We start from the raw sequence: 115,343 nt of genomic DNA on the forward strand, positions 1-115,343 counted from the left end.
GTGTAGTATCATCATACGATTTAGTAAAACTAGGATGGTCTTTATCAATTAAATCACCAATTTTAATTCCAAGGTGTTCGGCAATATCTTTCCATTGGCTTCCAGGGACGTTAGTTTTAGTAATATCAATTGCTAATATTTCTTTTACTGAAGCATTTAAATATGAATACGTTTGTTCTCCTATAGAAGACTTTGAACTGTAATACAGTTTTATCATGTTTTTATCTGTTGAAATCATTGCCATAAATTATTTTATTTAAATATAACGGTTGTAATACAAAAGCGTTAACTTAAATACTTTAAATATTAATTCAATAGATAGAAATTATCTATGTTTAGATAATAACTGTTGATAACTTCTATGTTAGATTTCTGCCAAAATTTCTACTTTTGTTTAAGTATATTGAAGCATAAGAGCAAGAGGTTTCATTGCATACACTAAGATTATTTCTAATCATTTTTTATAATTATTACTTAAAAAACATAAAACACAAATAAAACATGTCAGATACTATTGAACACGTAAAATGCCTAATCATAGGTTCAGGGCCAGCAGGATATACTGCTGCTATATATGCTGCACGAGCAAACATGCATCCGGTTTTGTATCAGGGAACTCAACCAGGAGGACAACTCACAACAACTAACGAAGTTGAAAATTTTCCAGGTTATCCTGAAGGGATTACTGGTCCGGAAATGATGATTGAGCTTAGAAAACAAGCTGAACGTTTCGATACTGATGTTAGAGACGGTTGGATTACCAAAGTTGATTTTTCAGGAGATATTCATAAAGTCTGGGTAAACGAAACAAAAGAAATTCATTGTGATACTGTTATCATTTCTACTGGAGCTTCAGCAAAATATTTAGGTTTAGATTCAGAACAAAAATATTTAAAACTTGGAGGTGGTGTGTCTGCTTGTGCTGTTTGTGATGGTTTTTTCTATCGCAACCAAGAAGTTGTAATTGTTGGAGCAGGAGATTCTGCTTGTGAAGAAGCACACTACTTATCAAAGTTATGTAAGAAAGTAACCATGTTGGTTCGACGTGATGAGTTCAGAGCTTCTAAAATTATGGCTGCTCGTGTGAAAAACACAGAAAATATTGAAATTCTTTACAATACAGAAACAGAAGAAGTTTTAGGTGATGGACAAGTGGTTATTGGAGTTCGTGTCATAAATAATAAAACCAAGGAAACACATGAAATTCCTGCAACTGGATTTTTTGTTGCTATTGGTCATAAACCAAATACAGATATTTTTAAAGGTTTCTTAAATTTAGACGAAACAGGATATATTATTAATGCTGTTCCTGGAACGAGTAAAACAAATATCGAAGGTGTATTTGTGTCTGGTGATGCTGCAGATCATGTTTACAGACAAGCTGTAACAGCAGCTGGAACTGGATGTATGGCTGCTTTAGATGCAGAGCGTTACTTAGCTGCTAAAGATTCTAATTTTGAAGTAAGCACATTTACTTATAATTAAGTTGTAAAAGTGTTATACATAAAAAAAGTGCCTAAGGTAAAACTTACTTTAGGCACTTTTTAGTTTGTGATAAAATAGAGTTACAAGGTTTCTGGAAGCGTATGATTTCTTCCTTTGTTTTGTGCTTTAAGATAACCCATTAGCGGTTCAAAATATTCTAACATTGGTTTGGCACTCATTTCGCTACCAACACTTTGTTTTAATAATACTCTCCAGTCATTATTTGCACCAGTTTCTAAAACACCTTTTAAAAATGTTCCAACGTCTTTGCTTCCAAAATAATTAGTGGCATGAGGATCTTGTTTCAGGATATTTTTTGAGATATGATCATGAAATTGAAATAATAAAATATAAGATATGGCATAATCATAATATTGAGCAGCATCGTTATTGATGTGCGTTTTTGATGCAGCATCATTAAATTCTTCACCACGATCTGTAGGCGGAACCATTCCTTGATACTTTTTAGCTAATTCCCACCACTTTTTATTAAATTGTTCTCTACTCAGGTTTTCAGCGTATAATGCATTTTCAAACTCGGTCATTACACCTGCAGAAAACGGTAAAAATACGATGTTACTTAAGGCTTCTTTTAGTAAGTTTTGAGTTTCATCAATTTTGGCATCAGCATCGACCAAACCTTTACCAGCTAAAAATGGTTTTTGCATGGCTGCGAATCCTAACAAGCTTCCTATAGCTTCATGATAACCACGATTTGCGCCTTCGCGAAGTAATGGTGGTACATTAGGGTTTGTGTAAGCTTGGTAATAGTAAATATGACCTAATTCATGATGAATGGTTTCGTAGTAATCTGCATTTGGCTCAACACTCATTAAACAACGTAAGTCATTTTCTAGATCCATATGCCAGGCAGAAGCATGGTTGTTTTTTTTGTAAGGCGCATCAGCAGGTAATGGATACATACTAGATTTTTTATAAAAACTTTCTGGAAGAGGATCAAAGCCAATACTCTTATAAAAATCCTCACCTTCTTTAACAATCCATTCAGGAGCTTTATCAGCTAAAGCAGCATCAATATCTAAGCCTTCAACAGTTACAAGAGGACTCCAGTCTTGTCCCCAACGATTAGGTAGCCAATGTGCTGGAAGGTATTCTGGTACTGTTGTATTAAATTTCTTTGCAAGTTCATATCTTGCCCATGTGTGAAGTTCTCTGTATAATGGCCAAACTTCTTTCACCATTTTATTCATTTCGTCAAGCATCTCTTGGCGAGACATTCCGTAGCTAGAAACTTGATATGAAAAGTAATCGTCGTAACCTAAAGCGCGCACAGTTTCGTTACGCAGTTTTCGTAAGTTTTCTAGACCAACTTTGAGACCTATACCGACTTCTTTAGAAGCTTCCCAGTTTTTTAAACGTTCAGTTTCATCATTAGATTCACGTAATACTTTGTCTATGTCTCCAGTGGTTACAGATTTTCCATCGACCTGAAAATCATATCCAAATAGCATTTCATTTTGTGCGTTTTCTGCAGCAATACGCTCTTTAACTAAATCTGAAACTGTTTCAGGATTGTTGGCAGCAGTGTATAATATGGTATTTAACTGACGTACCTGAACGATATCTAAATTGTCTTTATTTTCTAAAAATTCACGAGTTTTTTCAATAACTTCTGTGCTTCCTGTAAACTTAGCCAAAGCTTCGTTGGCTTTTTGAACTTTATATGCGTTCGTTGTATCACCAGCTACAATTCTGGTATTTGCATCCCATTCTGCCAAAGCAGAATCATAGTATAATTCGGTAAATGATGCTGTGTAATCATCTAAAAATGCTTGGACATCTTCTTTTGAAGCTGAAGTTGTTTCGGTAGTTTTTGCATCTTTTTTACATGAAAACACTGTAATTAAAACAGCGATTAGCAAGATTGTTTTCTTCATCTTAAATAAGGTTTGAGTTAAAGTTAGTTGATATTGATATGATTAGATTATTTTTCTTTTTTCTGAAGTTTTGCAGTGTCTAAAAATCTGTTGATTGTAATTTTAGGATTCGCAAACAAGTAAATTTCACTTGATCCTGAAGCTTCAATAGTAATAGAATCGGTTGCTTCTATATATGCATCACTGGCAAATTCGCAAACAGCATTACAAATTTTTGAAGTAAAGTTTTTACCATTAAACTGAGCATTATTATCTGCAAACAAACGTAAATTATCTGTAGTGCCTTCAATATCAATATTAGCTCGTTGGTATAAATCTATTTTTGTTTCTTTAGAATTCACAAGTGCATCTAATTTACAATTGTCACTTAATTCAATTATGGCTTTTGTAGCACTTACATTGAGCTTCACTTTAGCTTTGTCTAAGCTGTTGAATTTGAAATTTTTAGCTTTTATATTTAAATAGGCTCTTGATGACCCTGTTACTCTTAAGCTAGCGTCATTAAGTTCTAAAGAGGTTAGCGATCTTATTTCTGCATTGTCATGAGTTTCTATGTGAGAAAATCCAGTACTGTAATTAACTTTGATTTTCATTTCTTTTTTGGATCTGATGTCTTTAGTCGTCCTGAAAGTGAGTACGCTATCCACAACTTCTATAGTAATGTATTCATGTAAATTATCATCTGTTTCAATTTCAACAGAAGGTTTACTGTTATAATATAGTTCTACTTCAAAATCTTCACCTACAACAATGGTATTAAAATTATCTACGTAGGTTTGTTTAATAGTTACATTTCTATCACCTTTTACTTTATCGTCTTCTTGAGCAAAACCAATTGCGCTATAGCCTAAAGTAATTAATAAAAATAAGGTAATCTTCTTCATTAGTTTAAATTAAGTATTGAACAAATATAAAACAAAAACCATCCCAAACTCGAAATTGAGCTTGAAATGGTTTAAAAAAACAAGTTGGTTAGTTGGTTGTTAATATGTTATTGTTTCCTGATACTACCAGAAGGACCGTCGTTTTTTTTTAACTTTTTCAGGATTACCATAATATTTAATATCGCCTCCGCTGTTAGCGTGAGCGGTTAATTCTTTTGAAGTATTAACTGTAATATCTGCTCCACTGTTTGCTTCGGCTTTGGTTGTAACGGCTTTAAGTTTGGCTGCTTTTATATCACTTCCACTAGAGGCTTCAGCTCGAAATGTATGTGTAGTTCCTGATAATTTAATATCACTTCCACTAGAAGATTCGCAAATAAGGTTTTCAACATCCACTTCAAGTTCTACGTCACTTCCGCTAGAGGTGTGTATTTCAAGATCATTGGCTTTAATAATAGTAGTTGAAATGACATCGCTTCCGCTGGATGTGGAAATTCTGTCAATATTTTTAAAATTGACCATTATTTTTTTGGAAGCAGCAGAACTTATGTTTTCTTCAGCAGAGATACTTAAAACGCCATTCTCTACTTCTACAGTAATGATCTCTTGCAGATTTTCATCAGCTTGAACCCTAATGCTTTCTGAATCACTTTGTGTGAGATAAACATCGAGTCCTCTGCTGACTTCTATAGCATTAAAATCTTCATTTAGTGCTCTGTCTGTAGTGGTTACATTTCCGTTGCCTTTAACTCCAAGATTAAAATCGAAGTTGCATGAAACTAGTAATATACCTAATACTGTAGCTACGATAATTTTTGTTAGTGTTGTCATGATTGGTTGTTTTTTAACTGAATTAATTTCAGCATGTGTTAATGATTGATTGTTCGTTTTTTGATTGATAATATTTAAGGCATTTGATGGTCATAACTAATGACTCTTTTTAAATACCATTTTCCGTCTTCGATAATCCATAAGTGAGAAAACTTGGCAGTACTACCAGGTACTTCTTTGTCATTTGTGGTTTCAAAAAACCTATGGATTCCGTTTTGAAGCGCAGCATATATGACACCATCGTTTTGAAGTGGGAAAACTTCTAAACTTCCATCGATAAGCTCTCTTCTGGATGTTGTTGCAATATCTGGGTTGCAAATGCCATTTTTTATCGATTCGATAAATCTGGTTTTTGAGGTTTCTAATCCGGAAATATCATGATAGAATTCAAAATCTTTGGCAATTAACTGGCTCAGGTATTGTGTTTCACAGTGGTTAAAAGAGCGTTCAAAAATAAGGCTGTCATTAGCTTTTAATGTTTTAAATATTTCAGAATCTGTTGCCATTTGAGCATTCATGTTAGCTAAAACACCTAAGAGACTTAATACGATATATATTGGTTTTTGCATGTGTTTTATTTGATGATTCAAATATTTCAGTTTTAATACGATTTTCAAAACTGAAATGTCTGAACTGTTAATTTAGATTGCTGAATTGTTAATTGTCATCAGATGTAATCTCAATACCATCATCGTCAATGTTAACTTTTATATTATCTGATTTAGCTTTAATTCCATTATCGTCAATTTTTAAACTGCTGCCTTCCGTTTTCATTTGAACACCATTTTCATCTATTTTGAGTCCTTTTTTGTCATCTTCAACATCTACTTTTATCTGGAAATCTTCTTCCATAGGACAATCTAGACATCTAACATTGTTGTTAGTGATTTCTAAGTAATGATTTTCCATCCCATTATCTAAAATATCATTGTAATAACTTGAGTTTCTATGGTATGAATAGGTGTTTTCTTCAGCATAAAGAATTGTTCCTTCGGGTAAATAAAGTGTGACCTCAATTTCTTGATCTCTGAATTTATTTTCAAAAGCAGTAGTTAAAAAGCCATCTAATTCAAGTCTTTTATTTATAAGGTCATAATTGTAATTTACTTCTTGAGCTCTTAGTTTGGCTTCTTTATAATTTCTGCCTTCAGCAGTCCTTTCAATATGTATTGAAGCTACCGAATCTTTAGTTGAACGTACAATGAGTCTAACATCTCTGCTGTAAATGAGTTTTTCATCATTTTCATTGTAAACCGCTTTTAAAGAATTACCATGTCTGCCAAATTGTTTACTGTAAAGCGTATTACCGACCATAGCCAGTGTTAATGTGTCATTAGCCTTAATGTTGAGTTGTTCTTTTTTGCTCACAGTAGCATCATAAGCATGTTCGCTGGCTTGTCTTACGCCTACGACGACACTTCCGATAAGTGCCATTAGCCATAATCCTAAGAGTGTGAATTTTGCAACATTTCCAATGGACTTTAAATTGTTAATTAGAATTTTTAATCCTAAATAAAACACAAAGAAGAAAGGTACTCCAATAGCAAATAAAGTAATTAATGAAATTAACCACACTGGTGTATTGGCGGCATTGGCTGCTTCAAAAATATCTAAACCTGGAAAGTGTATGACATCAATTGCTCCTAAACTCAAGCAGAACGTTAGCAATGAAATTAAGGTGGCTGCTCCAACTATAATTAAGATTATTCCGATGAATTTGGCAAATACCTTAAAGAAAAACATTATGATGTCACCAATAGTGTCAAAAAATGTTTTTGACGAGGATTTAATTTTTTGTCCTTGCTTTGGTAAATCTACGTTTTTTACGGTGTCTGAAACGGTTTGTGAAACGCTATCAAAACCGTCTTTGATTTTTTTTTCGATGTTGCTAATATTAACAGGTTCTCCAGTCATGGTTAGCTTCTCTGAAGTTGTTTTAGCTTCAGGAACTAAAATCCATAAGAGGATGTATAATAAAACACCTGTTCCAGCACCAAAGATTAATATAATCCAAATTAACCGAACCCATAATGCGTCGATTCCAAAATAATGTCCTAATCCAGCGGAAACACCTCCTACATAAGAGTTGTCAGTATCACGATAGAATTTTTTTGAAGGTTTAGAATTTGAGCTTCTATGATAAGTAGACGTTGGTTCATCTTCAAAAATCTCATCATCAACCAAATAGTCTTCAGGTTGTCCCATAATTGAGATTACATCATCAACTTCTTTGATTCTAATGACTTGTTTTTCGTTTTGAACACGTTCGTTAAATAATTCTGCGATTCGCGCTTCTATATCTGATATGATTTCTGATCGACCTTGAGAGTCTGTAAATGAACGTTTTATAGCCTCAAGATAGCGCTGTAATTTTAAGTATGCATCTTCATCAATGTGGAAGAATATACCTGCTAAATTTATGTTGACTGTCTTATTCATTATTTTTTATTTTTTTGTCTGGTTACTAGGTTAACTGCATTTTGTAATTCGGTCCAGGTGCCATTAAGTTCTTTTAAAAACAATTGTCCTGTTTCGGTAAGGCCATAATATTTTCTTGGTGGTCCTGAAGTGGATTCTTCCCAACGATAATTGAGTAATCCTGCATTTTTAAGTCGTGTTAGTAGCGGATAAATTGTGCCTTCCACTACAAGCAACTTAGCGTCTTTGAGAGTGCTTAAGATTTCTGCAACATAAGCATCGTCATCTTTTAAGACCGATAATATGCAGTACTCAAGGACACCTTTTCGCATTTGTGCTTTTGTGTTTTCTATCTTCATATTTTAAAGCGATTAAATTTTAGTAAACTGTTCATTTTTTGATTGATGATTGATGATAATTTGATGAAATATTGTGATTATTTTAAAAAGGCTATCGTTAACGGATAATGATATGGTTCTCCATCTCTTGCCTTTAGGCTTGCAATAACTATAAAAACAAGTTCAAGTATAAAACCTAAAACGGCAAGAACTCCTAATCCACCACCAATATATAATAGAGGAGAAGGTTCTGAAATATTAAAGTGAATTCCGTCAAAAAGATCGATATCTATAAAATCGAAAGAACTAATGAGGTTAAAAATGAAAAACGGCACTGTTAATATGCCCATAATAAGAGCATAAAGTAATATGCTCATTTGAAAATTTATGGCTTGCTTTCCATGGTTGTCTACAAATTCAGATTTTTCCTTGTTTGCCATCCATAATACGATTGGACCAATAAAATTTCCAAACGGAATTATAAACCTTGTGAAAGTTGATAAATGAATAAAAGTTGCGATATTTTTTTGGTGATTGTCTAGCATAATTTTAAAGCATATAGTAATTTCTTATACAAATATATGTCTAAAAGAAGGTATTATGTTACGCATAGTACTTAAATTTAACATAATATTAACAAATTGAGGTATGGATTTTTTTCAATATTTTAGCTGAAACTTCCAGCAAACATGAACATTTCGCCAAGAAAACTTAACGCCTTTTTATTATTCAAATTACCATCTGCTTATTTTTGTGGCGTACGCACAAAGTCTTTATCAGACACAACTTGTATTGTTTCAGTAAAACACCGATGGATTAATCAAAACCCATTTAATTCAATGTTTTGGGCTGTTCAAGGTATGGCAGCAGAACTTACTACAGGAGCTTTAGTCATGTCTAAAATTAAATCTAGCGGACAAAAAATGTCAATGCTGGTAACCAATAATGACGCTACTTTTACCAAAAAGGCAACTGGACGAATTCAATTTACCTGTAATCAAGGTGAAACAATTGATAAAGCAATTACGAAAGCAATTGATACAGGAGAAGGTCAAACCGTACGTTTAAATTCTAAAGGTCTTAATAAGGAAGGCATTCAGGTTTCAGATTTTAATTTTGAATGGTCTATAAAAGTGAAAAACAAAAAGTAGAAGTTTACAGCTGATTTTTTTAACTTGTAACAAAACGTCAAAAAAATCAACATATTAAACAAATCAACAACTAAACCCATAACATTATGACATCACACGAAATAGATTACAGAATTTACGGCGAAGAAATGCAGTTCGTAGAAATAGAACTTGACCCTCAGGAAGGTGTTATTGCTGAAGCAGGAAGTTTTATGATGATGGATGATGGCATTAAAATGGAAACCATTTTTGGAGATGGTTCTCAGAAGGATTCAGGTTTCTTAGGAAAAATTTTAGGTGCAGGAAAGCGTATCTTAACAGGAGAGAGTTTGTTTATGACTGCTTTCTATAATAATCTAACGGGTAAACGTAATGTATCATTTGCTTCTCCTTATCCAGGGAAAATTATTCCTATTGATTTAACAGAATTTCGAGGGAAGTTCATTTGCCAGAAAGATGCCTTTCTTTGCGCAGCTAAAGGGGTAAGCGTTGGAATTGAGTTTTCTAAAAAATTAGGACGAGGCTTATTTGGAGGAGAAGGTTTTATCATGCAAAAATTGGAAGGTGATGGTATGGCATTTGTACATGCAGGAGGAACTATGGCTAAAAAGGTATTGCAAGCTGGTGAAACCATGAAAGTCGATACAGGTTGTCTGGTTGGTTTTACTCAAGGTGTCGATTATGATATCGAATTTGTTGGAGGAATCAAGAATACAGTTTTTGGAGGTGAGGGCTTATTCTTTGCAAAACTGCAAGGGCCAGGAACAGTTTATATTCAATCGTTACCTTTTAGCAGATTGGCTGGACGTGTTTTAGCATCTGCTCCAAGAGGAGGAGGAAAGGATAAAGGAGAAGGGAGTATTCTTGGCGGTTTGGGTGATTTGTTAGATGGTGATAATAGGTTCTAGCTTGTCAATTTATAGATAAAAAAAGTTGTTTATATTTACAATCCTTTTTTTATCTTAATCGTCTACTTTCACTCAAAATTTTAACTACGTGAAATCATTTCTATTCTCAGTTTTATTTACTATGATCTTTCTGTTTGGAAATGCTCAAATTGTTGATATTCCTGATGGATGGTTCGAATATGCATTACTAAACACTTCTTGCGCTGATATAGATGGTGATGGTGTTCCAGATTCTAATGTCGATACTAATAATGATGGATTCATCCAAATTTCAGAAGCAGAAAGTGTCATTGGTTTATTTTTAGATGAAAATGAGGCTATAACTCTTGACGGACTTCAATATTTTATTAACCTTAGGTATTTTGAAGGATATTTTCCTGAATTAGAAACTCTGAACCTCACACCACATATTAATCTCGAAGAACTTCAAATTTATAATTGTTTTGTCTTAAATGATTTAAATATTGATGGTCTGACAAATTTAAAAACGCTAACAATTTATGGAGCTTATGAGCTCAATGATTTGGATTTAACAGGGTTTGTTAATTTAGAAAATTTAACCTGCTATAATTTACGTGAAGTCACTAGTTTAAATTTTTCTAATCTTGTTAGTTTATTAAATTTAACAGTTTTTGATGTTCCAGCAATTACAAGTTTAAATTTTTACGGACTTACTAATTTGGAAAGTATAGAAATATACGGATATAATGATGTGTTAGTTAATATAGATTTAAATGGTTTAATTAGTTTAGATGATTTGACTATTAATTTTATTGGAGGTTTGTCTAATTTGAATTTAAGTGGACTTATTAATTTAGAATACATGAATCTTGATGATTGTACTGGATTATCAAGTCTAGATTTAACAGATCTTATTAATTTGAAATACGTACACCTCAGAAATTGCAGCGCACTCTCTAGTATTGATATGGCTGGACTTGCTAATTTATTATACCTAGACACTTCTTATGGTAGTAGTTTGTCTAATCTAGATGTATCAGAATTAGAAAGCCTTTCAACGTTTTATGCTTTTAATTCTAATTTTTCTAGTCTGGATCTAAGTCAAAATTCTAATTTAGAAACATTAGGTGTTGGCAATTCTATTAATTTACAATATTTGAATATCAAAAATGGAATTACTGGAAGTGCTAATATTAATAACTGTATTAATCTAGAGTTTATTTGTGTTGATGATATTGAATTAGAAACTATTCAGTATTTGGTAGATTTTTATGATATTGCTAATTGTGAGGTTAATACATATTGTTCTTTTATTCCAGGTGGTGAAGTTTATTATGTTGAAGGTCAAAATAAAATTGATGTGAATTTGGATGGTTGTGATAGTAATGACGCTGTATACCCAAATATGAATTTTAGTATTTCTAATGGTATTGATAGTGGTACGTTTATAGCAGACGTAACAGGTAATTATAGTTTACCTGTTTCTGAAGGAAGCTTTATTTTAACTCCTAATGTGGAAAACCTAGATTATTTCACAATTTCTCCAAATACGCTTTCAGTCAATTTCCCTTCAGACATAAGTCCATATAATCAAGATTTTTGTTTAACATCTAATGGAGCACATAATGATTTGGAAGTTGTAATAATTCCAATCACTAATGCAATACCTGGTTTTGAATCGTATTATCGAATTATCTATAGGAACAAAGGAAATACTATTTTGTCTGGTAATATTGAATTTGATTATCATCTCAATAGTGATTATATAGAAAACGTATTGTCAAGCCCAACTTATGACACTGACACAAATAATACCATGTCATGGGATTTTACAGATTTAGCACCTTTTGAAACCAGAGAAATTGAAGTGGTTTTTAATTTAAATACACCAGTAGATCCTGACTTCCCATTGAATAGTGGAGATGATTTGGGTTATGTTGCTCAAATATTTCCTTTAATTGATGATGAAACAACAAATGATAACAGGTTTGAACTAAAGCAGGATGTTGTCAATTCTTTGGATCCAAACGACATTACATGTTTAGAAGGCGAATCAATTTTACCTGAAGACGTTGGTAAATACGTACATTATATGATTCGATTTGAAAATTTAGGAACAGCTAATGCAACAAACATCGTAGTAAAGAATGCTATTGATGCTACAAAATTTGATGTTAATACTTTAGTTCCTTTAGATGGAAGCCATGATTACGTTACAAGAATCAACTCAGACAATGATGTTGAATTCATTTTTGAAAACATTCAATTACCTTTTGACGATGCTAATAATGATGGTTACATAGTGTATAAAATTAAAACTCTTGAAAGTTTGGTTTTGGGTGATGTCTTTTCAAATCAGGCAGAAATATATTTCGATTTCAACGCACCAATTATTACAAACAATTATACAACTGAAGTGGAAGAAGATACGTTTAGTGTTGATGATTTTAATTTTTCAACAATCAAAATATATCCGAATCCAGTTATTGATATTTTAAATATAGAATCCAATTTGACTATTCAAACCATACGTGTTTTTGATATTCAAGGACGTAAGGTATTAGAAGTTGCTCAAGACAATATCAATCTAGTTGACATGAGTACTCTTAATAGTGGAATTTACTTTGTTAAAGTGTTTTCTAACTCTAAAACTGAAACGATAAAAGTTGTCAAACATTAGTAAACAGTCGTTATTAGTGAAGATAAACGCTTTTATTTACCTTTAAACGAAAGCTTATTTTGTTAATTTTTTGTTTAGAATGATGAAACAATCATTTTTTTTACTACATTTAGGAAGTAATAAAAAAACAAAAGCCTATACACACATCTACCTAACTAAAACCAAAATTAACTTAAATTATGGCTAGAGCAATGTTCGAGTACACCAAAACTGTGCTTGCAAAAGTAAGTTTTGATAGTACGTTGTTCTGTAAAGAATTGAAAAAAGCACTTAGTCGTTTGTTACCTTACGAAATTGAAGAGCTTAAGATTTATATCAAATCTTTAATTCTACAGAACCCTGAATTAGATCAATGTTTAATCTTATTAAAACAATAGGAAAAAGCGACTCACGAGTCGCTTTTTTTAGTTCGATTTTTTAGGTTTTATTTAGACAACGGACTAATAATATTGACGTTTTGAAATGCTATTGCACCGCGAATAATGCCAGAAATGACACTGTGAAGCGAGTCAATAATTTGCATTTTTAATTCATTTTTATGGTAAATGATACTTACTTCTCTGGCAGGAGACGGATCAGTAAAATGACGTAATTTGTCTTTCTGTTTGTCATTTAATTCAATGGTATGTAAATAAGGAAGTAAAGTCATACCTAAACCTTCATTTGATAGTTTGATTAAAGTTTCAAAACTGCCACTTTCTAACTGAAATTGATCATCAGTATGTTTTTTAAAAGTTTTACATAAATTAATCACACCATCTCTAAAACAATGTCCATCTTCCAATAATAAAATATCCTCAATATCTAAGTCTGAAGTGTCTAATTTTTTCTTACTAAACAACCTGTGATCGTTAGGAATATAGCCAACAAAAGGTTCATAATACAGCACGCGTTCTTTTACAGTATCTAAGTGTAAAGGTGTTGCAGCTATTGCAGCATCTAGATGTCCTTCGTTAATTCTAGCTATAATTTCTTCAGTTGTAAGTTCCTCAATTTTGAGTTTTACTTTAGGATATTTTTTGATGAATGCCTTCAGGAACATTGGTAGCAACGTTGGCATTATGGTTGGTATGATGCCAAGCTTAAATTCGCCACCAATAAATCCTTTTTGTTGATCTACGATATCTTGAATGCGCTCAGACTCGTCAACAATATTTTTAGCTTGATGCACAATTTTTCGACCAACATCTGTAAGTTCAATAGGTTTTTTACTTCTATCAAAAATTAAAATGTCTAATTCGTCTTCTAATTTTTGTATTTGAGTGCTCAGTGTTGGCTGTGTTACAAAACATTTTTCAGCGGCTTTAGTAAAATTTTTATGCTCTGCAATAGCAAGAACGTAGTTTAGTTGTGTAATAGTCATTGCTTATTCATTTAGACTATAAAAATATAAAAACTATTTATAAAAACTATTATCAATTAAGTTAATTATATTTTAAATTTACATAAATAAAAACAATAGAGATATGACAGTGAATAGTATTGGTTTAGATACCAAAAAGACAAAATCAATAGCAGTAGATTTAAATCATTTATTAGCTAATTTTCAAATTTATTATCAAAACTTAAGAGGTATTCATTGGAATATCAAAGGCAAGCGTTTTTTTGATTTGCACGTCAAATTCGAAGAACTCTACACAGATGCCAATATAAAGGTAGATGAAATAGCGGAACGTATTTTAACATTAGGAGAAACACCATTACATACTTTTGAAGATTATTCTAATGCTGCAAAAGTACCTGTTGGTAAAAATATTTCTGAAGACGAAAAAGCAGTTAAACTTATTGTTGATTCGTTAGCTGTGCTTCTGAAAATTGAACGCCAAATTCTTGATACTTCAGATGAAGCAAATGATGAAGGAACCAATTCTATGATGAGTGATTTTATTACTGAACAGGAAAAAACGGTTTGGATGATGAAGGCCTGGTTGGGAGAAAGTGTATAAATTTTAGAAACAGACAACTAAAAAACCCTTTAAGAAACATCTTAAAGGGTTTTTTAATGTATGAAATCAATTTTAATTTTAGTCGCAATCGCGTTCTAGTTGTATGAATTCACTTCCAGATTGTAAGACTATAAAATATTCGCTACACTCTGTAACTACCCAATCCAACGAAGAAAACATGCTATAAGGCTCACTTGTAATATTGAAAAACATAAATACTTCCGTAGAGCTGGGATTAGAAGCTAACCACCAATCACCACCTATTGTTTGATTTGATCCCTCACTTGTAATCTCTACAACTCCATTTTGGAAAAAATGTGCATATTCAGCATTAACATTATTATATAGGCTGGTATTTATGTACCAGTTACACTCCATTAAATAAGCAAAGACATCTTGTTCACTACATTCTGTGGGATTATTAACATCACAATCTATAAAATCTGCGGAACTGAATCCTTCACACTCAGCAAAACAAGCATTAGAGAATGTCGCGATAAAAGTATTTCCGTTTTCATTTATTTCAACACAAACAGGATCGTATTCGTCAGTTGGGCAATCGCATGGTTCAGTTGTATTACAATCCACAAAATCTTCAGTAGTAAAACCTTCACATTCAGCTTCACAAGCATTTAAAAATTCTATGATTTCAGTTCCTCCATTAGGAGATTGAATAGCAACACAAACAGGATCTACATTAGCAGGACACGGACAATTAGCATTGTTAAAGCAAAACTCTAATAGCTCTAAAAAGGCTTCTTCATTTCCAATACTTAGCGGTTCATCATTTATAATGACATCAAATGAATACACAAAATTAAAGTAGTATGCATTGTAAAGCGCATTGTCTAATTCTTCTTGAGAGTTTACAGTAACCGTTTGGTTTTCATCAGTGATAATGCTTAAAGGAAAAACAAACTCAAAACACGTATTGCCACCAGGATTATTGTAATCATTTGCACAATTATCTACAAAATCATTTGGTGTAAATCCATCACACATCGCATAGCATTCGTTAGGATATGTTACAATAAAAGACTCTCCATCTGGAGCTTGAACTTCAACACAAACCGGGTCATATACTTCAAAACAGGCACAATCATCTGCACCTTCAAAATCACAGTTCTCTAATAAATCGAAGAATTCATCTTCATTGTTTATGGTAAGAACTTCAATAGCACCAGCAGCATCATTATAGGTTTCTACATTAAACGGAAATTCGACACCATTTATGTATAAATTATCGGTAGAATTGATTAAAATCGTAATCAAATCATCTAAACCATTAATGGTAACGGTTGTTCCATTGTTATAAGCTAAGTTTAATGGATAAACAAAATCAAAACAAAAATCAAAGACAATGTTTCCTGAAGGATTTTCAGATTGAATAACATTTCCTTGATCATTGAATTGTTGCGCAAGTCGGTTTAAAGATTGAGTAATAGCTTCAGTTTGGTCTATGTTTTGTTCTTCAACAACAGAATCATTATTAGAACAAGAGGTTAAAAACCCTGCGGTTATAATAAAGCTTAAAAGAAATAATTTAAAATGTTTCATCATAGAATGTTTTTGGTTATTTTTTGGTGATCACTCATAGCTAAGACAAGCTAAAAAAAAAATACCCTACTTTTTTCTCTAATTTTTTTTTAGTTAGTTTTGATGCATCCACTTTCAAACCCATAATGTCTAAAGATCAACAAAATATTTGCCATTCAAAAACTTTTGAAGCTGTATACCAAACATATGCTAAGGATTTAAGGCGTTTTATTTTTTTTAAAACTCAAGATATTGATAAGGCTGAAGATATTGTTCAGGACACTTTTATAACACTATGGGACAATTGTAAAAAAGTCAATTATGAAAAAGTAAAAAGTTACTTATACACAGTGGCCTCTAACACTTTTTTAAATATAGTAAAGCACGAGAAAGTTGTTCATAAATATCAGCAAAGTATTTCTCATCAACATACAAATGAGTCTCCAGAATTTATCATGTTAGAGAAGGAATTCATGGATAAATTACAGCAAACCATCGATTCACTTCCTGATAAGCAAAAAGAAGTTTTTTTACTTAACAGAATTGAGAAAAAGAAATACAGAGAGATTGCTGAACAGTTAGGGATTTCAGTTAAAGCTGTTGAAAAACGAATGCATTCTGCGTTATTAGTTCTCAGAGAACAGATAGGAAATGTTTAATAAATAAAAAGTAGGGTTTTATTAAATAGAGTTGTCATATTAGTAGATAAATAATGAAGCACAAAGAATCACATAACGATAATGATACATTTTTAGCGCAATGGCTCGAAGGTGAACTGTCTGATAATGAACTGAAAAAGTTGATTTCTGAAGCCGATTATAAGTCGTTTCTTAAAATTAGAAAAGGCCTTGATACCTATGATAAATTAGAGTCACCAACTGATGCTTCATTTGCAAAAATTAAAGATCGAATTTATAACAAAAAAGGAAAAGTTCGTAACTTAAATACTAAAACGTGGTTGATAGGTATTGCCGCTTCTTTAGTTTTATTTTTTGGACTGTTCTCTATCTTAGACGATGATGTTATAACTGTTGAGACCAATTATGGAGAGCAAAAAACCATTGCCTTATTAGATGGCTCTGAAGTGATTATGAACTCTAAGTCGATTTTAACCTATGATGAAGATAACTGGAGCGAGGAGAGAACCTTACATCTTGAAGGTGAGGCCTACTTTAAAGTTAAAAAGGGAAGTGCTTTTAGTGTCGTAACAGATAATGGAAAGGTACAGGTTTTAGGAACACAATTCAATGTCAACTCAGAAAGCGACTTGTTTGAAGTGGTTTGTTTTGAAGGCAAAGTTAGTGTGAAAACGAAAGACGAAGATGTAATCTTATTACCTTCAAATTCAGTAAGACGTATTAATGGAAATGCTATTGAAAAACGGATTTCTCCTGAAGGTAGTCCTAGCTGGATTAATGGTGAAAGCAGTTTTAAAAGTGTACCACTAAAATACGTGATTGCTGCTTTAGAATCGCAATACAATATTGACATACATTCAGGTGGTATTGATGATAATATCATATATACAGGTAGTTTTACCCATAAAAATTTGAATACTGCATTACAAACAGTTTTTAAATCTTTACAGATACAATATTTTGAAAAAGAAAAAGGAAACATTTATTTGAGCATAAAGTGAAAAAATTGATTATTTGCTTTTTAGCGGTACTGCCTTATTTAGCCTTTTCGCAAGAAGAGGCTAAATTTTATATTAGTTTCAATTCAGAAACGTTACAAAATGCATTTAAAACTATTGAAGATATTTATGATGTAAGATTTTCTTATTACGATGCTGTATTACCAGATCAAACCATTACTTTAAAAAATGAAATACGTTCCTTAAATCAAGTGCTTTCAGAAATTGAACTTCAAACAAATCTCAGATTTGAAATTTTAGATAACAGGTATATTATAGTCAGTAGCCACAAAACTGAAGCAGCTATTCAAGAATTAGAAAAAATTATAATAAACAGTTATTTGACCAAAGGGATTTCAAAACAAAAGGATGGTTCTTATCAAATCCGACCAAGAACTCTGGATATTTTACCTGGACTTACAGAATCAGACGTTTTAGAGAGTATTCAATTATTACCAGGCGTTGTGAGTCCAAACGAAACCGCCTCTGGTTTTTTGGTAAGAGGCGGAAAAATGGATCAAAACCGCCTCATTTGGGATGGAATTAATATGTACCATAAAGGTCATCTCTTCGGAATGATTTCACCTTTTAATCCCAATGCAACTAAGACGATTAACTTTATCAATAAAGGATCTCATCCAAGATATGGCGAACGAGCATCAAGTGTGATTTCGATGACAACCAATACCAAAATTGAAGACCAACTAAAAGCGCAAGCTGGTTTTAATGGTATCGATGGTGATGCTTATGTCGATGCTCCAATTGTAAAAGGTAAATTAGGAATGCAAGCCTCAGTAAGGTCTAGTTATACCAATTTATATCAGTCGGTTACGTTCGATAGACTGGCTGATAAAGTCTTTGAAAACACTAAAATTCAAAATGGAGATAATCCAAATAATGAGTTTAACTTTTTAGATTTTAATATCAAATTAAATTATAAGCCTAATGCCAATAATAGTGTGTTTGTGAGTATGATTTCAATAGATAATCAACTTGACTATACTGTCAACAATTCTCAAACAAATGAAGCCTTTAATGATCGTATGTCTATAAAAAACACAGGTTATAGTTTTGGTTGGAACACACAGTGGAATGCTAATTTAAAACAAAATACATCAGTCTTTTTTTCAGATTATGAACTAGATTATAATTATATCACTTCCGAAGAGAATGAGCAAACTTCAGATTTTGAAAAGCGAAACTTAATTTTCGATTCAGGTATTTCAACTGAACTTCAGCAAAAAATCAATACACACCATGCTGTGACTTTAGGATATCAATATGTTCTTAAAGATGTCAGTTATCTATTTAAAAACACAACCAACCTTGAGTTTATCCTAGATCAGGATAAATCTGCAGTACAAACCCATAGTGTATATGCGAATTATGAATTTAAAAATTCAAAGTTATTTGACGTGTCAATAGGAGCAAGAGCAACTTATTTTGATGAATTGGAAACCTATAGATTTGAACCAAGATTATTATTTTATAAACAACTTTTTAAGCATGTGAAACTTCAGGTTTCAGGAGAAATTAAAAATCAAATCATTAGTGAAATTGATGAAACTGTAATTAGTGATTTGTCTTTAGAAAACAGACTTTGGCGATTGGCAAATGGGAATGAGTTTCCAATTATTAATAGTAAACAAGTGTCTTTAGGCTTTATCTATACTAATGATGGTTGGACTTTAGACGTTGATAATTATTACAAAACACTGGATCATATAACAGCTTTATCGTTTGGGTTTTTAAATCCGCAGAATAGTCAGTTTAATTTAGGAGCGCAAGAAGTTTATGGTGTAGATGTATATCTAAGAAAGCATTTTAATGGTTTTAATACTTGGGTGAGCTATTCATTTAATAAATCTGAAAGCACATATCGCAATTTGAATAATGACAATGCATTTACGTCTAGATCTAATGTTATACATTCGATTACAACCTCATTGAGTTATAAAATTTCAAATTTTCAAGTGGCTTTGGGTTGGCGATGGCAAACAGGAAAACCATTTACAGGTTCTACTTTGGGTGATGATGGTTTAGAGTTTAATGAAGGGATCAACACAAAGCGCTTGCCAAATTACCATCGTTTAGACGTCTCTTCAACCTATGCCTTTAATTTTTCAGAAGCTGGTAAACTTAAGGGTGAAGTAGGTTTTTCAATTCGGAATGTTTACAATAGAAATAATTTAATAAGTAGAGAATATTTAGGGAATAATGATTTTAATAATGAGATTGAAGTGATTGATAAATTCTCTTTAGGATTTACTCCTAATATTATGTTTAGGTTGTATTGGTGATTGTTTAATATGTTGTAAACCTAAATCGAAGGTCTGTGCTAAAGTAAAGGACAAGATTCTTCCATTTCGGTCGGAATGACATTGGGCTGTTATTTCGAGCTTGTCGAGAAATCTTAATTGAATAAGTTAAACCCTTAATTATCTTGAGATTCTTTGTAATATTTTAGTAATGAGGGAATGTCATAACAGACCTCTCGCCTTAATTTCTAAATACTTATTAATCGTATTAATGGTTAATTCTTCAGGAGCTGTTAAAATGCTTTGAATTCCATGCTTTTGTAGTTCTTTTACCATTAATCGTTTTTCATAAGCAAATTTTTCAGCTATCGTTTTGTGATAAATCCTTTGAATGTCTTCAGCATTTGCAGTTATAAGTGTTTCTAATTCAGTATTCTCAAATAGAATGACCACTAACATGTGCTTTTTTGATATGGCTTGTAAGTATGGTAATTGACGTTTTAAAGCACTAATATGTTCAAAATTTGTATAAAGTAATAACAAACTTCTATGTGTGACTTTTCGTTTTAATTGCGCATATAGTAAGCCATAATCACTATCATAAAACTGAGTATTAATGCTATATAAGGCTTCTAATATCGTATTGAGATACGTCATTTTATGAATGGCTGGAAGAAACTGCTCAATATTTTTTGAAAACGTGAGTAGACCAACTTTATCATGTTTTTTTAAGGCGACATTGCTAAACGCTAAGGCCGAATTTATGGAGTAATCTAAGAGTTTTAAACCATTGAAAGGCATTCTCATCACACGACCAGTATCAATAATAGAGTAGATGGGTTGTGATTTTTCATCTTGAAATTGATTGACCATCAATTGAGCCTGTTTAGCAGTAGCTTTCCAGTTAATGGTTCTGTAATCGTCACCAACAACATAATTCTTAATCTGTTCAAACTCTGAAGTATGACCAATACGTCTTATTTTTTTGAGTCCGATTTGTGTTAAATGATTTCCTATGGCTAAAAAATCATACTTCTGCATTTGAATGAACGACGGGTAAACAGGAATCATTTGTTCATTCTGAAACTGGTATTTTCGCTTTACAATACGCAATCTGGAAGAGGTGTAAACATTAAGATTTCCAAAGACGTACTCACCACGTTCTACAGGTGTAACGTCATATGTAAAATCATGATGTTCATTAGATTGCAAACTGATTTTATATGAAAAATCTCTTTTTTGAAATTGAATAGGCAACTCATCAATGACATCAATATACACCTGAAAAGGGTACAGGTTGCTTAGCGTTATCGGAATGGGATTGTCATCACTATTAGATAATTTTTCAGGTAAAATTCGTCGAGCAGAAATAGCATTTTTAAAACGATAGAGGAGAAGTAAGTCAGTAATAAGAAGTACAATCAAAACCATCACTAAAATCCAGGCTATTGGATAAAATAGTGGGAGCCAATACGACACTAAAAAGCATACCGAAATCACAGCCAAATAGATGTAAAATTGTTTATGTATGTATAGTGATTTTATGGATTTCATTTTTAACTAACGTCTCTAATCTCTTAACGAGGAACTTCTACAGATTGTACAATCATTTCAATTACCTGTTCTGTAGTCATGCCTTCCATTTCGCGTTCTGGTGTGAGTATAATTCTATGATTTAAAACGGGATTAACCGCTTTTTTGACATCTTCAGGAATTACAAAATCACGTCCATTTATAGCAGCAAAAGCTTTAGCTGTATTTAAAATGGAAATGGAAGCTCTAGGTGAACCACCTAAATACAAGTGCGGATGATTTCGGGTTTTAGATACAATTTCAGCAATGTATTTGATGATTTTTTCTTCTACAAGAATGGCTTGTGTTTTTGTTTTGTAATCTTCAAGACTTTTTGTGTCTAAAACAGGCTCTATAAGGGTTTGAGGTAATTTTCCCTGTCGTTTGTGATGTGACTCTATAATTTTAATTTCATCTTCTAAACTTGGGTAATCAACTTTTATTTTAAAAATAAACCGATCTAATTGAGCTTCTGGTAAGGCATATGTTCCTTCTTGTTCTATTGGATTTTGAGTTGCCAACACCATAAAAGGCGCTTCAAACTTGTACGTTTTACCATCAATAGTGGCTTGGCGCTCTTCCATGGTTTCAAAAAGTGCTGCCTGAGTTTTTGCGGGAGCTCTGTTAATTTCATCAATAAGCACAATGTTTGAAAATATAGGTCCAGGTTTAAATTCAAACTCAGATTCTTTCATGTTAAGTATTGAAGTTCCTAAAACATCGCTTGGCATCAAATCTGGAGTGAATTGAATGCGGCTAAAATTGGTTTTAAGTACTTTGGCAAATAATTTTGCTGTAACTGTTTTGGCAATACCTGGAACACCTTCAATGAGAACGTGGCCATCAGCTAAAAGCGCTACAATCAATAATTCAACAAATTGATCTTGACCAACGATTACTTTTCGCAATTCATGTTTTATACTGTCTACGGCATTTTTCAAATCCTCTAAAGGAATTCTATTGTCAAAATCTAGGTCTTTTTCTTCCATGAGTTATTACTTTTAAAAGTTTCTATAAGTGCATTTAAGCGCTCTAATTGTATGTTGTTAAGTTGCTTGTCTTGATTAAGGTCTTTAATAGTTTTAAAAAGTTGTTCAGTGTCTTCAATACTATTATTACTTCTAGCTGCAAGATTTTTCAAAAACGCATCATCAATAGTGGTTGTACTTAAATATAAATGTGTTCTGATGTACTCAAAAAAATGTTGAATTTTATGTTGTGCTATGTCGTAATGTTTTTCTTTTTCATAATACATATTGGCAATTGTACGAGTAAAATCCAGTGTTTGATTGCGAAGCGGTTTTACAACAGGAATTGCTCTTTGTTTACGTTTTGCTTCAAAAATAATATAACATATAACACCAATAAGCATGATATAATAAGCCCATTTTAAAGCTTTGTTATTCAGTAAAATATACATTGGAGATGTGTAATAAGCTTTTCCAGATTTGTAATAATGGTCGATATAAATGGGTTTTGAATCGTCTATATATGACATTAATCCTGCAGTATAATTTTGATTTGGAGACTTTAAAATAAAGTAATTGGTGAATGCTTGGGGAAATGCACTTAAAATGACAGTGCCTTTTCCAAAGGATTGTTTGATAACGTTTACTGGTTCTGTAATCTTAATAGAATCTTCATCTTCATCATCAATTTTGTAATCTTTTATAGTGCTTAGAATTGACGTGTTTAATGTATCAATTACGTTAAAATAAGTCGCGTAAATACTTTTATCAAAAACGACTGTTGTATGATGTAGTTTAGCGTTAGTAAGCTGAAATTGAAAGCTGTCACCTTCGACTTCAAATTTACTCATGATATCAGTATTCAGATGCAACGTATCTAAAAGTTGATCTTCAAAATCTTCTGAAGCAATGAAAAGTGTATTGCCTTTAGAGGTCCATTCTAGTAATTTATCTAATTCTGTATCACCAAATTGAACATAGTCGTTTATAAAGATGTATGTTCCATTGATGCTATCAGATTGCGAAAGGTATGGATATGGTGGGTTTTCAAGATTTATAATGTCAGTTTCAGTGAATAGACGTTCTAACTGCTCATTAAACACATAGGTTCCAAACGGAATTTTATGATGCTTGGCATAGGAAGCAAACCAGTTGATTTTCTTCGGTTTAGAATACTCCATGAGTACAATTCCGAAAATGGCCAATGCCGTTAAAGCGATATAAAATTTAACCTGTTTGCTCACTGTTGTTTTATACTAGTGTTTAGAGATTCAAATGGAATTTTCAAACTTTCAAATCGCAGTTGATCCACATTAAATTCACCATACCATACATAGTCATAGATTCGTGTAATATTTCTAAAGTTACGTTTTAGGGTTTCAGATTCTATTTCTGTAATATAATCTTCGTTTGTCTTTTCCTGTTGCCAGGTAATCACTTGTTTTTCAGCGAGGTATTTAAGAGATAGTAAATAATAATAACGAATGGCTAGTCTGTAATTCTTTTGGGAAATGGCATTGTCAATCAATGCATTAATATCTTCATTTTTGATGATTTGTTCGTCTTCAGTAAACTGAAAACCAGCAGCCTTTTTTTGACCAGTTATAAGAGTTCTCGAATTTACTTTTAAGAAAAATCGGATTAAGAAAAAAATTAAAACCGCTAAAATGAGATAAGGTAAAATATTAAAAAGAAAGTATAGAAGACCTTGAGCTTCACCAACACCAAAAATGGCTTCTACAATTTCACGAATAATATTTCCTAACCAATTGACAAAGGTGTTATAAGCGTTTACAATAAAATTGTCTTTAGGCTCATTTTCAATATAAATAAAGGCATCATCGTTTTTATAGGTTTCAAGATCATTTTCTGAAATTTCTCTGATTTCAACATTAGATTGGTCATATTTTACAACAGAATCTTTCTCTTGCGCAACACTGAGTTGAAAACATAAAAACATATAGAAAAAGAACTTGAATGGTCTCATTTAGTTTTCTGTTTTTCCTAATGAGTCAATACGTTCTAAAGTGCCAGAAAAGTATTTGCGTTCATTCAAATTAAAATATATAAAAGCAGATCCTACAATTGTTATGATATTGAGTAAGTATTGAAAGAAGGTGCTTAGTACATTCAGAACTATGTAAACCGGATCAACAAACGTATCCATACTTCCTGGATCTATTTCACCACTAAAAATGCCCATTTTGGCATAAGTATAAATTACAGTTGGTATGGCAAAAACACTGGATACGACCCAATATATAATTAAAAACACGATGATTGTAGCCAAAGTAATCCAAAACTCATCTTTGATAAGCGAATAACTTTTAGTGTACGCATCTGAAGCTCCATGTTGTTCAAATACTAAAATAGGTAAAGTAACAACCATAGGTACAACAAAATAAAATACGGGTAAACAACAGAGTAATGTAGCCGCAATGATGGTCAATCCTTTAAGAATTGAAAGTCCGAGAAAACCCCAGAAATTTTTATAAACATTATGTTTAATGTCTTCAGTATTAATGATCCCATTGTTGTCGATATAAGATTTTATGTAATGCAGTACAGTAGATGTGGTAAAGGTATAGGCTAAAATAGCGGCTCCAAAATAAGTGATGTATGCTACGATTAATTTTAGAGGACTGCTGTAAAACTGATTGCTTTGTATCAAATCGATATTAAACATATCACCAACAACATAGGTGTAAAACACCATAGAAAACAGGAATAAGGCAACATAAGGACCAGATATTTTGATAATGGCACCAAAGAAACGTTTAAATTCATTTCTGATAAAAGCAAAAGTATCTGCTAGGAGTTGTCCAAATTCACGTTGTTTTTTAAATTCTATGAAGGTTTTCATTGAGTTGTTGGTTTAAAGTTCATTTAGTAGTATGTGTTGGGATTTTTTGTGAAGTTGTCTTGGGTATATCACATAGTAATACACAATTATAAACAGCGAACCACCAATGATGCATACAGCCAGCCAGTCTGGCATTTCGGTATGTCTTGTAACAAATCCTTCAAGTATACCAGCAACTATAAAAAACGGAATGGTACTGATTAAAATTTTAAGACCATGAATTACACCACGTTTAAATGCTTCTAAGCGTGTGTAAGTTCCGGTAAAAAGCATGCCATTTCCTAAGACTAATCCTGAGCAGCCTGCAATAATGATTACTGAAATTTCAAATGTTCCATGAATCCATATAGTTCTAACAGATTCCCAGAGCAAGCCTTTCTCATAAAAAAAGTATTGAAAGCTCCCAAGCATGATTCCATTCTGCATCATGATAAACAACGAGCCAATACCAAACATAATTCCATAGGCAAACGCCATAAGCGCTACTTTTATATTGTTAATGGTAATACCAAGTGCCATATTAAATTCTCCCATTTGCTTATAAACTGCCATAGGATCATTGTTTTCAATGTTTTCAATGGTCATATTCACGTAAACATCTCCAAGAATAGAACGTACAAAATCACCTTCAGTTGCAGCAGAATAAGCTCCAACCAAACAAAATAGTATAAAGACTAAAAAAGAAATTAAAAGTTCACGATGATGTTGGTAAAACAGGGTTGGAAACTCGGTCTTAAAAAATGAAATAAGCCGATTCTTAGATTCCTTTTTAGTTTTGTAAATTTTTTGATGTGCCTGAGACGCAATTTGATTTAAATAGCGTTCGGTATTGCTGTTTTTATAGAACGTTTTAGCATAACTGAGATGATCTGTTATTTCTATATAAAGATCAGAAAGCTCATCTGGATCAATTGTATTATTATTTGAAAGAACGCTTTCAAATCTTAACCATTTGTCTTTATTTTGCTTAACGAAAGCAGCTTCTCGCATTAGAGGATCTAATTTACTTTCAAAGAAAAGAAAATATGGAGGAATTTCAAATAGAAACCGCTCAAAATGTAGGGATTCAACAAAATGTTGCCAATCTAGGTGATAGAATGCTGGCTTACCTTATAGATACTTTGATCATTGGGTTTTATTTTATTACTATGATTATGATCATGGTATCCTTAGAACTTGATAATTCAGATCTTTGGGCATTGTGGCTTTTAGTGTCTTTACCTGCATTTCTTTATTATGTTTTATTAGAAACGTTTTGGAATGGTCAAACCATTGGTAAGTATGTTATGAAAACTAGAGTTGTAAAACTTGATGGTTCTAAACCTGGTTTTGCAAATTATTTTGTACGTTGGATTCTGCGAATTGTTGATGTTTCATTAACCAGTGGTGGATTAGCAGTATTATCCATATTAATTCGTGGCAATGGTCAGCGTGTTGGAGATATAGCTGCTGGCACAACTGTAATCACTGAAAAAGCAAAGCTGAGTATTGAGGATACACTTTTAAAAGACATTCCTAATGACTATATTCCAACTTACAGTCAGGTCACTATTTTTAGGGATGATGAAATGCAACTTATTAAAACCCTTTATGATGAAGCGCGATTTAAAGGTCAGCACAATATAATAGTGTCACTGTATAACAGAATAGTAAAAGTCATGGAAGTTGAAACCAGTCAAAAACCAATTGATTTTGTTGATACAGTGATTAAAGACTATAACTATTATACCCAAAATATGTAAGCAGCGAACTACGTTTTACGTTTTCAAAACGTGTGTGAGTCCCTTATCTCAAACTTGTTTTGAGATCTCAAAAATTTAGAATTATTTCAGCTTAATTATGGATATAACAAATTCGCAACCTACTTTTGCATAACCTAGTTTCGAATAATTATGTTTTTTCAAGTTTTAGATATTTTAGGAACCATAGCATTTGCTATTTCAGGTGTGCTTGTTGCACTCAATAAAAAAATGGATCCTTTTGGCGTGCTTATTATAGCCTTTGTTACAGCAGTAGGAGGTGGTTCTTTACGTGATGTGCTAATTGGAATTCAGCCTGTATCATGGATGGCAAATATGACTTATGTATATGTGATTTTTGGCGCGACAGTATTTGCTGTCGTATTTAAAAGTAAATTGAATTATTTGCGTAAATCACTATTTTTATTTGATACCATTGGAATAGGTTTATATACTGTTGTTGGTATTGAAAAAGGTATAGTTGCAGGCTTGCATCCAATAATATGTATTTCACTGGGAACCATGACAGCTTGTTTTGGAGGTGTTATTAGAGATATTTTGTGTAATGAAATTCCTGTGATTTTTAGAAAGGAAATTTATGCAACAGCTTGTATTTTGGGAGGATTAACTTACTTTTTGCTTCGTGAATTTATGGCAGACACTAATTTTGTATTCGTGATTGCAGGTGTGATTGTTATTGTTGTACGTTTGCTGGCTGTAAAGTTTAAAATAAGTCTTCCAAGTTTGTATAAAGACGAGGCTTAAGAATCTAATCATTTAGTAGACCATACACCATATTTATAAATCATTACTACAGACATACATATAGTGGTCAGGAAATAAGTTAAACCTACAAATAATAGTGTTTTCGCTTCTGAATTAAAACTAGGAAATTCTCTTACCTCAGAAGTTAAAGCCAATATCATGTATAAAGAGGTCATAATTAAAAGGAGCGCTATGGACACTCCAACGACTTTATTTTTAAATATCATTTGTAATACTATAGCGATTATAAGTCCGATAGCAATATAGTTAATAACATGGCCTGCAGACGTCCAATAGAATAGAACTGCAGCAATTAAAAGGTATTCAGGAAGAATTAAAATGATGTGTTTAAGCGATTTCATTGTCTGTACAGGTTGATTGCCTTAAAAACGTAAATATGGCTTCAAAATTGTATGTGCGCTTTTTGATAAAAAAAATCCCATTACCTAAGGTCTACCTAGATAATGGGAAAAATAATAGATGGTGTTCTACTTATTTTGTAGTAGGTACAGGAAAACCACGATCTCTCATTAATGCTTCAATCTTAGCATCACGACCTCTAAACAGACGATAAGCTTCAGCTGGATCCATAGCATTTCTAGGAGCAAACAAATACTTTACTAATTTCTCAGCTACTTCAGCATCGTAAAAGCCACCTGGAGCTTCTCTAAACGCTTCCGAAGCATCACTAGTTAAAACATCTGCCCACATGTATCCGTAATACGCTGTTGCATAACCTTCTCCTGAAAATACGTGTCCAAAATGAGGGGTTCTATGACGCATTGGTATTTCTTCTGGCATATTAAGTTCAGCCAAAGTTTCACGTTCAAACTTGTCAATATCAATATTTGATGGATCTGCCAGATGTAATTTCATATCCATTAATGCAGATGCTAAATATTCAGTCGTTCCAAAACCTTGGTTGAAAGTAGAGGCTTTCTTGATTTTTTCAACTAAAGACGCAGGAATAGGTTCGCCTGTTTTGTTATGAACTAAAAACTGATTGATCACTTCATCAGTAGATAACCAACGTTCTAACAATTGTGATTGGAATTCAGTATAATCTCTAACACCTCCATTGAGTGTTGGATATTTTACGTTTGAAGAAAAGAAATGTAATGCATGTCCAAACTCATGAAAAAACGTCGTTGCATCATCCCAAGACACTAATACAGCTTCACCAGGAGCAGGTTTTACAAAATTTGAGTTGTTAGACGCTAATACATTTTTTTCGCCTTCAAAAGACGTGTAACTTCTGTAGGTCGTTGCCCAAGCTCCAGAACGTTTTCCTTCACGAGCATAAGGATCTAAATACCATAAGCCAATATGTTTTCCAGAATCTTTGTCGGTAACTTCCCAAACCTTAACATCTTCGTGAAATACTGGAACTTTACCTTCTTCAACAGGAGTAAAGGCATAATTAAATAATTCACCTGCTGTGTAAAATAAGGCTTGTGTTAATTTGTCAAGCTGAAGATATTGTTTGACTTCATCGCTATCTAAATCATATTTTTTCTGACGTACTTTTTCAGCATAATATCTGTAATCCCAAGGTTCAATGGTAATGTTATCACCAAGTTCGTTAGCAACCGTTTGCATGTCTGCTACCTCTTCATCAACCCTTGCTATAGCAGCAGGCCAAACAGCCATCATTAAATTCATAGCATTTTCAGGTGTTTTTGCCATACGATCTTGCAAACGCCATTGTGCATAATTATCATAACCTAAAAGCTCTACGCGTTCTCTACGAAGTTTTAATATTTGAGCAATCAGTTCATTATTGTCGTATTCATCTGCGTTATCTCCACGTGAGTAATAGTTGGTCCATACTTTTTTACGTAATTCACGTTCTGTTGAATACGTTAAAAACGGATCCATTGAAGAACGGGTGTTTGTAATTGCGTATTTTCCATCTTGTCCTTTATCAGTTGCTATTTTAGCTGCGGATTTTATAAAGCCTTCAGAAAGACCACCTAATTGATCTTTTGTTAAATACGTCACATAGTTCTCTTCATCATGTAAGACGTTGTTAGAGAAATCATTATATAAGCTTGATAATTCTTTGTTAATGGCAGCATAACGCTCTTTTTTATCAGTATCTAAATTTGCACCATTCATTTCAAAACTCTTATAAGTTAACTCAACGACACGTTGTGCTTCTGGTTCTAAAGGTGTTTTTTGAGAAGCCTCATAAACAGTTTTAATACGTTCGAATAACTTTGAATTCTGAGATATTTTTGAATTAAATTCAGATAACTTAGGAGCTAATTCCCCTTGAATTTCTCTAAATTCGGGAGAAGACATATTGCTGCTCAGAATGCCATAATACGTAAATACATCATTTAATGTTTTTCCTGAAGCTTCCATAGCAACAATGGTGTTTTCAAATGTTGCAGGCTCAGGATTGTTCGCAATAGCCTCAATTTCGGCAAGGTTTAACTCCATACCTGTTTCAACGGCCTCTTTAATATCTGAGACCTTCATTTTGTCAAACGCAGGAACACCTTCATAAGGACCTGTCCATTCTTGTAGCAAAACATTGTCGCTCATAGCTGTTGTTTCTTCTTTATTTTCTGCTTGTTTTTCGTCTTTTTTGCAACTGGCAAAAAGAACAATACTGCATAAGAGTGCAGCTTTAATTGATTTTGAAATCATTGTGTTTAATAAATTAGTTTTAGTGTGGCTCAAGATATTGAAAAATACACTGAGATTGTGTTTCGGTTATGTTAAAAAAAAACGGGGTCGTGCAGCTGTTTGTTGTTGAATTGAAGTTAAATTTTGAAATGTTCTTAACACTTTAACGATAAACTTTATTCAAGAATTTCTACCTTTCTGATATAAACATTTTGTAAAGGCCAGTCGCCATCATCCGTTTCCACTTCTGCAATCTTATCACAAACGTCTAATCCGTTAATGACTTTTCCGAAGATTGTATAATCACCATCTAATTGATAGACATCTCTTAGCGTAATAAAAAATTCGTAAGGCGATGCTAATTTATACGGATTGTCAATATCGCTACTAGGCATAGAAATGACTCCTCTATCATGTTTAAAACCACGTTTGGTATCAGTAGGTAATAAGTATTTTCCAATTTTTTTTCGTTTTCGCATTACATCTCTATCATCTGTACTACCACCTTGTATGATATAATTCTCGATAACACGATAGAATTGTGTGTTGTCAAAATAACCCTGTTTGGTTAGATAAATAAAGTTTGCACGATGAAATTTAGTTTCGTTGAACAATAAGATATCAATATTACCAAAATCGGTAATAAGACGGACTTTTTGCTCTTTATGTTCTTTTTCATACTGAAGAAAAAACTCCATGGCATTTTTATCGGTCAATAAAGGGTATTTACGTTTTGGTGTTTTTTGAATTGTAGTCTGAGGTTTTTGGAGCTCATTATTTTGATTGACTGTTAATGAATCTGAAATTGGTGTATTAGCATTCTTATTCTTGTGAGATTGTTTATCTTCACAATTCATTAAACAGATACTAAACAGTATAAATAAAAGTCGCTTCATTTTTGAGATGAATTTCAACACATTTTTAAAATCAGTATCAAAAATAAAAAATCTAGAACTTCCAGGAGAAGCATCTCAGATTAAAATGTCACCTCCATATCGTCTGGAACTGATGGAACGTAATAAAATGTTAATGAAAACTGCCAAGCAAGCGGCAGTTTTAGCCTTGTTTTATCCAGATGAGCATAACGAAACCCATTTGATTTTAATTCTCAGAAAAACGTATAAAGGTGTGCATTCTGCACAAGTAGGATTTCCCGGAGGGAAAGTTGAGCAAAAAGATTCCGATTTGCAAATGACTGCCTTACGCGAAACCTATGAAGAAGTCGGTGTACCTATGGATGCAGTTAGCGTTTTTAAACGCATGACTCCAATGTATATTCCGCCAAGTAATTTTACAGTGCATCCTTTTTTTGGAATCACGCAACGTACGCCAAAGTTTATAAAACAAGATGAAGAGGTCGAAGGTCTTATTGAAGTGGCACTATCTCATTTTTTAGACGAAACTACTGTTATTACTACATCAGTACCAACATCTTACCAGCGGAATGTAGAAGTGCCTGCTTTTAAACTCAATGACCATATCGTTTGGGGAGCAACTGCTATGATACTAAATGAAGTGAAAGACTTGTTAAAAAAAGTGCTGTAAGTAGGAGTTTTTTGTAAGTTTGCCCTGAACGCTTATATTTTTTTCTTTGAGGCGAAAATTGAAAAAATTGAATTTAGAAGGTTATTTTTTAACCAATTAAATAAGGTAAGTGAGTTCAAAATCGCATAATAACGAACACTTAATGGGATTATTTAAAAGAAACCCTTTTGGGCACATACTCTTTGTAAAAAAATGGTTAATCCGAATCTTGGGAGCACTGACTCACCGAAGATTCAGAGGTTTTAATGAACTTCAAATCGAAGGCTCAGATATCATAAAAAATCTTCCTGATACAAATGTGCTTTTTATTTCTAATCATCAAACTTATTTTGCTGATGTCATTGCCATGTTTCATGTGTTTAACGCGAGTCTTAGCGGACGATTAGACAGCATTAAAAATGTAGGGTATTTATGGAACCCTAAATTGAACTTGTATTATGTTGCAGCAAAGGAAACAATGAAATCAGGATTACTGCCTAAAATTCTGGCTTATGTAGGTTCTATTAGTATAGAACGTACGTGGAGGTCTGAAGGTAAGGATGTGAACCGTCAGGTAAAAATGAGTGATATTTCCAGTATAGGAAAAGCATTAGATGATGGTTGGGTTATTACATTTCCGCAAGGAACAACAACACCATTTAAACCTATTCGTAAAGGAACAGCACATATCATAAAAAAATATCAGCCTATAGTCGTTCCAATTGTTATTGATGGGTTTAGACGTTCATTTGATAAAAAAGGGTTGCGTGTTAAAAAGAAAAATGTGTATCAGTCTTTTGAAATAAAAGAACCTTTACAAATTGACTATGAAAATGAAAGCATTGCTGATATCGTTGAAAAAATTGAGTATGCAATAGAACAGCATCCTTCATTTCTAAAAGTGATTCCACAAGAAGAATTAGAAGAAAAAGAACGACTTAATAAAGAACTTCGTGATTGGTAATTTTAAACTTCAAGCTTTTTCAACTCGTGATAATTTTTGTTCAGGCGTTTTAAAAGAATACCATAGATTAGCCAATAGAACAGGAGTAATACACTAATTGCAATCACCAAACCAATTAAAGTTACTATAGCTATTCCAGCATAGTATTTCAATACTTCACCATTAGCTTGGGCTGTTTCTAAGAGCAGTCTGGAATTCTCGTCACTTTTTATAGCATAAGGCATCATGTAAGTCACACCTATAATTAATACCACTAAATTAAAAAACACGTATTGCTTAACAGTACGTCTTGTCTTTAAAATGTTTTCCATTAAAACTTTTGCATTATCGGTTGTATTAATGGTTTTATAATTGATATAGAACCTATAAAAGAAATAGGCTAAAACTGTATAAGAGAATACAGAAATGATAATAAACCCAACATTGCTTTCCATCTCTTCAAGTTCCAGATTAAATCCAGAAGCTTTTAAGCCAAAGGAGATAAATAACCAAAATACAAACTCTAAGATGCTTATGATAAAGATCCATTTGACAATAGAAGACGACTTATGAAGGATCATATTATAGATGTCATTATATGATAATTTAGGATAGACTTTGTCTTCCTTTTTCCAGTCTTTTTTTAATAATTCTAATTCATCCATAGTTTTACGGATTTAAAATTGTTCTTAATTTTTTCTTAACCCTATTCATTTTCACACGAGCATTGACTTCTGTTATACCAAGGGTTTCACTTATTTCACTATAATTTTTGTCTTCGAGATACAAAAACACTAAGGCTTTTTCTATATCATTAAGTTGATGAACAGCATTGTATAACAATTTCAATTGCTGTTCTTCTGTGTCGTCATAAGGTTCAGATTTAATTTTAAACTGAACGGTTTCAAACTCTTGTGTTTTTATACTTCGTTTAGACTTTCGGTAGAGTGTAATTGCGGTATTTAAACCAACACGATACATCCAGGTACTAAACTTAGCATCACCTCGAAACTTAGGATAAGCTTTCCATAATTGTATTGTTATCTCTTGAAACAAGTCATTGTGCGCATCTTGATTATTAGTGTATAATCTACAGACTTTATGCACAATGTTTTGATGTTTTTCGAGTAGTTCAACAAAATTATGTTCTAATGCTTTATCCAAATCTTTATCGGTTAGTTACCTATAAGTAGTCATACTATTTAAAATGTTACACTAGGAATGAAGTAATCCCTCAAAAATAAGATTTTGGATGGTCTAAATCGTATCTTTGTAAGGATAATTTTATTAAAATTATGAATATTCCAGAATCAACTTTACCTCGAGTTGTTGTTGTAGGTGGAGGCTTTGCAGGTGTTCAACTTGTAAAATCCTTGGCTAATAAAAATGTTCAAGTTGTGCTTATTGATAAACACAATTATCACACATTTCAACCACTTTTGTATCAGGTGTCTAGCTCAGGATTAGAACCAGATTCAATTGCTTATCCTTTACGAAAAATCATAAAAAAACATAAAACAACAGTCTTTAGATTGGCTGAAGTAGAACTCATTCAACCAGAAAAAAAGGTGATAAAAACCTCTATTGGAGATCTTCAGTTTGATTATTTGGTGCTTGCAACTGGCACCAAAACCAATTTCTTTGGAAACGACAATGTCAAAACCCATAGCATGCCAATGAAAAACGTGCCTCAGGCACTCGATATTAGAAGTCTTATTCTTCAAAATTTTGAAAAAGCTGCTATAGCAAATACCAAGAAAGAACGAGAAGCTTTTTTAAACTTTGTCATTGTTGGAGGAGGACCTACTGGAGTTGAACTTGCAGGAGCAATAGCTGAACTTAAAAACAACATTCTTCCGCGAGATTATCGAGATCTGAATGCTCAAGATATGCACATCCATATACTTGAAGGTACTCAAAGACTATTACCTCCAATGAGTGAAAATGCTTCTAAAAAAGCAGAACAATTTCTAAAAGCATTAGGAGTTAATGTGCATTGCAATACCTTCGTTAAAAATTATGACGGAAAACAAGTAACCACGAATACCGATCTTGCATTTCAATCTGAAACCTTAATCTGGGCAGCTGGTGTTACAGGAGTTCCAGTTCACGGATTAAAAGCAGATGCTCTCGTAGAAAAAAGCAATCGTTATAAAGTAAACAGTTTCAATCAAATTGAGGGTTACGAGCGTGTTTTTGCAGTTGGTGATATTGCATTTATGATGACAGATACTTATCCTAATGGCCATCCTCAAGTGGCTCAACCAGCAATACAACAAGGCAAATTATTAGGAAAAAATCTATTGCGGCTTATCAATAACAAAGCCATGCAACCGTTCTCTTACAAAGATAAAGGCTCAATGGCTACCATTGGTCGTAACAAAGCGGTAGTCGATTTAAAACATTTCAAGTTTGGAGGGTTTTTTGCATGGTTTGTATGGATGTTTATCCACCTTATGTCACTTGTTGGCTTTAGAAACAGAGTTATAGTGTTCTTTAACTGGACCTATAACTACATTAATTTCGACAAAGCTGCACGATTAATTATCAGACCATTTAAAAAATAATTTTGGCGTTACCACAAGGGTCAGGCTGTCCACTATATCTTTTTAATTGATAGCTTTTCTATAGGTTTTGTAAAGTGTTTTTGTATAAAATATATAGACACAGTCAAAATGCTCAAGACGACAATTAAAAAGGATGCCGTTTCCATCCTTAACGCAATGTTTCGTTATGTTTTAAGATTCCAATAACAATACAATATTGCGCCAAAGCATAAGTCAGCATAATGCCAACAGAACTTAGTGTGAATGGCTCATAAAACTTATCTAAAGCTAAAATACTATCAGAAAGCATAAATAAAATAGCACCTGTAAATACCCAGTTATAACTCACGGTATTGTTATGGTTCTGTCTCAGGTATGCAGCCGTTGACATGCTTAATATAACAATCATATAAATCACAACAGGTATTAATAAATCACCTAAACCATCTTTCAGTAAATAAAATAGAAAAGCAGCATAAACAAGCATTAAAATGATAAAGCCTAAAGGATTTTTCTTTTGATGTCGTTGTTTCAAAAACACGATCACATACATTACATGCGCTAATAAAAATGATGCTAAGCCTATTATGAAATAGCTTGAGTTAATGTCGTCAAACAACAATGCAATATCACCAATTAAAGAACTAACAAGTGCCAGTATTGTGAATGTTTTTATAGCCTTATTTACGAGCTGACTTTGAATTAAAAAAAAGATAAGTAATGATAAGACAACGAAAGGCTTTGTGAAATAATGTAGCGTTGCTAATTCGGTAAAAGTACCGCATATCAATTCAATACTAACAATAATGGCAAAGAGGCCAGTAAATTTTTGTTCTGTTTTAGTGAGCATTTAGATGTTGTTTTTGTAAAAATATGCAATTCATCATTCAATATTAACAATTCGGTTCATTAGAATTTAGAAAATTGTATAAAAGGTTGAAGTTTGTTTCATCAATCAAAAACGAACACTTAAAAACAACCAAAACATGAAACTTTCAATATTCATTTTATTTGTCTTTGTGACATCACTATCTATTGCCCAAACTACAATTAGTGGTAAAGTGACCGATACCAAAAATCAAGCAATTTTTGGGGCTAATGTCTTTCTTGATGGCACATACGATGGAGCAACAACTAACGATGACGGATATTTTTCTTTTGAAACTTCAGAAACAGGAGCACAAGTATTAACCATCTCATATTTGTCGTATGAAACAAAAACGATAGCAGGAGATGTTTCAACGCTAAACAACCTTCAAATAAAACTTAGAGACGATGTAAATGCTTTAGATACTGTAGTGATTTCAGCAGGAACATTTGAAGCAAATGACAACAGTAAAGTCTCTGTTTTAAAGCCTTTAGATGTGGTGACTACAGCAAGTGCAGTTGGTGATTTTGTCGGTGCATTGCAGACCTTACCAGGAACGTCAACTGTTGCAGAAGACGGACGACTATTCGTGAGAGGAGGAGATGCTAATGAGACCCAAATTTTTATTGATGGCATTCGAGTATTTACACCCTATTCACCAACAGCTAATAACATTCCAACACGTGGACGTTATTCACCGTTTTTATTCGATGGAATTACATTTTCTACAGGAGGCTATTCTGCAGAATATGGTAATGCACTCTCAAGTGTATTATTGTTAAACACTATTGATGAGCCAGATCAGGAAAAAACAGATATTGGAATCATGAGTGTTGGTGGAAGTTTAGGTCATACTGAAAAATGGAAAAACACCTCTTTAAGCGTGAATGCTTCCTATATTAATCTGGCACCTTATATTGCTTTATATCCAGACAGAAACGAATGGAAAAAACCTTATGAAGGTGCTCAGGGAGAAGCTGTTTTTCGTCAGAAATTTGAAACAGGAATGCTTAAATTTTATGCTGCTTTTGATTCGTCTCACTTTGATTTAACTCAAGAAGACATCAATGATTCTGATGGTGTTCGCTTTAAACTAAACAACAGAAACTTTTATACCAATGCATCATATCAAGGTATTTTAGGAAATCATTGGTCAATACAAACAGGTTTGAGTTATACCATTGCCAAAACAGATATTGCTATTAATGAAACTTTAGGTGTTGATGATAGTGAGAATTCTGCACATGTAAAACTAAAGCTTAAAAAACGTTTTAACAGCAGATTTAAACTTAGTTTTGGTTTAGAACATTTTACAACAGATTTTGATGAAGCCATTCATTCTGAAGAGTTCACAGGAAACTATGGTTTTATTAATAATAATTCTGCTGCCTTTGTTGAATCAGATATTATTTTCAATAAAAACTTAGCAATGAAAGTAGGAATGAGAGCAGATAATTATGAGCTTTCAAATGAATTCAATATATCTCCAAGAGCTTCTTTAGCTTATAAAACATCTAAGAACGGACAGCTTTCTGTGGCTTATGGCGATTTTTACCAAAATGCTAATAATGGGATTTTGAAGTTTAATTCGCAGGTTGAAACTCAAAACACAAAGCATTATATAATGAACTATCAATTTGTAAATGATGGTCGCTTATTTAGAGCGGAATTGTACCGAAAAGATTATGATAATTTGGTAAAGTTTGATACTGCGTCTGAAGGATTTGATTCTAATTTCAATAATTCAGGTTCAGGATTTGCTCAAGGTTTAGATCTCTTCTGGAGAGATAATAAGAGTATTAAAAACACAGATTATTGGATAAGCTACTCCTATTTAGATACCGAACGTGATTACAGGAATTATCCAACTAAAGCGCAACCTGGATTTGCAAACACACATAATTTTTCAGCCGTTGCAAAGTATTGGATTGATGATTGGAAAAGTCAAGTTGGTTTCACTTATGCCTTTGCATCGGGACGCCCTTACACCAATCCAAATACAAATGAATTTTTGGGAGAGCAAACAAGAAGCTTCAACAGTGTGAGTTTAAATTGGGCTTATTTAGTGAGTCCTCAAAAGATTTTATATGTTTCTGTAAACAATGTTTTTGCCTTTAAAAACATAAATGGCTATCAATATGCTAATATGCCAGATGTCAACGGAAACTTTGCAAGACGCTCATTACAACCTGCAGCAGATCAGTTTTTCTTTATAGGATTTTTCTGGACGATTAGTGAAGATGGAACCGATAATCAACTTGATAATTTGTGAAACCCATTTTCGAAAACGACTGATAACATGATAATTATCATGTTTTTTTTAAGATTCTTAGTGTAACTTCATAGTATAAAATTTAGGAGTTATGCAAGTTAAAAAGAACCCAGAAATAGAAGTTGGCCGAAATAGCAGCCTCTATTTCGCAGTTGGCTTAAATTTGATGTTGTTAATTACGTACATGATGTTTGAATATAAAACGTATGAGAAAGAAGTTGTTACCAGAGATATTGTACAAGTTGATAATGTTATTGAAGAAGATATTCCAATTGTAAATTTAGAAGTGCCACCACCTCCACCACCTCCACCACCAGCTTTAGTTCCAGATGATATTAGAGTCGTAGAGGATCAGGTTGAGATTGAAGAGACAGTCATTGAAAGTAGCGAGATAGGTCAAAGTGAAGCTATTGAAGAGTATGTGGCTACGGTAGAAGACGTTGAGGTTGAAGAAGTAGAAGAAGACATTGAAGTGCCTTTTGCAGTCATCGAACACGTGCCAGTTTTTCCTGGATGTGAAGGAGGTACCAGAGAACAGCAAATGGCTTGCTTTCAAAAGAAGATACAAGAGCATGTGAGAAAAAACTTTAATTATCCTGAAAGAGCTCTTGAACTCGAGATGCAAGGTAAGGTGTATGTGCTTTTCTTAATTGATAATACAGGTAGAGTCGCAAAAATTAAAAGTAGAGGTCCAGATAAGATTTTGGAAAAAGAGGCTGAACGAATTATTAGTTTATTACCACAAATGACGCCTGGAAAACAACGTGGTAAAGCTGTAAACATGCCTTATAGCATTCCTATACATTTTAAGCTTGATAAGTATTAACATACATTACCTGTATTTGTTGTAAGATTGACAGGAGTTTGCTGATGCTGTATTATTTCCATTTAATATTACAACCGATACTTGGTTTTTGAACAATGTCAATGCTTTTATTTGAAAGTAATGCATCTAAAACTTCCCTTATATCTTTACCAGTGACAGGAATTTTATTTCCAGGTCTGGAGTTATCTAACTGACCACGATATACTAACTTTAATTCGCTATCAAATACATAAAAGTCAGGTGTGCAAGCAGCATTATAGGCTTTGGCAATGTCTTGTGTCTCGTCATATAAGTATGGAAATATAAAGTCTTGCTGAATAGCATTTTCTTTCATTTTATCTGGAGCGTCTTCAGGATAATTAGTTGCATCATTACTAGAAATGGCAACGCATTTAATTCCTTTTGAAATATAATCTTTAGCTAGTTTTGATAATTCGGAATTGATGTGCTTCACAAACGGACAATGGTTACAGATAAACATAATTACTGTTCCTTTAATGCCTTTCGCATTGTCTAGGGAAACTACCGAATCGTCAATAGTATTTTTAAGGGTAAATTCAGGAGCTTTTGTTCCTAACGGAAGCATATTTGAAGGTGTAAGTGCCATTTTTTTTTTATACTTTTAAATTATGGATAATATAATAACTTTTGAAGACTTCACAAAAGTCGATTTACGGGTTGGAACTATTGTTGAAGTCAATGATTTTCCTGAAGCACGACAGCCAGCCTATCAGTTAACGATTGATTTTGGAGCCTTGGGAATAAAAAAAACTTCAGCTCAGGTTACAGCCCTTTATAAAAAAGAAGACTTGCTTAACCGACAAATTATAGCTGTGGTTAATTTTCCTAAAAAGCAAATTGCCAAATTCATGAGTGAATGCTTAATTCTAGGAGCAGTTCAAGGTAAAGAAGTCACGCTTTTAAATCCTGAACATCACGTTGAAAATGGAAGCATGGTCTCATGATTATTACATGTCTTCTCTGAAAAAGATGGCATTCATCAAAAGTTTATTTGTGCCATACCAAAACCCTCTAAAGTTGGTGTTGTCTGTAAAGACGATGACGTTTCCAGAATTCAACCTTTTCACTTTAAATGGAACAGATAAGGCTAAACTATCTAAATTACGCTTAGATATATAACCACTCAGTAATGGGTTTTTAGTGTATTGCAACGGATTGTTGTAGCTCTGCTTGTCTGGAATTAAAAACATGGTGTTGTTTCTAAATAGAGCAATGTTATCGTTTTTATAACCGAAATTGATGGGATGTGAACGATCTTGTTTTGCTTCAAAAATAGCACCACCAATAACTTGAGCACCTCTAAAATCACCACGTTCTTCATGAGAAATGTTTTTAGCTATCAATTCAGACTTTTTAAAATCCAACTTTATAAACTCATTTCTGTTAAGCCATCTTAAAGCATTTCTATACGCAATTATAGTGCCTCCATTTTCGGTCCATTGTAGTAAATTTTCAGTAGCATTTTTACCAATGGAACCACTTGGAACGATAATAGTGTTGTAGCGACTTAAATCGGTTCTGCTTAAGTTTTTAGTGTCTAATTTTGTGATTCGCATGTCATAACGTTGATCAAATACATGCCAAATTTCACCAGCATCATAACTTCGTATGCCGTCACCAACTATCATGGCAACTTTAGGTTGTGATAGGGTTCTAAACTGATTGCTTCCCAAATCAATCCCCTGAGTTAAACCTGTTGTTACCGCATCGATTTGTAGATGACTTTCACTGGCTACAGTTTGCAAAAACTTATACAAATCATCAGCAGATTTATTTTGATTTTGAACTGGAATCAAAATAGTTCCATAGTCATAAGTTTTACCATTTATACGAAACTGCTGCATGCCCACTTTAGCTCTTAGTCCACTGCTAAGAATAGCGTTTAACGCTTTAGGAGCATAGTATTCATGCCATTCCATTAGATACGCATAGTTACTTTTTTTAGTGACTAAACCTGGTTTCATTTGCAAATCTTCAACCTTAGCTCCTGCTATAGACGATGGTATGTTTTCTTCATAATCTAATCCGAATGCCAAAGGAAATGTCCAGGCAGATACATCATAAAATAAACTGTCCTGAAAAGTTGTTCGTTTTTCAAACATGGGATTGATTAATCGAGTGTTCTTTTGATTTTTAGGTACGACATAACTATATCCTTTTTTAAATTGTTTTCCATTGGTTTTAAAATCATTTTTAAGTTCATGGAATTCAATCTGATGACGTTTTAAGATTTCTGCTAAATGATAAGTTTTGGCGGCATCTTTCTCATCGCCAAAAACAATTGCTTTTCCATTTTCCTTAGTGGCTTCAGCACGAGCATTTTTATAAAAATTGTGCTGGTATTGTAAAATGTCTTTGCGCATGTTTTTTCCGGCTTCTAAAGTTGATAGAGCCGCTGTAAACTGATTGCGGATTGTAAATGGAAAGGTTATGATGCCATTTGAACTTTCTTGAATATGTCCACGAGAACTAGCTTGTTCAAACAAAATACCAATACCACCATTAATGTCTGGAAATGTAGATCCTTTTCCGTAGTAAAAATCATCAAAATTTTCTTCAGTATAATACAATGAACCAATTTTATCTAACGCTTTTGCATGGTAATTTCCAATCGATTTGGTTAGTTCCTGGTTGAGTTTAGGTGTTAGTGGATGCGTTCTCGAAGGAATTCCAGGTTGAAAAAAGAAGGTAGCATTTGTTCCCATTTCATGATGATCGGTTAAGATATTTGGCAACCACTTGTGAAAACTTTCAATACGAACTCTAGATTCTGGCAGTTGTACAGGTAACCAATCTCTATTCATATCAAACCAGTAGTGATTTGTTCGTCCGCCAGGCCAAACTTCATCATATTCACGATCGTTAGGATCAGGATTTAAGTGTTTACTCTTATTGGTGTTTGCCCAATACGCAAAGCGTTGTAAGCCGTCAGGATTGTAGCAAGGATCAAATAAAACGACTGTATGATCTAATAGGTCTTTAACGTCAATGCTTTCAGCTGCAGCTAAATAATAGGCAACAAGCATCGCAGCATTTGAGCCACTCGCTTCGTTGCCATGAATTGAAAAACCTTGATAAACAATGAGAGGCATATTATCAACATTTGCAGTATTAGTTTCTGTTGAAGCTATATGTGTCGTTCTTATACTTTCTAGGTTTGAATGATTTTCTGGCGATGTTATTGTGAGCAGGAGTAGTGGTCTGCCTTCAAATGTTTGACCTCTATCTTCGATTGAAATTCTATCTGAAGCTTTAGCTAGCACTCGCATGTACTGCACTAATTTATCATGTGTGATATGCCATTCTCCAACCTCGTGGCCAATAACAGACTCAGGTGTTGGTATTTCAGAATTGTAAGTTGTGTTTTGAGGAAGGTAATAGGATAAATTTGATGCCTTTTGTGCGTGTAATGAAAAACTGCTTAAAACAAGAACGAATAGAATTAATCTCATAAAAATTGTAGTTGATATTATAAACGTATAAAAATAAAAAAAACCGTTATGGGAAGATAACGGTTTAAGGGTGTTTTAACAAAAGAGTTGACTATATGTCTTCAAAATTGATGTCTGTAAACTTGTCAGGAGAATTAGAGTTTTCAATTGATTCACCTCCTTCGGCAAGATCGTCGCTTGTAGAATTATAATCGTCTTTTTTAAAGTCTTTTTGATGTCTTTCACTAATAACTTCATCACCTTTTTCATCTATGATGTAATCTGTCATTTCTTTTAAGATCTCATTAAATTCGTTAAAATCTTCTTTGTAGAGGTAGATTTTATGTTTTTTGTAATGGAAAGATCCGTCGTCATTTGTGAATTTTTTACTTTCTGTAATGGTTAGATAGTAATCTGCAGCTTTGGTTGATCTTACATCAAAGAAGTAAGTTCGTCTTCCTGCTCTTAATACTTTTGAGAAAATTTCTTCTTTCTCCATCATTCCGTGATCACTCATAGCTAATTTTTAATTTTTTGAGTTGTTAGTGCTTCAAAAATCTAAAAAAAAAGTATAGTAAGCAACAAATTATTATAATTCTTTTGAGCTAAGCTGTTTTAAATAGAGCTCTTTATAGTAACCATCAGTATTAATCAACTGTTCGTGAGTTCCGTTTTGAACGACTTTGCCTTCATCAAGTACTATAATTTTATCTGCATTTTTTGCTGAAGATACACGATGGCTAACAATAATGGTGGTTTTTCCTTGTGATACTTTTTTAAGGCTGTTTAAGATTTTCTCTTCTGTTTCTGTATCAACAGCAGATAGACAATCATCAAACAACATGATTTCAGGCGCTTTAATTAGTGCTCGAGCAATTGAAATACGCTGTTTTTGTCCACCAGAAAGCGTAATTCCACGTTCGCCTAATTTGGTTTTATAACCATTAGTAAACTTTTTAATATTCTTATGAACATAAGCATTTTTAGCAGCTTCAATAACTTCAGCTTCAGTAGCATCTTCTTTTCCAAACATGATATTATTTTCAATAGTGTCTGAAAATAAAAAAGCATCTTGAGGGACGTAACCAATGCTGTCTCTAAGGTTTTTAAGATTTACTTGATTAATGGCTTTTCCATCAATAGAAATACTACCTTTTTGTACATCGTAAAGCCTTCCTATAAGATCTAAAATAGTAGATTTTCCAGAGCCTGTTTTTCCCAATATGGCTAAGGTTTCGCCTTTTTTCAAAGAAAATGAAATATCATCTAAAGCTTTAATGTTGGTGTCAGGATAAATAAAAGTTACGTCTTTAAAAGCGATATTGCCTTCAATTTTAGTGTAATCTGTAGTGTTGTTTTTAATGTCTGGTTCTTGCTTTAAAAACTCATTAATACGTTTTTGAGAAGCTTCAGCTTGTTGTACCAGGTTAGTTACCCAACCAACAGTTGCTACAGGCCATGTAAGCATATTGACGTAAATTAGGAATTCGGCTATAGTACCAATGTTTTCAATTTCGCCATTTATATATTGCATGCCTCCAATGTAAGCCACTAAAATATTACTGATTCCAATTAATAAAATCATAGATGGAAAAAACAGCGCTTGTACCTTAGTTAAGTCGATTTGTTTTTCTTTGCTTTGCTCAGATAGTCTGTTAAATGCTAAATTATTTTCGTCTTCGATTCCATAGGCTTTGATAATTGAAATCCCACTGAATGATTCTTGAGTGTAAGCCGATAAATTAGACAGGTACTCTTGTACAATAGTGCTTCTTTTATTTATGATTTTACTCAATTTATAGATGATAAACGATAAAAAGGGTAAAGGTAACATGGTGTAAAGTGTGAGTTTAGGTGCAACACTAAGCATGTAAATTAATGCCACAATAAATAAGGTAATCATATTTACCGTATACATAATAGCAGGACCTGTGTACATTCTAACTTTCGTGACATCTTCACTAATTCTATTCATTAAATCTCCAGTTCTGTTTGACTTGTAGAAATTAAGAGATAAACGCTGGTATTGCTGATACACTTCGTTTTTTAGGTCGTATTCTATATAACGAGAGACATTAATAATGGTTTGGCGCATTAAAAATGTTAATACACCAGCAACAACAGCAGCTCCTATTAGGTATAAAATATTGGTTGCGAGTTCTTGTTTGAAAGTCTCATTGCTTATCTCATTATTAAGTCCTTTAGAAATGGTAGTTATCGATTTTCCAATCAGTCTAGGGGTAAATAGAGCAAATATCTTTGCACAAATGGTAATGACTACACCCAGTAAAAGACGATATCTGTATTTATAGAAGTATTTATTAATGTGTTTTAATTCCTTCATTTAGAAAAATCTGGCGCTTTAATTTGTTAACAGATGTATAATTTTACAGCTATATTTTTGTTAATACTCTAATATTGGTTTATTTTTGCTCGCTATTTTGCGCAAATTGCAAAATAGACGACAAACATAATCACATGACTTCAGATATCATTAGTTCTAAAGAACTTCATAAAGTAGACCCGGTTTTTGGGCAATTATCCTTTGATAATCACGAGCAAATCGTTTTTTGCAACGACAAAGATACTGGTTTAAAAGCAATAATTGGTATTCATAACACAGTTTTAGGACCTGCCTTAGGAGGTACGAGAATGTGGAATTACAATAACGAATGGGAAGCTCTTAACGACGTGTTGAGACTCTCTCGTGGAATGACTTTTAAATCGGCGATCACTGGATTGAATTTAGGAGGCGGAAAAGCTGTTATCATTGGCGATGCCAAAACTCAAAAAACACCAGAACTTATGAAAAAGTTCGGAGAGTTTGTACATTCTTTAAGCGGAAAATACATCACAGCTGAAGATGTTGGGATGACTACAGCTGATATGGATTTAGTTCGTGAAGTGACACCTTATGTTACAGGTATATCTGAAAGTAAGGGAGGAGCAGGTAATCCTTCACCTATTACTGCATATGGCGTTTTTATGGGAATGAAAGCTGCTGCCAAATTTAAATTTGGAAGTGATATTTTAGAAGACAAGTCGGTTTTTGTACAAGGTATTGGTCATGTTGGTGAAGCTCTTGTTGAACATTTGGTTAATGAAGGTGCTCGTGTTACCATTTCAGATATTAATCAGGAACGCTTAGAAGTTGTTAAATCTAAGTACGACGTTACCATTTATGGTGGACAAGATATTTATTCTGAAGAAATGGACATTTATGCGCCTTGTGCTTTAGGAGCGACCATCAATGATGATACTATTTTCAAACTAAAAGCAAAAGTAATTGCTGGAGCAGCTAATAATCAATTGGCAATTGAAGATAAGCATAGCAGACAATTGCAGGAAAGAGGAATTGTATATGCACCAGATTTTTTAATCAATGCTGGAGGCATTATAAATGTGTATGCTGAATTAGAGAATTATGACAAGCAAGAGATCATTCGCAAAACAGAAAACATCTATAATACGACCGAAGAAATATTAATTAGAGCAAAGGCTAATAATGTAACTACAAATGTTGCAGCTCTAAATATTGCTAACGAACGTATTGAAACACGCAAAAGAGAACAGGAAAAATAATTGTTCTAACTCTTAAATTATAGTATTTTTGCCGTACGTTATTTATAACGTAAGTAGGTTATAATTTCTTAACGATATTATCTATTATCTAAAGTTCTTTACATGCTAAATAGAAGACATATACGTATAAAAGTCATGCAGGCACTCTACGCTTTTAAAGGTAACGAGAGTGAAGATTTGAAAGTAAGTGACAAATTTCTTAATCACAGTTTAAACAGTTTGTATGATCTCTATCTAAGCATCTTGTCTTTAATTATTGAAGTTCATAAAAAAGCAGAAGATCATCAAAACAAAACTCAAAAAAAGTTTTTAGCGACTCAAGCTGAGAAAAATCCAAATTTAAAATTTATCAAGAATGAAGTTTTAACGAAACTTAGCTCAAATCAAGCATTAAAAGCTGAATTAGAACATCGCAAACTTAATCCTTGGTATCTTGATTTTGAATATGTAGATCTTACATTTAAAGCGATTACTGAAAGTGATCTTTACAAAGAATATATGGCTACGCCAGTATCTACATTTAAGGAAGATAAAGACTTTGTGATTTCTGTTTTTGAAGATATTATTGCTCCAAATGATAAACTTTACGATTATTTTGAAGACAAAAAATTGACGTGGTTAGATGATATTCCTGTTGTGAATACAAGTCTTTTAAAGCTTTTTAAGAAATTGAAGCCTTCTACATCAGAGCAACATTTTCTGCCGAAACTTTTTAAAGATACCGATGATAGAGATTTTGGAGAGAACCTGTTGAAAAAAACCATTTTAAATCAAAGTAGTTTTAGTTCCGAAATAGCTTTAAAAACAAAAAACTGGGATTCAGAAAGAATAACACAAATAGATACAGTATTAATGCAAATGGCAATATGCGAATTTCAGAAATTTCCATCAATTCCAGTCAAGGTCACCATTAATGAATATCTGGAAATAGCCAAAGAATATTCCACACCAAAAAGTAGCAATTTCATAAATGGTATTTTAGATAAGATTGTTAAAGAATATGAAGCTGAAAACAAATTTAATAAAGTAGGTAGAGGATTGTTGTAAATTCCTTTAAAAATCGAGGGTTAAGGTTTGTTTTTTTAACCTAAAAAAATGCTAAAAAATTTTGATTCGTTGAAATAATCACTACTTTTAACACCTTAAACAAAAACATTTTAAAAAGTTTAATTTAAAATTATCGCAATGAAAAAAGTAATATTAGGATTAAGTGCACTTTGTATGGTAGCGTTTACATCTTGTAAAGAAGAAAATGCTACAAGTAAAATTAATTCAGATAACGTAGCAGCAGCTGCAGAAAGAGATGCAACATCTAGTGATTTTCCAGTAATTACATTTGAAGAAACTGAGCACGATTTTGGAACTATTGTTAATGGAACTCCAGTTGAAACTAAGTTCAAGTACACCAACACAGGTGATTCGCCTTTAGTTGTAAGTAACATCAAAAGTACTTGCGGATGTACAGTACCTTCAGATTGGAATAAAGATCCTATACCTCCAGGTGATTCTGCAGAATTTACTGTAAAATTTAATGGTAAAGGAAATAATCAGGTAAGCAAAACGATTACGTTAACAACGAACACTGAGAAAGGTTCTGAAACTGTAAAAATAAAAGCGTTTATTGAGCCTGATCCAAATGCACCAGCGAAAGCAGGATCAACAGCAATCAAATCAGTTCAGTAAACAAAAAACGTTATAACCTATGATGGATTTACTACCTTTTGTAGCCATGTTTGCTGTGGTATATTTCTTTATGATTGCACCTCAAATGAAACGTGCCAAGAATGAAAAGAAGTTTGCAGCTGAATTAAAACGAGGCGACAAGGTGATTACAAAAAGTGGATTACACGGAAAAATTATTGACTTAAATGATAAAGACAATAGCTGTGTGATAGAAACTATGGCTGGAAAGATTAAATTTGAGCGTTCTGCAATTTCTATGGAAATGAGTAAGAAGTTAAATGCTCCAGTAACCACGAAATAACGTTTTCTAATTTATAATAAAAAAAGCTCCGAAATTTCTTTTGGAGCTTTTTTTATTAATAGTTTTAACTAATAACTAACAATCCTTATACTTATCATGTAACCCAACGCCTTTTAGGATCATAGGTGTAATTTTCTCCAATCTTGATTGTTTTGTAGTGTCCCTTTTTGCTTCACTGATATAGTCGCAATATTCTCGCTGCTTTCCTGGAGTTAATGTTTTAAAATTTGATTCTAATTTAGAATGTGTTTTAAAATGTGCTTTTAATTCCTGAGGAATCACTACTTTTTTTGTAGCACGTTTGGGATTGATTTCTTTTCCTAGCTTTTGGTTTTCAATAGCTTCATTAATGTAATCCAGAACTAATTTTTTATCTATGTCATCAATAGATTCAAAGCGCATTTGACGTAAGGCTTTGGTTTTATTTTCTTGGGCATTGACTAATAAATCGTGTTTGTCTTTTAAAAATACACCTTGAAAAAACCAAATACCGAAATGATGCTTAAAGGCACCAAGACCGAGTACATTTTTACCATTTAAGTCGTAAACTGGAGCATTCCATTTTATAGACTCGTTTAATGTTGTAGAGTTAATAATATCTCTTAATAACGATAAGGCTTCACTAAAATGGGAATTCGTTTCGATATAGTCTTCTACGGATTGGATTTTTTTCATTTTTTAAAATTTAATGACTTGTCTGCTGTTAACTCCACAATCTTACAAATCACTTCAGTAGCTTTAATCATACTTTCAACAGGTACATATTCATAACGTCCGTGGAAGTTATGTCCACCAGCAAAAATATTTGGACAAGGTAAACCCATATAACTTAATTGTGATCCATCAGTACCACCACGAATAGGCTTAATTAATGGTTCGATACCTAATTGTTTCATGGCTTCCTCTGCAATATCTACAATGTGCATTACAGGTTCTACTTTTTCTTTCATATTAAAATACTGGTCTTTTATCTCTATTGTAATGACTTCACGACCATATTCAGAATTGATATCGTTTGTAAGTTTATGAAGCATTTCTTTACGAGCTTCAAAATGATCTTTGTCATGATCTCTAATAATATATTGTAATGTGGTTTCGTCAACTTTTCCATCGATACTGTACAGATGAAAAAAACCTTGGTAGTCTTCCGTGTGTTCAGGAGTTTCAAGTCTAGGTAGAGAATTGATAAATTCTGTAGCGATGTACATAGAGTTTACCATTTTTCCTTTAGCATAACCTGGATGTACAATTTTTCCTTTGACATGCACCTTAGCACCTGCAGCATTGAAATTTTCGTATTCTAATTCCCCAATCTGACTGCCATCCATGGTATAAGCCCATTCGGCTCCAAATTTTTCAACATCAAAATGATGTGCTCCTCTTCCAATTTCTTCATCAGGAGTAAAACCAACTCTTATGTCTCCATGTTTAATTTCAGGATGTTGGATGAGGTATTCCATAGCTGTGACAATCTCAGTAATTCCGGCTTTGTCATCAGCTCCCAAAAGCGTTGTTCCGTCTGTAACAATTAATGTGTTTCCTTTATAAAGCAATAAATCTTCGAAATAATCTGGTGATAAAATAATGTTTTCAACTTCATTTAAAACAATATCTTTTCCATTATAATCTTCAATAATTCTCGGCTTTACATTTGCTCCTGTGAAATCTGGAGAGGTGTCAAAATGTGATACAAAACCAATAGTTGGGACATCATGATCTACATTGCTTGGCAATGTAGCCATGATATAAGCCTTATCATCAATGGTCACATCACTTAATCCTATAGATTTAAGTTCTTCAGCCAATTTATGAGCCAAATCCCATTGTTTTGCTGTACTTGGTGTAGTTGTACTTTCTGGATCAGATTCAGTATCTATGGTTACGTAGCTTATAAATCTATTGATGAGGTGTTGCTTATTTATCATTATAGGAGTTTTTTCAAAATTAAAAATTCAATTGGCAATTAGAAAGGATTGCATGTAAATTTACGATATAAAAAAGCACCTTAAATGAATTAAGGTGCTTTTTTATAATTGTAATTCAGTCTTATTTTCTAAACGTAAAAACAGGACGTTTGGAATGATTTACCAGGTCTTCAGAAATACTTCCACCAAACAAATGGTTTAAGCCTGTTCGACCTTCCGTAATCATACCTATGGCATCAATATTGTGTTTATCTGCATATTTTAATATGGCCTCTTCAACATTGTAGTCTGAAATTAAAGCAACATTGTCTTTCCAGTTTTCACGATTAGTTACAGTTAAAAAATTAGAAACTTTTTCTTCAATTTCATCTGTACTTAAAAAGCCTTGATTTGGAAGGTTGATATGTAATAGTGTAACTTTTTCACCAAGTACGCTTAGTAATTTCATAGCTGTATTGGCTGCAGGAGCACTTGCAGGAGAAAAATCTGTTGCGATAACAATATGTTGAAAATCTATAGAACTAGGTTTAGATTTAACTACGAGAAGAGGTGTTTTGCTGTGACGTACAACTTTTTCTGTATTGGAGCCTAAAAATACACCGTCATGATCATTGTGACCTTTAGATCCCATGACTATTAAATCGACTTTTAATTCATTAGCGACTTCATCTACTTCTTTTAAAACTTTGTGATGTTTAATCATTGGTGTCACTGTTACATCTTCTAAATAAGGTTTATCTAAAAAACTTTCAAACTTTTTATTAGTGACCATTAACATAAAAGCCGTTTCTTCACTTTTTTCTGAGCTTGAAGACGAAAATATAGATTCAGAAAGTTCTAGCATATGCATAACAATAAGTTCAGAATTATACTTTTTTGCTAGTGCAGCTGCTGTTTCTAAGGCATATTCTGAATTTGTTGAGAAATCTACGGGAATTATGATTTTTTTCATGATTAGTTTGAATTGGTTTAAATTCAAAAATAGAAAAACTATTACACATAATATATGATAATTGACATATTCTAATTTAATTAATAATCAATTATAAGCCTTATAGAATGATTAGATTCTTATTTTTGTAGTGTAAACAGCAGCTCATGTACACATTTTTGATAAGACCACTTTTTTTTCTTTTTGATCCTGAAAAGATTCATCATTTTACGTTTTCATTAATTCGCTTTTCGTGTAAAATTCCAGGAATGAAATCTTTATTTAAAAAGGTCTATTTGGTTGAAGATAAATCTCTGGAACGTCATATTTTCGGATTACATTTTAAAAATCCTGTAGGTCTGGCTGCCGGATTTGATAAAGATGCAAAATTATATAACGAACTGTCAAATTTTGGTTTTGGCTTTATAGAGATAGGAACCTTAACTCCTAAACCGCAATCTGGAAATCCTAAGAAACGATTGTTCAGACTTAAAGAAGATTCAGCAATTATTAACCGAATGGGTTTTAACAATGGAGGTGTTAATGAAGCTGTAGAACGACTTCAGAAAAACAAAAACATACTAATTGGAGGTAATATTGGAAAGAATAAAGTTACACCTAACGAGAATGCTGTAGATGATTACCTAACGTGTTTCAATGCTTTATTTAATCACGTTGATTATTTTGTAGTCAATGTGAGTTCACCTAATACTCCAAATTTGAGAGCATTGCAAGATAAAGAACCTCTGACCAAACTATTAAAAGTCCTAAAATCGGAAAATTCTAAAAAACAAAACCCTAAACCCATTCTTTTAAAAATAGCACCTGATCTTACAGATGAGCAATTAATTGATATCATTGATATTGTTTCAGAAACCAAAATTGATGGTGTTATTGCTACAAATACTACAATTTGTCGTGAAGGATTGCGGTCTGAAAATAAGACAGAAACTGGAGGTTTAAGTGGAAAACCATTAGCACGTCGTTCTACAGAGGTCATTCGTTTTTTAGCTCAAAAAAGTAATAAGGCCTTTCCTATAATTGGTGTAGGTGGTATTCATTCTGCAGAAGACGCTCTTGAAAAAATTGATGCTGGAGCAGACCTGGTTCAAGTATATACTGGTTTTATTTATGAAGGTCCGAAATTGATAAAACAAATCAACAGAGCTCTTATCAAAAAAGCGAGTCTATAGTTTAACAACTATCTATCATCATTAATAAGATAAGTTTTTCATGAGCCATGAGATTTGTTATAACAATATTGAGTCGTAATAAGTATATTTACTAAAAACATAGTACACTGAATTACGACCTTCTTATATCTTTTATAATTGCAACGTCTGTGTTAGCAATGTCTCCAGGACCAGATAATATTTACGTGCTTATGCAAAGTGTTGTAAATGGAAAGACATTTGGATTAGTAACAGTTGCAGGTTTAATATCTGGCTGTCTTGTACACACAACATTAGTCGCTTTTGGAGTATCAGCTATCATCAAGGAAAATGATTCCTTTTTTTTTATCATTAAATTATTTGGAGCATTGTACTTGTTGTATCTTGCTTATAAGGTGTTTCGCTCTAAATCTGAATTAAAGTTAAGCTCAAAATCCAATGATGTACCAAAAAAAAGTCTGATTCAGCTTTTTAAGCAAGGCTTTATGATGAATGTTTTAAATCCTAAAGTATCGATTTTCTTTTTGGCATTTTTTCCAGGTTTTTTATTTAGTAACACGTTAAGTACAGTTACTCAGTTTTATGTGTTAGGGTTATTATTTATGTGTGTTTCTGCTATTATTTTTTCAACTATCGCCATTTTAGCAGGTTCAATTTCAGAATATATAAAGCAGTATAGGCGTATTGGGTTCTATCTAAAATGGTTACAAATAATTGTGTTTGTTGGTATTGCCATACTAATTTTCACTTCTGAAAAATAGGTTTAAAAACAGAATCTTAATCACTATATTTGGGCTGAATGAACAAAGCACTTAAAATAATTGAATGTCCACGTGATGCCATGCAAGGCATTAAAGATTTTATTCCTACTGATAAAAAGGTGCAGTATATTCAATCGCTTTTAAGAGTTGGTTTTGATACTATAGATTTTGGAAGTTTTGTATCTCCTAAAGCCATTCCGCAAATGGTTGATACTGCCGAAGTATTGTCTAAACTTGATTTGAGTGCCACTGCAAGTAAATTGTTAGCCATAATAGCAAATACGCGTGGTGCAGCTGATGCTTGTGAACATTCAGAAATTGATTATTTAGGGTATCCGTTTTCAATATCCGAAAATTTTCAAATGCGCAATACACACAAAACCATTGCACAATCTGTAGTGACGCTTTCAGAAATTTTAGAATTGGCAAATAAGCATAATAAAGAAGTTGTAGTGTACATTTCTATGGGATTTGGAAACCCTTATGGTGACCCTTGGGATGTTGATATTGTTGGAGAATGGACAGAGCGCTTGAGTAAAATGGGAGTGAAGATCCTTTCGCTAAGTGATACCATTGGAAGTTCTAATCCTGAGAATATTGATTATTTATTTTCTAATTTAATTCCGCAATATTCTGATATAGAATTCGGAGCACATTTACATACAACACCAACCACTTGGTTTGAGAAAGTAGATGCTGCTTATAAAGCAGGATGTATGCGTTTTGATGGCGCCATTCAAGGCTTTGGAGGTTGCCCTATGGCAAAAGATGATTTGACAGGTAATATGCCAACTGAAAAATTATTATCTTATTTTACGTCAAACAAACACAACAATCTAAATGCAATGAGCTTTGAAAGTGCTTATAATGAAGCTACTAAGATTTTTAAGGCTTATCATTAAAAAAAGCGCCACTATTTATAATGACGCTTTTTTGTCAGACTTATAATTTTTAAAATCTTAATTCTAAGCCAGCATAAGCTCCAAACGGATGGCCTGGTCTAATTCCAGCTGGTACTCTTGATACTGCATACGTTTCATCTAAAAGATTGATGATATTTCCTGTAACACTCAAATGCTTTCCGAAGTGATACTTTCCTGAAAAGTCTAGGATGAAATTTGAAGTTATACCATTGGTGTCAGTAATATCTTCAGTGCCAGCAGTAGTTCTAAAAGCACCATTATATCGACCAACAAGATTAAGTTCAAATTTTTGATGCTCTAGCGAAATGGTCGCATTAAATTGATGTTTTGCTATGTATGGTAATTCATCTCCTTCAGAGACTTCTCCCCAAATACTTTCGTCACTTCCAAAACTATTTTGAAACTCAGTATTGGTTAGAGTATACCCAAAAGAAATAGGTAAAGCGAATTTTGAATTGTTTTGTAATAAGTCATAGTTAAGTAATACTTCTAGTCCAATCACACTAACTTCACCTGCGTTAAATTGTTCTAAGGAACCAGTTCCACCTGTAGCAGCCAAATCACTACCTAAAAGATTGCTGTAATCATTATAAAATGCAACGACTTCACCTCGAACACCTTTATAATTAAATCGTGTTCCTAATTCATAGTTGATACTCTCTTCCGCTTCTTGTCCTTCTTGATTACTGGGAGGAGAGAATCCTTTATGCACACCACCAAATACGGAAACTGTAGTATTTAATTTATAATTGAAGCCAACTCCAGGTATAAAAACATTTACTTCATTTTCACGAGTTGAAAGGTCTCTTCCAGTTCTGTTGGGATCATTGGTGCCGAAGTTTTCACGACGTAAAACAATATTTTCATAACGAAGACCAGGAGTTACAGTTAATTTATTGTATTTAAATTTATACATCGCAAAAGCAGCAAAAGCATTAGCGCTACTAATTCTATTGGCATCACTTCCAGGAGCGCCTTCTGAAGTCAAAATCATTTCACCATTAGTCATACTGTAACCATCTTTCCATTGAAAGCGATCTTCTTCATCATAATGGTATCTCAGACCAATTTCTAGATCATGAAACGTGTTTTCTCCAGACCAGTGATAATCAAATTTAGTTTGAACGCCTTTAGAGGTATAATCTCTGTTATTGGCTTTAACTAACAATGCATCTGGATCAGAATTAACCGAACCATTAACATTATTTAAGTAATCTGTAAAATCGGAAGGGTTTTCTAGAATCGAAGCAATACCGATTTTTGTTCCATTAGAAACAACATCATTTAATTTATACCAATTTCTGGAAAAACCATTGTAATAACCTGTTGTAGTAATTCTGATTTTTTTAGAAAAATCTATTTGATGTGTCGCCATGATTTGAATATGATCATTAGTCATAACATCTTCCTGAGAAGCATCATATCGATTAAAAGGGTTGGAATTGAAATCGTTTTGAGTCAAGCCTAAATAAGTTTCATTTGAAACTTCATCAGAATATTGAAATTTAATATCTAATGCTTGCTGAAAATTTGCACCAACTTTACTGTTGATTCTAAATTTAGCGACTACATCATTTTTATCAAATCCTGTATTACTGCCATCAGGAAGGTTTTTAAATCCATCAGAATTGAAATTTAAATATTCAACACTGTATCCAAAAATGCCTTTGTTATCACCAATTTTTGCATGAAGTTGATTTGAATTAAAGCTACCAGAACTCGCTCTTATTTTACCAGTCAGGGCATTAGGAATTTTACTGGACACTAAATTTATAGCACCACCAGTTGTAAAAGGGCCATATTGTACTTGACTTGATCCTTTTAGTATTTCTACAGCTTCCATTCTAGCCACAGAAGGAAAATAATAGGCAGCTGGAGCACTATATGGAGCAGGAGCAATTAAAACACCATCTTCCATTATTGAGATCTTGGCACTTCGCTCTGGTGAGGTTCCTCTTAAACTGATATTCGGACGAAGTCCAAATCCGTCTTCCTCATAAATATTTACACCAGGAACCGTTCTTAGAACTCTGTTGATATCTGTATAATTCAATTTGGCAAGTTCTTCAGGAGAAATGTAATACGACGAACCAGTTCTGTTCTTAGCTTGATATTTATTTCCAAAAATCACCTTGGTTTTTAGAAGAACTTCATCTAACTGTTGTATGGAGTCCAATTGGACGTCCTCTGTAGTGTTTTGTGCATTTGTAATTCCAATTATAAGTAGGAAAACTAATAGAATTTTATTGTTCATTTTATTTAGACTGATTAAAAATAATGTTTTTTTTTCGAGCGCAAATTTAAGCATGTATTTTACTTTAGCAAAGTTTATTTAGAATAAATAAAAATAAATTTATTCTATATTTTTAAGATATTGATAACCAATAATTTTAGATTTAAAAAAAGTTTTAGCTTACACACATTTAATCCTAACTTATCATCTATAGTCCGTAAAAAAAACGTAAATTTGCTTGCAATTATAACTGTAATTGCATCATGACAGCACACGAAAACAAAATTGTTGGAGAAGGTCTTACGTATGACGACGTACTTTTAGTCCCTGCATTTTCCGAAGTCTTACCAAGAGAGGTAAACATTCAAACCAAATTTACGCGTAACATAACTATAAATATTCCTGTAGTTTCTGCTGCAATGGATACCGTTACTGAGAGTAAAATGGCTATTGCTATGGCTCAGGAAGGTGGTATAGGTGTACTTCATAAAAACATGACAATCGACCAGCAAGCTGAAAAAGTAAGACGTGTTAAACGTGCTGAAAGTGGTATGATTATCGATCCTGTAACGTTACCTTTAACCGCTAAAGTGTCTGATGCAAAACAAAACATGGCAGAACACAGTATTGGAGGTATACCAATAGTAGATAATAACGGTATTTTAAAAGGAATCGTTACCAATCGTGATTTGCGTTTTGAACATGAAAACGACAGACCAATTGTTGATGTGATGACCAGTGAAAACCTCGTAACTGCTTCTGTGGGCACCTCGCTAAAGGATGCCGAAAAGATACTTCAGCAAAATAAAATAGAAAAACTGCTCATTGTTGATGATCACTATAAACTTAAAGGTCTCATTACTTTTAGAGACATCACTAAAGTAACTCAAAAGCCTAATGCCAATAAAGACCAATACGGAAGACTTCGCGTTGCTGCTGCTATTGGAGTTACAGGAGATGCTGTAGACAGAGCATCTGCTTTAGTCAATGCAGGTGTTGATGCTGTTATTATTGATACTGCTCATGGTCACACCAAAGGAGTGGTTATGGTGTTAAAAGAAATAAAAAATAAATTTCCTAAACTGGAGGTTATTGTAGGCAATATTGCAACGGCTGAAGCTGCAAAGTATCTTGTAGAAGCTGGAGCAGATGCTGTAAAAGTAGGAATTGGTCCTGGTTCAATTTGTACAACAAGAGTTGTTGCAGGTGTTGGTTTTCCTCAGTTTTCTGCGGTGTTAGAAGTGGCTTCTGCCATTAAAGGATCTGGTGTTCCTGTGATTGCAGATGGTGGAATTCGTTATACTGGAGATATTCCTAAAGCGATTGCTGCTGGAGCAGATAGTGTGATGCTTGGTTCGTTATTAGCAGGTACAAAAGAGAGTCCAGGTGAAACGATTATCTATGAAGGACGAAAATTTAAATCGTATCGCGGAATGGGTTCTGTAGAAGCTATGAAACAAGGAAGTAAAGATCGTTATTTCCAGGATGTTGAAGACGATATCAAAAAGTTAGTACCTGAAGGTATTGTAGGTCGTGTGCCTTATAAAGGAGATCTGGTAGAAAGCATCCATCAATTTATTGGAGGTCTTCGTGCAGGAATGGGATATTGTGGTGCGAAAGACATCGAGACGCTTAAAGATACAGGTCGTTTTGTGAAAATTACGAGTTCTGGTATCAATGAAAGTCATCCTCATGATGTTACTATTACTAAGGAAGCTCCTAATTATTCGAGATAGATTATTGCTTAATAATCTTATAAGTTTCCAATTGATTTTCTATTTGAATCTTTAGAAAATAAAGTCCTTTAGTGAGAGACTTTAAATCAATTGATTTTGGTATTGAATTGATAATCGTTGTTTGTTGAAAAACTAGTTTGCCTTGAATATTCATTATTGATATTTGTGCTGAATTTGAGCTGATTTTTGACTTGATTGAAACTGAATTGTTTACAAGTGTTGGAAATACTTCAAAAGTTGAAAGACTAACATTAGAAATACTTAAATTGTTTTCTAAATCATATCTAGCCAAAGCAAAATTTTCATCAGGATATGTTTCCATGGTATATCCAGCGAGTGTGATTTTATTTTGTGTAATTATAAAATCTCGTGCTGAATCATGTGTGCCAAAAAAGTCAGTTGATACAGTTCCATTAGTTCCAAAAGTAGTATCTAAATCACCATTAAATGAATATTTTGCCGCAGCAAAGTTTGTTGCTTCATTGTTAGTATTATTACTAGCATCACCAACAACATAGATATTATTATTGTCATCTAATTTCATTTTATAGATTTGTGATTGATTTGTTGAAAAAGGAGTTGAAACTACACCATTATCTCCAAAAGTGGTATCTATATTGCCATCAATATCCAAACGAATAACAGCAAAACTCATCTGTACATTACTTCCACTAGCATGACCAGCTACTAGAGATTTTCCATCAGGAAGACTTATTATAGATCTTGCAATACAAGAGCCGTCAAAAATATTTAACGTAACAACACCATTAGTTCCAAATGTTGGATCTAAATCACCATTATTTAAATAACGTACAATTGCATAACGTCCTTGATTAGACCCAGAATTAAAAACAGCGCCTCCAGCTGCAATAATCTTACCATCAAAAGTGACATCAACTCCAATAAGATAATCACTTCTATTAGTAATACTTAACGTTAGTAACCCATCATCACTAAATGTAGTATCTAAAGAGCCATCAGAATTTAATCTTGCAATAGCTGTTTTCCATATGATGCCACCTTCTGCATTACCAACAATAATTATTTTATCATCAGGAGTAACAATTATTTTATTTGGTCGTTCATCAGTTGATGAGCCAAATGTAATTACAGAAATACCGTTAGTTCCGAATGACGTATCATAACTTCCATCTTCATTTAATCTCGCAACTATAAAATCATAATCATCATTAGAGTTTTTGGTTTCGGCAGTTATAAGAATTTTGCCATCTGGTTGTTTAACCATATCTTCAATATCTTCTCTTGTACCTCCAAAATCTAATTCTAGAATACCATCAACTCCAAAACTTGTGTCTATGCTTCCATCTTGGTTAAATCTTATTATAGTTGCATTATAATCAGCTGTTCCAGCTGCAAGAAATTTATTGTTGTTAACTTCTAAGATTGTATTAAATTGCTCAGGATCTTCATTATTTGTTGTGTTTACAATCCCATTAGTTCCAAAAGTTGGATCTAATATGCCGTTTTGAGCATGAAATGTCCCGAAGGAAAGGAGAAATATTAAAACAAATATAATTTTAAAATTTTGTAACTTGTTGCTAAACATAGTCTTATTTAATTTTTGGGCAAAAATAAATAAAGAATTTTGCTATTTGAATATTTATTAGTTAAATATTTTGTAAGATAATTTCATGTTTAACTAACCTATGAATTAACTAAAATTTAGTAATTCAAAAAATACAATAGCTGTATATTTACGCTTCAATAGAATTGTATTTATGCCAACCGACAGTATATCGTTTAGAGACACGACTTATTTTTCATCCTTAATATGTGATTATTTAGATGAAAAAGCGGCTCTAAAACCATTTTATAATCGCTTTCCTAAACTAGAACATTTTAAAGCTCAAATTCAAGAAAAACAATTGAGTTTTAAGGAGGAGTCAAGAGCTGTTTTAGTGACATCATTGAATGAGCAATATAAACATATTGAAGTCTCAGAATTGACACAAACACATATCAACTTACTTGAAGATTCTAAGACATTTACAGTGGTGACGGGTCATCAGCTGAATTTATTTACAGGACCTTTATATTTTTTCTATAAAATTATTTCTACCATTAATTTATGTAAAGACTTAAAAGCTAAGTATCCTGAATATAATTTTGTGCCAATCTATTGGATGGCTTCTGAAGACCATGATTTTAAAGAAATCAACTACTTTAATTTGAAAGGGAAAAAAGTGCGATGGAATAGGAAGGCATCAGGTGCTGTTGGTGATTTAAATCTGGAAGGATTAGATCAGGTTTTTGAAGTTTTTAGCTCACAATTGAATACAACCACCAATGCTTCCGAATTAAAAACATACTTTCAAGATGCTTATTTAAATCACTCTAATCTGGCTGAAGCCATGCGTTATTTAGTAAATGTTTTATTTAAGGATTTCGGATTAGTGATTGTTGATGGTAATGACCACGCTTTAAAGCAGCAATTTATTCCTTATGTTGAAGAAGAACTTATAAAGCAAACCTCATTTTCAAAAGTTTCTGAAGCCAATCAAAATTTAAATGCTTTAGACGGTAATTATAAAATTCAGGTCAATCCCAGAAACATCAATTTGTTTTACATCTCTAAAAACCTTCGGGAACGTATTATCGAAAAGGAAGGCGTATATTATGTAAACAACACCAAGCTAACCTTCAGCAAGAGTGAGATTATAAAACATCTCAATGAGGTGCCAGAGCGGTTTTCGCCTAATGTAATTATGCGACCTTTATATCAAGAAGTGGTATTGCCAAACCTCTGTTATATAGGTGGTGGTGGAGAATTAGCATATTGGTTGCAATTAAAATCTAATTTTGACAGTCAGAAGGTGGTCTTTCCAATGTTATTACTTCGTAATTCTGCATTGTTGATTTCAGAAAAACAAAAAGAAAAACTTGGGAAGCTAAATATTGAAGTATCAGATTTGTTCTTAAATCAAGAGGATTTAAAAACGAAAGTCACTAAGCAAATCTCTGAAGTTGAGATTGATTTTTCTAAACAAAAAGAACATTTAAAACAGCAGTTTAAAGCATTATATGATTTAGCTGAACAAACAGACAGTTCTTTTAAAGGTGCTGTTGCTGCTCAAGAACAAAAGCAAATCAACGGATTAAATCATTTAGAGAAACGTTTATTAAAAGCTCAAAAACGCAAACTGTCAGATCATCTTAATCGCATTGTAGAACTTCAAAATGAGCTATTTCCAAATCAGAGTTTACAAGAACGCTATATGAATTTCTCTGAGTTTCATGTAGAGCATGGTTCTGATTTAATTCTGAAGCTCCTGCATAGTTTACAGCCTTTAAAAGGCGAGTTTTCAATCGTTCAAGTGTAATCCATTTCTTTTTGAAAGATCAACTACATCGTACACTTCATCTCAAAGACACACCAAAACGAATTGTGAGTCTGGTACCTTCTCAAACCGAGTTATTGGTCGATTTAGGTTTGGAAAATGAAATCGTAGGTATTACCAAGTTTTGTGTTCATCCTAAACATCTTCGCAAAGAAAAAACAATAGTTGGTGGTACAAAACAGGTTCACTATAACAAGATTAGAGATTTAAATCCAGACCTTATTCTATGTAATAAAGAAGAGAATACCAAAACAATGATTACTGAACTAGAACATATTGCTCCAGTTCATATTAGTGATATTTATACTATTGATGACAGTTTAGAGCTTATAGAAATGTATGGCGATATGTTTAAAGTGCAAAACAAAGCGAAAATCATCATTGATGCTATAACACGTAAATTAAATTTATTTTCTGAAAACTACACAAAACGCTCTCCACTTAAAGTCGCTTATTTTATTTGGAAAAACCCGTATATGGTTGCAGCAAATCAAACCTTTATAAACGACATGCTTTTGGTAAATCACTTTGAAAATGTATTTCAAAATTCAAATCGGTATCCTGACATTAAACTTTTAGAATTAAAGGAGAAGCAACCTGATGTTATTTTGTTATCGAGTGAACCTTATCCTTTTAAAATAAGTGATATAGAGGATTTTAAAATTGTTTGTCCTGATGCAAAAGTAATAATTGTAGATGGAGAAGCCTTTTCATGGTATGGCTCAAGACTGTTGGTCGCTTTTGATTATTTTAGAGACTTACAAAAACAACTTTAGTTCTGTTGAATCGTACCCAAATCTCTCATTAAAAACTTCAGCTTATTCATTTTGTGAAGGAGCTTAATCGCTTTGTATTCTGAGAAATCGCTTAAGGCAGAATCTGTTTGTCTAAAATTATAAGCTTGCTCAACAAGCGTTTTATATCGTCTCAGTAACGAATTTTGATTATCGATAATTTTTTGTGAAGACTTCATTACTAAACCATTGAGCTATTAAATGTAGGTAAAAATTTTAAATTGAACAAAAAATCGATCTTAAAATTAAGACCGATTTTTCAACTAACTATTTCTAATTCAAATGAAAGGTGAAGATGCATTTCATTGCTAACTGATGCAAAGATGGCACAAAAAGTGTTTTCTAATGTTATGTTAATATTAGCGTTATATTAATTATCATTTAATAGCTTTATTGAACAACTAAAATAGCATCAATCATGAAATCACTACTATGTACAGTCGTAATATGTTTTTCTTTAAGTTTTTATGCACAAACCAAACCGTGTAACTGCTGTACAGACAAGCATCAAGAATTTGATTTTTGGGTAGGGGATTGGATGGTTACTAATCCTGATGGCTCTGCGGCAGGAACCAATACTATTGTAAAAATTCAGGATAATTGTATGCTTCAGGAAAACTGGGTGAGTGCTAAAGGTACCTTTACAGGAACCAGTAGCAATTCCTACAATTACAAAACCAAACAATGGGAACAAATCTGGGTTGATAACCAAGGGCAAAGTTTACATCTAAAAGGCAACAGAAAAGGAAATCAAATGATTCTTCAAACAGATGAAGAAACAAATAAATACGGAAAATTATTTTATCATCGCATCACATGGACGCTAAACGATGATGGTTCTGTGCGTCAATATTGGGAAACCGTTACCAATACCACTGAAGTTAATGTTGCCTTTGATGGGTTGTATAAGAAGAAATAGTTCTGGAGGTCAATTACTGGACTTATTTAGAGCAACCCGTAATTAATGTCATTACTATTTAATCCTGAAAAGCGAAAACCTTACGAAGTAAGTCAGTAGTTCTTGAAGATACTTTAGTACGAATCTCTTTTTCTTCAACAGCAATCATTGTATACACGCCTTTTAGCGCTTCGCCAGTAACATAATCTGTAAGATCAGGATTTACATTGTTTGTAAACGGAATGGCATTATACTTATTAATAAGATTTGACCATATTTGATCTGCTCCAACCTTACTAAAACTATTATTAATCACAGGTTTAAATTTATTATAAAGCTCTGTTTGGGTTTTACTTGTTAAGTATTGGGTAGCAGCATTATCACTTCCTAATAAAATAGTCTTGGCATCATTAAACGTAATCCCTTTAACGGCATTTACAAATATAGGAGTCGCTTCTTTTACAGCATCTTCTGCAGCTCTGTTTAATACTTTTAAGCCTTCATCAGCCAGATTTCCTAAACCAATATCACGTAAGCCTTTATCTACTTTTTGCAATTCTTCAGGCAATAAGATTTTAACCAGTTCATTTTTAAAAAAACCATCGGTTTGCGTCAGTTTGCTTACCTGTTTATCAATACCTAAATCTAAGGCTTGTCGCAATCCTGCAGCCATGTCTGCATTAGTTAATACAGATCCTGTTTGTTGTGGCAATTGGTCAACAACACTCTGTAATTCAGCACATGCTGTTAGATTTAAAATAAGAACAAAAGCTAATAATTTACGCATCATGATTTCAGTTTTAAAATAAAGTTGTGCAAATATAGATATTTACTTAACAACGTTTTTCAGAATTTGGTACTATCATTTTAGACACGAATATAACAGGTATAGTCACATTTTTTTATTCTGGATAGAATTAAGCACTAAACTATTCTAATTCTTAGAGTGCTTCTTTTGAAAATTCCGTAAATTTGCATCCATTAAAACACACAATTTTACGAATGAAGCAAGTCGCACCATATAATCCGAAACACAAAGTAAGAATCGTAACTGCAGCATCACTTTTTGATGGTCATGATGCTTCTATAAACATCATGCGAAGAATCATTCAGGCTACAGGTGTTGAAGTGATTCACTTAGGGCATGATCGTAGTGTTGAAGAAGTTGTAAATACAGCAATTCAAGAAGATGTAAATGCCATTTGTTTAACATCTTATCAAGGTGGTCATAACGAGTATTTTAAATACATGCACGACCTTTTAGAGGAAAGAGGAGCTGGGCATATTAAAATCTTCGGTGGAGGAGGAGGCGTTATTTTGCCTTCTGAAATTAAAGCGTTGATGGATTATGGTATCGATCGAATCTATTCACCTGATGATGGACGAGAAATGGGATTGCAAGGCATGATTAACGATTTGGTACAACAATCTGATTTTGCCATTGGTGATGCTTTAAATGGCGAGATAGAACATCTTCCGAAGAAAAACCCTAAAGCAATTGCTCGTGTGATTTCTGCTGCTGAAAACTTCCCGGAAGTCGCCAAAGCAACCTTAGATAAAATTCATACTAAAAATAAAGATTCTAAAACGCCTGTACTCGGAATTACAGGAACTGGTGGTGCAGGAAAATCGAGTCTGGTTGATGAACTGGTGCGCCGTTTTTTAATCGACTTTCCTGAAAAAACCATTGGTATTATTTCCGTAGACCCTTCAAAGCGAAAAACAGGAGGTGCCCTTTTGGGTGATCGTATTCGTATGAATGCTATCAATTCGCCAAGAGTCTATATGCGAAGTCTGGCAACACGTCAGTCTAACTTAGCCTTATCAAAATACGTAAATGAAGCGGTTGAAGTTTTAAAAGCTGCCGAGTTTGATTTGATTATTTTAGAAACTTCTGGTATCGGACAAAGTGATACCGAAATTATAGAACACAGCGATGTGTCGTTGTATGTCATGACACCCGAATTTGGTGCAGCCACGCAACTGGAGAAAATCGATATGCTTGATTTTGCCGATTTAGTAGCTATTAATAAGTTTGATAAAAGAGGTGCAAAAGATGCCTTACGTGATGTGAAAAAACAGTACATGCGTAATAATAACCTTTGGGATATTCCTCAAGACCAATTACCCGTTTTTGGCACCATTGCATCTCAGTTTAACGATCCAGGAATGAATACGCTTTACAAAGCAATTATGGATACGTTAGTTGAGAAAGCAGATACCGATTTAAAATCGACCTTTCACATTTCAGATGAAATGAGCGAGAAGATTTTTGTCATTCCGCCTTCCAGAACACGTTATTTATCTGAGATAGCAGAAAACAATCGTGCTTACGATAAAACCGTAAACGAACAAGTTGAGGTGGCTCAAAAACTTTATGGCATTTACAAGACGATATGTAGTGTTGGTAATGTCACATCAAGAGCAGTCGAGTCATCTTTTATTGGTAAATTGGGTTTAAATGAAGAAGACATTCTGAATCAAGTTCAGGATGACAGTTCAAAACAGTTTACAGGGTTACTCATCAAAGAATTTGACCGCGTAAAACTCAATCTGGACCCTTACAACTGGGAAGTTATTACAGGTTGGGACGAAAAGGTTAACAAATATAAAAATCCAATCTATTCGTTTAAAGTTCGGGATAGAGAAATTAAGATAGAAACTCATACAGAGTCGTTATCTCATATGCAAATTCCTAAAGTGGCTTTACCAAAGTATCAGGCTTGGGGAGATATTTTACGATGGACTTTGCAAGAGAATGTACCTGGAGAGTTTCCATATACAGCTGGATTGTATCCGTTTAAACGAACTGGTGAAGATCCAGCGCGTATGTTTGCTGGTGAAGGTAGTCCGGAACGTACGAACAGACGTTTTCACTATGTGAGTATGGGCTTGCCAGCCAAACGTTTATCGACAGCATTTGATAGTGTGACGCTCTATGGAAATGATCCAGATCGCCGACCAGATATCTATGGAAAAATTGGAAATGCTGGTGTATCAATTTGCTGTTTAGATGATGCCAAGAAATTATATTCTGGTTTCAATTTAGCCGATGTGATGACCTCTGTGAGTATGACTATTAACGGTCCTGCACCAATGTTGTTAGGTTTTTTTATGAATGCTGCCATCGACCAGCAGTGTGAGATTTACATTAAAGACAACGGATTAGAAAAAGAAGTCGAAGCTAACATAGCGAAGCTTTATAAAGGAAAAGAACGCCCTATTTATAATGGTGAACTGCCAGAAGGGAATAATGGTTTAGGACTCTTTTTACTTGGTGTTACAGGTGACCAGGTGTTGCCTGCAGATGTGTATGCCGATATTAAAACGAAAACGATTGCTCAGGTAAGAGGAACGGTTCAAGCGGATATTTTAAAAGAAGATCAGGCGCAAAACACCTGTATTTTTTCTACGGAATTCGCCTTGCGCTTAATGGGAGATGTACAGGAGTATTTTATTGAAAATAATGTACGTAACTTCTATAGTGTGTCTATTTCAGGATATCATATTGCTGAAGCAGGAGCCAACCCAATTTCACAATTGGCATTTACCTTATCTAACGGATTTACATACGTTGAGTATTACTTGTCGAGAGGCATGGACATCAATAAATTTGGTCCTAATCTGTCGTTCTTCTTCTCTAACGGTATCGATCCAGAATATGCGGTAATTGGTCGTGTAGCTCGTAAAATATGGGCTAAAGCATTAAAACATAAGTATGGTGCTAACCCTAGAGCACAGATGTTGAAATACCACATTCAAACCTCTGGACGAAGCTTACATGCTCAGGAAATTGACTTTAACGACATTCGTACCACGCTTCAAGCTTTATATGCTATTTACGACAACTGTAATTCGTTACATACCAATGCCTATGATGAAGCCATTACCACACCAACTGAAGAATCGGTACGTCGTGCCATGGCGATTCAATTGATTATCAATAAAGAATTAGGATTAAACAAAAACGAAAACCCAATACAAGGGTCGTTTATTATAGAAGAGCTAACCGATCTGGTTGAAGAAGCAGTACTATTAGAATTTGACCGTATTACAGAGCGAGGTGGTGTGCTAGGTGCTATGGAAACCATGTACCAGCGCAGTAAGATACAAGAAGAAAGCTTGTACTATGAAACCTTAAAGCATAATGGAGATTTTCCAATTATTGGTGTGAATACCTTTTTAAGCAGTACAGGGTCTCCAACAGTATTGCCAGTTGAAGTTATTCGTGCTACCGAAGAAGAAAAACAATTTCAGATACAAACCTTAGAAAATCTTCATAAAGCCAATGATACAAAAGCATTGCTAAAAGACTTGCAAGACAAAGCTATTAACAATGAGAATATCTTTGAAGCGCTTATGGAGGTTTGTAAAGTCTGTTCTTTAGGAGAAATTACTTCAGCCTTATTTGAGGTTGGCGGACAGTATAGACGCAATATGTAAACGTTTTTAATTATGTATGATGCGATGATCCCGAGTGTTAGCTCGGGATTTTTTTGTGTTAGGATATTTGGGTTATTTTATGTTTTTACTTTCTTGTTTCTGCTTTTTGGAAGCTGTTTGTCGTGCTAGACTAGTGTTTTTCTGTAGTTTTTTATGTATTTCACCCTGATTTGAGTCGGTATAAAGTCGGCATATAGTCGGTATATAATTGGTGTAAAGTCGGCATATTATGTGTTGTATCTTTTGATTTATAGAGATTATTTACTATGTTTAATGGTAAAAACTTGAGATATTATGGCAAAACAGCGTGGTATTGTATTTTTTGAAGGCACTATAGGAGGTATTAATTTTTACTATCGTAAAGGTGTGCCAACTGCCCGAGCAGCAGGTGGAGGCTTTACACGAAAGGCTATTAAGACAGGTGCTCATATGGTTAGAGTACGTGAACATAATAGTGAATTTGCCAGATGCTCGAAGGTGAATAAAGTTTTTAAACAGGCTATACGACCTTTTATGTTAGGGTATAAAGACGGTACATTACATAGCCGATTGATGCAATTATTTTTAAATATTAAAGATTGTGATGGTGTTTCGGAGCGAGGTAAACGTGTTGTTTTTCTTGGTATGGATTCTGAAAAGGGTAAGCAACTATTCAAGGATTTTGTGTTTACGCCTAAACGTTCTAATATATTGCCTTGTGATTATGATTTTGATTGGAACACCTTAACTTTTAGTGTTTCTGGGTTTGAAGTTAATGCTGTTGGTTTTCCAAAAGAAGCGGATTATATGGAATTAGTTTTGGGTGTTGTACGGTTTGATTTTGAAACTAAAAGGTATACTAGGGTTATGGCAGCCCCCTTGGTAATTGAACGGGACTTTTTAGGCGATTCGTTTACAGTTGCGGTTTCTGAATTGCCTAGTGGTACAGGAACTTTGTTTGCTATGGTTCGTGTGGCATTTTATCAAGAGGTGAATGGAGACGGTTATTTGTTGTCTGGGGGGAATGCTTTTAGGGTCCAGGTTGTTGGAATTTAGGAGTTTTATTTAATTCGTTAAATTGAGGAGGTTTCTCTATTTAATTGGGCAGTTCTTCTTATATAAAGGAGTTTTTTTTTATGAGGATGGCTTTTTAGGACAGCTCACGAGCTTTAAGAGGACAGCTTACGAACTGTACGTACGGGGAATGTGAAAAAACCCTGAGGAATGTTTTTTTAAATATTTGATTTTGAAAGGCATTATATAAAAATTTTCAGGATAAAAACTAGTTTTTCAGTTGAATATACAATAATTGCAACCTACTATGCAATTTTTAATACCAGTCATGTAATTATTATCTGTATATCGGAAATTATTATTAATTTTAAAATTGCTGTTATTAATTATGTAAAGCACTATTAATTAGTGTGGTAGGGTTGATTTAAATTTTTCAAATCATTTTAAAAATTACGTGCTATGAACTCAAAATTACTCTTATTCTTATGTGTACTATTAAGTTTTCAATTTACTAACTCTCAAGTTTTAGTGCCTATTGTCTCACCCACCGATTATGACAATAACACCTTTGGATGCAGTGGTACACCTATAGCGTTTAACGGTTCACTGTATTTAAGATATCGAAAAAACAACGGTAACAATGTCTTGTTTCGCTTTGATGGTAATCAATTAAGCGAAATTCCATCGCCTGCCAACTATGATGGTAACAGTAGGGGATATGTTATTTCTGTATCCTCATTTTGGCCTACATTAAAACCTGTGGTGTGGAATAATACGCTTTATTTGGGTTATAAAAACAATGCTTCTTCGAGCTCCAATACCTTGTTTGAATTTGATGGAACAACCTTAAGCCCAATAAACAACCCTATTGGTTATAGCCAAGATTACGGGGGCATTACGGCCATGTTAACCTCAACGGCTGATGCTATGTATTTAAATTATACTATAGATGGCGGTGGTGAACATGTCTTATTTAAGTATGATGGTACCAATCTTGTTGAGATACCGAGTCCTCCCGGTTATGATGCTACTAACGATTCTCCTGGCATTGGGTTATTGGATTTTCCTCAAAATATCAATAGTTTCTTTAAGGAAATTCCGATTATTGGCAACAATATGTTTCTTGTATATGCTGGAGAAGATTATAGTTCTGATTTAACGCTATTAGACCTAACCACCGATGAACTTACACCCTACCGAGGTGTGGGTTATGATGGTATTAATAGAGGCTTTTTGGGCTACCCGATGCTTATAGATGACGTCCCTTATTTTAAGTATATAAATAATGAAGGACTCTTCAAACTGGTTAAGTTTGAAAACAATACTTTGGTAACCATAGACTCACCTCCTGGATATAGCGATGAATTTTCAGGATATCTTGGCGATCCTATTCTTTATGATAACCAACTTTACATAAGAGCAAAAAAAGACAACGGTTCTTTTCAGCTATTAGGTTTTGACGGGACACAGCTTACCGAAATAGCGCCTGCTGATGCCGCTTATCAGCAAGATGATTACGGCTATATGGGTAACCCTATCATTTTCAACAACGATCTTTACTTAAGGTATTTTAGGGGAGATGATAGTACCTACAGATTGTTTAAATTGGAAGGAGGGAACTTGAGCGAAATAAGTTTGCCACCCAATCATGATTTTTTTGGACATGGCTACTATGGTGACCCTATATTTTTTGACAATGCCCTTTATTTAAAGTATTATAATGGAGTTTACTCGATATACAAATACGATGGAAGTACCTTAACCGAAATACCAACTCCTACTGGATTTAGCAATTTTAATAAAGGTTACACAGGAGAAGCCTATGTGGCAGGTTCAGATTTGTTTTTGGTTTATAAGAGCAATACAGACGCTCGGGTTTTATTTAAATATAATGGTACCACCTTACAGGAACTTACAAGTCCATCAGGTTATGAAACCTATGGGTTTATTGATAGTTTTCATGTGTATAACAATAAATTGTATATGAGATATAGGCACAACAATGGAAAATATGACCTTATGGAATATAATGGTCTGACTTTAGGGGTAGATGAGGTCACGACTAAGCAAATAAAAATATACCCAAACCCTGTAACTAATGTCTTTCATGTAAATGACTCTGAATATGATAGTTTCAAAACATTGATTTTGCTTGATATTAATGGTAGAGAGGTTACTACTTTACATGGTGACAATGGTGAAGGCTCATATCATATTGGTCATATAGCAAAAGGCATGTATTTTTTAAAGTTTGTTTACCCTGATGGCACAACGAAAAGCCTTAAATTAATTAAAAAGTAAATATTTATTTTTTATGAGTAAACGATAAGTTTTGTTGAAAATTGACAAATTTATTTTAGGATAATATTCTTTAGTTACCAATAAGCTCTATAGAAATATGTGTTTTAGTGGTAGTTGCTAATAATTTTAATTTTCAATTCTCATATTTAACGATTACAATATTTTTATTGTTTATTTTGGGTTTTTCCAGTTATGGAATATTGTTCATAAGAAGTTAGAATAATGGCTATTGTATGGCTTTTGCCTTAGGGAGAATAAGTCCATATGGTTGTTTTGGAATATACTTATTTGGGAAATCTTTATAATTACAGCAATGATTTTTTAGTTGTTGTTTAAATAGGTTTTGTTTCTAGAAGTTACTTAATACTAGAGCTTATAGGGTAAAGTTGCTCTATTTAATTTGTTAAAATGAGACGTGTCAATTTAATTGGGCAGTTCTTTTTTATATAAAAGAGCTGCTCTTTTTTTATGAGGATGGCTTTTTAGGACAGCTCACGAGCTGTCCGTACGGGGAATTTAAATAAAATTTGGGAATCATTTTTAAATATCTGATTTTGAAAGGCATTATATAAAAATTTTAAAATGGTGAGATATTTGGGCATGTTCTCGAGCTTTGAGAGGATAGCTCACCAGCTTTAATAGGATAGCTTTCGAGCTTTAAGAGGACAGCTCACGAGCTGTCCGTACGAGGGGAGCATAAAAAAAGTCCTACCGAAGCAGGACTCAAGATTTTCATCTACGGCATATAGCCTTATTGTGATAAGATTAAAGATTAGAAATTTTAATCTGATACAAATATAACAATAATTTAATTGATGTCTATACGTAGTTCTACGTAGAAAAGTTATTATATATCTTAGTATATTTAAAGTATTTAATTAGAAATTGTATTATGGCAAATATATTAGGATTAGATTTAGGTACAAACAGTATTGGATGGGCGTTGGTTGATGATGAAGAACAGAAAATATTAGGTATTGGAAGTAGGATTTTTCCTGAAGGTGTTGTTAATTTAGGGGACGGAGAAGGTAGGGAAGTTTCAAAGAATGCTAGTAGAACAGATGATAGAGGTACAAGACGACAGTTTTTTAGACGACGTTTACGAAAGCGTTATCTGTTGCGGGAGTTGGCAAAGTGCAATATGTGTCCTTTAGATTATAAAGATGTAAAAATTTGGAATCAGAAGGAAATATTTAGCAATGAAAACATGCAAGCTTGGTTGCAATTGAATCCTTATGAATTAAGGGCAAAAGCTATTAAAGAGCAACTGTCTTTAGAGGAATTGGGAAGAATATTTTATCATATGATTCAGCGACGTGGTTTTCAAAGTAATAGTAGAAGTGCAGGAGCTGATACTAATGAAAAGAGCGTTATATATAAAGGAGACTCTAAAATTGGAAAAATAGGTATCGCTGAAACATCTGAAAGTATTAAGACTAAGCAAACGCTTGGCGCTTACTTAAATGAAATTTACCCAAAAGAGCATAAACCATTTATTGGAGGTATAGAACGTATAAGAAATAGATATACCACTAGACAAATGTATATTGATGAGTTTGAGGCTATTTGGGAACATCAAAAGCAATATCATAAAGCGCTTACCGAATCATTAAAGACGGTTATTGGGGGACGAAAAAAAGACGGATATACAGAAGATGGTGTACTGTTTCATCAGCGTCCTTTACGATCTCAAAAACATTTAGTTGGTAATTGTACGTTTGAGCCTAAAAAAACGAAATGTCCTATAAGTGCTATCCCTAATGAGAAACGACGTGTCTATGAATGGTTAAATACGTTGAAGTGTGATTTGGCAGGAGAACCCGTAAAGATTACTGAAGATGACAGAGCAAATATAGTAAAGCTGCTGTTTTCTAAAGAGAAGATTAATAAGTTTAAAGACATAAGAAAAGCTATTGGAAAGCTTGATGGTCATTATCAATTTAATTATAAGGACGATGATACTGTCCCTGGAACACATACCATAAGCAATTTATCTAACAAAAAGTTTTTTGGTAACAAATGGTTTGAGTTATCTGAAAAAGAACAAGAAGATATTTGGCATGTGCTTTATAGTTTTGACGATAGAGACAAGTTAAAACAATATGCTATTGATAATTGGGGATTTGATAATGAACGTGCTGAAAAGATATCAAAATTTAATTTAAAAGACGGTTATGCCAACTTAAGTAGAAAGGCTATTAATAACATCTTACCATTTTTACAATTAGGTTTTACTTATGATGTAGCGGTTGCTTTAGGAGGTGTTAGAAATGCTTTAGGTAATGATTGGGAAACCTATAAGGAGTTTGTGCTAGATAACGTGCCAGAGATTGTACGTTCTAATCTTAAAGGCGGCTATATAGAGCCTTTAAAGGGAGTGTTAAAAAAAGAATGTGAGATATCAGACAAGGCATTAAAAAAACTATACCACCATAGTAGTGCTATTGAAACTAATGTGTTGCTGGATAGGCTTCCGTTGGGAGCAGATGCAGACAAAGAAATACAGCGTATTAAGAACCCTGTGGTTATTACTGCGCTTTTTGAAATACGTAAACTGGTTAATGAAATTATTGATGATTATGGTAAACCAGATGAAATTAAAGTTGAGTTAGCTAGAAATTTAAAAGCCTCAAAGTCTAGTAGATATAAAGCTAGGTTAGAACAAAAGCGTTTGGAACGTGAAAATGATAGGGTAAAAGCCGAGTTAGATTATATAGGGCAGCGGCACACTCACAATAACATTTTAAAATATAAACTTTGGGAAGAGTGTAACAAAACTTGCCCATATACAGGTAGGAATATTGAAGTCAATCAACTGTTTAGTGGTGAGGTTCAGATTGAGCATATTCATCCTTGGAGCAAATCGTTGAATGATAGCTTTATGAATAAAACTTTATGTTTTGCTGACGAAAACAGAGCCAAGGGAGATAAAACACCTTATGAGTTTTATAGCAAACAAAGCGAACAAAAATGGAACGCTATTAAACTGCAAGCTTTAAGCTGTTTTAAGAATAAGCCAAACTATCCTAATGCCTATAATAAGTTTAAACAGTTTGTAAAGCAAAAACACGATGATGACTTTATAAGTAGACAACTTAATGATACACGTTATATTAGTAAAGAGGCTAAAAACTATTTGTCTAAAATAAGCAACGATGTTTTGGTTGCGCCAGGGCAGATGACCTCAAAATTGCGTCATCATTGGGGTTTGAATACTATTTTGAACCAAGATGAAGATGCAAAAACAAGAGAAGATCATCGTCACCACGCCATTGATGCCTTGGTTATGGCTTGTGCAACTAGAAGTCACTTACAAGAGTTGAGTAAATGGAATAGGTATGATAGGAGTTATGATTTAGATCATTTTCCAAAGCCTTGGCAAGCTTTTAGAGAAGATGCAGAACAAGCTATAGAGCAAATTTTGGTGTCTCACAAAAAACAGAAGTCTATATTAACAGTTAGAACTCATACTGTAAAAAAAGGAGATAAAACTCATAGAAATATAGGTGTTGCAGCGAGAGGTCAATTGCATTTAGAAACAATCTATGGTAAAAGAAAGGACACTTTTACTGGGGATTATAATTATCATGTTAGAAAGCCTCTAATTTCACTTACTGCTGCTGAAATTCCAAAAATTGTTGATGATGCTATAAAAAATATAATCTATAAGTCAATTGAGAAATTAGGTCTAACTATTAATTCAAAGAATAGAAAACCAATTGTTAAGACTAAAGAAGAAAAAACTCTTTTTGACCAGCTTTTGAAAACTGATTTTTTTCTTCCCAATAAAAATGGTAACCCAGTTCCAATTAAAAAAGTTAGAATTAAAAAACATTTTAGTAATGCTGAGCCTCTAAAAGATAATATTAACCAATGGGTAGACTTGGGAAATAATCATCATGTGTTAATTTATGAGGATTTTAATGATAATTTAAAAGAAAAGGTAGTTACGTTTTGGACAGCTGTAGAAAGGAAAAGACAGAAACAAAGTGTTTTTCAACTGCCAGAAGATGGTAAAGAGATTATAACGACTTTACAAATCAACGATATGTTTTTGTTGGGACTTGATGAAGATGAAATTGATTGGGAAAACCTAGATTATGGTTTGTTGAAAGCGCATTTGTATAGAGTGCAAAAATTAACATCTGGTGATTATTTTTTTAGAAAGCATACATCATCAACTGTAACAGATAAAGAATATAAGCAAATTAGAGGTTTTGGTGAAGGTAAAACAGGTTGGTTTACATTCAACCCTATAAAGGTAAAGGTGTCTGTTACTGGCAAAATAGAAAAGGTTTAGTTTGTCGTTTTGAATGCAATTGAGGATTCACGTAAAGAAAACAAAAAGACAATGAGATTCCTCCTGTCGTCGGAATGACACTAAACTAGTTGAGATATGATAGGCTATAATGAAAACGAAGGTAGTCACATCTATTATGTGTATATCATTACCAATTTGTACAGGTCAACTTACTATATAGGTATTACCAATAATTTGGTTGAACGCTTAAAACAGCATCAGGACAATATTGAAAAAGGGCATAAAACATTTGCAGCTAAATATAATCTTAAACATTTAGTATATTATGAACAGTATAGTTGGGTGCAAAATGCCATTGCAAGAGAAAAAGAATTAAAAGCTTGGCGAAGGGAAAAGAAGTTAGATTTAGTACGTTCTTTTAATGCTGATTTTGAGTTTTTGGAAGATCGATTTTTAAAAGAATAATTTTATTGTCATTTTGAACGCAGTGAGAAATCACATAAAGAAACTGTTCTATAATTATGAGATTCCTTGAGTCTCGGAATGACAAACATTAAGTTCTTTGACATACAATTTGAATCATCAAGTTGAAAAGCCAATGTGGTTTACAAAAACTACACGTTTATTTTAAAAAGTATGTTTGAGAATCTCTTCGCAATCTTTTGGTACTTGTTGTGGTTTGATTAAAGATTAGAAAACACGATATTATGTGGATCCGAATGTGATGTTGTTCACGAGTTGTGGTTTGATTAAAGATTAGAAAACACGATATTTTTAGATTTAAGGCTTCTGTATGATGCATTGTTGTGGTTTGATTAAAGATTAGAAAACACGATATTTAACCATGAGAATGATCTATTAAAAGGACAGTTGTGGTTTGATTAAAGATTAGAAAACACGATATTTGGTACTGGTGGTAAAGTAGAATATGTTGAGTTGTGGTTTGATTAAAGATTAGAAAACACGATATTGGCGTAAAATAGATAAGCCTGATACTATTGTTGTGGTTTGATTAAAGATTAGAAAACACGATATTTAATTTCAGAGAGTTCCATAATACGCTCAGTTGTGGTTTGATTAAAGATTAGAAAACACGATATTGATCTCAATTAGAGCTTTGTATAAAACTTGTTGTGGTTTGATTAAAGATTAGAAAACACGATATTCTTGCACCAAATAAGCATCTTCATCTGTATGTTGTGGTTTGATTAAAGATTAGAAAACACGATATTATAAGTGAATGTCACAAAACAACCAGAGGTGTTGTGGTTTGATTAAAGATTAGAAAACACGATATTGCTATGAGCTTTGTAAACTCGTTGGTATTCGTTGTGGTTTGATTAAAGATTAGAAAACACGATATTTGCTTTAAACGTGGTGTACACAGGTCAGTGTTGTGGTTTGATTAAAGATTAGAAAACACGATATTTAACAGCACCAAACGGTCAAATACTTTACGTTGTGGTTTGATTAAAGATTAGAAAACACGATATTGCTGTTACGCGTTTGATTATGATGCTATGGGTTGTGGTTTGATTAAAGATTAGAAAACACGATATTAGTTGGGCTGTTACCTTCTGTTATTCATGTGTTTAAGTAGAGATATCGTTTAAAAAAATGCTTCTTTTTTGCAGTGATAAGGCAAGGTTGAGGTGTTTTTTTGTTTTAAAAGGTATTGTTTAGGTTTTATGTGATGCCTCATTCTTCGGAATGACAACTGTTATTGTATAATGATTTATGAGATTGTTCGGTTCTTAGAATGCTTGTTTTATTTATGCTCTTTATTTAAAACAGTTCAAGTTGTGTAGGTAATGGTTCTTTGGGTACTTCTGCACGTCCCCAAAAGTTCATGATGTTTCCAAATTGTTTGTCGGTAATACGTAGCACACTCACTTTACCTAATGGAGGTAGTAATCTTTTAATTCGTTTTTCGTGTACATCTGCACTTTCGCTACTAGCACAATGACGCATGTAAACAGAATATTGCATCATGGTAAAACCATCTTTAAGAAGGTTTTTTCTAAAGCCAGCAGCATTTTTTCTGTCTTTAGACGTGTCTGTTGGTAAATCAAAAAATACAAATAACCACATAATTCTATAACCATTTAGTTCCATAATTTTGGATATTTAATCTTTTTGCGTTTTCCTGTATAACATTGTTGTAAAGAACTTGCGGTTTTTTGTAAAGCTACCATTAAAGGGCTCTTTTCATTTTTAAAATATACAGTACGTGTTAAAATTTGTAGAAGCATAGATTTTATTTCTGTATTTAAGTTTTGCTCGTCATAATGATGCATGATGGTGTGTACTGTTTCATCTACTATTGGTCTGAAAGGTTCCATAATATCATCAGCTAAAGCAAAAGCGTTATATTTACTTTTGTGATGTATTCCTAAAGTGTTTAATAATCCGCTACCAGATAATGCTCTTGCAGTTGCAGCACGCAAAATGGCATAGCCATAATTTAAGAAGTTGTTAGGGTAGTTTCCAAAGCGTTCACGTTTGAAATCAATTTCAAAAAATGATTTCCAATAAAAGTTAGCAGCAACCGCTTCCATGTTTGTAGTATCACCACTTAGAACTTTACTAGCTAAAAAATGAAATGAGTTTTTAGATGTCGTAATTTTTTCAAGTAGAATACCTTGGTTAGTAATTTTTTCAACTATTGTTTGTTGCCATAATTTTTTCTTTAAAGGTTGGCTAGCTTGTATTTGCCTTTTAAATAGCTCTTGTTGTATATGATGGCTATTGAGGTTTAGAAACAAACCATTGGGAAGATGAGATCTATTACATATAATTAGAGCTGTATTGTTGTTTATTAATAAATTCATTGTACAAATGCTTATGTAAACTTCTGGGTTATCAATTACAATAAAACAATATCCTCAATTGGAATGGTAGATTCTCTCTTGACACTATTGATGATAAGCTGTAAATGTTTAGTAGTGATTTTACTCTTATTTTCTACTAGAATAGACTTTTTTAACATGACTTGATTTTAGTCTAATATATTTAAAATCAGATGTTTAAGGTTAAAAACTTCTTTAATGTGTTTAAATTCTCGTTAGGATTCGCAATAATAATTGTTTAACAATAACATCTGATTATGTTGTAAACAATGTTATGCCTTTTAAAAATGTTATGCGCTACAATAAATTTTATCTAATTGTGTGAGCAATTGTATAGCACATCTATAACTAATTACCCGATTTGTGTATACTTTGAATATTCTACCAGATTTATCTTCTGGTATGATTCTTTTTATTAACTTAGACCAAGCCAACGTAACTTTTCTCTCCACAAACACGTTAGCGGCTATTATTGTTCATACTCAACCCACTTAGCATGAAAAACGTAATCCAAATTAGAACGTTAATTATGGCATCCTGTTTGGTTCTCCTTGCATGTAGCTGTAATGAATCTGAAAGCAAAAATACAGCGCAAGAGGTAAAGTCTCAAGCCAAGACGCGTAAAGTAACAGAGCACCAATGGACGCAAGACCAAACTGATGTAAAAGCTACTATAGAGCGTTTTCTGGTGGTAGCAGGTAATTATGACCTCGATGCCATGAAAGATATAATGATGGATAAAACCAATATTGCAAGCATCAGACTCAATGATGGTGTGTGGAAAACGTCTACCATAACTGTTGAAGAGTATTTTGATAAACCTAGAACGAATGAGTTGAAACCTTATTTTGAACCTGTAAGCACCTGGGATATTATCATTAGTAAAAGGCAACTCGCCTTTGTGGAAGCCGATGCTATATTGCATACTTACGGAGTTCCGAAAAAAAATAACGTGGACTTTTTTACTCTTATTAAGGAGGAAGATGCCTGGAAGATTTTTAGTATTTCATTTACTTCTACATCATTGCCCGAAGACGAGAAAAAACTTAATATGGAAACTTTCGCTAAAAGTTATGCACAAGTGTGGAGTGGAGTGCGTCCTGAGTTTGTTGCCATGTTCTTTGAAGACAATGGAACACTACAGTTGAACGAAAGTAAACCTGCCGAAGGAAGAACTCAAATTACAAACGTGGTAAAAGGCTTTATGCATGACCTTCAAGATATGGTTGTAAGTTATGATAGTCTTGTCACTAAACCAACAGGAACTGAATTTTATTGGACCTTAACAGCCACACATTTTGACACAAACAATAACGTGAATGTTAGTGGTTATGAGGAATGGCAAATGGGTGAGAATGGTCTGATTTTAAAGTCTCAAGGACATTTTCCAACCGAGGAGTACAACCGACAAATTGATTTGGAATAACATATTAAAAAAGGCAACAATGTGTACTAAAAACAGAAAGAATACTGGAGTTGCTAAGGTGTGTTAATGGTTAGAGTAGCCATATAAACCAAATGGTTTGTACTTTGAAAGGGCTTACTTTTTATATCTTGTATTACGACTTACCAGGACTTTATGTTTCCAGTTTGCTGTGCTCAGGTTTCATTTAGTTTGTATTTGTTAAATTAGCGGTTTTAATATGGCAATCACGCCTATAGAAACCATGTAAACCTGACATAACGAATGAAAACATCACATTTACTATTAGGACTTTTAATCGGACTCACTATTTGGTCATGCTCATCTGATGACAGTAATTCAAATGAAGAGCCTGAACTGATTGAAAAAAAACTCATCAAAGTTACCGAGGAAGGGACTTATGGTATATATGAAAAATTATATGTTTATGATTCGGATAATCATGTTACTGAAATTGAAAGTAGTTTTACTGAGTTTGGACAAACCACTTCAGATACTCATAATATGGTTTTTAACTATGAAAATGAGGTAATTGTTTCGGCTATAGATTATGAAAATGGAATCTTATACCAAACCCATGCTTTTAACTATTTAAATGATTATTTAATTGAGAGTATAATTTACGATTCAAATGGCATTGAAGAAGAAAAATTAGTGTTCACTTATAATTCTAATAATGAAATTGAAAGTGTTGATTATTATGTAGATTCTGAATTACAGCAAACTCAGAGTTTTACCTATAATTCAAATGGCAATATAATATTAGCAGAAGATATTGATTCTTCTGAAATTCAATATGACGCAAATCCAACTCCAAGTCACCATTTTACAACTTCAAATAAAATAATTTTTGGTGCTGAAAGTCTTATGATGAATTTATCTGAAAATAATGAAACAAACAGAACTACTATTTATAATAACTCGCTTCCAGTTGAGACTGTAAGACATTTTGAAACATCAATCACCTATGATACCGACAGCTATCCTGTAACTAAAGTAGTCGTTCAAACCGACAATAGCGGAAATGAAATAAACATACGTACAACTACTTTTGAATACGAATAAATTTGTTTTTAACAACGTATGTAATTCGTCGCTTATTGCTTGCTTATTAATGACTTAGAGTTGTCTTTTGATTTGTTTTTTTAATTTACTTAAAACTAACTAGCGCAAGTGAGCTTTAGCTAGACCTACAGCTTGCCATTTGTTAATATTCATTTAGAGTCCAGTCATAAAAAAAATAATGAGTAAGTTTACATCATAGAGCACCATTTTTAGCATGTTCTTACATAAATTATATCTAGTCAAAGATTAACGTATTAAACATTTATTTTGAAACCACATATGAAATATTTTAAGATTCCAGCCTTACTATTATTAAGCTTATTCCTCTCTCTCTCTAGTTGTAATGACCAAACGAAAACGCCAAAAGATAACAACTCAAAAGCAGTAGAAGTCAAAAAACCGTCTGCCGAACCTAGTGCAAAAACTCCCGCTACTACTGAGCCTGCTCAAAATACAGCAGGTGTTTGGCACTATACCTGTAGAATAGGTTGCCCTGGAGGAGCAGGATCTGCAATAGCATGTCATACATGTGGAAATATTTTGATTCATAACACAGTTTATCATGACAAAGCAAATAACGAACCTTTTGCCTCGCCTGCAGCTACTCCTGTAACTAAAACTCCTGAGCCAGCACAGAATTCGGCAGGAGTATGGCATTATACTTGTGAAAAAGGATGTGCAGGTGGATCTGGATCTGCTGGTACCTGTAGCACGTGTAATGGTGCGTTAGCTCACAACTCGGCTTATCATTAGTAAAGCATAAATGTTGGTGGCATGTAAAATTTATGAGCTTTTTAAAGCGTCATCATCCAATGGCGTTGCAAACGCTTGAATTTTTTTAATTCACTTTGAAGAATTGGCAAATAGTCTTTACCATTACTATTGCAATGTTGTAAGCGATTGCAATTAAGGTGTAAACGATGTACTAAGCGTTCTAAAGATGCAAAATGTTTATGCTTTTTGTGCGAACAATGTTCAGCTTGCGCTTTTTCAATTTCCGGAGCCAAAGATTCAGATTGCTGAATGATATCACCAGAAAAGTAAATGTGTGTATCTTCAGTACCATCAGATCGCAAATACGATAAATCCTGACCTATGTATGTTGATATACTTCTTGATAAGACAAGGATGTCCATAGCCTTTTGATATATAGGCAGTTCAGATAAATGAGATGGGATATTATAATTCATTTTTAATAGCAATTGTAACAAAATTAGTGACAAGTAATGACATTATACTTTAGGTTTTAAAGTAAAAACGTATATTTGATTTAATTATTAATGTATATTTTAAAAATACTTTAAATGCAGATTGATAACCTAAACTGGAAGATTTTAAAATGTTTGCAAACGAATGCGCGCCAGTCTAATGCCGAAATTGGTCGTCAGGTTGGTGTGAGTTCGCCAGCTGTTTCCGAACGTATTAAAAAGATGGAAGATGCTGGCATTATTCAAAGCTATAATACGTTGGTTAGTCCGTTTGAAGTCGGTTACCAGCTCAAAGCCTTAATTACCTTACGTGCTTTTATGGGCATGCTCAAGCCTTTTCTGGAAAAGGTAAAAACTTATAACGAAGTGATTAACTGCTATCGCATTACTGGAAACGAAAATATTGTGATGGAAGTGGTGTTAAAAAATCAAAAACATTTAGAATCCTTTATTGATCAATTGATTGTTTATGGCGAAACGAAAACACAGATTGTGCTCTCGCATGTGATTAAGCATAATGAGGTTAAACCTTTAAAGTAGGAGATTTGGTGTTTAGAGGTTGAGTTATTTGTTATTTTCTATATACTCAGCGATTTGCTTGGCATGAATTCTTGAGTTTTCAATAAACCATTTATGTGTTTCCATACCACCACAAATGACACCTGCCAAATATAAGTTGCTTACATTAGTTTCCATAGTTTCTGGGTTGTAAGTTGGACTGTGTTTCTCATCTTGAGAGAATTGAACACCAATAGCTTCTAGGAACCTAAAATTTGGCTGGTAACCTGTTAGAGCGAGTACAAAATCATTTGCTATACGTTTAGTGCCTTCAGGCGTATTGATGATAAGTTCATGCTCTTTAATAGCTTCAATTTCTGAAGTGTAGAACACCTTGATGCTTCCTTCTTCAATTCGGTTGATGATATCAGGTCTTACCCAGTATTTCACGCGTTCACTAATGGCATCACCTCTAATAATCATAGTGACGTTTCCGCCTTTTCGGTAAATTTCTAAAGCGGCATCTACCGAAGAGTTACTGGCACCAACAATAGCAACGTTTTGCAAAGAGAATGGATGCGCTTCCTTGTAGTAATGAAACACTTTAGGAAGTTCTTCGCCAGGTACATTCAGCATATTCGGAATGTCATAAAATCCTGTAGCTACAATGAGGTGTTTTGCTTCGTAATGAGCTTTTGACGATTCAATGGAAAAGCTGTCATTCTCTTTTTTTACAGCAGCAACTTCTTCATAAAGTTTGATGTTTAAACGATTTGAAGTGACAACCCTTCGGTAATATTCTAAAGCTTCATTTCGGGTAGGTTTTGGGTTGTTACTAATAAACGGAATATCATCTATTTCTAACTTTTCAGACGTTGAAAAAAAGGTCATGTTTAACGGATAATTATAGATAGAATTGGTTAAGGCTCCTTTTTCAATTACGACATATTTTAACTGTCGCTTTTTACATTCTAAAGCGCAAGCGATTCCAATGGGTCCAGCACCAATAATCAAAATATCTGTTGTATGACGTGTTTTCATTTGTAGTTAAGATTTAATTTTTTTATGAGTTTCGGTAAGTACAACAACAAGAAAGCAGCAGCAATTAAAAGTGCAAACATGCCATACCAGGTCTTATCGAAATCAAAATAATAAATGGCATTCATTCCCGCATTATGTCCAATAATGTGTGAAATTGAAAAACTCATACTGTACAAACCCATATAACTTCCTTTGCGGCCTTTAGGAGCCATATTTAAAGCTAAAGCGTTAGAAAATGGGGAGCCTATCATTTCACCAATCGTCATTAAAATCATTCCCATGATTAAAACGCTAAACGCCTCTGAGATATTTAAAATAATAAAACTTAAGGCCAGAAAGACAACGCCAAATATAGTAGCAGTAATTTTTGACATCCCTAATCGTTCTACCCAAGCGATGAGTGGCATTTCCAAAAATACAATCAGAATTCCGTTTAAAAATAAAATGGATCCAATCGTATCTTCTGAAAGTCCGTGGGCCTGTTTATAAAAAATAGGAACGGTAGAAAAATACTGAATAAAAGCAATGGCATTAATGACCATAACTAAAAAGAATAATAAAAAAGCAGGATTACGGTAAGGTGAAACCCCTTCTTTTACCGGAATGATTTTTTCATCCTGTTCATTCTTTTTCTTTTTAGGTTTCAACAGCAAAACTAATAGTGCTGAAGCTAAAATGCAAGTAATACCATCTACCCAAAATATAGATGCGTAACTCACTCTGGCAATAAGCATACCACCAATTACAGGACCTATGGAAAAGCCCAAATTGATAGCTAAACGTATGAGTCCGATATTTCTGGTCACATTATTATTTATACTGTATGCATCTGCTGCTACAAAAATAGCAGGACGATAGGTATCTACAGCAATCATAAGAAAAAACATACCGAAGCATACGCTATAAAACGTATCTAAAAACTGAATTCCAATAAAACCCAATCCACCAATAAAAAGACTTAATACTATGGTTTTATAATAGCCAATGACATCAGTAAGTTTTCCACCAATTAAATTGCCAACTAAAGAACCGAAACCATAAAAGGTCATGATCCATCCAACCTGAGGTAAAGTAAATCCTTTTTGGTCGATGAGATATAATGATAAAAACGGAATCACCATTGCACCAGCACGATTTATGAAGGTTACTACAGACAGAAACCAAATTTCTTTAGCAATCCCTTTGTATGTGCTGGTATAGTTATTTAGTAAGGTTTTCATCTTTGGTGGTTGTATAAAAGTAAAAAGTCCGACGTTAACGTCGGACCTTTTATGATTGATTAGTAATATCTTTCTATTATCATAGCATATGGTAAGTCCGACTCCTTAGAAAAGGGGTTTGTCTTTTTGTATATGTTATGACGCAGTTTTTCATTTTTCTTATTATTTAATACTCAAATCTATGAAAAAAAGGTTTAAGTTGTATTTTTGAAACAGAAATCTATACTTATGAAGTCATTTTTAATAGCTATTGTATTAATAAGCACCTTAAGTTGTGCGCAAAGTAAAACGCCTGTTTTAGGAGATACTGAATTTCAGCGAGAGCTCAATGCCGAGTATAAGGATGCCACGAGTTCTCCTCTGAAAGATAAAGACAGAAAAACGTTTAAAGGTCTCGATTTCTTTACGTTTGACTCTACATACGTTGTAAACGCTTATTTAAAACGCACTCCCAATACCGAATGGTTTGATATGAAAACGACAACCAGTCGTGTGTCTCCAGAACGTATTTATGGGATTCTGACCTTTGAATTGAAGGGACAATCCTATACTTTAAACGTGTATCAAGGAAAAGACATTATCAAACGTGAAGGACTAGCAGATTATTTGTTTTTGCCGTTTCTTGACGACACCAATGGCGAAGAAAGTTATGGAGGCGGACGCTATATTGATTTGAGAATTCCTGAAGGTGATACCATAGAGATTGATTTTAATAAAGCTTACAATCCATATTGTGCTTATAATGAGAAATATTCTTGTCCGATAGTACCAAGAGTCAATTATTTAGCCTTAGAAGTTAGAGCAGGAGTGAAGGCGTTTAAAAAACATTAGTATTTTATTTCACTAGATACATTCCGAAGAAAACTGCTAAGAATCCAACAATAAAACTTGCGATGGTGTAAATAGCAAACGACGTGAAATCACCTGATTTTAAAAGCATATGGTTTTCATACGCAAAGGTCGAAAACGTTGTGAAACCTCCACAAAAACCTGTAGCAAGTAAAAGAGTCTGGTGAGATGATAAGGTGTTGTGTTTTGCTGCTATCCCTAATATGATTCCAATTAAAAGGCTACCAATAATATTGGCAGCAAATGTGCCATAGGGAATTCCGTTTTGACTGTTATTCAGAAATTTTGCAAGAATGAAACGCAGCATACTTCCGAAACCTCCACCAACAAATACAAGTACTAATTGTTTCACCATTATTTTACAGCAATGAATATTTCAGTTACCCAATCTGCAGGATTAGGATGATTATTAGGGTCTGTTACATATACTTCTATCATTGGTCCTGCTTCAGTAAACTCTAAATTGTGCTCAGTAATATAAGACATTGTTTTATCCCAAGCTTCTTGCAGATTTTCATAATTACCTTTAAGAACCGTTTTTACAGCTTTAAAAGGTTCAAGTTGACCTGTGACTATATCTGTGTTGGTTGTAATTATTTTTGACGTTGTTGGAATACAGCAAGAGAACATGACTGCATTATTTTCGGGATCCCATTTGTGGTAAATTACGAAAGGTTTTCCCGCCATAGTGATATTATTAGCCATAGCATAAGCACCTACTTTTGGCAGCATCTCCTGCATTTGTTCTTTAAAATCAGACATTTTACTTGACGTCGTGTTGTAGAGGTAAAAACCACCACTGTGTTGAGTTACACCTTCAATAGTAACACTATATTTTTTCATGTCTGCTACTAAGATGCTTTCAAGTTTTTCTAAACCTCGTTCAAGGTGAGGTCCGATTTGTGTTTCCATATTTCCCTTTAAGGCTAGAAAGGTTTTAAAAAGAAAAGGCAACTCCTCTCCAGTAATTTTCCATGTAACTACAGTAGAGCCATCCTTATTTGGGTTTAAGTTCCAAGTCATATCCCATTTAGGAAAATCATCAAACCACATTTCCTGAGTAATTGAAGTGTTTGGTTGGGTATCAACAGTATTCACTGTACCAACACCATCTTGATCTTTCCAAGTGTATGAGCCTCCAATACCTTCAGTTTTATCTGATAATGTGATTACGGTTTCGGGTTTTTCTTCAACCCAAGATGACCAAGCTTCCCAGTTTTTTAAATCGATAATATTTTCGTAAACAACAGCTGCTGGCGCATTTATAGTTCTCGTGCGCTCTACTTCAAAGGAGTTTGGCTGAACAGCAATATAAATAGCGAACCCAATAATAAGGATTAGGATTAAAAATATAATGTATTTAAACGCTTTCATCTTTAGGAGGATTGATTGACAATAGATTGTACTATCAAAGATAATCAATTTAGCTAAAGTGTCGTTGAAATAATTTTAAAGCCATTTTGTGAGAACTACTGCTTGTGTTTATTGATGCTAAATTTTAGTAACAGTAAATTGATTATGATAAGTGAAATAATAATTGAGCTTATGGTCATGGTTGTTTTTTATTAAACATCTTATGACATTGAAGAATGTCATCACAAATCGATTCCTTTTTTTATGAATAATAGTTTTTGAGATGTTTAATAAGAATCTGAAAAAAACAATGAAAGATCATTAACTCTAAACAAAAATAAACTTAATCGTAGCAATCATAGCTAGAAAAGAAATAAAAGCAATTAAAACCCAAACACTGCCTCTGTAATATTTTTGATGTAATTTGAAATCTTTTCTATAGGCAAAAAAAATAATTACAATAAAAGCTATTGCAAATAAAATTCCAAAAATCCATTGACCATTACTGAACATATAGCTATTTTTATGCAAAAATAAATAATACAATTTCAAAATTTATACAATATCACGTTAATATTTTGTGGATTTTATCAACTTTTTAGCTAACATAATCAGACCTAGTTGCTTAGATTATAAAAATACCTTGAATAAATATGAAAACTAAAATTGAAGCCGTAAAAGCATTTCATACAGCCTTTAAAATTGGACATAGAGAAACACCTAAGGCAGATTTAGGTATCGAAAAAAATATGCTACGTTATAAATTAATGCGTGAAGAAAATGAAGAATATCTTGAAGCTGCAAATGACAATGATCTTGTAGAAGTTGCAGATGCTTTAGGCGATATGCTTTATATTTTATGCGGAACAATCATTGAGCATGGTTTACAACATAAAATTGAAGAAGTTTTTGATGAAATTCAACGCAGTAACATGAGTAAACTGGGAGAAGATGGAGAACCTATTTACAGAGAGGATGGTAAAGTATTAAAAGGACCAAATTACTTTAAACCCAATATTGAAAAGATTTTAGAATCCTAAAAAAAAGAAGCCATTTGGCTTCTTTTTTTGCTTTATTTTAATTCATATCTCCAGCCATGTTTGTCTTCAGACAAGTTATGTTGTATGCCTAGCATATTTTTCTTAAGAATGCTAGAATAAGAATTTGCAGTTATTTCTGGAAGCTCATAAATAGAATCATGATGCTCAAAAGCAGAAACAGGACTAATCACAGCTGCAGTACCAGTTCCAAATATTTCTTTTAAACTTCCGTTTTTAGAAGCTTCAATTATTTCATTAACTGTAATAGGTCTCACGTCACAACGAATCCCATTATCTTCAGCCAGTTGTATGATGCTTTTTCGAGTTACACCATCTAAAATACGATCACTCGTAGGCGCAGTAATTAGTGTATCTCCAATTCTAAAAAAAACATTCATAGTTCCTGCTTCTTCTAAAAACGTATGTGTGTCTGCATCAGTCCAAATAACTTGTTGAAACCCTTTCTGTTGTGCGAGATTTGTTGGGTAAAATTGTGCTGCATAATTCCCAGCAGCTTTTGCAAATCCAACACCACCATTAGCCGAGCGACTAAATTTTTCAGCAATTAAAACTTTTACAGAACCTTTATAGTATGCTTTTGCTGGAGAGCAAATAATCATAAATCTATAGTTTTCTGAAGGTGCGGCTGCAATAGCAGAATCTGTAGCAATCACGAAAGGTCTGATATATAGAGAGTTTCCATCTCCACTTTTTATCCAGGCTTTGTCAAGGTTTAGTAAGGTTGTAAGACCTTTAAAAAAATAGTCTTTAGGAAATTCTGGAATAGCTAATCGTTTTGCTGATCTATTGATACGAGCAAAGTTTTCTTCAGGTCTAAACAAAAATACACCTCCTTGATCATCTTTGTAAGCTTTCATGCCTTCAAAAACAGCTTGACCATAATGAAATACTCGAGCAGAAGGATCGATACTCATTGGTCCATAAGGTTTAATTTTCGGTTGTTGCCATTCGCCATCGATAAAATCGCAATAAAACATGTGGTCTGTAAATGTGCGACCAAATGAAAGATTGTCAAAATCTACGTCATTAATCTTAGAGGTTGGTGATTTAACTATATCGATTTCGTAAGTTGAAACTTTCGTCATTTTTCTCTGAATTATATTTTGCAAAATTAGTGATTTCAGCTTTAAAAACGTATAAAATTGAGCTAAAAAATATGTACCTTTGTGAATCAAATAATTATTTAAAAATCACACCTTATTATGAAACGTATTTTTTTAGTATTAATGTTGGTAACTTTTGTCTTTTCTTGTAAAAATGAAAACAAAGAAGTCGGAGAGCAAGCAGAAATCGCACAAGAAACTTCTAACGATGAACAAGACATTTCTTATAGTTCTTTTGGAAAAGAAATTAACGATGCGGATGCACTCTCTGCAAAACGTATGGCTACTCATTTTGAAAGTATGACCATTGGCGATTCTATTGAAACTAAAATGATTGCTAAAGTTGATGAGGTTTGTCAGGCAAAAGGATGCTGGATGAAAGTAGATTTAGAAAATGGAGAACAAGTCATGGTAAAATTTAAAGATTATGGCTTTTTTATGCCTAAAGATATCGCAGGAAGAGAAGTGGTATTAAACGGCAAAGCTTTTGTAAACGAAGTTCCTGTTGAAGAACAACGTCATTATGCTGAAGATGCTGGTAAATCTGCTGAAGACATTGCAAAAATAACAGAGCCTAAAAAGACATTTTCATTTGTTGCAGATGGTGTGTTGCTAAAAGAAGACTAATGTTTAAATCTATTGCTTGCCTTGTTGTAGTTTCTGTATTAATTTTTAGCTGTAATTCTTCAGAAAAAACAGAAAAAACGATTACTGTAGTTGATGGTAAAGACCGTTACGATGTGTATCAAGGTTCTGAAATGGCCAATTTGATGAGAGGCATGCATGCCTTTAATTTACAGCTTAAGGAAGAAGTTAAAAGCGGAAAAATAACTACTGAGTTTCCAGAAGAGTTTTTAAAAATTCATACAGCTATATTTTCAGAGTCTAAGTCAAGAAACCAAACTTTTGATCATTACTCAGGGAAGTTTGTTGAAGCTCAAAAATTAGTATTTGAAAAGGATTCTGTTGTGTCGCTTACCGAGCGTTACAATAACGCTATTAATCTTTGTATCACGTGTCATCAGACAGAATGTACAGGACCAATACCTAAGATTAAAAAATTACTGATAAAATAAACATTTGCAACGTAAAATCATCACCACAGCAGACGGTTCAAAAACCATTCAAATTGAAGAATGGAACGAACAATACCATTCTGTTCATGGCGCCATACAAGAAGCAAATCATGTATATATTAAACATGGTTTGCTTTTTTTTAACTCTCAATCCAACTGTCATTTTGGGCTTGATTCAAAATCTGATACAATTTCAATTCTTGAAATAGGATTTGGTACTGGACTCAACGCTATGCTTACCTTGTTAATTTCTGAACAATTCAATCTACATTTAGATTATTGTGGTGTTGAAGCCTACCCTGTGTCTGTTGAAGAGCTCCAGCAACTAAATTATACTGAAGCCTTGCAAGTCACTAACAATTCTTTTGAAAAACTCCACACATCTGATTGGGAAACATCACATGAAATTACTGAAAATTTCAGACTGACGAAACAGCAGAAGTTTTTCAATGAGATTGATGATGTAAATTGTTATGATGTTATTTATTTTGATGCCTTTGGAGCACGTGTACAACCAGAGTTATGGACGGAAGAATTATTTAGTAAAATGTACACAGCTTTAAGAGTAAATGGTGTCTTGGTGACTTATGCCTGTAAAGGAAGTGCAAAACGTGCGTTAAGAGCTGTTGGTTTTGTGATACAACGTTTAGAAGGTCCTCCAGGAAAACGACATATGCTTAGGGCAATTAAACGTTAAACCATTCATAAATATTAGTTACAACCTTATAGTTTCAGTAAATTTGTAATGCTATGAAAACAGTATTAATAACAGGTGCTACAGGGTTAATCGGACAAGAAATTGTTAAAGTCTGCCATGATAATAATTGCATGGTTCATTATCTAACAACGTCTAAAAATAAATTATCATCTCAAGATAATTACATTGGCTTTTACTGGAATCCAGATGCTAAAGAAATTGATCTTTCTTGCTTCCAAGGTGTCGATACCATTATAAATTTAGTTGGAGCTACCATTTCAAAGCGATGGACTTCAGATTATAAAAAAGAAATTATTTCAAGTAGAACTGATACAGCAAAATTGCTATACGATGCCATTAAAGCACATAATTTTCCAGTACAGCATATTGTTTCAGCTAGTGCTATTGGCATTTATCCCAGTTCTCAAACGAAGTATTATGAAGAAGATTTTGATAAGAATTCGGAATCTTTCTTAGGGCAAGTAGTTGAAAAATGGGAAAAGGCTGTTGATCAATTTTCGTCTTTAGGACTAAAAGTTTCAAAAATTAGAATTGGTTTAGTGCTTTCTGAAAAAGGAGGTGCATTACCAGAGATGGCAAAACCGATACGTTTAGGTGCTGGTGCAGCTTTTGGCGATGGGAAACAATGGCAATCCTGGATACACATTGAAGATTTAGCGCGTCTTTTTATGTATTTAGCAGAAAAAAGGCTTGAAGGTGTTTACAATGGAGTAGCTCCCAATCCTGTGAGTAATACAGAACTTACAAAGGTAGTCGCAAACGTACTAGACAAACCTCTTATTTTACCTAACATACCTAAATTTGCTATGAAGTTGGTTTTAGGTGAGATGCATATATTATTATTTGAAAGTCAACGTGTCAGCTCACAAAAAACTGAAACAGCTGGTTTCGACTTTAAATTTCATCATCTTGAACCTGCTATTCAGGATTTATTGGGTTAATAAAAAAAGCCATTCTTCAAAAGAATGGCTGTAGCAATTTTTTAACGCTATCAATCTAGGCCTTTTTAGCTTTGATGTTAATTTTTATCTCAATATCATCATTAATAAATTTATCTCCTAAATCTTCAAAAATAGATTTAGAACCATAATTGACATTCCATTTAGTTCTATCAATCGTAAAAGAATCACTTTCAATGGTGATTTGGTCACCATTATTAGTAATGTTTACTGGAAATGAGATATTGTGTTTCTGACCTTTTATAGACAGATTACCCGACAATCTGGTTTTTCCGGCAGCTAAAGATTCAGTGCCAGTAATCTCAAATGCAGCAGAAGGAAATTTAGTCACATCAAAGAAATGATTCTCTTTTCCTTCAACGGTTCCTTTTAAATGCGCTTCAAGATCTTCTTTGCCATCACCAGCTTCAAGATCGTTCACAGTAATAGAGCTCATGTCTATTAAAAAAGTACCACTTTGTAATTTCCCATCGTCCGTTTTAAATACACCATTATCTAGGTTAATGGTGCCATTGTGAGTTCCTGTTGGCTTAAAACCTTTCCATTCAATGGCAGATTCTGCAACATTAACAGTGAATTTCTCAGAAGTACTTTCACTAACAGCTGCAGCTTCGGCATCGCTTGTGTTTGCTTCTTCTGCTTTGTTTTTACAGCTACTGATTGAAAACGTCAATACAAGTGACAATGCAATAGGGAATAAGTTCTTAATCATTTAAAATAGTTTTAGTGTTTATAATACTTCAAAAATAATAATTTCTGAAGAGCTCTCAAACATAATAATTTTTTTGATGACATTTTGACATTTTAATAATAATGGCAGTACTTTTGCCAATCTTAAATCGAAGATTTATAAAAAAAAGACCAATGTAATGGGTAAAAAAGATAAAAACGAAGCTATAAAAGATTCAGAAGTAAATGAAACTTTTAATGAAGATACACAAGTAGAAGATGTTTCTGTTGAAGAGCAATTAAAAGAAGAACTCGGAAAAGAAAAAGATAAGTTCTTGCGCTTATTTGCCGAGTTTGAAAATTATAAGAGACGTACCGCCAAAGAGCGTATTGATTTGTTTAAAACGGCAAGTGAAGATGTCATGTTGGCAATGCTACCAATATTAGATGATTTTGAAAGAGCTTTAGCACATATTGAAGACGATAAAGAAGCAGAAGAGCTTAGAAAAGGGGTGCTTTTAATTTACAATAAGTTATTGACTACATTAAATCAAAAAGGCTTAGAAAAAATTGAAGTTACTGCTGGTGATGTTTTTGATGCAGACATGCATGAAGCCATAACTCAAATTCCAGCACCTAATGACGACATGAAAGGAAAAATCGTAGATGTTATTGAAAAAGGATATAAGCTTGGAGATAAAGTGATTCGTTTTCCAAAAGTGGTCATTGGTCAATAAAATATTAATTTAAAAAAAGTTTACTTTCACTATTGAAAGCAGGTAAAGTCATATGGCAAAAAGAGATTATTACGAGATATTAGGTATTGATAAAAATGCCACTGCAGCAGAAATAAAAAAAGCTTATCGAAAGATGGCTATCAAACATCATCCAGATAAAAATCCAGACGATAAGGATGCAGAAGCTAAATTTAAGGAAGCAGCAGAAGCCTATGAAGTCTTAAGTAATGCTGATAAGAAATCAAGATACGATCAGTTTGGTCACCAGGCTTTTGAAGGAGCAGGAGGCTTTGGTGGTGGCGGCATGAATATGGATGATATATTCAGTCAGTTTGGTGATATTTTTGGTGGTGCTTTTGGAGGTGGAGGAGGATTCTCTGGCTTTGGAGGTGGTTTTGGCGGAGGCCAAAGACGCGTAAAAGGAAGTAATCTTCGTATTCGGGTTTCGCTCACTTTAGAAGAGATAGCTAATGGCGTTGAAAAGAAAATTAAAGTAAAGCGAAAAATTCAAGCACCTGGAACCACTTATAAAACGTGTAGCACCTGTAATGGTGCTGGTCAAGTAACAAGAGTTACAAATACGATTTTAGGAAGAATGCAAACGGCATCTGCCTGCCCAACTTGTGGTGGAGCAGGACAAAGTATTGATAAAAAACCAAATGACGCAGATGCACAAGGTCTTAAAGTTCAAGAAGAAACAGTTTCTGTTAAAATTCCTGCTGGTGTAGTAGACAGTATGCAGCTTAAAGTTACCGGAAAAGGTAATGAAGCACCAGGAAATGGAATCTCTGGAGATTTACTGGTCGTTATTGAAGAAAAAGAACATGACACTTTAAAACGAGAAGGCGATAATCTGCATTACGATCTTTATGTTAGCATACCTGATGCAGTCTTAGGAACTTCAAAAGAAATAGATACTGTTACAGGTAAGGTCAGAATCAAAGTAGAAGCTGGCGTGCAATCAGGAAAAATTTTACGCCTGCGCGGAAAAGGGATTCCTAGTATTAATGGTTATGGTAGCGGAGACTTATTAGTTCATGTTAATGTGTGGACACCAAAAACATTAAATAAGCAACAAAAGGAATTTTTTGAAAGTATGAAAAACGATGAACACTTCAATCCTAAACCAGAGAGTAGTGATAAATCATTTTTTGAAAAAGTTAAAGATATGTTTTCATAAAAAAACTGTTTTTTAATAAAAAACACTATATTTGAATATCACTAATTAATTTTAGTGGTAATTTTTCTTTTTCATAGCAATTTTTTCCCATCCTTAATTTATTAAGGGTGGGTTTTGTTTTTTAACTTGTTTCTAATGTGTTGATTAGTTGTCTAAGGTCTTTTTTTTATATTTAGATGTTTTAGGGATTATATTAAAAATTAGTGTGTTTAAGCACTCAAATCATCCATAACATTTTTATCTTTACACGTTACGAAATTTAACCTTTCAATTTTTATTTATGGATAACCTCTTAGTTGCTGATTCAGTGTCTAAAAATTTTGGAGATTTTAGAGCTTTAAATGCCGTTTCTGTTTCAGTGCCCAAAGGAAGTATTTTTGGTTTGTTAGGACCAAATGGTGCTGGTAAAACAACACTTATTCGCATCATTAATCAAATTACAATGCCAGACACAGGTAAAGTGCTTTTAGATGGCGAACTTTTAAAACCCGAAGACATTCAAAATATTGGATATTTGCCTGAAGAACGTGGTTTGTACAAATCAATGAAAGTAGGTGAGCAGGTCTTGTATTTAGCGCAACTTAAAGGCTTATCTAAACAAGAAGCTAAAAAGCGGTTGAAATACTGGTTTGACAAATTAGACATTGGAGACTGGTGGAATAAAAAAATACAAGAACTCAGTAAAGGGCAAGCTCAAAAAATTCAGTTTATTGTTACAGTGTTGCATCAGCCAAAATTATTGATTTTTGATGAGCCATTTTCTGGCTTTGATCCCATTAATGCCAATTTGATTAAAGATGAAATTCTTCAGCTTAGAGATGAAGGAGCTACCGTTATTTTTTCTACACATCGTATGGAGTCTGTGGAAGAGCTTTGTGACCACATCGCTTTAATTCATAAATCAAATAAAATTCTCGATGGGAAATTAACAGATATCAAACGTCAATATAAAACCAATACTTTTGAGGTTGGGCTTCAAACTAATCACATTGAAAGTGTTTCAAACGCTATCCAAGAAAAATTTGAAGTGTTTCCAGCAACATTTAAAAACTTAAATGATGATGTTAAAATGAATATCAAACTCAACGCAACTGATTCGTCAAATGATTTGCTCACCTTTTTAATGTCTAAAGCCGAAGTGCATCACTTTGTTGAAGTCATTCCGAGTGCAAACGATATTTTTATTCAAACCGTCAAAAACAACTAAGATGAATCATTTGCCACTTATTATAAAGAGAGAATACTTAACTAAGGTCAGAAACAAATCGTTTATTATTATGACGTTTGTGAGTCCATTAATTATGGTTGCATTAATTGCAGTTGTTGCTTATTTATCGCAACTCAATAACGATAAAGACAGAACTATTTCAGTGTTAGACGAAACAGGTGTTTTAAGTGACGTTTTTGTAAATACTGAGCATACTACCTATACAATTTTAACTAATGAAAGTCTAGAATCTGCAAAAGCATTGGTAAAAGCTAATGAGAATTTTGGGTTACTGTACATTGAAAACAGTAAAGACATTGTAAATATTTTGCCTAATGTAAGATTTTATTCTGATGAATCCCCTTCATTATCTATCATCTCTAATTTAGAACGTAAAATAGAAAAAAAATTATCTGAAACTAAATTACAAAGTGATGGTGTAGATCTGGAGAAGATACAAGCAGCTAAAACCAATATCAACATTGCTCAAGAAACGTTTTCTGGTGAAAAAACATCAAAAATTGATAGTTATCTTAAGTTGGCATTTGGAGGTGCAGCAGGCTATTTATTATTCATGTTTATTATTATTTATGGTAATATGATAATGCGTAGCGTTATTGAAGAAAAAACAAGTCGGATTATCGAAGTGATTATTTCTTCTGTAAAACCTATTCAACTTATGATGGGTAAAATTATTGGGACTTCTTTAGCCGGAATTACACAGTTTGCCATTTGGGTGATTTTAGGAGGTGTTTTAATGCTTGTACTCTCCTCAATTTTTGGCATTAGCATGGCTGAAATGCAAACACCTCAGCAAGAAGCCATGAATCAAGCGATGCAAAATCCAGATGTAGCAAATGAAATGCAATTAGCGGTTCAGTCATTTTATAATTTACCAATTGGAAACCTGATTGTCGCATTTATGTTATTTTTTATTGGAGGTTATTTATTGTATAGTTCTTTATATGCAGCTGTTGGAGCAGCAGTAGATAACGAAACAGATACACAACAATTTATGATGCCTATTATTATGCCATTAATTTTAGCAGTGTATGTTGGTATTTTTACGGTTATTGAAGATCCTCACGGAACAGTATCTACTGTATTTTCATTTATTCCGTTTACCTCTCCAGTCGTGATGTTGATGCGAATTCCGTTTGGAGTTCCAATTTGGCAACAAGCATTATCATTTTTAATTTTAGTAGGTACATTCGTTTTGACAGTCTGGTTTGCAGCTAAAATTTATCGTGTAGGTATTTTGATGTATGGAAAAAAGCCGAGTTATAAAGAATTGTTTAAATGGATTAAATATTAATCATGATTCAGGATTTATCTGCCATAGAAGACACGATTACAGAAAGCACTGTCTGGGAGAAAACAAGAGAGTTTCTTAATTTGCATTTGGATTTTTCTAAAGATATTAGCATATCAATTCTAGATATTTTGATAGTGATTACTGTGATATTTATTACCTCAGTAATTTTAAGAATTTCACTTAAAGCATTTACCAGAAATTTACCTGTTGAAGATAAAGGCAAATTTAATGTCGTGTATGGTTATTTCAGATGGCTTATTTATCTTATTATTTTACTCATAACGCTACATACGGTTGGCGTTGATGTAACAGCCGTTTTCGCTGCATCTGCGGCTTTATTAATAGGAATTGGTTTGGCACTACAAACCCTCTTTCAGGATATAATTTCTGGTGTTTTTATTCTTTTAGATCAATCTGTGCACGTAGGTGATATCATAGAGATTGATGGTAAAGTAGGCAGAGTTGAAGAAATCAAATTACGAACTACCAGAGCTGTTACTATTGATAATAAGGTTTTGGTTATCCCTAATCATTTGTATCTTGAAAACAGCTTATACAATTGGACGCAGAATGGAACTACAACAAGAGAAAATGTTTCTGTAGGAGTGGCATATGGAAGTGATGTGCAATTAGTTAAAAAGTTACTGCTACAAGCTGCAAGTACGCATCCAGATGTGATTAGTACTCCTGAGCCAACGGTTGTTTTTACAGATTTTGGAGAGAGTTCACTAGACTTTAAAATAATATTTACTTTGGCAGACAGTTTTAAAGCCCAGTTTCCAAAAAGTGATATTCGATTTGAAATAGACAGGTTATTCAGAGAGCATCATGTGTCTATACCTTTTCCACAAAGAGATATACATATCAAACAACAACCGAAATAATTTGTTTAAATTCATATCATTGTTATATGTTCAAAAAGCTTAGATGTATTTTTTTAGTAGCGATAGTTGGCTTGATATCTAACAATGTCTCAGCACAACTTACAGACCTTGCACGACTTGAGTATTCGTTTATACCAAAAAGTAAATCAGGTGATCAATATACGCGACTCAGAGGTTTGCTAAATTTTCCAATCAAGCTATCTGAAGATAATTACTTGATTCTCGGAGCAGAATACAATCACATTATACTTAATTTAGAAGATAATTACCCTTTTGATACTTCGCTTTTAGAAACCATCACTATATTAGACTTAAATATTGGGTATACCTTTAAAACCAGTGAGCACTGGAGAATCGGCTTAAAGTTTAATCCTAGAATCGCTTCTACGCTAACTTCTAAAATTACTGGAGATGATTTTTTTTTAAATGGAGGCGTATATACCATAAACGATCGTACTAAAGATGAGAATATCGATAAGCCATATAGATTAGTTTTAGGACTCACATACAATTCAACAACAGGTGTTCCTTTTCCATTACCTTTTGTGAATTATTTTAGGAGAGTAAACGACCATTGGTCTTTTTCGGCAGGAATTCCAAAATCTAATCTGAAATATTTTTTTAATGAAAAAAGCATAGTGCAAACTTTTTTAACTTTAGATGGTTATTTTGCGAATATTCAAAAAAAGATGATCATCGATGGAAAACAGGTAAATAATATCTCGTTATCTGTTGCTGTTGCAGGTTTAGGATATGAATATTATTTTACTAAACATTTAGTAGCTTATACGTATGTAGGTTATACGTTTCGATTAAATAATGTTTTAAGAGATAGAAATAAAGATGAAGTTTTTAAATTAGATGATATCAATGCCTTTTATTTAAGAACAGGAATTAAATTTAAAATATAATTATGTCAAAGATTTTAGTCATAGAAGATGAAGCAGCAATCCGAAGAGTATTAGTAAAAATTCTTTCAGAAGAAAGTGATAGTTACCAGGTTGAAGAGGCAGAAGATGGTCTTATTGGTATCGAAAAAATAAAGAAAGAAGATTACGATTTGGTTCTTTGCGATATAAAGATGCCAAAAATGGATGGTGTTGAAGTTTTAGAAGCCGTAAAAAAAATTAAGCCAGAAATCCCTATGGTCATGATATCTGGTCATGGAGATCTTGATACAGCTGTAAACACGATGCGTTTAGGAGCTTTTGACTACATTTCAAAACCACCAGATTTAAATAGATTACTAAATACGGTTCGCATTGCATTGGATACCAAAACACTTGTTGTTGAAAATAAAATGCTGAAAAAGAAAGTCAGTAAGCAATACGAAATGATTGGTGAAAGTGATGCGATTGCACATATTAAAGACATGATTGAAAAGGTATCAGCAACTGATGCCAGAGTTTTAATCACAGGGCCTAACGGAACTGGTAAAGAACTTGTAGCACATTGGTTACATCAAAAAAGTGCACGATCAAAAGGACCATTAATAGAAGTCAATTGTGCTGCGATTCCTGCAGAATTAATAGAAAGTGAGTTATTCGGCCATGTAAAAGGCGCTTTTACAAGTGCAGTAAAAGATAGAGCAGGTAAATTTGAAGCCGCTAATGGAGGTACCATTTTTTTAGATGAAATAGGAGATATGAGCCTTTCTGCTCAGGCTAAAGTTTTGAGAGCTTTGCAGGAGAATAAAATTCAACGTGTAGGTAATGATAAAGATATTAAGGTTGATGTACGCGTAGTCGCTGCAACTAATAAAGACTTAAAAGAGGAAATTGCTGAAGGTCGATTTAGAGAAGATTTGTATCATAGACTGGCTGTAATCCTTATTAAAGTACCTGCTTTAAATGACAGACGTGAAGATATTCCATTATTAATTAATCACTTTTCATCAAAAATTGCACAAGAACAAGGAACTGCTAAAAAAGAGTTTTCAGATAAAGCCATTAAACTACTACAAGATTACGATTGGACAGGTAACATTCGTGAATTGAGAAATGTCGTTGAACGCCTGATAATTCTTGGAGGAACAGAAGTAAGTGAAAAAGATGTAAAACTGTTTGCATCAAAATAAGTAAGTATGAAAGATATTAATATTGAAGATTTTAAGGTTACTGAAACGATTCAATTGGCAAACATACCAACTACATTCGATTTAGAAGCAGATAAAAAAGACATTGAAAATCAATTAGAAGACGTCTGTAAGGACTTGGCAAAAATTCAAAACGCTATGTATGCTCATGGAAAGTATGCCGTTCTAATTTGTATACAAGGTACTGATACAGCTGGTAAAGACAGTTTAATTCGAGAAGTTTTTAAAGAACTTAATGCTAGAGGAGTTGTTGTGCACAGTTTTAAGGTGCCAACCGAAATTGAAAAAAAGCATGATTATTTATGGAGACATTATATTGCACTTCCAGCGCGAGGTAAATTTGGTGTCTTCAACCGAACACATTATGAAAATGTATTGGTTACTCGTGTACATCCTGAGTATATTTTAGGTGAATATTTGCCTCAAATTAATTCTGTAGAAGATATAGACGACACATTTTGGAATCAACGTTTTGAACAAATCAATAATTTTGAAAAGCACATAGCCCAGAATGGAACCATTGTTTTTAAATTCTTTTTACACTTATCTAAAGAAGAACAAAAACACCGTTTAATCCGACGTCTTAAAAAGCCAAATAAAAACTGGAAATTCTCTCCAGACGATTTAAAAGAACGTAAACTTTGGGATGATTACCAAGACTGTTACGAAGATGCAATAAACCGAACTTCTAAAGCACATGCGCCTTGGTACACCATTCCTGCAGATGATAAACCAACAGCAAGGTATATTTTAGCAAAAATATTACTGGACACTTTAAAAACTTATAAGGATATTAAAGAGCCAGAGCTGGATGATGATATCAAAGCTAATCTTGACACTTATATCAAACAACTTGAAAACGAATAGTATTTTATGATTTCTTTATAAATCCTATTTATTATAAGTAGTATATTTAGCTTCGATAATAAAATTCTCCACATGAAGCGAATATTTCTATTACTTTCTATTGTATTTACATTTCAAATTTCAGCTCAGACCGACGCTGAAAATCTTAAAAACATTTATGATAATTCTTTAACCAATGGGATGAGTTATCAATGGTTAGACCATTTGTCTAATCAAATTGGCGGACGACTTTCGGGTTCTTTAAACGCTGAAAAAGCAGTTCAGTATACCAAAGAAGAATTTGAAAAACTAGGCTTAGATAAAGTGTGGTTACAACCTGTTATGGTGCCACGATGGGTTAGAGGAGCTCCAGAATTTGCTTACATTGAAACATCACCTGGAAAAACAACTAATGTTAATATTTGTGCGCTTGGAGGATCCATTGCAACACCAACAGGAGGTGTTAAAGCAAACCTTATAGAAGTTGCAACTTACAAAGACTTAGAAGCTTTAGGTGAAGCTAAAATTAAAGGTAAAATAGTGTTTATTAACAGACCAATGCAAGCTAATTTAATCAATACGTTTGAAGCTTATGGAGGTTGTTCAAGTGAACGATATTCTGGCGCAAGAGAAGCAGCAAAATATGGAGCAGTAGGTGTTATTGTACGTTCGTTGAATTTGAGATTAGACGATTATCCACATACAGGTAGTATGAGTTATGGAGATTTGCCAAATTCTCAACGTATTCCTTCAGCAGCAATAAGCACTAATGATGCAGAATTATTAAGTGGAATGCTGGCACTTAATAAGGATCTTAAATTTTATTTTAGTCAGAATTGTAAACAGTTAGAAGATGTACAATCTTATAATGTGATTGGTGAAATCACAGGAAGCGAGTTTCCTAATGAAATTATTGTGGTTGGAGGTCATCTGGATTCTTGGGATTTAGGAGATGGTTCTCATGATGATGGCGCAGGAGTCGTGCAATCAATGGATGTGTTACGCTTATTAAAAGAAAGTGGTATTCGTCCGAAACGAACCATTCGAGCGGTTTTATTTATGAATGAGGAAAATGGTTTACGAGGTGGTAGAAAGTATGCTGAAATTGCAAAAAGCAAAGGAGAGCATCACATTTTTGCTTTGGAAAGTGATTCTGGAGGGTTTACACCTAGAGGTTTTAGTTTTCAATCAAGCGAAGCTTTTTTGACTAAAGTTCAAAGTTGGAGAGCCTTATTTAAACCCTATTTAATTCATTATTTTGAAGAAGGTTATGGTGGAGCAGATATTGGTCCGCTAAAAAATGATAACATCGTTTTGGCAGGTTTACGTCCAGATTCTCAGCGTTACTTTGACCATCATCATGCAGCTACTGATACCTTCGAGCATGTGAATAAGCGTGAATTGGAACTTGGTGCTGCATCAATGACTGCCTTAATTTATTTGATTGATAAATACGGAACAGATACCATAACCAATGATACTGAATTGAAAGATTAAGCTATGAAACGATTTACAATCCTATTTTTGGTATTAATTACCACAACACTTCTAGCACAAAACACGTCTGAAGAACGACTTCCATATAGCCAGCTTCCTGAATATTCTGAAACTTTTACAGCAGGAACTGTAGCTGCAAGAATGGTAGATGCACTCGGATTTAGGTTTTATTGGGCAAGTGAAGGTTTGTCTGATAAAGATTTAGCATACAAACCAAATGAAGATGCACGTTCTGTGGCAGAAACGATGACTCATATTTTAGATTTATCTTATGTTATTGTTAATTCGACACTTAAAATAGCTAATGAAAAAGTTGATCGATCTGAAATGTCGTATATCCAAAAGCGGGAACAAGCCTTGATGAATTTTAAAACTGCTGCAGAAATTTTAAGAACAAGTGACGATATCTCACAATTCAAAATTATTTTTGGTGAGCGTGAAGTTTCGTTTTGGAATCAAATTAATGGACCAATCGCTGATGCCATTTGGCATTGTGGGCAAATTGCATCTTTTCGAAGAATTTCAGGAAACGTTATCAATCCTAATGTGAATCACTTCAGTGGTACTGTAAAAGAATAGCTTAATCATTGCGGTAGTACTTACCATGTTTTAGTATCTTATGTTTTATGCTTTTAAACCTAAAAGGGATAGAGATACTCCTGGCTTTATATAAAACAAAATGAAGATGCGGAATGGTTGTAAATCCTGTCATTCCAGAAATTCCTATCGGCTGATTTGCTTCTACAATATCTCCTTCATCTACCAGAGCACCTTTAAAGTCTAAATGTAAATAATGTGCCATAGTACCATCTTGATGAATGATATAAATTTTATTTGCCATGTCAATGCATTTTCTTGTTTTGCAATGTTCCTTTGAATCTTCTTTTACATAATAGACTTTTCCTTTTCTGGCAGCTGTAATTGTATCTCCAATTGGTATGCCAATATCTACAGCATATTTTGAATGTGGTTTATTATGTGAAAACTTACCACCAAACGATTGAATAATTTTATATCGCTTACCTTTTAAGAAAGGTAATTCATATTCGTAATCTGTATCATAAGTTTCATTTGGAGTTCCAAATTTGGCAGTGAAATCTAGAAATTCATTAAGTTTTACATTTGCAGTATCTTTAATCCTTTCCAAAGGAATTGCTAAAGCATTATTCAAAGTATCTTTTTCTTTTAATAGACCATAAGGATTAATTTTTACGTAAGATTTAGTAGAGTCTAAGGCAGTTAAATTTATTTCAACTGGAGCTAAAAACGGGTTGATTAAACTTATATAAAGTGTATCAGACTTAATTTGTTTAAACCCTTTTAATTTCTGACTATTAACCAACTGGATTGTAAAACATATAGTAACTATTAAAAGTATACGCTTCATAAATTTGTAATGATTTTCATTTTAAAATGATACATTTATAAAGATAAAAAAAAGTAATGAAAGGTTATTTAAAGCAAATTCATCCAGTACTTCCTGTCAAAAATGTTACTGAAGCAATACGCTATTATACTGAAAAACTGGGTTTCAAATTAACTTTCAAGGATGAAGGTGATGATCCTAAATATGGAGGCATTCAAAAAGATGGAATTGAAATACATTTGCAGTGGCATGATAGTAAAGAATGGGAATTAGAAATTGACAGACCCTTACTAAGAATTTATGTAGCTAATATTGAAGCACTTTATAGTGATTATAAAGCTAAAAATGTATGTCATAAAAATACAGCTTTAAAACATACAGAATGGAATACCCGAGAATTTGGGATTTATGATCTTTATGGAAACGGCTTAATTTTTTATCACGATTTGTAAATTAGTTATGGCTCGCTATTTTCATTTTCATTTTTAGTTTCTTTTCGCATTTTAAGATATCCAGTAACCAGGCGAATACCCAGTCTGGCAAAAAGTATAATGGCAATTACCATTACGACATCAAAACCATTCATAAGATCAATATTGATTGTGTTGTTAAAATTAGAAAATTGAATTTAGTAACACTTAATTTTAACAAGAATTGTGATTTTGAAAACTCAGACGACAACTTATTTCGGTTCAATAATTAAAAAGATAGCAGTAGTGTCGCCAATATTTAAAACTTCATGCCATTCAATTTTGTCGTTGTAAAATGAATAACCAGTAGGTACATTGACTTCTCGTGTTCCAGTAGTATCTTTAATCCTAAATGTACTTCCGGAAACCGTATAACCAAAATGCGCCTTATGATAATGACGTTCATGACCAACACCTGGAGGAAAGGTGCATTTTAAGGTTCGTAATTTATCATTATCTTCAATAACTTCGCATACAGCTTGATTGTTCCATCCAGCTTCTAAAGGATCTGGAAGTTGTGGTTTGTTTTTACAATTCCATAGCAGTAAAAAGAGACTAATTGAACTTATAATTTTGAAAGTAAATACTGTATTTGATAAGCGCATAAAATTAGTCTTTTAACACCTTAATTTCTTTGTCCAGAGATGTAATAAGTGACAAGATACTACTCTCAACACGTTCTGCTCTATTTTTAACTCCTGAATTTTCAAATGCAATCGCAGATACAACTTTCTCAAAAGCTTTATCCTTTTTTAGACTATTAAAACCTTCTTGAGTAATGTAATGAATTCCATAATACTTATGTGTTTCATCATATGTAGGTGTGAAATGTTCTAAGAGTTTTTTTTCGCTATGTAACGCATGAAATCGTAAGCGTTCTTCTTCATAACGTTTGTAATAGCTATAGAGTCTTTCATAATGTAAGGAAATATCATTTCTTAAGCTGTCATTAGAAATGATTCCAATGCCTTTAGACACCAAAAGTCCGTAACCACTTGTGTTAGGGTCAAAATGAGGTGTTACTCTTAGTAGAGCAGCATTTATGAAGAACTGATTTGACGGACTGTCTTGAGTTTTTAAATAGGTTTTTACAGTATCACAAGCTGAATTGATTTCAGCCATTATTCCTATATCTTCTTGAATTTCTTTTAAATCTAGATTTAGATTAACGCGTATCTCTTCTAGTATCTTTAGTTCTAATTGATGTTCTTCTTTTTGTTTGTTCCAAGTATTAATTTGCAAGGCAATGAGAATACCAATCACGACAAGAATAATTTCTCCTATGGCATATTTGAAATACTTAGAGGTTTTATGCTCCATGAGCAAGTTTTGTCTAATATGTCTGAAGAATTTAATCATATTTGGTGTCACATTTTTGTTCAAGCAATTCAGTCATTTTTAGAGTATGTTCTTTTAAGATGTTATACAATTCTAATTGTCTAAGATTTGCTGCTGCATTTCGTAAAGATTCGTTGTAAAACCTAAATTGCATCGTTTCTGACAGAGTTGCAGTTGTATCAATTTTAATGTTTGCAATCAAATCAGCATCTAACCCATCTTTAAACTTTCCGTAAAGTATGGAGGAGGCTGTTTTTCCATTTTCAAAACTGTCGTTATGTGCAAAAGCGATATCGACTGCATTTTGACCATTAATCTTAATGATACTTTTTGTGCTTTCTAAAGTATTGTAATACGCGTTTAAGGCTTTAATAACATTTTTGTCTTTGATGATGCTTAAGTTAGCACCAGACTTTAAATCCTCAAAAGCTGAATTATTCGGTTTAAAATCGATAAAAATAGCTTTTGTCGACAAATCTATTTGAGTAGCAACTTCAATTTTGTTTGGGTTGTCTTTTTGAAGTAGTCTTAATGATTGGTTTGAAGCCTTTAACCGATCTTCTGTTTGTTTTATTAAAGTTTCTACCTGTTCTTGATCTTGTACTAAATCTTCAAATAACCTACAATAATATTCGGCTTCCAACATGTTGGCTTTTCGTTGTTCATTCCAGGTATTAATTTGTAAGGCAATAAGAATACCAATGACCACGAGGATGATTTCGCCAATAGCATACTTGACGTATTTAGAGGTCTTATTTTTCATGATTAAGTGTTGTCTGATATGTCTGAAGAATTTAATCATTCATTTTCTTTTTTACCTTGGTAATGATTATAAAAAGGATAGAGAGCACTGCAATAAAAATAACAGTACCTATGATCTCTTTTGAAGATAAGTTAGATAGAAAATAGATGATGATTCCTATGGATAATAAAGGAATTAGTTTGCCTCCAGGTATTTTAAATTCTCCAGGTTCAGTCTTTTGAATTTTACGTAATTTAATAACTGAACACGCAACTCCTAAATAGACTAATAAGAGAGAAGACGTGGCAAGAATAACAAGCTGTTCAAAACTTCCTGTAATTGCCAAAAAGAAAGTCAAAGCTGTATGTGTGATGATGGCAATGTAAGGTGTAGCATATTTAGAATGTACTTTAGATAATTTTTTAATAGGAATTACTTTATCTCTAGAAAGCGCAAATAAAATTCTTGGAGAGTTTAATAAATCACCACTAATGAGTCCAAACATAGAAACAGCTGCTCCAATCGTTAATAGGATATACCCAAAAGGACCTAATATAGCCTTAGCAGTTTCAGCTAAAGGAGCAGTTTTATAGTTTATTAAATCACTACCTAAAACACCTTGGCAAACCGTTTGAATAAGGATATATAAAATGACAACAGAACCAATACTAATAAAAATAGAACGAGGTATGGTGCGTTTAGGGTTTTTGATTTCTCCACCTACAATTAATCCAGTTTCGCAACCTAAAAATGCAAAAAATAATATGAGTGAGGACTCTCCAAGTTGATTGATACTAGGCAAAGCTTCTATATGAAGATTGTTTATTGATATTTCACTCAATCCAAACAGGACTAAAATAAGTAGCGGACTTACTTTTAAAATCGTGTTGAGTTTTATAAGACCTATACCTTGTTTAACACCTTTAATATTTATAAAAGCCAAAGTGACATACATCAACAAAAGAAACCCTACGCGAACCCAAGATAATTCAAAAACAGGATTAATGGTTGCCAGTATATTTATAAGAGCAATGGCCACAGCTGCATTTGCAATCATATTACTGCCAGATGCAAAAATACCTGCAATAAATCCAGCATAATCACCAAAAGCGGTTTCAATATAGGTATAAGGACCACCTGAGTTATTTACTTTACTACCAGCTTCGGCAAAGCAAAGTACTATCAATGCAATTAGAATGCCACAAAACATATATGAAAATATACTTGCAGTTCCCATTATGCCTGTAATGATTGCAGGTAAGGCAAAAATACCTGCACCTATCATGATGTTTATGATATTAGCAGATAAACCAAAGACACCTATGCTACGTTTTAAACCTTCATCTTTATTCATAGCTTAGTAAAGAATGTTATCTAGAATGCGATTTAAATTTTGTTCCATCATCCTAAATTTTCCATCACTAAAAAATATCTCATGAATTTCCTGACGAAATTTAGCGAGTTCCATGTTATTGTAGTCTTGGTGTTGAATGCTATCATCTATTTTTTCAAACTGTACTTCTTCATCAGTATCCGCTTTAAATTCATTGTAGATTTTGTCAAATGTTTCAGGATCAACTTTTGATTTAATCATTTCTATTTCAACTTCAGTTTCGTTTGAATCCGCATTAGCACAAAGAAGAAGGATATATGTTTGAAGTTCTAGTTTGGTCCATTGGTTAATTTTTGATGTCATAGCTTTAATGTTGGTTTGGTTAAAGGTTTGTTTTATTTAAATTTTAATCATTTAATTTCATTATTAACGAGTTGTTTATTTCTTTTTGCATATCGTAAATTCCATTCAACTGACTTATAATCATTTTGTTATAATAGAATCTTTGAGCAATATAAGTTGCTAGTAAATTTGAGTTCTTTACAAGAGAAGACGTGTTGATCTTCACCTTATGATCACGATCTATAGTATATGTATAGGTGTTTTGATATTCATTAATTAAATCACTCTGTTGACTTAATAAAGGTGCCAGTTGGTCATTTGCCATTGTTCGTACATCATATTCATCTTCATTTAAATCAGCCAATTCTCGTTTAAATCGACTAATAGCTGTTTTTAAGGTTTCATTTTTTATCAAATCAATATTTCCTGTAGATATGATGACATCAATAGTTGAGGTCGTAGGAATGTATGTTGGCGCAGCAATTGCAGCCATCGTTAACGTATCTGGAATTTGAATAGTCGTCTCTTTTGGTGTTAATTTTAGAAGTTCAATAAACTGATTTAAATTGCGATAATATTTTTGATTAGCAAATAGCAAGACCTCAATTTCCTGTTGGTTTTTAATAAAATCTTCTTTGAGATTATTAAGAATAGATTGCTCAACTATTCTATGATTTTTTTCTTGTTTCCAGCTGTTAATTTGTAATGCAATTAAAATTCCAACTACGACAAGTACAATTTCACCAATAGCATATTTGAAGTATTTTGAAGTTTTATTTTCCATGATAAAGGTTTTTCTGAGATGTCTGTAGACTTTCATTATTTTATGTTTTTGTCTTTTAATAATCTCAATGGTTTTCTGTAGGTCAATTGTCTCCAAACCCATTCAAATGGACCAAATCTGAAATATTTAAGCCATAATTTACTCATAATTATTTGGAATATAAAAATACAAATAGCAATACCCATTACTATTGTAAAACCAAATTTTCCAGTAAAACCGAAACCAATTCCGTAGAATAATAGTACTGAAATAAAGGTTTGAAAAAGATAGTTACTTAATGCTAGTTTTCCTACTGGTGCAAATACTAAAAAAGCAGTAGGGTTTTTAAAATATAATAAAGCTAAAAGTGCAGCAAAACCCATAGCAAGAGGAACGGTTCCAAAAGCATAAGTTATAATATTTAATAATTCCCAGTAATCTTCACCACCACCAAAAAATTCTATATAGGTTCTGGTGATGCTTATTGGTAAACCGATTAGAATTCCTAAAAGCGCAATTTTTTTCAGAAACCTAGTGTTATTCAATATATTTTCATTCAAAATTTTTCGTCCAGCCCAAATTCCGATTAAGAAGATGCCCAAAACTTTAAAAATACGACCTTCCTCTAAAATAGCTCCAATTCTTATGAAGGTGTTACCAATATTCATTTTGAAATAGTCTGTTAAGCTTTCGTTCATTTCAAATTTCTGAAAATCTGGAAATATATTACCATTCCATTCTGCTAGAGGAAAACCAAAGTGTTTATAATAAGTTATTGATGTTTTGTAGAAAAACTGAGCATAATTCAGATCTGTAATTGTTACAAATAGCCAATTGAATACAGGGAACAAAATGAGTAGTGCGCCTAAGGTTAAAAGTTTTTTGTCTGATAATTTGATGAAGTAAACCAATGTAAAACCAAGTAGAGCGTACAATGTTAATATATCTCCAAGCCAGAATAAATATAAATGAATTAATCCGATGATTAAAAGCCAAAACATACGTCGTCTAAAAAAAGGAGCGAAAGGTCTATGGTTACGATTTAGGTTATTGTATTGAATAACACAACCAATTCCAAAAAGTAAAGAAAATATAGAATAGAATTTTCCATCTACCAATGTAAACATTATAAAGTCTAAATATTTATCTAAAAATAAAATGGTTTCAGGATATTTTACTTCATCAGGAAAGAATAAAAAACCAGAAAACACTACAATATTCGCACTAAAAATAAAGAAAATAGCTATTCCTCTCAGTACATCAAGAAACTGGATACGATCATTTTTTTGAATAGGAATGATGTTGTTTTGCATGTCCATTATATGTTCTTCTTAAAATTGAAAATAGATAAACTGTTCACCACTACCTTGTGATATGATAATCAAGAACAAGAGTATAGCTCAAACAATTCCTAAAACTAAAGGTGATATTCTTTGAGATACCTCTTTCATTGACGTGTTTCGCATTATCCAATGACATATAAATAATATACTAATAAGTACAAGGACTTTAATCACCTCAAAACCATTCAATATCTTAGAGCCTTCATTATTAATAAACAGCATGGAACTTATCATGTTTTTTGCTGTTGAAAATTCTCTTGCTCTAAAAAACACCCAAGTAAAATTGACAAGCATGTAAGTGAGAAGGGCTAACAAAACACCATTATAGTTGTTTATTTTAAAGCGTATTTTGTTTTTCAGTAAACGTTCAATCACTAGATATGTTCCATGTAAAGCTCCCCAAACTACAAAAGTCCAGGCTGCTCCATGCCATAATCCACCAAGTAACATCGTTAACATAAGTGCAACATGCATTCTTGTAATTCCGTTTCTATTTCCGCCTAAAGGAATATAGAGGTAATCTCTTAACCATGTAGACAATGAAATATGCCAACGTTTCCATAAATCGGAAAAACCAATAGATGCATAAGGATATTTAAAGTTGTCTGGTAAAATAATACCAAGCATCAGCGCAATACCAATGGCACATGTTGAATAACCTGCAAAATCAAAAAATATTTGTCCTGAAAAAGCCAAAGTTCCTGTCCAGGCATCTAAACTATGAAGCATCTCTTTTGAGCCAAAAACCTGATCTGATACATCTGCTAATAAGGTGTCAGCCAAAACGACTTTTTGAAATAAGCCCATAGTTAACAGGAATGTTCCCCAAATAAATTGCTGAGTTGATGCTTTCTTTTCTTCATAGAATTGCGTGATTAAGTCTTTAGCTCTAACAATTGGTCCTGCAACTAGTTGTGGAAAGAAGGTCACATACAGCGCAAAATCTAAGAACGTTCGAGCAGGTTTAATTTTTTTATAGTACATGTCAATGGTATATGACATGGTTTGAAACGTATAAAAAGAAATTCCCATAGGAAGAATAATATCCATCGGTTTTGGTTCGTAGGCTAAACCCATTGCGTTCATAGCTATTGTAAAGTTTTCTAATAAGAAGTTACCGTATTTGAAAAAAGCCAGAAAACCCAGATTTACAAACATGCTAAGAAGCAACCACATTTTACGTTTTTTGGTATTGGTTTCTACTGCGAGTTTGTTTCCAGCTGTCCAATCTACAATAGTTGAAATCCATAGAAGGATAACCAAAGGCGGATTCCAAAGTCCATAAAACACATAACTCGCAAAAAGTAACATTCTTTTTTTGCCAGTCCATTTGAATAGTTTCGAATAGTATAGTGCTAAAACAATCACTAAAAACACTATAAAACTTAAGGAGTTGAATAACATAATTAGTTGGATTTAGTGTTAGTTAAAGTGCCATCGGTTTTCATGATTTTTACCAATTCTGTAGTAAAAAACCTTGCATCTGGAGCAGATAAGTGTGACCATTCAGGACATTCTAGGTTTTTAAATTGGTCATAATCTTCAAAATAGTATGCATTTGCATTCGTAGCTTTTACAAGTGGATTCCAAAATTCTTCACGAGATAAAAATTTATCTTCACCTCCTTTAATCCAGCCACTTGAAGGGCATCTTAATAATATAAGATTGCCACCTCTTTGCATAAATTTTTCAGCATCTGCAACAAAGAAGTTGGTTGTAGCCTCTTTTTCGGGAGGATTTTTGTTGCCCATAATAACAAACTTCCAGGCTGCTTTTATTGAATTCGCAAACGTGGTGTCAGTTGCAGTTTTTTCACTCATAGGATTGTTTCTGTCTTCTGCTATATAAGCAAAAGTGTTAAATGGAGGATATTGAGGCTTACCAGATCTATTTTTTGAGTTTATGGTATTCAGTAAAGATTTAAGATCAATATCATCAGACCAACCTTCTTCACTTGTTGACACTAATGCTAAGTTTTTTTGAAGTGGTAATGACAACCTATGGTTAATTCGTTGAGCATACGTTCTGTTTTTAAAATAATCAACTCTAGATTGCGCACGTTTCCATGGACCAGCTTCTGGGTACGTTGTTGAAAAAAATAAACCTGGAGTAACACCTACAACAATAGTGCCTTTAAAATCTGTATTATTTACAATATCATGAAATATTGGTAGAGGAGAAGCTCCAGCAGTTGCTAATTGAATAGGTCTAATCCCTGTTTCAGTTTCCCATTCATCAAGTTGAATGTCGAATAATACACGAGATGAAGCCATTAGCACTACACTCTTTTCAGATAAATATTCTACTTTAGCTCTTTGAACTGCCCAAAGGTCTTTATTGTCGTCTAAATCTGGGATTTTTCCTTGTGCTCTCCAATAGCATTCCCAGGCGACTAAGCTCAGTAAACTGATAGCTATTGCTACAAGCATTGATTGTTTTAGATTCATATTTGGTTGGTATTGGTTGATTCATTTTTTATAAAGGTATGTAGGTGATAAGTAATGATTGAATTATGAAAAACACAACAAAGGGAATGACTAAGTAACCCATCACATCACGAGCTTGAATTTTAATACCAGTTTCCATAATTGGAAATACAAGTAATAAATAAAATGGTTGTAATATATTAGAAAGACTTTCTCCATAGGCAATAGATAAAGAAGCTCTCGATATCATTGCTGTAACCTCGTTGGCTGGTAAACCTTCACCAATCACTTTTACAGCGTTGATAATACTTGGTCCTACGACTGCAAATTCGCCACCTGCGGATGGGATAGCAAAATTAACAATACCACCAGTAACATATGCAAAAAACGGATACGTCTCGATAGTTGCAACAGAGGCCATGATTTCTGCTAATTTCTCACCTAAACCAGTGTAAAGCATGATGCCCATAATACCTGCATAAAAAGGATACTGATATAAAATTCCTGAGACATTACTACTAGAGCGTTTCATGGCAATCACATAGCGCATTGGTGTTTTGTGCAATGCTAGTCCAGTAATCAAGAAAATAAAAATCATGATATTAAAATTCAATTGAAAACCGTTGGTGTAAAAATGATAGATGATATAAGTCAATCCCATCAGCACAATGCAAATTAGAAGCAGAACACCATTATTTAATTTATCGGAAACGGACTTGTATGATAAGTTCATACTAAAAGCTTCTTCTTTTATAGACAGCTCTTTTTTAACCGTTTTATCTTCCAGCATGTCATCCAGTTGTTTGATGTTCTTCGTTTTCGGAATTAGAAAAACAATCATTAATGGTGCGAATAACACATAAAGAGCCATCATTGCAAAGCTTAAGCCAGAACCCAATGTATAAGAGGTAGGAATAATGTCTGTTAGGATTCCAGATTCGATTAAATAATTATTCTCTGTACCCAATAACAGTGGAATGGAACTTGAAAGACCAGTTACCCAGCTTCCGCCACTAAAATAGACGCATGCCACTAAAAAAGGATAATTGACGCCTTTAATACGAATCGCCAATTCTCTTGCTAAAACACAGGTAATAACAATCCATCCAAAGCTAATGAGCGACAGTAAAGTTCCAATCAAGACTACAAAAAAGTAAACTTGTTGAGGTGTTTTGATGTAGTTGGTCAATTTATCTATACCATTTTTTACAAACGGAGATAATGCAATGGCAAAGCCTGTGATAATAATCAATACAATTTGCATCCCAAACTCCAATAATGAATAAAAGCCATCGTACCATCCTCTAATGATGTCCATTGGTGAAGCCTCTAACCAGATGAAGGCTATAAGACCAGTGATGATAGTCAGAAGCATGGCAAATACGAACGCATTTGGCATGTATTTCTCAAATAATTTTGTGGATTTCTCTCCGAAGTTAGTAATCATGATGGGTTGGTTCTTGAAATTTTAAAAATGCTTCTTTATCTACATTTTAATTAATCATCAATAACATGAGGTGTTACTAAAGTATGGTCTAAAATTTTAAAGCTATCGACTTTATCTTTATGTTTTTTAAAGTTAATGAATTGTACAATAACTGCCATTATTAATGGCATTAATGCCGTAAACATAAAAACAACTTCCCATGTATAACTTTCTTTCAGAATTCCTACCAAGGCAGATCCTAAAGCTCGTCCCATATTAGACAAAGCCATATATAGTGTAAATTGTGTTGCGGCAACAGTTTTCCAACACAGATTCATTCCTGTGGCAAAAATTCCAATGCTTAAAAATATGTTCAAGACATAATAGATAAATATAAAACCACATACAAAAGCAGTACTTGTCCAAAACCCAGTTTTAGATGCGAAGATTGCAATAACAGTAGTAGCTAAAGCTAAGTAGATGGTTAACATTTTTATGTTCCCAAAGTAATCTACTAAGAAGCCACCAATGAGCATCCCAAAAATTCCAGCAATGATATTTATTATTGAAAAAAGTTCTGAAAAATCAGTATTTGTCCAACCTAATTCTTGAATTGTAAAAATGGGTAAAAGTGCATCCATAAGGCCAAATAAAATACCGCTAATAAAAGAAATGAAAATAAAAATGAGACTTGAGCGTAATTTCGCAACACGATACAAGCTTTTTAATATTTCTGACCAACTTTTTAACTGACTATCTTTTGATTCATGATTAGCTTCTCCTTTAGACCAAGGCATGATTTTTTCACCGGGACGTTCTGTAAAATATATTGGAACAATCATAATAATGGCTACTGCAATTGATAATAATGAGATAGCTGTTGTAAATCCTAAACTATTAATCAAATATGTTCCTACTAATAAAGAAAGTGATGTTCCAATAATTTTTGTTCCCCACATTAGTCCATTAGCTCTGGCTTTTTCATCATCAGGAATCACATCAACAGCCATTCCATCAGTAGCAACATCTTGAAAAGCTCCAAAAAAACTGATACAGAAACCTACAACCATTAAGCCTGAGATATTATTTAATGGATCTGGCACAAATCCGATGCTTAAAAAACTTAAAATTAATCCTAACTGACCAAAAATCACCCAAGGTCGTTTTCTTCCCATAGATAAAATTGTAAAACGATCCATTAAAGGCGCAACTACTATTTTAAAGCTCCATGGAATTAGAATGACTCCAATAAATGTTGCTATTTCAGTAGCTGACTTGTCATTCATTGCTAACCAAGCTGGCATTGCAAAAAAGAGAATGCCTTCAGGAATACCTTGAGCGATGTAAAGCGCAGAAAACGAAAAATATCGAGATAAGGCACTTCCTGTAAGACTTTTGGAGAATTTGAATTTCGATGGTTTCATTTGATTGATTTAAGTTCTACATTGTTAATGTAAGTCCTCCATCTACTGTTAGTGTCGAACCACTTATATAACTCGATTCATCAGAACACAGAAAAAGGATAGATTTCGCCATTTCTATAGGAAGACCAGCACGTTGCAAATGAACTTTAGGGATAATGCCTTGATCATACACCTCGTCACCAATGAGATTTCTAATTCTATGGTGCATTGGAGTTACTGTAATTCCAGGACATAAGAGATTAACTCTGATGCCTTGTGGAGCTAATTCAGCTGAAACACTACTCGTTAAGCCAACGAGACCATGTTTAGATGTGACATAAGCAGCACCAGAATGAAAACC

General features: G+C 33.2%; 110 protein-coding genes and 1 CRISPR repeat array (2 of these 111 cut by a window edge). Of the genes, 54 read left to right on the top strand and 56 right to left on the bottom strand.

Annotated features, from left to right (window positions below; genetic code table 11):
* Positions 1-244, bottom strand: the 5' portion of a protein-coding gene (locus tag ACRHNM_RS09475) for an arsenate reductase family protein (RefSeq protein WP_431135950.1). The gene continues 167 nt to the left of window position 1, outside the view; the window shows 244 of its 411 coding nt (coding positions 1-244); it begins with the start codon at positions 242-244; the stop codon falls past the left edge of the window.
* 257 nt (positions 245-501) lie between these two features.
* On the opposite strand from ACRHNM_RS09475, the gene trxB reads away from it, so the two are divergent.
* Positions 502-1,485: a thioredoxin-disulfide reductase gene (gene trxB / locus ACRHNM_RS09480; RefSeq protein WP_431135952.1), complete on the top strand. Its 984-nt coding sequence runs from the start codon at positions 502-504 to the stop codon at positions 1,483-1,485.
* A gap of 80 nt (positions 1,486-1,565) precedes the next feature.
* Here the strand turns inward: trxB and ACRHNM_RS09485 are convergent, their stop codons facing one another.
* The 7 genes from ACRHNM_RS09485 to ACRHNM_RS09515 form a co-directional block, all read right to left on the bottom strand.
* The gene (locus ACRHNM_RS09485; protein ID WP_431135954.1) at positions 1,566-3,383 is read right to left on the bottom strand and encodes a M2 family metallopeptidase; all 1,818 of its coding nucleotides are present in this window, start codon (positions 3,381-3,383) and stop codon (positions 1,566-1,568) included.
* Between the two features lie 47 nt (positions 3,384-3,430).
* Complete coding sequence (locus ACRHNM_RS09490; RefSeq protein WP_431135956.1) at positions 3,431-4,267, bottom strand: GIN domain-containing protein; 837 nt, start codon at positions 4,265-4,267, stop codon at positions 3,431-3,433.
* A gap of 123 nt (positions 4,268-4,390) precedes the next feature.
* A complete protein-coding gene (locus ACRHNM_RS09495) occupies positions 4,391-5,098 on the bottom strand; it encodes a head GIN domain-containing protein (RefSeq protein ID WP_431135957.1) in 708 nt (235 codons plus the stop codon).
* A gap of 74 nt (positions 5,099-5,172) precedes the next feature.
* The gene (locus ACRHNM_RS09500) at positions 5,173-5,667 is read right to left on the bottom strand and encodes a nuclear transport factor 2 family protein (protein ID WP_431135959.1); all 495 of its coding nucleotides are present in this window, start codon (positions 5,665-5,667) and stop codon (positions 5,173-5,175) included.
* An 88-nt stretch (positions 5,668-5,755) separates the two neighbouring features.
* The gene (locus ACRHNM_RS09505; protein ID WP_431135961.1) at positions 5,756-7,537 is read right to left on the bottom strand and encodes a PspC domain-containing protein; all 1,782 of its coding nucleotides are present in this window, start codon (positions 7,535-7,537) and stop codon (positions 5,756-5,758) included.
* The gene (locus ACRHNM_RS09510) at positions 7,537-7,875 is read right to left on the bottom strand and encodes a PadR family transcriptional regulator (RefSeq protein WP_431135963.1); all 339 of its coding nucleotides are present in this window, start codon (positions 7,873-7,875) and stop codon (positions 7,537-7,539) included. Before ACRHNM_RS09510 ends, ACRHNM_RS09505 begins: the two co-directional genes overlap by 1 nt.
* A gap of 77 nt (positions 7,876-7,952) precedes the next feature.
* Positions 7,953-8,399, bottom strand: coding sequence for a DUF4870 domain-containing protein (locus tag ACRHNM_RS09515; protein WP_431135965.1), 447 nt, complete (start codon positions 8,397-8,399; stop codon positions 7,953-7,955).
* Positions 8,400-8,543: 144 nt separating this feature from the next.
* Between ACRHNM_RS09515 and ACRHNM_RS09520 the strand changes: the two genes are divergently transcribed.
* From ACRHNM_RS09520 to ACRHNM_RS09535, 4 genes are all read left to right on the top strand, one after another.
* The gene (locus ACRHNM_RS09520) at positions 8,544-9,005 is read left to right on the top strand and encodes a DUF4442 domain-containing protein (protein WP_431135967.1); all 462 of its coding nucleotides are present in this window, start codon (positions 8,544-8,546) and stop codon (positions 9,003-9,005) included.
* An 86-nt stretch (positions 9,006-9,091) separates the two neighbouring features.
* On the top strand, positions 9,092-9,892 hold the full coding sequence (locus tag ACRHNM_RS09525) for a TIGR00266 family protein (RefSeq protein WP_431135969.1): 801 nt from the start codon (positions 9,092-9,094) through the stop codon (positions 9,890-9,892).
* A gap of 88 nt (positions 9,893-9,980) precedes the next feature.
* On the top strand, positions 9,981-12,533 hold the full coding sequence (locus ACRHNM_RS09530; RefSeq protein ID WP_431135971.1) for a DUF7619 domain-containing protein: 2,553 nt from the start codon (positions 9,981-9,983) through the stop codon (positions 12,531-12,533).
* Positions 12,534-12,712: 179 nt separating this feature from the next.
* Positions 12,713-12,910 (top strand): hypothetical protein, encoded by a 198-nt coding sequence (locus tag ACRHNM_RS09535; protein WP_249995382.1) that lies wholly within the window; start codon positions 12,713-12,715, stop codon positions 12,908-12,910.
* A gap of 47 nt (positions 12,911-12,957) precedes the next feature.
* Here ACRHNM_RS09535 and ACRHNM_RS09540 read toward each other — a convergent pair whose 3' ends face one another.
* Positions 12,958-13,896 (bottom strand): hydrogen peroxide-inducible genes activator, encoded by a 939-nt coding sequence (locus tag ACRHNM_RS09540; RefSeq protein ID WP_431135973.1) that lies wholly within the window; start codon positions 13,894-13,896, stop codon positions 12,958-12,960.
* Between the two features lie 103 nt (positions 13,897-13,999).
* On the opposite strand from ACRHNM_RS09540, the gene ACRHNM_RS09545 reads away from it, so the two are divergent.
* A complete protein-coding gene (locus tag ACRHNM_RS09545) occupies positions 14,000-14,479 on the top strand; it encodes a Dps family protein (RefSeq protein ID WP_431135975.1) in 480 nt (159 codons plus the stop codon).
* A 78-nt stretch (positions 14,480-14,557) separates the two neighbouring features.
* On the opposite strand, the gene ACRHNM_RS09550 is transcribed toward ACRHNM_RS09545, so the two are convergent.
* Positions 14,558-16,036, bottom strand: coding sequence for a hypothetical protein (locus ACRHNM_RS09550; RefSeq protein ID WP_431135977.1), 1,479 nt, complete (start codon positions 16,034-16,036; stop codon positions 14,558-14,560).
* Positions 16,037-16,161: 125 nt separating this feature from the next.
* On the opposite strand from ACRHNM_RS09550, the gene ACRHNM_RS09555 reads away from it, so the two are divergent.
* From ACRHNM_RS09555 to ACRHNM_RS09565, 3 genes are read left to right on the top strand one after another with little or no spacing between them, the layout of a single operon-like run.
* The gene (locus ACRHNM_RS09555) at positions 16,162-16,674 is read left to right on the top strand and encodes an RNA polymerase sigma factor (RefSeq protein WP_431135979.1); all 513 of its coding nucleotides are present in this window, start codon (positions 16,162-16,164) and stop codon (positions 16,672-16,674) included.
* Positions 16,675-16,727: 53 nt separating this feature from the next.
* Positions 16,728-17,654, top strand: coding sequence for a FecR family protein (locus ACRHNM_RS09560; RefSeq protein WP_431135981.1), 927 nt, complete (start codon positions 16,728-16,730; stop codon positions 17,652-17,654).
* A complete protein-coding gene (locus ACRHNM_RS09565; RefSeq protein ID WP_431135983.1) occupies positions 17,651-19,951 on the top strand; it encodes a TonB-dependent receptor domain-containing protein in 2,301 nt (766 codons plus the stop codon). The genes ACRHNM_RS09560 and ACRHNM_RS09565 overlap by 4 nt, the downstream gene beginning before the upstream one ends.
* Before the next feature lie 180 nt (positions 19,952-20,131).
* Here the strand turns inward: ACRHNM_RS09565 and ACRHNM_RS09570 are convergent, their stop codons facing one another.
* The 6 genes from ACRHNM_RS09570 to ACRHNM_RS09595 are packed head-to-tail and all read right to left on the bottom strand — an operon-like array spanning position 20,132 to position 26,302.
* The gene (locus ACRHNM_RS09570) at positions 20,132-21,463 is read right to left on the bottom strand and encodes a DUF58 domain-containing protein (RefSeq protein WP_431135985.1); all 1,332 of its coding nucleotides are present in this window, start codon (positions 21,461-21,463) and stop codon (positions 20,132-20,134) included.
* Positions 21,464-21,486: 23 nt separating this feature from the next.
* Complete coding sequence (locus ACRHNM_RS09575; protein WP_431135987.1) at positions 21,487-22,470, bottom strand: AAA family ATPase; 984 nt, start codon at positions 22,468-22,470, stop codon at positions 21,487-21,489.
* Positions 22,452-23,693 (bottom strand): DUF4350 domain-containing protein, encoded by a 1,242-nt coding sequence (locus ACRHNM_RS09580; RefSeq protein ID WP_431135989.1) that lies wholly within the window; start codon positions 23,691-23,693, stop codon positions 22,452-22,454. The genes ACRHNM_RS09575 and ACRHNM_RS09580 overlap by 19 nt, the downstream gene beginning before the upstream one ends.
* Positions 23,690-24,436 (bottom strand): DUF4129 domain-containing protein, encoded by a 747-nt coding sequence (locus ACRHNM_RS09585; protein WP_431135991.1) that lies wholly within the window; start codon positions 24,434-24,436, stop codon positions 23,690-23,692. The genes ACRHNM_RS09580 and ACRHNM_RS09585 overlap by 4 nt, the downstream gene beginning before the upstream one ends.
* Entirely contained in the window at positions 24,437-25,312 is an 876-nt protein-coding gene (locus tag ACRHNM_RS09590; protein WP_431135993.1) for a hypothetical protein, read from the bottom strand.
* A 12-nt stretch (positions 25,313-25,324) separates the two neighbouring features.
* Positions 25,325-26,302: a stage II sporulation protein M gene (locus ACRHNM_RS09595; protein WP_431135994.1), complete on the bottom strand. Its 978-nt coding sequence runs from the start codon at positions 26,300-26,302 to the stop codon at positions 25,325-25,327.
* Between the two features lie 35 nt (positions 26,303-26,337).
* Between ACRHNM_RS09595 and ACRHNM_RS09600 the strand changes: the two genes are divergently transcribed.
* Both ACRHNM_RS09600 and ACRHNM_RS09605 read left to right on the top strand, forming a co-directional pair.
* Complete coding sequence (locus ACRHNM_RS09600) at positions 26,338-27,054, top strand: RDD family protein (RefSeq protein ID WP_431135996.1); 717 nt, start codon at positions 26,338-26,340, stop codon at positions 27,052-27,054.
* Positions 27,055-27,204: 150 nt separating this feature from the next.
* Complete coding sequence (locus ACRHNM_RS09605) at positions 27,205-27,816, top strand: trimeric intracellular cation channel family protein (protein WP_431135999.1); 612 nt, start codon at positions 27,205-27,207, stop codon at positions 27,814-27,816.
* 8 nt (positions 27,817-27,824) lie between these two features.
* Here ACRHNM_RS09605 and ACRHNM_RS09610 read toward each other — a convergent pair whose 3' ends face one another.
* The 3 genes from ACRHNM_RS09610 to ACRHNM_RS09620 form a co-directional block, all read right to left on the bottom strand.
* Positions 27,825-28,178: a hypothetical protein gene (locus tag ACRHNM_RS09610; protein WP_431136001.1), complete on the bottom strand. Its 354-nt coding sequence runs from the start codon at positions 28,176-28,178 to the stop codon at positions 27,825-27,827.
* Positions 28,179-28,308: 130 nt separating this feature from the next.
* Positions 28,309-30,471, bottom strand: a complete 2,163-nt coding sequence (locus ACRHNM_RS09615) for a M3 family metallopeptidase (protein WP_431136003.1) — start codon at positions 30,469-30,471, stop codon at positions 28,309-28,311.
* A 155-nt stretch (positions 30,472-30,626) separates the two neighbouring features.
* Complete coding sequence (locus tag ACRHNM_RS09620; RefSeq protein WP_431136004.1) at positions 30,627-31,346, bottom strand: peptidylprolyl isomerase; 720 nt, start codon at positions 31,344-31,346, stop codon at positions 30,627-30,629.
* Between the two features lie 7 nt (positions 31,347-31,353).
* Here ACRHNM_RS09620 and ACRHNM_RS09625 point away from each other — a divergent pair, with 7 nt between their 5' ends.
* Both ACRHNM_RS09625 and ACRHNM_RS09630 read left to right on the top strand, forming a co-directional pair.
* Complete coding sequence (locus tag ACRHNM_RS09625; RefSeq protein WP_431136006.1) at positions 31,354-31,995, top strand: NUDIX hydrolase; 642 nt, start codon at positions 31,354-31,356, stop codon at positions 31,993-31,995.
* A 142-nt stretch (positions 31,996-32,137) separates the two neighbouring features.
* Positions 32,138-32,938, top strand: a complete 801-nt coding sequence (locus tag ACRHNM_RS09630) for a lysophospholipid acyltransferase family protein (RefSeq protein ID WP_431136220.1) — start codon at positions 32,138-32,140, stop codon at positions 32,936-32,938.
* A gap of 2 nt (positions 32,939-32,940) precedes the next feature.
* Here ACRHNM_RS09630 and ACRHNM_RS09635 read toward each other — a convergent pair whose 3' ends face one another.
* Both ACRHNM_RS09635 and ACRHNM_RS09640 read right to left on the bottom strand, forming a co-directional pair.
* Entirely contained in the window at positions 32,941-33,582 is a 642-nt protein-coding gene (locus ACRHNM_RS09635; RefSeq protein ID WP_431136008.1) for a hypothetical protein, read from the bottom strand.
* 4 nt (positions 33,583-33,586) lie between these two features.
* Positions 33,587-34,081, bottom strand: coding sequence for an RNA polymerase sigma factor (locus ACRHNM_RS09640; RefSeq protein ID WP_431136010.1), 495 nt, complete (start codon positions 34,079-34,081; stop codon positions 33,587-33,589).
* A gap of 131 nt (positions 34,082-34,212) precedes the next feature.
* Here ACRHNM_RS09640 and ACRHNM_RS09645 point away from each other — a divergent pair, with 131 nt between their 5' ends.
* Positions 34,213-35,484 (top strand): NAD(P)/FAD-dependent oxidoreductase, encoded by a 1,272-nt coding sequence (locus tag ACRHNM_RS09645; protein ID WP_431136012.1) that lies wholly within the window; start codon positions 34,213-34,215, stop codon positions 35,482-35,484.
* Between the two features lie 148 nt (positions 35,485-35,632).
* Here ACRHNM_RS09645 and ACRHNM_RS09650 read toward each other — a convergent pair whose 3' ends face one another.
* Positions 35,633-36,313 (bottom strand): lysoplasmalogenase, encoded by a 681-nt coding sequence (locus ACRHNM_RS09650; protein ID WP_431136014.1) that lies wholly within the window; start codon positions 36,311-36,313, stop codon positions 35,633-35,635.
* A gap of 136 nt (positions 36,314-36,449) precedes the next feature.
* On the opposite strand from ACRHNM_RS09650, the gene ACRHNM_RS09655 reads away from it, so the two are divergent.
* Both ACRHNM_RS09655 and ACRHNM_RS09660 read left to right on the top strand, forming a co-directional pair.
* Entirely contained in the window at positions 36,450-38,603 is a 2,154-nt protein-coding gene (locus ACRHNM_RS09655; RefSeq protein WP_431136016.1) for a TonB-dependent receptor, read from the top strand.
* 91 nt (positions 38,604-38,694) lie between these two features.
* Complete coding sequence (locus ACRHNM_RS09660) at positions 38,695-39,429, top strand: energy transducer TonB (RefSeq protein WP_431136017.1); 735 nt, start codon at positions 38,695-38,697, stop codon at positions 39,427-39,429.
* A 52-nt stretch (positions 39,430-39,481) separates the two neighbouring features.
* Here ACRHNM_RS09660 and ACRHNM_RS09665 read toward each other — a convergent pair whose 3' ends face one another.
* The gene (locus tag ACRHNM_RS09665) at positions 39,482-40,036 is read right to left on the bottom strand and encodes a thioredoxin family protein (protein WP_431136019.1); all 555 of its coding nucleotides are present in this window, start codon (positions 40,034-40,036) and stop codon (positions 39,482-39,484) included.
* A 22-nt stretch (positions 40,037-40,058) separates the two neighbouring features.
* Here ACRHNM_RS09665 and ACRHNM_RS09670 point away from each other — a divergent pair, with 22 nt between their 5' ends.
* Complete coding sequence (locus ACRHNM_RS09670) at positions 40,059-40,394, top strand: tRNA-binding protein (protein ID WP_431136021.1); 336 nt, start codon at positions 40,059-40,061, stop codon at positions 40,392-40,394.
* Positions 40,395-40,397: 3 nt separating this feature from the next.
* Here ACRHNM_RS09670 and ACRHNM_RS09675 read toward each other — a convergent pair whose 3' ends face one another.
* From ACRHNM_RS09675 to ACRHNM_RS09685, 3 genes are all read right to left on the bottom strand, one after another.
* Complete coding sequence (locus tag ACRHNM_RS09675; protein ID WP_431136023.1) at positions 40,398-42,902, bottom strand: M14 family metallopeptidase; 2,505 nt, start codon at positions 42,900-42,902, stop codon at positions 40,398-40,400.
* Positions 42,903-42,993: 91 nt separating this feature from the next.
* Positions 42,994-43,398: a PUR family DNA/RNA-binding protein gene (locus ACRHNM_RS09680; protein WP_431136025.1), complete on the bottom strand. Its 405-nt coding sequence runs from the start codon at positions 43,396-43,398 to the stop codon at positions 42,994-42,996.
* A gap of 72 nt (positions 43,399-43,470) precedes the next feature.
* A complete protein-coding gene (locus ACRHNM_RS09685) occupies positions 43,471-45,225 on the bottom strand; it encodes an ABC transporter ATP-binding protein (protein ID WP_431136026.1) in 1,755 nt (584 codons plus the stop codon).
* 134 nt (positions 45,226-45,359) lie between these two features.
* On the opposite strand from ACRHNM_RS09685, the gene ACRHNM_RS09690 reads away from it, so the two are divergent.
* The 4 genes from ACRHNM_RS09690 (at position 45,360) to yajC (ending at position 48,447) form a co-directional block, all read left to right on the top strand.
* The gene (locus ACRHNM_RS09690) at positions 45,360-46,463 is read left to right on the top strand and encodes a Glu/Leu/Phe/Val family dehydrogenase (protein ID WP_431136028.1); all 1,104 of its coding nucleotides are present in this window, start codon (positions 45,360-45,362) and stop codon (positions 46,461-46,463) included.
* A gap of 102 nt (positions 46,464-46,565) precedes the next feature.
* Positions 46,566-47,510 (top strand): transcription antitermination factor NusB, encoded by a 945-nt coding sequence (gene nusB, locus ACRHNM_RS09695; protein ID WP_431136030.1) that lies wholly within the window; start codon positions 46,566-46,568, stop codon positions 47,508-47,510.
* A 138-nt stretch (positions 47,511-47,648) separates the two neighbouring features.
* Complete coding sequence (locus tag ACRHNM_RS09700; protein WP_431136032.1) at positions 47,649-48,146, top strand: DUF1573 domain-containing protein; 498 nt, start codon at positions 47,649-47,651, stop codon at positions 48,144-48,146.
* 19 nt (positions 48,147-48,165) lie between these two features.
* Positions 48,166-48,447 (top strand): preprotein translocase subunit YajC, encoded by a 282-nt coding sequence (yajC, locus tag ACRHNM_RS09705; protein ID WP_431136034.1) that lies wholly within the window; start codon positions 48,166-48,168, stop codon positions 48,445-48,447.
* A 75-nt stretch (positions 48,448-48,522) separates the two neighbouring features.
* On the opposite strand, the gene ACRHNM_RS09710 is transcribed toward yajC, so the two are convergent.
* From ACRHNM_RS09710 to ACRHNM_RS09720, 3 genes are all read right to left on the bottom strand, one after another.
* Positions 48,523-49,122: a YdeI/OmpD-associated family protein gene (locus ACRHNM_RS09710; protein ID WP_431136036.1), complete on the bottom strand. Its 600-nt coding sequence runs from the start codon at positions 49,120-49,122 to the stop codon at positions 48,523-48,525.
* Positions 49,119-50,372: a peptidase T gene (pepT, locus tag ACRHNM_RS09715; protein ID WP_431136037.1), complete on the bottom strand. Its 1,254-nt coding sequence runs from the start codon at positions 50,370-50,372 to the stop codon at positions 49,119-49,121. The genes ACRHNM_RS09710 and pepT overlap by 4 nt, the downstream gene beginning before the upstream one ends.
* Positions 50,373-50,493: 121 nt before the next feature.
* A complete protein-coding gene (locus ACRHNM_RS09720; protein WP_431136039.1) occupies positions 50,494-51,324 on the bottom strand; it encodes a universal stress protein in 831 nt (276 codons plus the stop codon).
* 146 nt (positions 51,325-51,470) lie between these two features.
* Here ACRHNM_RS09720 and ACRHNM_RS09725 point away from each other — a divergent pair, with 146 nt between their 5' ends.
* The 3 genes from ACRHNM_RS09725 (at position 51,471) to ACRHNM_RS09735 (ending at position 54,138) form a co-directional block, all read left to right on the top strand.
* Positions 51,471-52,496 carry a quinone-dependent dihydroorotate dehydrogenase gene (locus ACRHNM_RS09725; RefSeq protein ID WP_431136041.1) on the top strand — a complete coding sequence of 342 codons (1,026 nt, stop codon included), beginning with the start codon at positions 51,471-51,473 and terminating at the stop codon, positions 52,494-52,496.
* A gap of 158 nt (positions 52,497-52,654) precedes the next feature.
* Positions 52,655-53,236, top strand: a complete 582-nt coding sequence (locus ACRHNM_RS09730) for a LysE family translocator (RefSeq protein ID WP_431136043.1) — start codon at positions 52,655-52,657, stop codon at positions 53,234-53,236.
* Between the two features lie 38 nt (positions 53,237-53,274).
* A complete protein-coding gene (locus ACRHNM_RS09735; RefSeq protein WP_431136045.1) occupies positions 53,275-54,138 on the top strand; it encodes a hydroxymethylglutaryl-CoA lyase in 864 nt (287 codons plus the stop codon).
* A 49-nt stretch (positions 54,139-54,187) separates the two neighbouring features.
* Here ACRHNM_RS09735 and ACRHNM_RS09740 read toward each other — a convergent pair whose 3' ends face one another.
* A complete protein-coding gene (locus ACRHNM_RS09740) occupies positions 54,188-56,413 on the bottom strand; it encodes a TonB-dependent receptor family protein (protein ID WP_431136047.1) in 2,226 nt (741 codons plus the stop codon).
* 242 nt (positions 56,414-56,655) lie between these two features.
* Between ACRHNM_RS09740 and guaB the strand changes: the two genes are divergently transcribed.
* Positions 56,656-58,128, top strand: coding sequence for an IMP dehydrogenase (gene guaB / locus ACRHNM_RS09745; protein ID WP_431136049.1), 1,473 nt, complete (start codon positions 56,656-56,658; stop codon positions 58,126-58,128).
* A gap of 1 nt (position 58,129) precedes the next feature.
* Here the strand turns inward: guaB and ACRHNM_RS09750 are convergent, their stop codons facing one another.
* Positions 58,130-59,695: a T9SS type A sorting domain-containing protein gene (locus ACRHNM_RS09750; protein ID WP_431136051.1), complete on the bottom strand. Its 1,566-nt coding sequence runs from the start codon at positions 59,693-59,695 to the stop codon at positions 58,130-58,132.
* Between the two features lie 172 nt (positions 59,696-59,867).
* Between ACRHNM_RS09750 and bshC the strand changes: the two genes are divergently transcribed.
* Positions 59,868-61,469: a bacillithiol biosynthesis cysteine-adding enzyme BshC gene (gene bshC / locus ACRHNM_RS09755; RefSeq protein WP_431136053.1), complete on the top strand. Its 1,602-nt coding sequence runs from the start codon at positions 59,868-59,870 to the stop codon at positions 61,467-61,469.
* A gap of 11 nt (positions 61,470-61,480) precedes the next feature.
* The gene (locus ACRHNM_RS09760) at positions 61,481-62,263 is read left to right on the top strand and encodes an ABC transporter substrate-binding protein (RefSeq protein WP_431136055.1); all 783 of its coding nucleotides are present in this window, start codon (positions 61,481-61,483) and stop codon (positions 62,261-62,263) included.
* Here ACRHNM_RS09760 and ACRHNM_RS09765 read toward each other — a convergent pair.
* Positions 62,260-62,460, bottom strand: coding sequence for a Lacal_2735 family protein (locus ACRHNM_RS09765; protein WP_431136056.1), 201 nt, complete (start codon positions 62,458-62,460; stop codon positions 62,260-62,262). The genes ACRHNM_RS09760 and ACRHNM_RS09765 overlap by 4 nt on opposite strands.
* Before the next feature lie 239 nt (positions 62,461-62,699).
* Here ACRHNM_RS09765 and ACRHNM_RS09770 point away from each other — a divergent pair, with 239 nt between their 5' ends.
* Positions 62,700-63,200 (top strand): hypothetical protein, encoded by a 501-nt coding sequence (locus ACRHNM_RS09770; protein WP_431136058.1) that lies wholly within the window; start codon positions 62,700-62,702, stop codon positions 63,198-63,200.
* Positions 63,201-63,258: 58 nt separating this feature from the next.
* Here ACRHNM_RS09770 and ACRHNM_RS09775 read toward each other — a convergent pair whose 3' ends face one another.
* Positions 63,259-63,966 (bottom strand): DUF4197 domain-containing protein, encoded by a 708-nt coding sequence (locus ACRHNM_RS09775; protein WP_431136222.1) that lies wholly within the window; start codon positions 63,964-63,966, stop codon positions 63,259-63,261.
* A 215-nt stretch (positions 63,967-64,181) separates the two neighbouring features.
* On the opposite strand from ACRHNM_RS09775, the gene ACRHNM_RS09780 reads away from it, so the two are divergent.
* The 5 genes from ACRHNM_RS09780 (at position 64,182) to ACRHNM_RS09800 (ending at position 75,642) form a co-directional block, all read left to right on the top strand.
* On the top strand, positions 64,182-67,622 hold the full coding sequence (locus tag ACRHNM_RS09780) for a methylmalonyl-CoA mutase family protein (protein ID WP_431136060.1): 3,441 nt from the start codon (positions 64,182-64,184) through the stop codon (positions 67,620-67,622).
* Between the two features lie 294 nt (positions 67,623-67,916).
* Positions 67,917-68,657 (top strand): hypothetical protein, encoded by a 741-nt coding sequence (locus tag ACRHNM_RS09785; protein WP_431136062.1) that lies wholly within the window; start codon positions 67,917-67,919, stop codon positions 68,655-68,657.
* A gap of 417 nt (positions 68,658-69,074) precedes the next feature.
* Positions 69,075-70,916, top strand: a complete 1,842-nt coding sequence (locus tag ACRHNM_RS09790; protein WP_431136064.1) for a T9SS type A sorting domain-containing protein — start codon at positions 69,075-69,077, stop codon at positions 70,914-70,916.
* Between the two features lie 892 nt (positions 70,917-71,808).
* Positions 71,809-75,216, top strand: a complete 3,408-nt coding sequence (gene cas9, locus ACRHNM_RS09795; protein WP_431136066.1) for a type II CRISPR RNA-guided endonuclease Cas9 — start codon at positions 71,809-71,811, stop codon at positions 75,214-75,216.
* A 96-nt stretch (positions 75,217-75,312) separates the two neighbouring features.
* Positions 75,313-75,642 carry a GIY-YIG nuclease family protein gene (locus ACRHNM_RS09800; protein ID WP_431136068.1) on the top strand — a complete coding sequence of 110 codons (330 nt, stop codon included), beginning with the start codon at positions 75,313-75,315 and terminating at the stop codon, positions 75,640-75,642.
* A 206-nt stretch (positions 75,643-75,848) separates the two neighbouring features.
* A CRISPR array of direct repeats spans positions 75,849-76,737; the repeat unit is 36 nt; unit sequence GTTGTGGTTTGATTAAAGATTAGAAAACACGATATT.
* A 225-nt stretch (positions 76,738-76,962) separates the two neighbouring features.
* Here the strand turns inward: ACRHNM_RS09800 and cas2 are convergent.
* Genes cas2 through ACRHNM_RS09815 form a run of 3 tightly spaced genes read right to left on the bottom strand, consistent with a single transcriptional unit; the run spans position 76,963 to position 78,166 of the window.
* Complete coding sequence (cas2, locus tag ACRHNM_RS09805) at positions 76,963-77,292, bottom strand: CRISPR-associated endonuclease Cas2 (protein WP_431136070.1); 330 nt, start codon at positions 77,290-77,292, stop codon at positions 76,963-76,965.
* Entirely contained in the window at positions 77,283-78,008 is a 726-nt protein-coding gene (cas1, locus tag ACRHNM_RS09810) for a type II CRISPR-associated endonuclease Cas1 (protein ID WP_431136072.1), read from the bottom strand. Before cas1 ends, cas2 begins: the two co-directional genes overlap by 10 nt.
* Before the next feature lie 35 nt (positions 78,009-78,043).
* Entirely contained in the window at positions 78,044-78,166 is a 123-nt protein-coding gene (locus ACRHNM_RS09815) for a hypothetical protein (protein WP_431136074.1), read from the bottom strand.
* Positions 78,167-78,522: 356 nt separating this feature from the next.
* Here ACRHNM_RS09815 and ACRHNM_RS09820 point away from each other — a divergent pair, with 356 nt between their 5' ends.
* The 3 genes from ACRHNM_RS09820 to ACRHNM_RS09830 all read left to right on the top strand — a co-directional run bounded on the left by ACRHNM_RS09820 (position 78,523) and on the right by ACRHNM_RS09830 (position 81,267).
* On the top strand, positions 78,523-79,452 hold the full coding sequence (locus ACRHNM_RS09820; protein WP_431136076.1) for a nuclear transport factor 2 family protein: 930 nt from the start codon (positions 78,523-78,525) through the stop codon (positions 79,450-79,452).
* Positions 79,453-79,713: 261 nt separating this feature from the next.
* A complete protein-coding gene (locus tag ACRHNM_RS09825; RefSeq protein WP_431136078.1) occupies positions 79,714-80,514 on the top strand; it encodes a hypothetical protein in 801 nt (266 codons plus the stop codon).
* A gap of 267 nt (positions 80,515-80,781) precedes the next feature.
* Positions 80,782-81,267, top strand: a complete 486-nt coding sequence (locus ACRHNM_RS09830; RefSeq protein ID WP_431136079.1) for a hypothetical protein — start codon at positions 80,782-80,784, stop codon at positions 81,265-81,267.
* Between the two features lie 41 nt (positions 81,268-81,308).
* Here ACRHNM_RS09830 and ACRHNM_RS09835 read toward each other — a convergent pair whose 3' ends face one another.
* A complete protein-coding gene (locus tag ACRHNM_RS09835) occupies positions 81,309-81,704 on the bottom strand; it encodes a hypothetical protein (protein ID WP_431136081.1) in 396 nt (131 codons plus the stop codon).
* 114 nt (positions 81,705-81,818) lie between these two features.
* Between ACRHNM_RS09835 and ACRHNM_RS09840 the strand changes: the two genes are divergently transcribed.
* Positions 81,819-82,262: an Lrp/AsnC family transcriptional regulator gene (locus ACRHNM_RS09840; RefSeq protein ID WP_431136083.1), complete on the top strand. Its 444-nt coding sequence runs from the start codon at positions 81,819-81,821 to the stop codon at positions 82,260-82,262.
* A 24-nt stretch (positions 82,263-82,286) separates the two neighbouring features.
* On the opposite strand, the gene ACRHNM_RS09845 is transcribed toward ACRHNM_RS09840, so the two are convergent.
* Together ACRHNM_RS09845 and ACRHNM_RS09850 are read right to left on the bottom strand one after the other, a co-directional pair.
* Positions 82,287-83,261 (bottom strand): YpdA family putative bacillithiol disulfide reductase, encoded by a 975-nt coding sequence (locus ACRHNM_RS09845; RefSeq protein WP_431136085.1) that lies wholly within the window; start codon positions 83,259-83,261, stop codon positions 82,287-82,289.
* The gene (locus tag ACRHNM_RS09850) at positions 83,258-84,481 is read right to left on the bottom strand and encodes an MFS transporter (RefSeq protein WP_431136087.1); all 1,224 of its coding nucleotides are present in this window, start codon (positions 84,479-84,481) and stop codon (positions 83,258-83,260) included. Before ACRHNM_RS09850 ends, ACRHNM_RS09845 begins: the two co-directional genes overlap by 4 nt.
* Positions 84,482-84,709: 228 nt before the next feature.
* On the opposite strand from ACRHNM_RS09850, the gene ACRHNM_RS09855 reads away from it, so the two are divergent.
* Positions 84,710-85,312, top strand: a complete 603-nt coding sequence (locus ACRHNM_RS09855; protein ID WP_431136088.1) for a DUF1684 domain-containing protein — start codon at positions 84,710-84,712, stop codon at positions 85,310-85,312.
* A gap of 4 nt (positions 85,313-85,316) precedes the next feature.
* Here the strand turns inward: ACRHNM_RS09855 and crcB are convergent, their stop codons facing one another.
* Both crcB and ACRHNM_RS09865 read right to left on the bottom strand, forming a co-directional pair.
* A complete protein-coding gene (crcB, locus tag ACRHNM_RS09860; RefSeq protein WP_431136224.1) occupies positions 85,317-85,682 on the bottom strand; it encodes a fluoride efflux transporter CrcB in 366 nt (121 codons plus the stop codon).
* Positions 85,683-85,684: 2 nt separating this feature from the next.
* A complete protein-coding gene (locus ACRHNM_RS09865; protein ID WP_431136090.1) occupies positions 85,685-86,704 on the bottom strand; it encodes an SRPBCC family protein in 1,020 nt (339 codons plus the stop codon).
* 632 nt (positions 86,705-87,336) lie between these two features.
* Between ACRHNM_RS09865 and ACRHNM_RS09870 the strand changes: the two genes are divergently transcribed.
* Positions 87,337-87,723: a hypothetical protein gene (locus tag ACRHNM_RS09870; RefSeq protein WP_431136092.1), complete on the top strand. Its 387-nt coding sequence runs from the start codon at positions 87,337-87,339 to the stop codon at positions 87,721-87,723.
* 32 nt (positions 87,724-87,755) lie between these two features.
* On the opposite strand, the gene ACRHNM_RS09875 is transcribed toward ACRHNM_RS09870, so the two are convergent.
* A complete protein-coding gene (locus ACRHNM_RS09875) occupies positions 87,756-88,829 on the bottom strand; it encodes a branched-chain amino acid aminotransferase (protein ID WP_431136094.1) in 1,074 nt (357 codons plus the stop codon).
* Between the two features lie 117 nt (positions 88,830-88,946).
* Here ACRHNM_RS09875 and ACRHNM_RS09880 point away from each other — a divergent pair, with 117 nt between their 5' ends.
* Genes ACRHNM_RS09880 through ACRHNM_RS09895 form a run of 4 tightly spaced genes read left to right on the top strand, consistent with a single transcriptional unit; the run spans position 88,947 to position 91,582 of the window.
* Entirely contained in the window at positions 88,947-89,474 is a 528-nt protein-coding gene (locus ACRHNM_RS09880) for a DUF4920 domain-containing protein (RefSeq protein WP_431136096.1), read from the top strand.
* A complete protein-coding gene (locus ACRHNM_RS09885) occupies positions 89,474-89,923 on the top strand; it encodes a hypothetical protein (RefSeq protein WP_431136097.1) in 450 nt (149 codons plus the stop codon). The genes ACRHNM_RS09880 and ACRHNM_RS09885 overlap by 1 nt, the downstream gene beginning before the upstream one ends.
* 4 nt (positions 89,924-89,927) lie before the next feature.
* The gene (gene mnmD, locus ACRHNM_RS09890) at positions 89,928-90,620 is read left to right on the top strand and encodes a tRNA (5-methylaminomethyl-2-thiouridine)(34)-methyltransferase MnmD (protein WP_431136098.1); all 693 of its coding nucleotides are present in this window, start codon (positions 89,928-89,930) and stop codon (positions 90,618-90,620) included.
* 53 nt (positions 90,621-90,673) lie between these two features.
* Positions 90,674-91,582, top strand: a complete 909-nt coding sequence (locus ACRHNM_RS09895) for a TIGR01777 family oxidoreductase (RefSeq protein WP_431136100.1) — start codon at positions 90,674-90,676, stop codon at positions 91,580-91,582.
* Between the two features lie 55 nt (positions 91,583-91,637).
* Here the strand turns inward: ACRHNM_RS09895 and ACRHNM_RS09900 are convergent, their stop codons facing one another.
* Positions 91,638-92,312 (bottom strand): YceI family protein, encoded by a 675-nt coding sequence (locus ACRHNM_RS09900; protein ID WP_431136102.1) that lies wholly within the window; start codon positions 92,310-92,312, stop codon positions 91,638-91,640.
* 157 nt (positions 92,313-92,469) lie between these two features.
* Here ACRHNM_RS09900 and ACRHNM_RS09905 point away from each other — a divergent pair, with 157 nt between their 5' ends.
* From ACRHNM_RS09905 to ACRHNM_RS09950, 10 genes are all read left to right on the top strand, one after another.
* Positions 92,470-93,006, top strand: coding sequence for a nucleotide exchange factor GrpE (locus ACRHNM_RS09905; protein WP_431136104.1), 537 nt, complete (start codon positions 92,470-92,472; stop codon positions 93,004-93,006).
* A 52-nt stretch (positions 93,007-93,058) separates the two neighbouring features.
* On the top strand, positions 93,059-94,186 hold the full coding sequence (dnaJ, locus tag ACRHNM_RS09910; protein ID WP_431136106.1) for a molecular chaperone DnaJ: 1,128 nt from the start codon (positions 93,059-93,061) through the stop codon (positions 94,184-94,186).
* Positions 94,187-94,466: 280 nt separating this feature from the next.
* Entirely contained in the window at positions 94,467-95,393 is a 927-nt protein-coding gene (locus ACRHNM_RS09915) for an ABC transporter ATP-binding protein (RefSeq protein ID WP_431136108.1), read from the top strand.
* Position 95,394: 1 nt separating this feature from the next.
* On the top strand, positions 95,395-96,708 hold the full coding sequence (locus tag ACRHNM_RS09920; RefSeq protein WP_431136110.1) for an ABC transporter permease: 1,314 nt from the start codon (positions 95,395-95,397) through the stop codon (positions 96,706-96,708).
* Positions 96,709-96,710: 2 nt separating this feature from the next.
* Positions 96,711-97,592, top strand: coding sequence for a mechanosensitive ion channel family protein (locus tag ACRHNM_RS09925; RefSeq protein WP_431136112.1), 882 nt, complete (start codon positions 96,711-96,713; stop codon positions 97,590-97,592).
* Positions 97,593-97,618: 26 nt separating this feature from the next.
* The gene (locus ACRHNM_RS09930; RefSeq protein ID WP_431136114.1) at positions 97,619-98,503 is read left to right on the top strand and encodes a DUF6268 family outer membrane beta-barrel protein; all 885 of its coding nucleotides are present in this window, start codon (positions 97,619-97,621) and stop codon (positions 98,501-98,503) included.
* A gap of 2 nt (positions 98,504-98,505) precedes the next feature.
* Positions 98,506-99,669 (top strand): sigma-54-dependent transcriptional regulator, encoded by a 1,164-nt coding sequence (locus ACRHNM_RS09935; RefSeq protein ID WP_431136116.1) that lies wholly within the window; start codon positions 98,506-98,508, stop codon positions 99,667-99,669.
* 6 nt (positions 99,670-99,675) lie between these two features.
* Positions 99,676-100,554, top strand: a complete 879-nt coding sequence (locus tag ACRHNM_RS09940; RefSeq protein ID WP_431136118.1) for a polyphosphate kinase 2 family protein — start codon at positions 99,676-99,678, stop codon at positions 100,552-100,554.
* Between the two features lie 72 nt (positions 100,555-100,626).
* The gene (locus tag ACRHNM_RS09945; protein ID WP_431136120.1) at positions 100,627-102,030 is read left to right on the top strand and encodes a M20/M25/M40 family metallo-hydrolase; all 1,404 of its coding nucleotides are present in this window, start codon (positions 100,627-100,629) and stop codon (positions 102,028-102,030) included.
* A gap of 3 nt (positions 102,031-102,033) precedes the next feature.
* The gene (locus ACRHNM_RS09950; RefSeq protein WP_431136122.1) at positions 102,034-102,609 is read left to right on the top strand and encodes a hypothetical protein; all 576 of its coding nucleotides are present in this window, start codon (positions 102,034-102,036) and stop codon (positions 102,607-102,609) included.
* A 1-nt stretch (position 102,610) separates the two neighbouring features.
* Here ACRHNM_RS09950 and ACRHNM_RS09955 read toward each other — a convergent pair whose 3' ends face one another.
* Entirely contained in the window at positions 102,611-103,417 is an 807-nt protein-coding gene (locus ACRHNM_RS09955; protein WP_431136124.1) for a M23 family metallopeptidase, read from the bottom strand.
* 56 nt (positions 103,418-103,473) lie between these two features.
* Here ACRHNM_RS09955 and ACRHNM_RS09960 point away from each other — a divergent pair, with 56 nt between their 5' ends.
* Positions 103,474-103,848 (top strand): VOC family protein, encoded by a 375-nt coding sequence (locus ACRHNM_RS09960; protein WP_431136126.1) that lies wholly within the window; start codon positions 103,474-103,476, stop codon positions 103,846-103,848.
* Between the two features lie 230 nt (positions 103,849-104,078).
* Here ACRHNM_RS09960 and ACRHNM_RS09965 read toward each other — a convergent pair whose 3' ends face one another.
* The 12 genes from ACRHNM_RS09965 to ACRHNM_RS10020 all read right to left on the bottom strand — a co-directional run.
* Positions 104,079-104,471 (bottom strand): cupin domain-containing protein, encoded by a 393-nt coding sequence (locus ACRHNM_RS09965; protein WP_431136128.1) that lies wholly within the window; start codon positions 104,469-104,471, stop codon positions 104,079-104,081.
* Positions 104,472-104,475: 4 nt separating this feature from the next.
* The gene (locus ACRHNM_RS09970; RefSeq protein ID WP_431136130.1) at positions 104,476-105,225 is read right to left on the bottom strand and encodes a DUF6090 family protein; all 750 of its coding nucleotides are present in this window, start codon (positions 105,223-105,225) and stop codon (positions 104,476-104,478) included.
* Positions 105,218-106,006, bottom strand: coding sequence for a DUF6090 family protein (locus tag ACRHNM_RS09975; protein ID WP_431136132.1), 789 nt, complete (start codon positions 106,004-106,006; stop codon positions 105,218-105,220). Before ACRHNM_RS09975 ends, ACRHNM_RS09970 begins: the two co-directional genes overlap by 8 nt.
* Positions 105,999-107,300: an APC family permease gene (locus ACRHNM_RS09980; RefSeq protein WP_431136133.1), complete on the bottom strand. Its 1,302-nt coding sequence runs from the start codon at positions 107,298-107,300 to the stop codon at positions 105,999-106,001. The genes ACRHNM_RS09975 and ACRHNM_RS09980 overlap by 8 nt, the downstream gene beginning before the upstream one ends.
* A gap of 3 nt (positions 107,301-107,303) precedes the next feature.
* Positions 107,304-107,642: a hypothetical protein gene (locus tag ACRHNM_RS09985; protein ID WP_431136136.1), complete on the bottom strand. Its 339-nt coding sequence runs from the start codon at positions 107,640-107,642 to the stop codon at positions 107,304-107,306.
* Between the two features lie 43 nt (positions 107,643-107,685).
* Positions 107,686-108,441, bottom strand: coding sequence for a DUF6090 family protein (locus ACRHNM_RS09990; RefSeq protein WP_431136139.1), 756 nt, complete (start codon positions 108,439-108,441; stop codon positions 107,686-107,688).
* Positions 108,441-109,697: a DUF418 domain-containing protein gene (locus tag ACRHNM_RS09995; protein ID WP_431136141.1), complete on the bottom strand. Its 1,257-nt coding sequence runs from the start codon at positions 109,695-109,697 to the stop codon at positions 108,441-108,443. The genes ACRHNM_RS09990 and ACRHNM_RS09995 overlap by 1 nt, the downstream gene beginning before the upstream one ends.
* A gap of 87 nt (positions 109,698-109,784) precedes the next feature.
* Complete coding sequence (locus ACRHNM_RS10000) at positions 109,785-111,131, bottom strand: MBOAT family O-acyltransferase (protein ID WP_431136143.1); 1,347 nt, start codon at positions 111,129-111,131, stop codon at positions 109,785-109,787.
* Between the two features lie 2 nt (positions 111,132-111,133).
* A complete protein-coding gene (locus ACRHNM_RS10005; protein WP_431136145.1) occupies positions 111,134-112,174 on the bottom strand; it encodes a hypothetical protein in 1,041 nt (346 codons plus the stop codon).
* 28 nt (positions 112,175-112,202) lie between these two features.
* Positions 112,203-113,600: a short-chain fatty acid transporter gene (locus ACRHNM_RS10010; protein ID WP_431136147.1), complete on the bottom strand. Its 1,398-nt coding sequence runs from the start codon at positions 113,598-113,600 to the stop codon at positions 112,203-112,205.
* A gap of 50 nt (positions 113,601-113,650) precedes the next feature.
* A complete protein-coding gene (locus ACRHNM_RS10015) occupies positions 113,651-115,003 on the bottom strand; it encodes an MFS transporter (protein ID WP_431136149.1) in 1,353 nt (450 codons plus the stop codon).
* A gap of 16 nt (positions 115,004-115,019) precedes the next feature.
* On the bottom strand, positions 115,020-115,343 hold the end of the coding sequence (locus ACRHNM_RS10020) for an SDR family NAD(P)-dependent oxidoreductase (protein WP_431136151.1). 438 nt of this gene lie beyond the right edge of the window; only the last 324 of its 762 coding nucleotides appear in the window; its start codon lies beyond the right edge, outside the window; the stop codon is at positions 115,020-115,022.

The organism is Psychroserpens mesophilus (genome assembly GCF_050617655.1).
GTDB lineage: Bacteria > Bacteroidota > Bacteroidia > Flavobacteriales > Flavobacteriaceae > Psychroserpens > Psychroserpens mesophilus_A.

Bases quoted from the DNA above. Each gene is read 5' to 3' on its own strand.
- trxB (WP_431135952.1), top strand. From the start codon at position 502: ATGTCAGATACTATTGAACACGTAAAATGCCTAATCATAGGTTCAGGG.
- ACRHNM_RS09485 (WP_431135954.1), bottom strand. From the start codon at position 3,383: ATGAAGAAAACAATCTTGCTAATCGCTGTTTTAATTACAGTGTTTTCA.
- ACRHNM_RS09490 (WP_431135956.1), bottom strand. From the start codon at position 4,267: ATGAAGAAGATTACCTTATTTTTATTAATTACTTTAGGCTATAGCGCA.
- ACRHNM_RS09495 (WP_431135957.1), bottom strand. From the start codon at position 5,098: ATGACAACACTAACAAAAATTATCGTAGCTACAGTATTAGGTATATTA.
- ACRHNM_RS09500 (WP_431135959.1), bottom strand. From the start codon at position 5,667: ATGCAAAAACCAATATATATCGTATTAAGTCTCTTAGGTGTTTTAGCT.
- ACRHNM_RS09505 (WP_431135961.1), bottom strand. From the start codon at position 7,537: ATGAATAAGACAGTCAACATAAATTTAGCAGGTATATTCTTCCACATT.
- ACRHNM_RS09510 (WP_431135963.1), bottom strand. From the start codon at position 7,875: ATGAAGATAGAAAACACAAAAGCACAAATGCGAAAAGGTGTCCTTGAG.
- ACRHNM_RS09515 (WP_431135965.1), bottom strand. From the start codon at position 8,399: ATGCTAGACAATCACCAAAAAAATATCGCAACTTTTATTCATTTATCA.
- ACRHNM_RS09520 (WP_431135967.1), top strand. From the start codon at position 8,544: ATGAACATTTCGCCAAGAAAACTTAACGCCTTTTTATTATTCAAATTA.
- ACRHNM_RS09525 (WP_431135969.1), top strand. From the start codon at position 9,092: ATGACATCACACGAAATAGATTACAGAATTTACGGCGAAGAAATGCAG.
- ACRHNM_RS09535 (WP_249995382.1), top strand. From the start codon at position 12,713: ATGGCTAGAGCAATGTTCGAGTACACCAAAACTGTGCTTGCAAAAGTA.
- ACRHNM_RS09540 (WP_431135973.1), bottom strand. From the start codon at position 13,896: ATGACTATTACACAACTAAACTACGTTCTTGCTATTGCAGAGCATAAA.
- ACRHNM_RS09545 (WP_431135975.1), top strand. From the start codon at position 14,000: ATGACAGTGAATAGTATTGGTTTAGATACCAAAAAGACAAAATCAATA.
- ACRHNM_RS09550 (WP_431135977.1), bottom strand. From the start codon at position 16,036: ATGAAACATTTTAAATTATTTCTTTTAAGCTTTATTATAACCGCAGGG.
- ACRHNM_RS09555 (WP_431135979.1), top strand. From the start codon at position 16,162: ATGTCTAAAGATCAACAAAATATTTGCCATTCAAAAACTTTTGAAGCT.
- ACRHNM_RS09560 (WP_431135981.1), top strand. From the start codon at position 16,728: ATGAAGCACAAAGAATCACATAACGATAATGATACATTTTTAGCGCAA.
- ACRHNM_RS09570 (WP_431135985.1), bottom strand. From the start codon at position 21,463: ATGAAATCCATAAAATCACTATACATACATAAACAATTTTACATCTAT.
- ACRHNM_RS09575 (WP_431135987.1), bottom strand. From the start codon at position 22,470: ATGGAAGAAAAAGACCTAGATTTTGACAATAGAATTCCTTTAGAGGAT.
- ACRHNM_RS09585 (WP_431135991.1), bottom strand. From the start codon at position 24,436: ATGAGACCATTCAAGTTCTTTTTCTATATGTTTTTATGTTTTCAACTC.
- ACRHNM_RS09590 (WP_431135993.1), bottom strand. From the start codon at position 25,312: ATGAAAACCTTCATAGAATTTAAAAAACAACGTGAATTTGGACAACTC.
- ACRHNM_RS09595 (WP_431135994.1), bottom strand. From the start codon at position 26,302: ATGCGAGAAGCTGCTTTCGTTAAGCAAAATAAAGACAAATGGTTAAGA.
- ACRHNM_RS09600 (WP_431135996.1), top strand. From the start codon at position 26,338: ATGGAGGAATTTCAAATAGAAACCGCTCAAAATGTAGGGATTCAACAA.
- ACRHNM_RS09605 (WP_431135999.1), top strand. From the start codon at position 27,205: ATGTTTTTTCAAGTTTTAGATATTTTAGGAACCATAGCATTTGCTATT.
- ACRHNM_RS09610 (WP_431136001.1), bottom strand. From the start codon at position 28,178: ATGAAATCGCTTAAACACATCATTTTAATTCTTCCTGAATACCTTTTA.
- ACRHNM_RS09615 (WP_431136003.1), bottom strand. From the start codon at position 30,471: ATGATTTCAAAATCAATTAAAGCTGCACTCTTATGCAGTATTGTTCTT.
- ACRHNM_RS09620 (WP_431136004.1), bottom strand. From the start codon at position 31,346: ATGAAGCGACTTTTATTTATACTGTTTAGTATCTGTTTAATGAATTGT.
- ACRHNM_RS09625 (WP_431136006.1), top strand. From the start codon at position 31,354: ATGAATTTCAACACATTTTTAAAATCAGTATCAAAAATAAAAAATCTA.
- ACRHNM_RS09630 (WP_431136220.1), top strand. From the start codon at position 32,138: ATGGGATTATTTAAAAGAAACCCTTTTGGGCACATACTCTTTGTAAAA.
- ACRHNM_RS09635 (WP_431136008.1), bottom strand. From the start codon at position 33,582: ATGGATGAATTAGAATTATTAAAAAAAGACTGGAAAAAGGAAGACAAA.
- ACRHNM_RS09645 (WP_431136012.1), top strand. From the start codon at position 34,213: ATGAATATTCCAGAATCAACTTTACCTCGAGTTGTTGTTGTAGGTGGA.
- ACRHNM_RS09650 (WP_431136014.1), bottom strand. From the start codon at position 36,313: ATGCTCACTAAAACAGAACAAAAATTTACTGGCCTCTTTGCCATTATT.
- ACRHNM_RS09655 (WP_431136016.1), top strand. From the start codon at position 36,450: ATGAAACTTTCAATATTCATTTTATTTGTCTTTGTGACATCACTATCT.
- ACRHNM_RS09660 (WP_431136017.1), top strand. From the start codon at position 38,695: ATGCAAGTTAAAAAGAACCCAGAAATAGAAGTTGGCCGAAATAGCAGC.
- ACRHNM_RS09665 (WP_431136019.1), bottom strand. From the start codon at position 40,036: ATGGCACTTACACCTTCAAATATGCTTCCGTTAGGAACAAAAGCTCCT.
- ACRHNM_RS09670 (WP_431136021.1), top strand. From the start codon at position 40,059: ATGGATAATATAATAACTTTTGAAGACTTCACAAAAGTCGATTTACGG.
- ACRHNM_RS09675 (WP_431136023.1), bottom strand. From the start codon at position 42,902: ATGAGATTAATTCTATTCGTTCTTGTTTTAAGCAGTTTTTCATTACAC.
- ACRHNM_RS09680 (WP_431136025.1), bottom strand. From the start codon at position 43,398: ATGAGTGATCACGGAATGATGGAGAAAGAAGAAATTTTCTCAAAAGTA.
- ACRHNM_RS09685 (WP_431136026.1), bottom strand. From the start codon at position 45,225: ATGAAGGAATTAAAACACATTAATAAATACTTCTATAAATACAGATAT.
- ACRHNM_RS09690 (WP_431136028.1), top strand. From the start codon at position 45,360: ATGACTTCAGATATCATTAGTTCTAAAGAACTTCATAAAGTAGACCCG.
- nusB (WP_431136030.1), top strand. From the start codon at position 46,566: ATGCTAAATAGAAGACATATACGTATAAAAGTCATGCAGGCACTCTAC.
- ACRHNM_RS09700 (WP_431136032.1), top strand. From the start codon at position 47,649: ATGAAAAAAGTAATATTAGGATTAAGTGCACTTTGTATGGTAGCGTTT.
- yajC (WP_431136034.1), top strand. From the start codon at position 48,166: ATGATGGATTTACTACCTTTTGTAGCCATGTTTGCTGTGGTATATTTC.
- ACRHNM_RS09710 (WP_431136036.1), bottom strand. From the start codon at position 49,122: ATGAAAAAAATCCAATCCGTAGAAGACTATATCGAAACGAATTCCCAT.
- pepT (WP_431136037.1), bottom strand. From the start codon at position 50,372: ATGATAAATAAGCAACACCTCATCAATAGATTTATAAGCTACGTAACC.
- ACRHNM_RS09720 (WP_431136039.1), bottom strand. From the start codon at position 51,324: ATGAAAAAAATCATAATTCCCGTAGATTTCTCAACAAATTCAGAATAT.
- ACRHNM_RS09725 (WP_431136041.1), top strand. From the start codon at position 51,471: ATGTACACATTTTTGATAAGACCACTTTTTTTTCTTTTTGATCCTGAA.
- ACRHNM_RS09730 (WP_431136043.1), top strand. From the start codon at position 52,655: ATGTCTCCAGGACCAGATAATATTTACGTGCTTATGCAAAGTGTTGTA.
- ACRHNM_RS09735 (WP_431136045.1), top strand. From the start codon at position 53,275: ATGAACAAAGCACTTAAAATAATTGAATGTCCACGTGATGCCATGCAA.
- ACRHNM_RS09740 (WP_431136047.1), bottom strand. From the start codon at position 56,413: ATGAACAATAAAATTCTATTAGTTTTCCTACTTATAATTGGAATTACA.
- guaB (WP_431136049.1), top strand. From the start codon at position 56,656: ATGACAGCACACGAAAACAAAATTGTTGGAGAAGGTCTTACGTATGAC.
- ACRHNM_RS09750 (WP_431136051.1), bottom strand. From the start codon at position 59,695: ATGTTTAGCAACAAGTTACAAAATTTTAAAATTATATTTGTTTTAATA.
- bshC (WP_431136053.1), top strand. From the start codon at position 59,868: ATGCCAACCGACAGTATATCGTTTAGAGACACGACTTATTTTTCATCC.
- ACRHNM_RS09765 (WP_431136056.1), bottom strand. From the start codon at position 62,460: ATGAAGTCTTCACAAAAAATTATCGATAATCAAAATTCGTTACTGAGA.
- ACRHNM_RS09770 (WP_431136058.1), top strand. From the start codon at position 62,700: ATGAAATCACTACTATGTACAGTCGTAATATGTTTTTCTTTAAGTTTT.
- ACRHNM_RS09775 (WP_431136222.1), bottom strand. From the start codon at position 63,966: ATGCGTAAATTATTAGCTTTTGTTCTTATTTTAAATCTAACAGCATGT.
- ACRHNM_RS09780 (WP_431136060.1), top strand. From the start codon at position 64,182: ATGAAGCAAGTCGCACCATATAATCCGAAACACAAAGTAAGAATCGTA.
- ACRHNM_RS09785 (WP_431136062.1), top strand. From the start codon at position 67,917: ATGGCAAAACAGCGTGGTATTGTATTTTTTGAAGGCACTATAGGAGGT.
- ACRHNM_RS09790 (WP_431136064.1), top strand. From the start codon at position 69,075: ATGAACTCAAAATTACTCTTATTCTTATGTGTACTATTAAGTTTTCAA.
- cas9 (WP_431136066.1), top strand. From the start codon at position 71,809: ATGGCAAATATATTAGGATTAGATTTAGGTACAAACAGTATTGGATGG.
- ACRHNM_RS09800 (WP_431136068.1), top strand. From the start codon at position 75,313: ATGATAGGCTATAATGAAAACGAAGGTAGTCACATCTATTATGTGTAT.
- cas2 (WP_431136070.1), bottom strand. From the start codon at position 77,292: ATGGAACTAAATGGTTATAGAATTATGTGGTTATTTGTATTTTTTGAT.
- cas1 (WP_431136072.1), bottom strand. From the start codon at position 78,008: ATGAATTTATTAATAAACAACAATACAGCTCTAATTATATGTAATAGA.
- ACRHNM_RS09815 (WP_431136074.1), bottom strand. From the start codon at position 78,166: ATGTTAAAAAAGTCTATTCTAGTAGAAAATAAGAGTAAAATCACTACT.
- ACRHNM_RS09820 (WP_431136076.1), top strand. From the start codon at position 78,523: ATGAAAAACGTAATCCAAATTAGAACGTTAATTATGGCATCCTGTTTG.
- ACRHNM_RS09825 (WP_431136078.1), top strand. From the start codon at position 79,714: ATGAAAACATCACATTTACTATTAGGACTTTTAATCGGACTCACTATT.
- ACRHNM_RS09835 (WP_431136081.1), bottom strand. From the start codon at position 81,704: ATGAATTATAATATCCCATCTCATTTATCTGAACTGCCTATATATCAA.
- ACRHNM_RS09840 (WP_431136083.1), top strand. From the start codon at position 81,819: ATGCAGATTGATAACCTAAACTGGAAGATTTTAAAATGTTTGCAAACG.
- ACRHNM_RS09845 (WP_431136085.1), bottom strand. From the start codon at position 83,261: ATGAAAACACGTCATACAACAGATATTTTGATTATTGGTGCTGGACCC.
- ACRHNM_RS09850 (WP_431136087.1), bottom strand. From the start codon at position 84,481: ATGAAAACCTTACTAAATAACTATACCAGCACATACAAAGGGATTGCT.
- ACRHNM_RS09855 (WP_431136088.1), top strand. From the start codon at position 84,710: ATGAAGTCATTTTTAATAGCTATTGTATTAATAAGCACCTTAAGTTGT.
- ACRHNM_RS09865 (WP_431136090.1), bottom strand. From the start codon at position 86,704: ATGAAAGCGTTTAAATACATTATATTTTTAATCCTAATCCTTATTATT.
- ACRHNM_RS09870 (WP_431136092.1), top strand. From the start codon at position 87,337: ATGAAAACTAAAATTGAAGCCGTAAAAGCATTTCATACAGCCTTTAAA.
- ACRHNM_RS09875 (WP_431136094.1), bottom strand. From the start codon at position 88,829: ATGACGAAAGTTTCAACTTACGAAATCGATATAGTTAAATCACCAACC.
- ACRHNM_RS09880 (WP_431136096.1), top strand. From the start codon at position 88,947: ATGAAACGTATTTTTTTAGTATTAATGTTGGTAACTTTTGTCTTTTCT.
- ACRHNM_RS09885 (WP_431136097.1), top strand. From the start codon at position 89,474: ATGTTTAAATCTATTGCTTGCCTTGTTGTAGTTTCTGTATTAATTTTT.
- ACRHNM_RS09895 (WP_431136100.1), top strand. From the start codon at position 90,674: ATGAAAACAGTATTAATAACAGGTGCTACAGGGTTAATCGGACAAGAA.
- ACRHNM_RS09900 (WP_431136102.1), bottom strand. From the start codon at position 92,312: ATGATTAAGAACTTATTCCCTATTGCATTGTCACTTGTATTGACGTTT.
- ACRHNM_RS09905 (WP_431136104.1), top strand. From the start codon at position 92,470: ATGGGTAAAAAAGATAAAAACGAAGCTATAAAAGATTCAGAAGTAAAT.
- dnaJ (WP_431136106.1), top strand. From the start codon at position 93,059: ATGGCAAAAAGAGATTATTACGAGATATTAGGTATTGATAAAAATGCC.
- ACRHNM_RS09915 (WP_431136108.1), top strand. From the start codon at position 94,467: ATGGATAACCTCTTAGTTGCTGATTCAGTGTCTAAAAATTTTGGAGAT.
- ACRHNM_RS09920 (WP_431136110.1), top strand. From the start codon at position 95,395: ATGAATCATTTGCCACTTATTATAAAGAGAGAATACTTAACTAAGGTC.
- ACRHNM_RS09925 (WP_431136112.1), top strand. From the start codon at position 96,711: ATGATTCAGGATTTATCTGCCATAGAAGACACGATTACAGAAAGCACT.
- ACRHNM_RS09930 (WP_431136114.1), top strand. From the start codon at position 97,619: ATGTTCAAAAAGCTTAGATGTATTTTTTTAGTAGCGATAGTTGGCTTG.
- ACRHNM_RS09935 (WP_431136116.1), top strand. From the start codon at position 98,506: ATGTCAAAGATTTTAGTCATAGAAGATGAAGCAGCAATCCGAAGAGTA.
- ACRHNM_RS09940 (WP_431136118.1), top strand. From the start codon at position 99,676: ATGAAAGATATTAATATTGAAGATTTTAAGGTTACTGAAACGATTCAA.
- ACRHNM_RS09945 (WP_431136120.1), top strand. From the start codon at position 100,627: ATGAAGCGAATATTTCTATTACTTTCTATTGTATTTACATTTCAAATT.
- ACRHNM_RS09950 (WP_431136122.1), top strand. From the start codon at position 102,034: ATGAAACGATTTACAATCCTATTTTTGGTATTAATTACCACAACACTT.
- ACRHNM_RS09955 (WP_431136124.1), bottom strand. From the start codon at position 103,417: ATGAAGCGTATACTTTTAATAGTTACTATATGTTTTACAATCCAGTTG.
- ACRHNM_RS09960 (WP_431136126.1), top strand. From the start codon at position 103,474: ATGAAAGGTTATTTAAAGCAAATTCATCCAGTACTTCCTGTCAAAAAT.
- ACRHNM_RS09965 (WP_431136128.1), bottom strand. From the start codon at position 104,471: ATGCGCTTATCAAATACAGTATTTACTTTCAAAATTATAAGTTCAATT.
- ACRHNM_RS09970 (WP_431136130.1), bottom strand. From the start codon at position 105,225: ATGATTAAATTCTTCAGACATATTAGACAAAACTTGCTCATGGAGCAT.
- ACRHNM_RS09975 (WP_431136132.1), bottom strand. From the start codon at position 106,006: ATGATTAAATTCTTCAGACATATCAGACAACACTTAATCATGAAAAAT.
- ACRHNM_RS09980 (WP_431136133.1), bottom strand. From the start codon at position 107,300: ATGAATAAAGATGAAGGTTTAAAACGTAGCATAGGTGTCTTTGGTTTA.
- ACRHNM_RS09985 (WP_431136136.1), bottom strand. From the start codon at position 107,642: ATGACATCAAAAATTAACCAATGGACCAAACTAGAACTTCAAACATAT.
- ACRHNM_RS09990 (WP_431136139.1), bottom strand. From the start codon at position 108,441: ATGAAAGTCTACAGACATCTCAGAAAAACCTTTATCATGGAAAATAAA.
- ACRHNM_RS09995 (WP_431136141.1), bottom strand. From the start codon at position 109,697: ATGCAAAACAACATCATTCCTATTCAAAAAAATGATCGTATCCAGTTT.
- ACRHNM_RS10000 (WP_431136143.1), bottom strand. From the start codon at position 111,131: ATGTTATTCAACTCCTTAAGTTTTATAGTGTTTTTAGTGATTGTTTTA.
- ACRHNM_RS10005 (WP_431136145.1), bottom strand. From the start codon at position 112,174: ATGAATCTAAAACAATCAATGCTTGTAGCAATAGCTATCAGTTTACTG.
- ACRHNM_RS10010 (WP_431136147.1), bottom strand. From the start codon at position 113,600: ATGATTACTAACTTCGGAGAGAAATCCACAAAATTATTTGAGAAATAC.
- ACRHNM_RS10015 (WP_431136149.1), bottom strand. From the start codon at position 115,003: ATGAAACCATCGAAATTCAAATTCTCCAAAAGTCTTACAGGAAGTGCC.